The 115,343-nt window shown below is 67.0% G+C and carries 96 protein-coding genes and 1 pseudogene (2 of these 97 running past the window's edge); 45 read left to right on the forward strand and 52 right to left on the reverse strand.

The window, feature by feature from the left end; all coding sequences use genetic code 11:
- Positions 1-391, forward strand: partial view of a response regulator gene (locus tag H3H55_RS19155; protein ID WP_048246656.1) — the 3' portion only. It extends 350 nt beyond the left edge of the window; only the last 391 of its 741 coding nucleotides appear in the window; its start codon lies off the left edge, out of view; its stop codon occupies positions 389-391.
- The gene (locus tag H3H55_RS19160; RefSeq protein ID WP_193099784.1) at positions 388-1,710 is read left to right on the forward strand and encodes an ATP-binding protein; all 1,323 of its coding nucleotides are present in this window, start codon (positions 388-390) and stop codon (positions 1,708-1,710) included. Before H3H55_RS19155 ends, H3H55_RS19160 begins: the two co-directional genes overlap by 4 nt.
- 78 nt (positions 1,711-1,788) lie before the next feature.
- On the opposite strand, the gene H3H55_RS19165 is transcribed toward H3H55_RS19160, so the two are convergent.
- The 4 genes from H3H55_RS19165 to H3H55_RS19180 all read right to left on the reverse strand — a co-directional run bounded on the left by H3H55_RS19165 (position 1,789) and on the right by H3H55_RS19180 (position 4,459).
- Positions 1,789-2,400 (reverse strand): alpha/beta fold hydrolase, encoded by a 612-nt coding sequence (locus H3H55_RS19165; protein WP_193099785.1) that lies wholly within the window; start codon positions 2,398-2,400, stop codon positions 1,789-1,791.
- Between the two features lie 53 nt (positions 2,401-2,453).
- Positions 2,454-3,188, reverse strand: a complete 735-nt coding sequence (locus tag H3H55_RS19170; RefSeq protein ID WP_193099786.1) for a metallophosphoesterase family protein — start codon at positions 3,186-3,188, stop codon at positions 2,454-2,456.
- 89 nt (positions 3,189-3,277) lie between these two features.
- Positions 3,278-3,814, reverse strand: a complete 537-nt coding sequence (locus H3H55_RS19175; protein ID WP_193099787.1) for a GNAT family N-acetyltransferase — start codon at positions 3,812-3,814, stop codon at positions 3,278-3,280.
- A gap of 12 nt (positions 3,815-3,826) precedes the next feature.
- Positions 3,827-4,459: a LysE family translocator gene (locus H3H55_RS19180; RefSeq protein ID WP_129515769.1), complete on the reverse strand. Its 633-nt coding sequence runs from the start codon at positions 4,457-4,459 to the stop codon at positions 3,827-3,829.
- Positions 4,460-4,738: 279 nt separating this feature from the next.
- On the opposite strand from H3H55_RS19180, the gene H3H55_RS19185 reads away from it, so the two are divergent.
- The 3 genes from H3H55_RS19185 to H3H55_RS19195 all read left to right on the forward strand — a co-directional run bounded on the left by H3H55_RS19185 (position 4,739) and on the right by H3H55_RS19195 (position 8,832).
- Positions 4,739-5,932 (forward strand): porin, encoded by a 1,194-nt coding sequence (locus tag H3H55_RS19185; RefSeq protein ID WP_129515768.1) that lies wholly within the window; start codon positions 4,739-4,741, stop codon positions 5,930-5,932.
- 73 nt (positions 5,933-6,005) lie between these two features.
- Complete coding sequence (locus H3H55_RS19190; protein ID WP_129515767.1) at positions 6,006-6,437, forward strand: GFA family protein; 432 nt, start codon at positions 6,006-6,008, stop codon at positions 6,435-6,437.
- Positions 6,438-6,906: 469 nt separating this feature from the next.
- Positions 6,907-8,832: an SMP-30/gluconolaconase/LRE-like region family protein gene (locus H3H55_RS19195; protein WP_193099788.1), complete on the forward strand. Its 1,926-nt coding sequence runs from the start codon at positions 6,907-6,909 to the stop codon at positions 8,830-8,832.
- A 25-nt stretch (positions 8,833-8,857) separates the two neighbouring features.
- On the opposite strand, the gene H3H55_RS19200 is transcribed toward H3H55_RS19195, so the two are convergent.
- The 6 genes from H3H55_RS19200 to H3H55_RS19225 all read right to left on the reverse strand — a co-directional run bounded on the left by H3H55_RS19200 (position 8,858) and on the right by H3H55_RS19225 (position 15,428).
- Complete coding sequence (locus H3H55_RS19200) at positions 8,858-9,784, reverse strand: c-type cytochrome (protein ID WP_193099789.1); 927 nt, start codon at positions 9,782-9,784, stop codon at positions 8,858-8,860.
- Positions 9,781-10,467 (reverse strand): c-type cytochrome, encoded by a 687-nt coding sequence (locus H3H55_RS19205; protein ID WP_193099790.1) that lies wholly within the window; start codon positions 10,465-10,467, stop codon positions 9,781-9,783. The genes H3H55_RS19200 and H3H55_RS19205 overlap by 4 nt, the downstream gene beginning before the upstream one ends.
- Positions 10,468-10,535: 68 nt before the next feature.
- Complete coding sequence (locus tag H3H55_RS19210) at positions 10,536-11,588, reverse strand: substrate-binding domain-containing protein (protein ID WP_226800304.1); 1,053 nt, start codon at positions 11,586-11,588, stop codon at positions 10,536-10,538.
- 8 nt (positions 11,589-11,596) lie between these two features.
- The gene (locus H3H55_RS19215) at positions 11,597-12,388 is read right to left on the reverse strand and encodes a transcriptional initiation protein Tat (RefSeq protein ID WP_193099792.1); all 792 of its coding nucleotides are present in this window, start codon (positions 12,386-12,388) and stop codon (positions 11,597-11,599) included.
- A 205-nt stretch (positions 12,389-12,593) separates the two neighbouring features.
- Complete coding sequence (locus H3H55_RS19220) at positions 12,594-13,868, reverse strand: MFS transporter (RefSeq protein ID WP_193099793.1); 1,275 nt, start codon at positions 13,866-13,868, stop codon at positions 12,594-12,596.
- Positions 13,869-13,961: 93 nt separating this feature from the next.
- Positions 13,962-15,428 (reverse strand): mannitol dehydrogenase family protein, encoded by a 1,467-nt coding sequence (locus H3H55_RS19225; RefSeq protein ID WP_193099794.1) that lies wholly within the window; start codon positions 15,426-15,428, stop codon positions 13,962-13,964.
- 158 nt (positions 15,429-15,586) lie between these two features.
- Between H3H55_RS19225 and H3H55_RS19230 the strand changes: the two genes are divergently transcribed.
- The 5 genes from H3H55_RS19230 (at position 15,587) to H3H55_RS19250 (ending at position 21,124) form a co-directional block, all read left to right on the forward strand.
- Positions 15,587-16,315 (forward strand): GntR family transcriptional regulator, encoded by a 729-nt coding sequence (locus tag H3H55_RS19230; RefSeq protein WP_129515759.1) that lies wholly within the window; start codon positions 15,587-15,589, stop codon positions 16,313-16,315.
- 21 nt (positions 16,316-16,336) lie between these two features.
- Complete coding sequence (gene manD, locus H3H55_RS19235; protein WP_193099795.1) at positions 16,337-17,545, forward strand: D-mannonate dehydratase ManD; 1,209 nt, start codon at positions 16,337-16,339, stop codon at positions 17,543-17,545.
- Between the two features lie 29 nt (positions 17,546-17,574).
- A complete protein-coding gene (locus H3H55_RS19240; protein ID WP_193099796.1) occupies positions 17,575-18,606 on the forward strand; it encodes a Zn-dependent oxidoreductase in 1,032 nt (343 codons plus the stop codon).
- 89 nt (positions 18,607-18,695) lie between these two features.
- A complete protein-coding gene (yiaK, locus tag H3H55_RS19245; RefSeq protein WP_193099797.1) occupies positions 18,696-19,712 on the forward strand; it encodes a 3-dehydro-L-gulonate 2-dehydrogenase in 1,017 nt (338 codons plus the stop codon).
- A 119-nt stretch (positions 19,713-19,831) separates the two neighbouring features.
- Complete coding sequence (locus tag H3H55_RS19250) at positions 19,832-21,124, forward strand: MFS transporter (protein ID WP_226800306.1); 1,293 nt, start codon at positions 19,832-19,834, stop codon at positions 21,122-21,124.
- A gap of 39 nt (positions 21,125-21,163) precedes the next feature.
- On the opposite strand, the gene H3H55_RS19255 is transcribed toward H3H55_RS19250, so the two are convergent.
- Positions 21,164-23,341, reverse strand: coding sequence for a TonB-dependent siderophore receptor (locus H3H55_RS19255; protein ID WP_193099798.1), 2,178 nt, complete (start codon positions 23,339-23,341; stop codon positions 21,164-21,166).
- Positions 23,342-23,755: 414 nt separating this feature from the next.
- On the opposite strand from H3H55_RS19255, the gene H3H55_RS19260 reads away from it, so the two are divergent.
- Positions 23,756-24,202: a hypothetical protein gene (locus H3H55_RS19260; protein WP_193099799.1), complete on the forward strand. Its 447-nt coding sequence runs from the start codon at positions 23,756-23,758 to the stop codon at positions 24,200-24,202.
- Between the two features lie 18 nt (positions 24,203-24,220).
- Here the strand turns inward: H3H55_RS19260 and H3H55_RS19265 are convergent, their stop codons facing one another.
- On the reverse strand, positions 24,221-24,967 hold the full coding sequence (locus H3H55_RS19265; RefSeq protein WP_080970850.1) for a TetR/AcrR family transcriptional regulator: 747 nt from the start codon (positions 24,965-24,967) through the stop codon (positions 24,221-24,223).
- Positions 24,968-25,137: 170 nt separating this feature from the next.
- Between H3H55_RS19265 and H3H55_RS19270 the strand changes: the two genes are divergently transcribed.
- The 6 genes from H3H55_RS19270 to H3H55_RS19295 all read left to right on the forward strand — a co-directional run bounded on the left by H3H55_RS19270 (position 25,138) and on the right by H3H55_RS19295 (position 33,481).
- A complete protein-coding gene (locus H3H55_RS19270; protein ID WP_048246614.1) occupies positions 25,138-26,319 on the forward strand; it encodes an isovaleryl-CoA dehydrogenase in 1,182 nt (393 codons plus the stop codon).
- A 31-nt stretch (positions 26,320-26,350) separates the two neighbouring features.
- Positions 26,351-27,958, forward strand: coding sequence for a carboxyl transferase domain-containing protein (locus tag H3H55_RS19275; protein WP_129515752.1), 1,608 nt, complete (start codon positions 26,351-26,353; stop codon positions 27,956-27,958).
- Positions 27,959-27,975: 17 nt separating this feature from the next.
- A complete protein-coding gene (locus H3H55_RS19280) occupies positions 27,976-28,761 on the forward strand; it encodes an enoyl-CoA hydratase/isomerase family protein (protein WP_193099800.1) in 786 nt (261 codons plus the stop codon).
- Positions 28,762-28,800: 39 nt separating this feature from the next.
- Positions 28,801-30,798, forward strand: a complete 1,998-nt coding sequence (locus H3H55_RS19285) for an acetyl/propionyl/methylcrotonyl-CoA carboxylase subunit alpha (RefSeq protein WP_193099801.1) — start codon at positions 28,801-28,803, stop codon at positions 30,796-30,798.
- Positions 30,799-31,120: 322 nt separating this feature from the next.
- Positions 31,121-31,324: a hypothetical protein gene (locus H3H55_RS19290; RefSeq protein ID WP_193099802.1), complete on the forward strand. Its 204-nt coding sequence runs from the start codon at positions 31,121-31,123 to the stop codon at positions 31,322-31,324.
- A 42-nt stretch (positions 31,325-31,366) separates the two neighbouring features.
- The gene (locus tag H3H55_RS19295; RefSeq protein ID WP_193099803.1) at positions 31,367-33,481 is read left to right on the forward strand and encodes a phosphocholine-specific phospholipase C; all 2,115 of its coding nucleotides are present in this window, start codon (positions 31,367-31,369) and stop codon (positions 33,479-33,481) included.
- Between the two features lie 76 nt (positions 33,482-33,557).
- Here H3H55_RS19295 and H3H55_RS19300 read toward each other — a convergent pair whose 3' ends face one another.
- Together H3H55_RS19300 and H3H55_RS19305 are read right to left on the reverse strand one after the other, a co-directional pair.
- The gene (locus H3H55_RS19300) at positions 33,558-34,880 is read right to left on the reverse strand and encodes a galactosyl transferase GMA12/MNN10 domain protein (protein WP_193099804.1); all 1,323 of its coding nucleotides are present in this window, start codon (positions 34,878-34,880) and stop codon (positions 33,558-33,560) included.
- The gene (locus tag H3H55_RS19305; RefSeq protein ID WP_193099805.1) at positions 34,877-35,569 is read right to left on the reverse strand and encodes a class I SAM-dependent methyltransferase; all 693 of its coding nucleotides are present in this window, start codon (positions 35,567-35,569) and stop codon (positions 34,877-34,879) included. Before H3H55_RS19305 ends, H3H55_RS19300 begins: the two co-directional genes overlap by 4 nt.
- Positions 35,570-35,865: 296 nt before the next feature.
- Between H3H55_RS19305 and H3H55_RS19310 the strand changes: the two genes are divergently transcribed.
- The 3 genes from H3H55_RS19310 to H3H55_RS19320 all read left to right on the forward strand — a co-directional run bounded on the left by H3H55_RS19310 (position 35,866) and on the right by H3H55_RS19320 (position 39,102).
- The gene (locus H3H55_RS19310) at positions 35,866-37,008 is read left to right on the forward strand and encodes a DUF2827 domain-containing protein (RefSeq protein ID WP_048246596.1); all 1,143 of its coding nucleotides are present in this window, start codon (positions 35,866-35,868) and stop codon (positions 37,006-37,008) included.
- A gap of 785 nt (positions 37,009-37,793) precedes the next feature.
- Positions 37,794-38,597 (forward strand): EAL domain-containing protein, encoded by an 804-nt coding sequence (locus tag H3H55_RS19315; protein ID WP_129515745.1) that lies wholly within the window; start codon positions 37,794-37,796, stop codon positions 38,595-38,597.
- An 88-nt stretch (positions 38,598-38,685) separates the two neighbouring features.
- A complete protein-coding gene (locus H3H55_RS19320; protein WP_193099806.1) occupies positions 38,686-39,102 on the forward strand; it encodes a hypothetical protein in 417 nt (138 codons plus the stop codon).
- A gap of 80 nt (positions 39,103-39,182) precedes the next feature.
- Here H3H55_RS19320 and H3H55_RS19325 read toward each other — a convergent pair whose 3' ends face one another.
- From H3H55_RS19325 to H3H55_RS19380, 12 genes are all read right to left on the reverse strand, one after another.
- On the reverse strand, positions 39,183-41,156 hold the full coding sequence (locus H3H55_RS19325) for an FkbM family methyltransferase (RefSeq protein ID WP_193099807.1): 1,974 nt from the start codon (positions 41,154-41,156) through the stop codon (positions 39,183-39,185).
- Positions 41,157-41,179: 23 nt separating this feature from the next.
- On the reverse strand, positions 41,180-42,316 hold the full coding sequence (locus H3H55_RS19330; protein ID WP_193099808.1) for a DUF2827 family protein: 1,137 nt from the start codon (positions 42,314-42,316) through the stop codon (positions 41,180-41,182).
- 31 nt (positions 42,317-42,347) lie between these two features.
- Entirely contained in the window at positions 42,348-42,815 is a 468-nt protein-coding gene (locus H3H55_RS19335; protein ID WP_193099809.1) for a DUF4019 domain-containing protein, read from the reverse strand.
- Positions 42,816-42,840: 25 nt separating this feature from the next.
- Complete coding sequence (locus H3H55_RS19340; RefSeq protein ID WP_193099810.1) at positions 42,841-43,995, reverse strand: DUF2827 domain-containing protein; 1,155 nt, start codon at positions 43,993-43,995, stop codon at positions 42,841-42,843.
- A gap of 14 nt (positions 43,996-44,009) precedes the next feature.
- Entirely contained in the window at positions 44,010-45,155 is a 1,146-nt protein-coding gene (locus tag H3H55_RS19345; RefSeq protein ID WP_193099811.1) for a DUF2827 domain-containing protein, read from the reverse strand.
- A 394-nt stretch (positions 45,156-45,549) separates the two neighbouring features.
- The gene (locus H3H55_RS19350; protein WP_193099812.1) at positions 45,550-46,212 is read right to left on the reverse strand and encodes an OmpA family protein; all 663 of its coding nucleotides are present in this window, start codon (positions 46,210-46,212) and stop codon (positions 45,550-45,552) included.
- Positions 46,213-46,336: 124 nt separating this feature from the next.
- Positions 46,337-55,447: a YadA-like family protein gene (locus tag H3H55_RS19355; RefSeq protein WP_193102061.1), complete on the reverse strand. Its 9,111-nt coding sequence runs from the start codon at positions 55,445-55,447 to the stop codon at positions 46,337-46,339.
- A gap of 1,032 nt (positions 55,448-56,479) precedes the next feature.
- A complete protein-coding gene (locus tag H3H55_RS19360) occupies positions 56,480-57,382 on the reverse strand; it encodes a ferritin-like domain-containing protein (protein ID WP_193099813.1) in 903 nt (300 codons plus the stop codon).
- A gap of 95 nt (positions 57,383-57,477) precedes the next feature.
- On the reverse strand, positions 57,478-57,696 hold the full coding sequence (locus tag H3H55_RS19365) for a hypothetical protein (RefSeq protein WP_048251238.1): 219 nt from the start codon (positions 57,694-57,696) through the stop codon (positions 57,478-57,480).
- A 236-nt stretch (positions 57,697-57,932) separates the two neighbouring features.
- A complete protein-coding gene (locus H3H55_RS19370; RefSeq protein ID WP_129515737.1) occupies positions 57,933-58,586 on the reverse strand; it encodes an NADPH-dependent FMN reductase in 654 nt (217 codons plus the stop codon).
- 319 nt (positions 58,587-58,905) lie between these two features.
- Positions 58,906-60,402, reverse strand: a complete 1,497-nt coding sequence (locus H3H55_RS37675; RefSeq protein WP_193099814.1) for a methyl-accepting chemotaxis protein — start codon at positions 60,400-60,402, stop codon at positions 58,906-58,908.
- A 434-nt stretch (positions 60,403-60,836) separates the two neighbouring features.
- On the reverse strand, positions 60,837-61,142 hold the full coding sequence (locus H3H55_RS19380) for an NIPSNAP family protein (protein ID WP_193099815.1): 306 nt from the start codon (positions 61,140-61,142) through the stop codon (positions 60,837-60,839).
- Positions 61,143-61,424: 282 nt separating this feature from the next.
- On the opposite strand from H3H55_RS19380, the gene H3H55_RS19385 reads away from it, so the two are divergent.
- From H3H55_RS19385 to H3H55_RS19395, 3 genes are all read left to right on the forward strand, one after another.
- Positions 61,425-62,213 carry a GNAT family N-acetyltransferase gene (locus H3H55_RS19385; RefSeq protein ID WP_193099816.1) on the forward strand — a complete coding sequence of 263 codons (789 nt, stop codon included), beginning with the start codon at positions 61,425-61,427 and terminating at the stop codon, positions 62,211-62,213.
- 360 nt (positions 62,214-62,573) lie between these two features.
- A complete protein-coding gene (gene kdpB / locus H3H55_RS19390) occupies positions 62,574-64,631 on the forward strand; it encodes a potassium-transporting ATPase subunit KdpB (protein ID WP_193102063.1) in 2,058 nt (685 codons plus the stop codon).
- Positions 64,632-64,695: 64 nt separating this feature from the next.
- Positions 64,696-65,394 carry a response regulator gene (locus tag H3H55_RS19395; protein ID WP_193099817.1) on the forward strand — a complete coding sequence of 233 codons (699 nt, stop codon included), beginning with the start codon at positions 64,696-64,698 and terminating at the stop codon, positions 65,392-65,394.
- Between the two features lie 10 nt (positions 65,395-65,404).
- Here H3H55_RS19395 and H3H55_RS19400 read toward each other — a convergent pair whose 3' ends face one another.
- From H3H55_RS19400 to H3H55_RS19410, 3 genes are all read right to left on the reverse strand, one after another.
- Positions 65,405-66,052, reverse strand: coding sequence for a lytic transglycosylase domain-containing protein (locus tag H3H55_RS19400; RefSeq protein WP_193099818.1), 648 nt, complete (start codon positions 66,050-66,052; stop codon positions 65,405-65,407).
- A 128-nt stretch (positions 66,053-66,180) separates the two neighbouring features.
- Positions 66,181-67,539, reverse strand: coding sequence for a DUF3999 domain-containing protein (locus H3H55_RS19405; RefSeq protein WP_193099819.1), 1,359 nt, complete (start codon positions 67,537-67,539; stop codon positions 66,181-66,183).
- Entirely contained in the window at positions 67,536-70,907 is a 3,372-nt protein-coding gene (locus H3H55_RS19410; RefSeq protein WP_193099820.1) for a DUF2339 domain-containing protein, read from the reverse strand. The genes H3H55_RS19405 and H3H55_RS19410 overlap by 4 nt, the downstream gene beginning before the upstream one ends.
- 534 nt (positions 70,908-71,441) lie before the next feature.
- Between H3H55_RS19410 and H3H55_RS19415 the strand changes: the two are divergent.
- The 4 genes and pseudogenes from H3H55_RS19415 to H3H55_RS19430 all read left to right on the forward strand — a co-directional run.
- Positions 71,442-72,730: pseudogene (locus H3H55_RS19415) on the forward strand (quaternary amine ABC transporter ATP-binding protein); the annotation flags it as partial.
- Entirely contained in the window at positions 72,723-73,619 is an 897-nt protein-coding gene (gene choW / locus H3H55_RS19420) for a choline ABC transporter permease subunit (RefSeq protein WP_193099821.1), read from the forward strand. The pseudogene H3H55_RS19415 and the gene choW, both read left to right, overlap by 8 nt.
- Before the next feature lie 109 nt (positions 73,620-73,728).
- Complete coding sequence (locus H3H55_RS19425; RefSeq protein WP_048242618.1) at positions 73,729-74,727, forward strand: GlxA family transcriptional regulator; 999 nt, start codon at positions 73,729-73,731, stop codon at positions 74,725-74,727.
- 110 nt (positions 74,728-74,837) lie between these two features.
- The gene (locus tag H3H55_RS19430) at positions 74,838-75,785 is read left to right on the forward strand and encodes a choline ABC transporter substrate-binding protein (RefSeq protein ID WP_129515728.1); all 948 of its coding nucleotides are present in this window, start codon (positions 74,838-74,840) and stop codon (positions 75,783-75,785) included.
- A 111-nt stretch (positions 75,786-75,896) separates the two neighbouring features.
- Here H3H55_RS19430 and H3H55_RS19435 read toward each other — a convergent pair whose 3' ends face one another.
- Complete coding sequence (locus tag H3H55_RS19435; protein ID WP_193099822.1) at positions 75,897-76,322, reverse strand: PACE efflux transporter; 426 nt, start codon at positions 76,320-76,322, stop codon at positions 75,897-75,899.
- 147 nt (positions 76,323-76,469) lie between these two features.
- On the opposite strand from H3H55_RS19435, the gene H3H55_RS19440 reads away from it, so the two are divergent.
- Positions 76,470-77,411: a LysR substrate-binding domain-containing protein gene (locus H3H55_RS19440; RefSeq protein WP_193099823.1), complete on the forward strand. Its 942-nt coding sequence runs from the start codon at positions 76,470-76,472 to the stop codon at positions 77,409-77,411.
- Here the strand turns inward: H3H55_RS19440 and H3H55_RS19445 are convergent.
- The 3 genes from H3H55_RS19445 to H3H55_RS19455 all read right to left on the reverse strand — a co-directional run bounded on the left by H3H55_RS19445 (position 77,398) and on the right by H3H55_RS19455 (position 79,698).
- Positions 77,398-78,546 carry a WD40/YVTN/BNR-like repeat-containing protein gene (locus tag H3H55_RS19445; RefSeq protein ID WP_193099824.1) on the reverse strand — a complete coding sequence of 383 codons (1,149 nt, stop codon included), beginning with the start codon at positions 78,544-78,546 and terminating at the stop codon, positions 77,398-77,400. The genes H3H55_RS19440 and H3H55_RS19445 overlap by 14 nt on opposite strands.
- A gap of 75 nt (positions 78,547-78,621) precedes the next feature.
- Positions 78,622-78,891 carry a MoaD/ThiS family protein gene (locus H3H55_RS19450; protein ID WP_193099825.1) on the reverse strand — a complete coding sequence of 90 codons (270 nt, stop codon included), beginning with the start codon at positions 78,889-78,891 and terminating at the stop codon, positions 78,622-78,624.
- 117 nt (positions 78,892-79,008) lie between these two features.
- Positions 79,009-79,698 (reverse strand): aspartyl/asparaginyl beta-hydroxylase domain-containing protein, encoded by a 690-nt coding sequence (locus H3H55_RS19455; RefSeq protein ID WP_129515723.1) that lies wholly within the window; start codon positions 79,696-79,698, stop codon positions 79,009-79,011.
- 216 nt (positions 79,699-79,914) lie between these two features.
- Here H3H55_RS19455 and H3H55_RS19460 point away from each other — a divergent pair, with 216 nt between their 5' ends.
- Together H3H55_RS19460 and H3H55_RS19465 are read left to right on the forward strand one after the other, a co-directional pair.
- Positions 79,915-80,259, forward strand: a complete 345-nt coding sequence (locus tag H3H55_RS19460; RefSeq protein ID WP_048242611.1) for a DUF4148 domain-containing protein — start codon at positions 79,915-79,917, stop codon at positions 80,257-80,259.
- A gap of 71 nt (positions 80,260-80,330) precedes the next feature.
- Positions 80,331-80,606, forward strand: a complete 276-nt coding sequence (locus H3H55_RS19465) for a DUF4148 domain-containing protein (RefSeq protein ID WP_193099826.1) — start codon at positions 80,331-80,333, stop codon at positions 80,604-80,606.
- 232 nt (positions 80,607-80,838) lie between these two features.
- Here the strand turns inward: H3H55_RS19465 and H3H55_RS19470 are convergent, their stop codons facing one another.
- From H3H55_RS19470 to H3H55_RS19480, 3 genes are all read right to left on the reverse strand, one after another.
- Positions 80,839-81,366 carry a cytochrome b gene (locus H3H55_RS19470; protein ID WP_193099827.1) on the reverse strand — a complete coding sequence of 176 codons (528 nt, stop codon included), beginning with the start codon at positions 81,364-81,366 and terminating at the stop codon, positions 80,839-80,841.
- 69 nt (positions 81,367-81,435) lie between these two features.
- Positions 81,436-82,902: an ATP-binding protein gene (locus H3H55_RS19475; RefSeq protein ID WP_193099828.1), complete on the reverse strand. Its 1,467-nt coding sequence runs from the start codon at positions 82,900-82,902 to the stop codon at positions 81,436-81,438.
- Entirely contained in the window at positions 82,899-83,558 is a 660-nt protein-coding gene (locus H3H55_RS19480; protein ID WP_129515719.1) for a response regulator, read from the reverse strand. Before H3H55_RS19480 ends, H3H55_RS19475 begins: the two co-directional genes overlap by 4 nt.
- 276 nt (positions 83,559-83,834) lie before the next feature.
- On the opposite strand from H3H55_RS19480, the gene H3H55_RS19485 reads away from it, so the two are divergent.
- The 3 genes from H3H55_RS19485 to H3H55_RS19495 all read left to right on the forward strand — a co-directional run bounded on the left by H3H55_RS19485 (position 83,835) and on the right by H3H55_RS19495 (position 86,492).
- Complete coding sequence (locus tag H3H55_RS19485) at positions 83,835-84,185, forward strand: hypothetical protein (protein WP_129515718.1); 351 nt, start codon at positions 83,835-83,837, stop codon at positions 84,183-84,185.
- A gap of 61 nt (positions 84,186-84,246) precedes the next feature.
- Positions 84,247-85,416 carry a bacteriohopanetetrol glucosamine biosynthesis glycosyltransferase HpnI gene (gene hpnI / locus H3H55_RS19490; RefSeq protein WP_193099829.1) on the forward strand — a complete coding sequence of 390 codons (1,170 nt, stop codon included), beginning with the start codon at positions 84,247-84,249 and terminating at the stop codon, positions 85,414-85,416.
- Complete coding sequence (locus tag H3H55_RS19495) at positions 85,413-86,492, forward strand: lysylphosphatidylglycerol synthase domain-containing protein (RefSeq protein WP_193099830.1); 1,080 nt, start codon at positions 85,413-85,415, stop codon at positions 86,490-86,492. The genes hpnI and H3H55_RS19495 overlap by 4 nt, the downstream gene beginning before the upstream one ends.
- Positions 86,493-86,513: 21 nt before the next feature.
- On the opposite strand, the gene denD is transcribed toward H3H55_RS19495, so the two are convergent.
- The 8 genes from denD to H3H55_RS19535 all read right to left on the reverse strand — a co-directional run bounded on the left by denD (position 86,514) and on the right by H3H55_RS19535 (position 94,677).
- Positions 86,514-87,485 (reverse strand): D-erythronate dehydrogenase, encoded by a 972-nt coding sequence (denD, locus tag H3H55_RS19500; protein WP_193099831.1) that lies wholly within the window; start codon positions 87,483-87,485, stop codon positions 86,514-86,516.
- 28 nt (positions 87,486-87,513) lie between these two features.
- Complete coding sequence (gene otnI, locus H3H55_RS19505; protein WP_193099832.1) at positions 87,514-88,290, reverse strand: 2-oxo-tetronate isomerase; 777 nt, start codon at positions 88,288-88,290, stop codon at positions 87,514-87,516.
- Between the two features lie 75 nt (positions 88,291-88,365).
- Entirely contained in the window at positions 88,366-89,691 is a 1,326-nt protein-coding gene (locus tag H3H55_RS19510; protein ID WP_129515713.1) for an MFS transporter, read from the reverse strand.
- A gap of 112 nt (positions 89,692-89,803) precedes the next feature.
- Complete coding sequence (locus H3H55_RS19515; RefSeq protein ID WP_193099833.1) at positions 89,804-90,442, reverse strand: aldolase; 639 nt, start codon at positions 90,440-90,442, stop codon at positions 89,804-89,806.
- The gene (otnK, locus tag H3H55_RS19520; RefSeq protein ID WP_193099834.1) at positions 90,439-91,728 is read right to left on the reverse strand and encodes a 3-oxo-tetronate kinase; all 1,290 of its coding nucleotides are present in this window, start codon (positions 91,726-91,728) and stop codon (positions 90,439-90,441) included. The genes H3H55_RS19515 and otnK overlap by 4 nt, the downstream gene beginning before the upstream one ends.
- 19 nt (positions 91,729-91,747) lie before the next feature.
- The gene (gene ltnD, locus H3H55_RS19525) at positions 91,748-92,638 is read right to left on the reverse strand and encodes an L-threonate dehydrogenase (RefSeq protein ID WP_193099835.1); all 891 of its coding nucleotides are present in this window, start codon (positions 92,636-92,638) and stop codon (positions 91,748-91,750) included.
- Between the two features lie 71 nt (positions 92,639-92,709).
- Positions 92,710-93,414 carry a FadR/GntR family transcriptional regulator gene (locus H3H55_RS19530; protein ID WP_129515709.1) on the reverse strand — a complete coding sequence of 235 codons (705 nt, stop codon included), beginning with the start codon at positions 93,412-93,414 and terminating at the stop codon, positions 92,710-92,712.
- A gap of 189 nt (positions 93,415-93,603) precedes the next feature.
- Positions 93,604-94,677: a GlxA family transcriptional regulator gene (locus H3H55_RS19535; protein ID WP_193099836.1), complete on the reverse strand. Its 1,074-nt coding sequence runs from the start codon at positions 94,675-94,677 to the stop codon at positions 93,604-93,606.
- 289 nt (positions 94,678-94,966) lie between these two features.
- Here H3H55_RS19535 and H3H55_RS19540 point away from each other — a divergent pair, with 289 nt between their 5' ends.
- From H3H55_RS19540 to H3H55_RS19575, 8 genes are all read left to right on the forward strand, one after another.
- Complete coding sequence (locus H3H55_RS19540) at positions 94,967-96,352, forward strand: L-serine ammonia-lyase (protein WP_129515707.1); 1,386 nt, start codon at positions 94,967-94,969, stop codon at positions 96,350-96,352.
- Between the two features lie 16 nt (positions 96,353-96,368).
- A complete protein-coding gene (locus H3H55_RS19545; protein WP_048242597.1) occupies positions 96,369-97,613 on the forward strand; it encodes a sarcosine oxidase subunit beta family protein in 1,245 nt (414 codons plus the stop codon).
- A gap of 22 nt (positions 97,614-97,635) precedes the next feature.
- On the forward strand, positions 97,636-97,950 hold the full coding sequence (locus H3H55_RS19550) for a sarcosine oxidase subunit delta (protein WP_129515706.1): 315 nt from the start codon (positions 97,636-97,638) through the stop codon (positions 97,948-97,950).
- Complete coding sequence (locus H3H55_RS19555) at positions 97,947-100,958, forward strand: sarcosine oxidase subunit alpha family protein (RefSeq protein WP_193099837.1); 3,012 nt, start codon at positions 97,947-97,949, stop codon at positions 100,956-100,958. Before H3H55_RS19550 ends, H3H55_RS19555 begins: the two co-directional genes overlap by 4 nt.
- Positions 100,948-101,580, forward strand: a complete 633-nt coding sequence (locus H3H55_RS19560; protein WP_129515704.1) for a sarcosine oxidase subunit gamma — start codon at positions 100,948-100,950, stop codon at positions 101,578-101,580. Before H3H55_RS19555 ends, H3H55_RS19560 begins: the two co-directional genes overlap by 11 nt.
- Positions 101,577-102,017, forward strand: a complete 441-nt coding sequence (locus H3H55_RS19565) for a dihydroneopterin aldolase (RefSeq protein WP_047902481.1) — start codon at positions 101,577-101,579, stop codon at positions 102,015-102,017. Before H3H55_RS19560 ends, H3H55_RS19565 begins: the two co-directional genes overlap by 4 nt.
- A gap of 255 nt (positions 102,018-102,272) precedes the next feature.
- On the forward strand, positions 102,273-102,599 hold the full coding sequence (locus tag H3H55_RS19570; protein WP_080970706.1) for a helix-turn-helix domain-containing protein: 327 nt from the start codon (positions 102,273-102,275) through the stop codon (positions 102,597-102,599).
- Positions 102,599-103,951 carry a HipA domain-containing protein gene (locus tag H3H55_RS19575; protein ID WP_193099838.1) on the forward strand — a complete coding sequence of 451 codons (1,353 nt, stop codon included), beginning with the start codon at positions 102,599-102,601 and terminating at the stop codon, positions 103,949-103,951. The genes H3H55_RS19570 and H3H55_RS19575 overlap by 1 nt, the downstream gene beginning before the upstream one ends.
- Before the next feature lie 72 nt (positions 103,952-104,023).
- Here the strand turns inward: H3H55_RS19575 and H3H55_RS19580 are convergent, their stop codons facing one another.
- The gene (locus H3H55_RS19580) at positions 104,024-105,097 is read right to left on the reverse strand and encodes an alkene reductase (RefSeq protein WP_193099839.1); all 1,074 of its coding nucleotides are present in this window, start codon (positions 105,095-105,097) and stop codon (positions 104,024-104,026) included.
- 169 nt (positions 105,098-105,266) lie between these two features.
- Between H3H55_RS19580 and H3H55_RS19585 the strand changes: the two genes are divergently transcribed.
- Positions 105,267-106,142, forward strand: a complete 876-nt coding sequence (locus H3H55_RS19585; protein WP_193099840.1) for a LysR family transcriptional regulator — start codon at positions 105,267-105,269, stop codon at positions 106,140-106,142.
- A gap of 30 nt (positions 106,143-106,172) precedes the next feature.
- On the opposite strand, the gene H3H55_RS19590 is transcribed toward H3H55_RS19585, so the two are convergent.
- The 6 genes from H3H55_RS19590 to H3H55_RS19615 form a co-directional block, all read right to left on the reverse strand.
- A complete protein-coding gene (locus H3H55_RS19590; protein WP_193099841.1) occupies positions 106,173-106,583 on the reverse strand; it encodes a lysozyme inhibitor LprI family protein in 411 nt (136 codons plus the stop codon).
- 40 nt (positions 106,584-106,623) lie between these two features.
- Positions 106,624-107,289 carry a lytic transglycosylase domain-containing protein gene (locus H3H55_RS19595; RefSeq protein ID WP_193099842.1) on the reverse strand — a complete coding sequence of 222 codons (666 nt, stop codon included), beginning with the start codon at positions 107,287-107,289 and terminating at the stop codon, positions 106,624-106,626.
- 219 nt (positions 107,290-107,508) lie between these two features.
- A complete protein-coding gene (locus H3H55_RS19600; RefSeq protein WP_129515697.1) occupies positions 107,509-108,273 on the reverse strand; it encodes an ABC transporter permease in 765 nt (254 codons plus the stop codon).
- Positions 108,270-109,217: an ABC transporter ATP-binding protein gene (locus H3H55_RS19605; RefSeq protein WP_193099843.1), complete on the reverse strand. Its 948-nt coding sequence runs from the start codon at positions 109,215-109,217 to the stop codon at positions 108,270-108,272. Before H3H55_RS19605 ends, H3H55_RS19600 begins: the two co-directional genes overlap by 4 nt.
- Positions 109,214-110,392 carry an ABC transporter permease gene (locus tag H3H55_RS19610; RefSeq protein WP_129515695.1) on the reverse strand — a complete coding sequence of 393 codons (1,179 nt, stop codon included), beginning with the start codon at positions 110,390-110,392 and terminating at the stop codon, positions 109,214-109,216. The genes H3H55_RS19605 and H3H55_RS19610 overlap by 4 nt, the downstream gene beginning before the upstream one ends.
- A complete protein-coding gene (locus tag H3H55_RS19615) occupies positions 110,389-111,312 on the reverse strand; it encodes an ABC transporter substrate-binding protein (RefSeq protein ID WP_193099844.1) in 924 nt (307 codons plus the stop codon). Before H3H55_RS19615 ends, H3H55_RS19610 begins: the two co-directional genes overlap by 4 nt.
- A gap of 164 nt (positions 111,313-111,476) precedes the next feature.
- On the opposite strand from H3H55_RS19615, the gene H3H55_RS19620 reads away from it, so the two are divergent.
- On the forward strand, positions 111,477-112,406 hold the full coding sequence (locus tag H3H55_RS19620) for a 2-hydroxyacid dehydrogenase (RefSeq protein ID WP_193099845.1): 930 nt from the start codon (positions 111,477-111,479) through the stop codon (positions 112,404-112,406).
- 100 nt (positions 112,407-112,506) lie between these two features.
- On the opposite strand, the gene H3H55_RS19625 is transcribed toward H3H55_RS19620, so the two are convergent.
- The gene (locus tag H3H55_RS19625) at positions 112,507-114,471 is read right to left on the reverse strand and encodes a Xaa-Pro dipeptidyl-peptidase (protein WP_193099846.1); all 1,965 of its coding nucleotides are present in this window, start codon (positions 114,469-114,471) and stop codon (positions 112,507-112,509) included.
- On the opposite strand from H3H55_RS19625, the gene H3H55_RS19630 reads away from it, so the two are divergent.
- Both H3H55_RS19630 and H3H55_RS19635 read left to right on the forward strand, forming a co-directional pair.
- The gene (locus H3H55_RS19630) at positions 114,464-114,736 is read left to right on the forward strand and encodes a hypothetical protein (RefSeq protein ID WP_193099847.1); all 273 of its coding nucleotides are present in this window, start codon (positions 114,464-114,466) and stop codon (positions 114,734-114,736) included. The genes H3H55_RS19625 and H3H55_RS19630 overlap by 8 nt on opposite strands.
- Before the next feature lie 342 nt (positions 114,737-115,078).
- Positions 115,079-115,343 carry the 5' end (the start) of a hypothetical protein gene (locus tag H3H55_RS19635; protein WP_193099848.1) on the forward strand. It continues 548 nt past the right edge of the window, so only the first 265 of its 813 coding nucleotides appear in the window; the start codon lies at positions 115,079-115,081; its stop codon lies beyond the right edge, outside the window.

The raw sequence follows: 115,343 nt of genomic DNA on the forward strand, positions 1-115,343 counted from the left end.
TCGCTCGGTGCTGCGCCGCGCGCGCATGCTGCCGCCCGGCATGCAGGTGACGGAAACGGCCGAGATGCTCGCGTTCGGCGAATGGCGGCTCGACACGACGGGACGCCACCTGCTCGATACCGAAGGCACGCTGGTCGCGCTGAGCGGCGCCGAATACCGGCTGCTGCGCGTGTTCCTCGACCATCCGCAGCGCGTGCTGACGCGCGACCAGTTGCTCAACCTCACGCAGGGGCGGCAGTCCGATCCGTTCGACCGCTCGATCGACCTGCTCGTGAGCCGGCTGCGCCAGCGGCTGCGCGACGGCGCGCGCGAGCCGCGCTACATCAAGACGCTGCGCAACGAGGGTTATGTGTTCTCGTCGGCCGTGACCGCCGTCGACGGTACGCCATGAGCGCGCGCACGCCGTGGCACTGGCCGCGCTCGCTGTTCGCGCGGCTCGCGCTGATCCTGTGCGTGGGCCTCGCGCTTGCGCAGACGCTGTCGTTCTGGCTCACCATGACCGAGCGCGACCAGGCGACCACCAACCTGATGATGGGCTACATCGAGCGCGAGGTCGCGAGCTCGGTCGCGCTGCTCGATCACCTGTCGCCCGCCGAGCGGGCCGCGTGGCTGCCGCGCCTCGGGCGGCGCAGCTATGCGTTCATCCTCGGGCCCGGCGAGACCGGCACGCCGCCGGAAGCGCGGCTGTCGGCGCGCGTCGAGCGGTCGATTTCCGACGGCATCGGCGGCGACTATCCGCTGACCGCGAACGCGATCCCCGGCGACCGCGAGCATCTGCAGGTGCATTTGCGGCTGACCGACGGGTCGCCGCTGACGATCGACATCCATCCGATGTCGACGGTGCCGCTGTCGGGCTGGCTGCCGGTCGTGCTCGTGCTGCAGCTCGCGGTGCTGGCCGCGTGCTGCTGGCTCGCGGTGCGGCTCGCGACACGCCCGCTCAAGCAGCTCGCGCAGGCCGCCGACGCGCTCGGCCCCGACCTGAAGGGCGAGCGCCTGAACGAGGGCGGGCCGTCCGAGGTCGCGCGCGCCGCCCGGGCGTTCAACGCGATGCAGGACCGCATCGCGCAGTACATGGCTGAACGCATGCAGATCCTCGCGTCGATCTCGCACGACCTGCAGACGCCGATCACGCGGATGCGGTTGCGCGTCGACGTGATGGACGACGACGCGCAGGGCGCGAAGATGCGCCAGGACCTGATCGAGATGGAGCACCTGGTGAAGGAGGGCGTCGCGTACGCGCGCACGCTGCACGGCACCGAGGAGGCCGCGCGCCGCATCGATCTCGATGCGCTGCTCGACAGCATCGTGTGCGACTACACGGATGCCGGGCAGGACGTCGCGCTGCACAGCCGCGCGCCGCTCGCGCTCGTCACGCGTCCGAAGGCGCTGCGCCGCATCGTCGGCAACCTCGTCGACAATGCGCTGAAGTTCGCGGGCGCGGCCGAGATCGACGTGCAGACCGCGCCGGACGGCGGCGCGGTCATCGCCGTGCTCGATCGCGGGCCCGGCATCCCGGACGATCAGCTCGACGCGGTGTTCGAACCGTTCCGGCGCGTCGAGACGTCGCGCAATCGCGAGACGGGCGGCACGGGGCTCGGTCTTGCCATCGCGCGGCAACTCGCGCTCGCGATGGGCGGTACGCTCACGTTGACCAATCGGCCGGATGGCGGCGGGCTGGAGGCCAGGCTGACGCTCAGGAATGCGGGGTGATACGACGCAGCGCGTGTGCGTCGCGGTTTCATGTTCATACCTCGGCCGAAGCCGAAGCTGAAGCCGCAGCGCGTTCCGTCACACGCGCAGCAGATGCGCATCGACGAGCGGTGCGAGTGCCTGCGCATGCACGGCCGCGAGATCGTGCCGGCCGCCCGGCACGACATGCAACCGCGCATCGGGCAGCCGTTCGAGCAGACGCCGGCCGGCCGCGACAGGGCTGATCGGATCGTCGTCGCCCCACAGCAGCAGCGTTGGTTGCGCGATGCGGCCGATGTCCTGCGACAGGTCGGCGCGAAACGTCATGAACCAGTCGGGCAATTGCGGGTTCGCTTCGGCAAAACCGGTGCGCCAGTCCTGCGCGCCGAGCCCTTCCATGTCGAGGCCGCCGGACGTGACCGTCAGCACCAGGTGCGTGACGAGATCCGGCTTGTCGAGCGCCGCGCGCATCGCGATCACGCCACCCATCGATTGCGCGATTACGGCCGTTGGCCGGTCGATCGTCGCGAGCACATGACCGACGAGGCTGTCGAAATCGTCGACGGCCGGATCGCGCGGCGTGTCGCCGAAGCCTGGATAAGCGACGATCCGCCGCTCGGCCGGATGCGTCAGCAGGCTGGCCAGCGGCTGCCAGAAGGCGGTGCTGCCCGATGCGCCGGGCAGGAAGAGCAGTTGCGACGGAACGGGCATGGCGAGTTGGTTTTTCGATCGATGAGGCAGGGTGACGGGGCGGCGCGAGCGCGTCAGCACCGGCCGGTGCGCAGCGCGACGGTCCAGTCGTCGCGCCCGCGCGATGCCGCGGTGGCGGCGGCCGTATGCCAGTCGTATTCGACCGCATGGAATTCGACGTTCCAGCCGGTCGCCGTGCGCGACACTATCGCGTAGCGTGCATGCGGCGAACCCGTCTCGATGCGGTGCGGATGCGGCAGGTCGTCCGTGTACGCCTGCAGCCCGACGCTGCCCGGGTTGACGATCAGCCGGCCGTCGTCGAGCTTGGCCGTGCGCGGCACGTGCGTGTGGCCGCACAGGATCAGCGATGCCGGCTCGTCGCCCGCGCGCTGCGCGATTTCATCAGGCGTTGCCGCGCGGCAGCCGTCGGGCGTGACCGTTTCGAGGAAGTAGACGAGATCGCTGGCCGGCGTGCCATGCACCATCAGCACGTCGTCGCCGAGCGTCACGCGTTCGGGCAGCGCGGCGATCCATTCGAGATGATCGGCGCGCAGCGTGTCGTGCGCCCAGCGATCCGACAGTCGCATCGACTCGCGATCGCCGCCGAGCAGTTGCCGCTCGTGATTGCCCTTGATGGTCGGCAGGTCGAGTGCGATCAGGCGGTCGGCCGTCTCGGCCGGATGGAGCGCGCCCGACACGATATCGCCGAGATTGACGATTACGTCGGCGCCACGGCGGCGGACGTCGTCGAGCACTGCGTCGAGCGCGGCGAGATTGCCGTGGATATCGGAGAGCGCGGCGATTTTCATGGCGGAGCGTCGAGGAGGGGAACGGCGATTGTCGCCAATTCGGCGTGGGCCGTCCAATGGCGCCAGCGGCTGATGCCGCGTGTCGCGCGTCAGTCGGTCGCGAGGCGCGCGTACATCGCGAAATCGCCCGGCGTGCCGCGCACCATCCGGTACGCGCGCAACAGCCCTTCGTAACGGTAGCCGCACTTCTGCAGCACACGCGCGGAGCCGGCGTTGCTGGTCAGCACGACGCCCTGGATGCGCATGAAGCCGCCCTCCGCGAACGCCCACGCGGTGACGGCCGCGCACAGCGCGCTCGCGATTCCGCGCCCCCAGTGCGATGGTGCGAGATCGTACGCGATCTCCGCCGAGCGGTTCGCGCTGGACACGGTATGCAGCCCGATCGTGCCGGCGAGCGCGCCCGATGCGGTGTCGACGATCGCGAGACGCCGGATCGAATCCGGGCCGGCCGATTCGATGCTGTCGAACAGCGGCAGCAGATCGTCGCGCGAGCGCAGGTTCCAGCTCGTGTGGCGGACGACGTCGGGGTTCGACAGGTACGCGTACCACGCGTCGAGATCGGCGCGTTCGAGCTGGCGAAGCGACAGGCCGGGAAAGCCGGCGTGGGGCGGTGCGGCGATTCTCATCGGAACCGACCGCTACGCGGCATGACGCCGATACAACGCCAGCGAACCGGCGAGCGCGAGCAGCATCGCGCCGCACGTGCGTTCGAGCCACAGCGCGCCGGCGCGCTTGAGCAGCCGCACCGCACGTGCGCCGAGCAGCGCATAGCCGAACATCACGACGCCGTCGAGCAGCGCGAACGTGACCGCGAGCGCGACGTATTGCGGCGCAAGCGGCGTGGACGGATCGAGGAACTGCGGCAGGAACGCGGAAAAGAACAGATAGCCCTTCGGGTTCGTCACCGCGGTCAGGAAGCTCTTCGCGAAGATCGACGCGTTGCGCTCGGGCGCCGCGCCGCCGTGCGCGGCGGCAACGTCGAGTGAACCCTTCGACATCAGCAGCCGGATGCCGACATACGCGAGGTACGCGGCGCCGAGCCACTTCACCACCGAGAACCAGAACGCCGACGCCATCAGCAGCGCGCCGAGGCCGAGCGCGACCGCCACGATCAGCACGAAGTCGGACAGCATCGCGCCCGCGAAACCCCAGGCCGCGCGGCGCACGCCGTAGCGCGAGCCGTTGGTCAGCGCGAGCAGCACGGTCGGGCCAGGTGTCGCGATGCCGACGAATGCGACGGCGGCGAAGATCAGCAGGGTCGTTTCATGCATGAGGAACTCCCGACGGAAGGCGTGCGTTCGATTATCGGGGGCGCCGGCCCGCGCTGTACAGGCACGACAGCCGGGCGCCCGGCCGCGTTTTCGACTATCTCGATTTTGGCAAGAAACTGTTTTCATTATTCCGGTTTCGAACGGAACCGGTTCCAATTACGATGGCGGCCGCAGCGGGCATGCCCGCCGGCCTCGCACGGCCGGCGGATCTCGCCGCCCGCGCGCTACTCGCAACAGTCAGCCAGAACAACGGGTTCACCGCCCGGAGACACGACAACCATGAACAAGCAACTGATCGCAGCGCCGCTGCTGCTCTCGCTCGCGGGCATCGCGTCCGCGCAAAGCTCCGTCACGCTGTACGGCATCGTCGATGCGGGCGTGACCTATCGCAGCAACGAACGGGTCGGCTCGGCAGGCGCGTACACCGGGCATTCGAGCGTCGGGCTCACGACCGGCAACCTGTCCGGCAGCCGCTGGGGCATCAAGGGTTCAGAGGATCTCGGCGGCGGGATGCGCGCGCTGTTCGTCCTCGAGAACGGCTTCGACATCACGAACGGCACGTCGGGGCAGGGCGGCCGCCAGTTCGGCCGCCAGGCGTTCGTCGGCATCGGCAGCGACCGCTACGGCTCGGTCACGCTCGGCCGCCAGTACACGTCGCTCGACGACTTCGTGAGCCCGGTCGGCCCGTCGTCGTTCATCGGCGGGTTCGGCGCGCACCCGGGCGACATCGACGATCTCGACCAGACCGCGCGTGTGGACAGCGCGATCAAGTACACGAGCGCCAATTACTCGGGCTTCACGTTCGGCGCGCTGTACGGCTTCGGCGGCCAGCCGGGCAGCATGAAGCAGCGCAACACGTGGAGCGTCGGCGCGGCGTACGCGGCGGGCCCGCTGCGCGTCGGCGTCGGCTACGAGCGCTCGGACAACAGCAAGACGGGCGCGACCGACCCGACGGCAGGCAAGTGGCAGAGCACCGACGACGGGCTGTTCAACTCGTCGATCAACGAGGGTTATGCGAGCGCGCAGTCGCAGCAGGTCATCGCGACCGGCGCGACGTACGACTTCGGCCCGGCCGTCGTCGGCGTGAACTACAGCAACGTGCAGTACCGCAGCGGCGGTCAATCGCTGTTCACGGGCCACGCGACGTTCAACGTCGCGGGCGTGTTCACGCGCTGGAACGTGCGGCCGCAGACGCAACTGTTCGCGGGCTACAGCTACACGCGCGGCAGCGATGTCGATGGCGTCGACGACCGCGCGCAGTACCACAACGTCACGCTCGGCGCCGTCTACGACCTGTCGAAGCGCACCAGCGTCTACTTGCTCGGCGCGTACCAGCATGCATCGGGCATGACGCTCGACGCGCTCGGCCGGCCGGTGGCCGCGACCGCGTCGGTGTCCGACAAGGCGAACGGTCACTCGTCCGACTCGCGCTCGCAGGCGATCGTCAGCCTCGGGCTGCGCCAGAAGTTCTGACGCTGAGGTCGTTGCGGTCGCAACGTTGCAGGCATGCTCCTATACTGTCGCCTCCCTGTTTCGAGGAGGCGACATGACCCGAACGCAATCCGCGAGCTGCCTGTGCGGTGCGATCACCGTTACGCTGCGCGGCGAGCCGGCGGCGCGTGCGAACTGCCATTGCGCGACCTGCCGCGATTTCTACGGCACGCCGATGTTGTCCGCGACCGCGTGGCCGCCGGAGCAGGTTGCCGTCGACGGTAGTGGCTCGACGTTCCCGCATCCGACGAAGTCGATGTCGCGCACGTGGTGCGCGTCGTGCGGCGAGATCGTGTTCGGCACGAACCGGCTCGGCATGCGCGTCGTGCCGAACAGCCTGACCGCGCGTGCGCACGGCGGGCAACTGCCCGGCGACCTGCAGCCGACGATGCATCTGTTCTACCGGCACCGCGTGCTCGACGTCGTCGACGCGCTGCCGAAATACCTCGACGGCTGGGACGGCCCGACGCTCGACAACGCGAACTGAACGATCGCGACCGCGTGCCGGCACGGCCGGCGCGCGGCTTTCTCCGCCGCATTCATCCTCCCCCTTCCTCGCTTCCCGCCGCCGCCCGCGCGACATACCCGATCCGCAAGCTCGTGAAAAGACGATTGCGCCGGATAATATTTTTTCTCTTTCATTTCAATTTCGATTTGTAATCATTGAAACGATTTCCGGGGAATTGAAAGGCAATGCGGCATATCAGAAAAAATGACGCATTCGCATTGGGCGACCCGGAAGAAAATGCCGGAGAAAAGCGCCGGAATCGCGCTACCGGCGGGCCGTTGCGGCGCGGTTGGCGGGTTTGACCTTCGTTGACGAAAAAGCACCGGACGGCAATAAAGCGCGGGGTGAATAATTCGGGGTAACGGCGAATGCGCTTTTGCCGGAATCACCAATATTTCATGCGCGGCGATTTACAGTGTCGACAAACAATCGTCTGGGAGCATTATTCATGTCAATGAAACAAATTCGCGCGGCGTTGCTGGGAATGTGCATGGCGATGCTGGCGCCCGCGAGTCACGCGCAGGTGCAATATTCGACCGACTGGCTCGCGAACACATTCGGCACGCTGGCCGCGCACGTGGGCAACGGCGCACGCTCGATGTGGGTCGCGCCCGAGGGCGTGATCTACACGGCATCGCGCTGGGACGAGAACGCGGGCGGCGTCGCGATGTACCAGAACGGCCAGCCGATCGGCACGATCGGCATCCACGACGAATTCCAGGGCGGCGCGATCACCGGCAATTCGACGTCGCTGTTCGTCGCGCTCGGCTACAACCGCACGTTCGGCAGCGGCTCGGTGGGCCGCTACAACCGCGGCACGAACCTGCGCGACCTGCGCATCCCGGTCAGCACATGGACGGGCATCCAGTACGCGGATGTGATCACCGGCCTCGCGACGGCCGGCAACCTGCTGTACGTGAGCGATTTCTACGGCAACCGCGTGCGCGTCTACACGACGGACGGCGTCTGGCAGCGCGACATCGGCGTCTCGGGGCCCGGCGCGCTGGCGCTCGACGCGGCCGGCAACCTGTGGGTCGCGCGCAAGAGCGCGGGTGTCGTCGCGCAGTTCAGCGCGACCGGCACCGCGATGAACACGGTCCAGATGGCGGCCGGCGCGCGGCCGGCGTCGCTGTATTTCGATGCGTCGATGGGCCAGCTGATGGTGGGCGACGAAGGGCCCGACATGAACATCAAGGTCTACAGCGGGCTGCTCGGCCTGCCGATGCAGGTCGGCACGTTCGGCGTGCAGGGCGGCTATCTCGACACGACGACCGGCATCAAGGGGCAGGTCGGCGACAAGCGCTTCACGCGCGTCGCGGCGCTCGGCAAGGATTCGGCCGGCAACCTGTACGTGCTGAACAACGCATGGGGCGGCGGCTGGGATCTCGGCCGCAACGGCAGCACCGATCTCCATTCGTACAGCCCGACGGGCGCGCTGCAATGGAAGCTGCAGGCGCTGAACTTCGAGGGCATCGCCGCGCCCGATCCGGCGACGGACGGCGCATTCTTCTACAGCGGCAACAACGTGTACACGGGAGGGGCGGGCGGCACGTTTGTCGCGAACACGGTCGATCCGTTCACCTATCCGAAGGACCCGCGCCTCGACATGAACGACTATCAGCGCGGCCAGCATTTCGGCCAGCTCGTGACGGTCGGCGGCAACCGGATCCTCGTCGCGTCGGGGCAGAACCCGGGCAACTTCAACTTCTATTACTTCAACACGGCAAGCGGCTATATCGCGATTCCGGCCGGCTCGCTTCCCGGCAAGCCGTTCAATACGACGCTGCAGGTGACGGCCGGTTTCGACATCGACGGAAACGGCGACGTGTGGGCCGGGCTGAACGGATCCAACGTGATTTCCCGCTTCCCGATGACGGGCTTCGACGCGACCGGCAAGCCGTCATGGGGCAAGCCGACGACGACGCCGGTGCCGAGCACCGTGGCGCCGGTCACGCGCATCATCTACCAGGCGGACAGCGACACGATGATCCTCGCGCAGGGCCTCGCGGGCAATTGGGACTGGACCGCGATGAACGGGCACATCGAGGTCTATCACGGCTGGAAGAACGGCAACACGAGTGCGCCGAATCCGGTGATCAACCTGACGAGCGCGAATCCGAAGTCGATCGCGGCGGCCGGCCACTACCTGTTCGTCGGTTACGTGCACACGGTGCCGAACATCGACGTGTTCGACCTGAACAGCGGCGCGCTCGTTACCACGCTGACGAATTCGAACACGTCGGCGATGGACGTCGGCAACGACGTCGACTCGATGTACGGCGTCCGTGCCTACCTGCGCTCGACCGGCGAGTACGTGATCACGAAGGACAACTACAACGGGTCGAGCATCGTCGTGTATCGCTGGCATCCGTGACCGCGCCGGCCGCGCGGGTCGAACGTCAGGGCGCGCCGAGCACGCGGCCGTTCACGCTGAGCCCGTACATCGAGTCGGGCGAATCGTGGAACTTCGCGCGCGTGTCCTGCACGGAGCCGGTGAAGCGCGGGTCCTGCGGACGTTCGTGGCTGTCCATGAAGGTCGCGACGTCCCACGCCTCCTGATCGGTCAGCGTGCCGCCGAGCCCGAGCGGCATGTTGGCCTTGATGAAACCGGCCGCATTGCGGATGTCGCCCATCCCCGCGCCCCAGTTGAACGAGCGCGCGCCCCATAGCGCCGGGAACGCCGGCTTGCCGCCGCTCGACTGGCCCTGGCCGTCCGCGCCGTGGCACAGCGCGCAGTGCTGCGTGTAGACGGCGGCGCCGCGCGCGTAGTCGGCCTTCTGCGCGGGCGGCGGCAGTTTCGGGAAACCCTGCCCCGGCAGCTTCGTGCCGACCGGCGCGCCCTTCGCGAGCCAGTACGAATACGTTTCGAGCGCGACGAGGATCGGGTCGCCGGCCGGCGGCGCCTTGCCGTTCATGCTGTACTGAAAGCAGCCCTGCAGGCGTTCGGCGAACGTGTTCACGTGGCCGTTCTTGCTGCGGTAGGCCGGATACAGCAGGTACGCGGCCCACATCGGGCTCGAATCGGGCCGGCGGCCCGCGTCGAGGTGGCAGCTCGCGCAGGTCAGCTTGTTGCCGACGTACTTGCCCGCGAACTCGGGCGTGTGCAGGAAGATCTGCTCGCCGAGCTTCACGGTCTTGCCGAAGCCGTCGGCGGGGATCGCGGATTCGGCGGGCGGCGCGAACGGCCTGGCTGCCGATGGGGTTGCCGCCGATGCGGAAGCGGCGGCCGGTGCGTCCGGCGCCGCCGCGAACGCGAGCGCGGGCATCCAGGCCGCGCCGAGCAGCGTCGCGCGGGCGCGGCGGATCAGCGTCGTGCGGTCGATCATCGCTTGTCTCCTTGTGCGGCGCCGCCGCGCGCATAGTAGGCGGCCACCGCGTCGATGTCGGCGTCGGACAGCTTGCCGGCGATCATCGGCATCAGCGCCATCGGCCCGGGCGGGCGCGTGCCGTGTTTCCAGCCGTTCAACTGGCCGGCGATATACGCGGCCGGCTGGCCCGCGAGCGGCGGAAATGCGGTGCCCACGCCAAGGCCGCCGGGGCCGTGGCACTGCGCGCACGCAGGCAGACTCTGCGACCAGCGCCCGCGCGTCGCGAGCCACGCGCCGGTGTTCGCGGGATCGATCGACGTGTCGTCGGGGGGGACGATGCCGGCCGGCGCGGGCAGGCTCGCGAAGTACGCGGATACCGCGTCGCGCTCGTGCGGCGACAGCAGTTTCGAGAGCGGCTGCATGACCGGGTTCTGGCGGCTGCCGTCCGCGAACGCGGCGAGCTGCGCGGACAGATACGCGGCATTCGTGCCCGCGAGGCGCGGGAAACCGGCCGCCGCGTTGCCTTCGCCCTGGCTGCCGTGGCAGCCGATGCAGGCGGCGACGCCCGTCGCCGAGCCCTGTGTCGCGAGCGTCTTGCCGAGCGTCGCGTCGTCCGCGCGCGCGTGGCCGGCCAGCAGCGCCGCCGCGGAAAGCAGCAGCGGCGCGAACCGGTGTCGCCGTGTGTCGATCTTGTCGTTCACGTGTCCCCTCCTTGTTGTCTTTCGCGTGCGTGCTTGCTGTCATGCAGCCGAGCGTTCGGCCCGGGTCGTCAGCCTGCGGCGGGCCCGTCCTCCGCAGGCGCGAGGTGCTGCGCCGGTGCCGCCGCATCGTATCGGCCGAAGCCGTAGCGCTGGAAAATCCGGAATGCCTCCGGCGACCGGATGAACGCGAGCCATGCGCGCGCGGCTTCCGGATGCGGCGCGTCTTTCACCATCGCCCCCGCGTAGATCGCCGTCGTATTCTGCGCGGCCGGAATGTCGATGTGCATCAGCGGATGCCCGACCTGTTCCTGGAACGCCCCCTCGGATTGCCACAGCACGCCGGCGTCCGCGCGCCCCTGCATCAGGAACAGCGCGGTTTCCCGGTGGTGGATGTGCGTGAGTTCGGTCGTGCCGGCGCGCACCTTGTCGTCGTAGACGGTGCGTGCGAGCGCATCGCCGCCGGCTTTCACGAGCGACGCGCGGATCTGCCGCGCGACGCCTTCGAACGCCGGGTTCGGCATCGCGAGCTTTACGTCGGGCCGCGCGAGATCGTTCAGCGACGCGATGCGCTTCGGATTGCCGGCGCGCACCATGATCGTCAGCTGGTTCGTCACGTACGGCACGGCCGGGCCCGCGAGCGTGCCGTCCGCGATCAGCCCGTCGATCTTGCCGAGCCCGGCGAAATACGCGTCCGGCTTGACCGTCCACGTCATGTTGCCGACCGTGATCGTGCCGCCCGCGTGGATCTGCTTCACGAGCAGGCCGGGCGGGATCGTTTCCCAGTAGATGCGGCCGCGGTATTCGGGATGGTCTTCCTCGAACTTCGCGACGAGCGGCGCCATCGCGAAGAAGTAGTTGCCGCCGACGTACAGCACGAGCTTCGGCGCGGTGAGGTCGCCGTGGAAATCGGCGAGCACGTCCACCTGCGGCACCGTGAATTCGAGGCCGCGTTGCGTCGCGTCATTGTTGCGGCCGTCCTGCCAGGGCGGAAAGACGCTCGTGGCGGTGTCGGCGGGCGCGGCGAGCGACAGCGCCGACGCGCAGCACAGCCAGCCGGCCAGCGCGGCGTGCAGCGGGCGCCGCCGGCGGCGCGACGGCGAATGCGTGAGGATCGAGGTCATGGCGTGCGTCATTTCGCGTACGTGAAACCGGCCTGCTGCAATTCGGGCAGCGTGCCGACCGCGCCCGGCGTGACGATCGCCGACGGGATCACGTGGTTGGTCAGGTCGGCCGCGAGCGCGTCGAGCGGCAGCTTGTCGGGATTCGCGTTCGCGCCGTCGAGCCGCTCCGCGAGTTCCCAGATCGCGTTGTGGCACGACAGGAACACGACGCCGCGTTGCTGCAATGCGGCGATGCTGTTGTCGTGCGACGAGAACGCGCCATCGGGCAACTCGTGATCCTGCGCGCCTTTCGACTGCGCGGGTTTCGCGTCGAGCAGCGTGTTGGTCGGGAACGCGGCGCCGGCGAGTTTCGCGAGGCCGTATTTGTCCCACGCGGCCTGGTCGAACAGCGCGAGATGCGCGCTGCCGTGCGTGGCCGACACGACGAGGAAATCCGGATGACCGTACGACCAGATCTGCGCGTTCAGCGAGTTGCGCATCAGGTTCAGCCACGGGCCGCCGAGTTCGGTGTTGTCCCACACCTGCTTCGGGCCGCCGCGATAGCCGGTCACTTCGGCGAGCGCCGCGTGATCCCACTGGTCGGGACGTTCGAGGATCATCGGCACCGTCTTGAAGTCGCGCCGCCTCGGCGCGGCCGCGAGGCGGCGCGTGAGGTCGGCGAGGTGCGCGGCGCCGCCGGGCAGCAAGGCGCCTGTTTCGGGCGCGGCGGCGTGAGCGTGGCGCGCGGCGGCGAGCAGCGCGGTGCCGGCCGCGAGGCCGAGTGTCTTGAGCGCGCCGCGGCGCGCGTGCCGGTCCGACATGGCTTATCTCCCGGAATCGTTATTGTGGGGGCGTGTCGCGTTGCCGTGCGGCGGCGCGGCGTCGCGATTGCGTAGCCAGTCTAGGGGCGCGCGATCGATACCGGAAATCGCGATATCGGATGGGAGATATTCGGGGGTCTGATGATTGGGGGGACGGCGGGCGACGCCGCGAGCGCGGCGTCGCGTGGCGAAGGGTCGCGCGGCGTCAATGCGCCGCGCGTTCGCGCAAGACTTCCGACGGCCGGCTGTTACGCACGAACACGCCTGCGAGCACGGCGCCCGTCAGCGCGATCGCGCCGGCCAGCACGAATGCGGCCGCGAACGAGCCGCTGCGTTCGACGATGAGGCCGGTCACGGCCGGCCCGATCACGCCCGACAGGCTGCCCATGCAGTGCAGGAAGCCGCTCACGCCGCCGACGCGCGACGGGTGCACGACATCCTGCACGATCGCCCAGTAGATCGCGCCGGTGACGTACAGGAAGAACAGCGACACGGACATCAGCGCAACCGCGCCTTGCGTCGACTGCACGGTGCCCGCGATCGCGACGCAGGCGCCCGCGCCGAGCAGGCAGGTGACGAGGACGATCCGGCGCGACAGCAGCAGGTTGCCGGTGAGCCGGTAGAGCGCATCCGAGATGGCGCCGCCGCATGCGAGGCCGACCGTGCCGACGAGCCAGGGCACGACGGTGGCGACGCTCATCTCCTTGATGTTGAGGTGATGCGCGCGCACGAGATAGCTCGGGAACCAGCTCAGGAAGAAGAACAGCACGTAGTTGTAGCTGAAGAACGCAGCGGCCGTGGCGAGGATGCGCGGCTGGCGCACGTAGTGCGACAGCGTGCGCGCGGGTGCCGATGCGTCGCCGTCGCCGGTGTATGCGGCGGCAGGCACGAGCGGCGCGTCGTTCACCGGCGCGGCGGGACGATCCGACGTCGACACCATCCACAGCACGACCCACGCGAGCCCGATCGCGCAGACGATCCAGAACGCCGGCCGCCAGCCGAACTGCGCGGCCAGCAGGCCGACGATCGGCCCGGCGATCGCGCCGCCGAGCGGCGAGCCCGCGCTGAGCAGGCCCATCGCGGTCGCGGCGGCGTCGCGCGGCAGCCAGTTGTTGACCATCTTGTTCGCGGCCGAGCACAGCGGGCCTTCGGCCATGCCGAACAGCAGTCGCACGATCAGCAGGCTCACGAAGCCGACGGTCAGCGCGGTCATCCCGCAGAAGATCGACCAGAGCCCGACCGACAGCACGTACACGAGCTTCGGCCCGAGCCGGTCGGACGCGAGGCCGCCGATGAAATTGAACAGCGCATAACCGATGAAGAACGTGCTGAACACGAGGCCCATCTGCGCGGCGTCGATGCCGAGATCGGTCTGCACGATCGGCGCGACGATCGACAGCGCGACGCGGTCGAGATAGTTGATGCCGTACACGAGAAACAGCAGGAATACCGTGAACCACGCCTGGGTCTTTTGCTTCATGTTCGTCTCCTTCGTGCCGGTGGGCCGGCCGTCATGTCTTGTGATGGCGTCATGCGGTTCGCGCGTCTCGGTGCGAACCGGTCGAGCGGTCGGTCAGCGCACGTGCAGCGGCGCGAGCAGCGCATCGGTGCCGTGCGCACGCAGCGTCGACAGATGCGCGCCGACGCGCGCGACCAGCGCGTCGGGCCAGGTGGCCGGCCCGGCGAGCGCGGCACTGGCGAGCGCCGCGCGCACCGCGCCGTTCGCGTCGCCGGCAGCACCGAGCGTCGCGGCGAGCGCGGCCGCGCCCGGATCGCTGATCGTCAGCGGCCGGCCGTCGGTGTCGCGCGCGGTGCTCAGGTAGTACAGCCAGAGCGCAAGCGCACGCTCCAGATACGGGCGCTCGACACCCGCCGCCGCGCTGAGGGCGAGCGCGGGCAGCCAGCGCAGCGGCACTTTCTGCGTGCCGTCCATCGCGATCTGTTCGGTGCGGTGCGCGAGCGTCGGATTCCGGAAACGCCGCACGAGCGTCGCGCAATAGTCGTGCGCGTCGAAGCCGGACGGCACGTCGACGGTCGCGAGCAGGTCGTGCGTCATCACGCCGTCGACGAACGCCGCGATCGCCGGATCGGCCATCGCGTCCGACACGGTCGCGCGGCCGCGCAGTTGCCCCGCATACGCGATCGCCGAATGCGAGCCGTTCAGCAGCCGCAGCTTCATCGTTTCGTAGGGCCGCACGTCGGCGACGACGCGCGCGCCGGCGTCTTCCCAGCGCGGACGCGGGCCTGCGAAGCGATCCTCGATCACCCATTGCGAGAACGGTTCGCAGACGATCGCGGCCGCGTCGCGCGCGCCGAGGTGCGCTTGTGCCCAGTCGAGCGACTCGGGCGTGGCAGCCGGCACGATCCGGTCGACCATGCTGTTCGGAAAGGCGACGTCGTCGCGGATGCGTCGTGCAAGCGCGCCGTCGTCGATGCGTTCCGCGTAGTCGAGCAGCAGCGCGCGCACCGTGTCGCCGTTGGACGTCATGTTGTCGCAGCAGACGACGGTGAGCGGCGCGCTGGCAGGCCGCTGCCGGAGGCCGGCGGCGATCACGCCGAGCGCGGTACGCGGCGTGTCCGGAGCGGCCAGGTCGGCGCGGAGGGCGGGATCGTCGGTATCGAGACCGCCGCCCGGCAGGCGGCAATAGCCTTTCTCGGTCACGGTCAGGCTGACGATCGACACGCCCGGATCGGCGATCAGCGCGAGCAGTGCGGGCAGCGATTCCGGCGCGAACAGCGTGCCGTGCACGGCGCCGACGATCCGGGTGTGCGCGCCGCCGCCGTCGCGCTCGGTCACCGTGTACAGGTGGTCCTGCGCGGCGAGCAGGTCGACGGTATGGCGCCGCCGCAGCTCGACGCCGACGATCCCCCAGCGCAGGTCGCCCTGCTCGAGCACGATCTCGGTATGGATCGCCTGATGCGCGCGGTGGAACGCGCCGAGGCCGAGATGGACGATGCCCGTGCGGACCGCGTGCCGGTCATAGCTGGGACGGCGCGTGCCGGGCGGCGCGGTGCGCAGGAAATCGGGGGCAGGTGGCATGACGGTCGGCAACAAGATGTACCATGGTAGATAGTTGGATGGACGAAGGTTATTGCGGGTTTTTGCTGGAAGTTACTGGTGTAAACGCCAGTTCGATCAATTTCGCTGTGTTGTGTACCATGGTAGTTATCGATATCAAGTCGGAAGCATCGGCAAACATGAACGAAACCGCAGCATTTGAGGAAGGCGTCGTCGTCACGGCGTTGCAGGCGTTCTCGCTGGACGAGAGCCGGTCCTATACGGAGCAGGTGCACGCGCTGCTGCGCAACGCGATCGTCCGGGGCGCGCTGCCGCCGCACACCGCGTTATCCGAAGCCGTGATCTCGACCACGATCAAGGTCAGCCGCACGCCCGTGCGCGAAGCGTTCGCGCAACTGGCCGACGAGCGGCTCGTGCAGATCCACCGGAAGGTCGGCACGTTCGTTGCACCGATCTCGGTATCGCTCCTCGAGGAAGGGCGGTTCGCGCGCAGCACGCTCGAATGCGCGAACCACGTCGAACTCGCGCAGAAGATTGCGCCCGCCCAACTGACCGAGCTCGCGCGGCTCATCGACGCGCAGCGCGACGCGGTCGACGTTGGCGATGTCGATGTGTTTTTCGCGCTCGACGAGAAGATGCACGCCCGCATGTTCGAGTTCGCCGGACGGCCGCACGTGTGGGAAATGCTGCAGCCAATCAAGCGTCAGTACGATCGCGTGCGCTGGCTGCTGCTCGACGACGTCGAGGGTCACGCTCGTCTCGCGTTGCAGGAGCACGAGCAGATTCTCACGCATATCGCGTCGCGCAACATGGCGCTGCTCGGCGCATCGGTCGCGACGCACGTCGACCGGATCGGCTCGCATCTGCCGGGCGTGCGCAACCGCGCGCCCCATTACTTTGTCGACTGAATCGCCCGCTGGAGGAGCGCAGTGAAAATCGAACGCTTGCAGACCATCGTCACGTGTCCGGGCCGGAACTTCGTGACGGTGAAGATCGTGACCGACGAAGGCGTCTACGGTCTCGGCGACGCGACGCTCAACGGGCGCGAGCTCGCGGTGCGCGCATATCTGGAAGATCACGTGTTCCCGTGTCTCGTCGGCCGCGACCCGCGCAACATCGAGGACATCTGGCAATACCTGTATCGCGGCGCGTACTGGCGGCGCGGGCCCGTGACGATGACGGCGATCGCCGCGATCGACATGGCGTTGTGGGACATCAAGGGCAAGCTCGCGGGCATGCCGGTGTACCAGCTGCTCGGCGGCAAGAGCCGCGACGGCCTGATGGTGTACGGCCACGCGAACGGGCGCGATCATGAAGAAGCGGTCGACGCGGTGCGCGCGCATATCGAGGAAGGCTTTCGTGCGATCCGTGTGCAGTCGGGCGTGCCGGGGCTCGACAAGGTGTACGGCGTCGGCAAGACCGCGGGCGCATACGAACCCGCCGAAAAAGGCTTGCCGCCTGAAGAACCGTGGGATACCGCGCTCTACCTGCGCCATACGCCGGAACTGTTCCGCAAGGTGCGCGACGCGGTCGGCGAAACGCCGCACCTGCTGCACGACGCGCATCACCGGCTCACGCCGATCGAGGCCGCGCGGCTCGGCCGCGATCTCGAGCCGCATCGTCTCTTCTGGCTGGAAGACGCGACGCCCGCCGAGAACCAGGACGCATTCCGCCTGATCCGCCAGCACACGACGACACCGCTCGCGGTCGGCGAAGTGTTCAACTCGATCTGGGATTGCAAGGACCTGATCCGCGACCAGCTGATCGACTATATCCGCGCGACGATCGTGCACGCCGGCGGGATCACGCACGTGCGGCGCATCGCCGACTACGCGGCGATGTACCAGGTGCGTACGGGCTTTCATGGTGCGACGGACTTGTCGCCGGTCTGCATGGCGGCGGCGGTCAACTTCGGGTTGTGGGCGCCGAACTTCGGCATTCAGGAACTGATGCCGCACAGCCCGTTGACCGACGAAGTGTTTCCGCACAGCTACCGCTTCGAGGACGGTTATCTCGTGATGGACGACGTGCCGGGCCTCGGCGTCGACATCGACGAGACGCTGGCCGAGAAGTATCCGTACGAGCGCGCGTACCTGCCGGTCGCCCGGTTGCGCGACGGGTCGATGTGGAACTGGTGAGCGGCGAAGATCCGAAGGAGAGAACCGAAATGTTGAGCGTCGTTGTCGATCGTCCGAACAGCATGAGCGTGCGCGACGTGCCGCTGCCCGTGCCCGCCGCCGGCGAAGTGCGCGTGAAGGTCCGTTATGCGGGCATCTGCGGCTCGGACCTGCACATCTTTCACGGCAAGAATCCGTTCGTATCGTATCCGCGCATCATCGGCCACGAATTCGTCGGGACGATCGAGTCGGTCGGCGAGGGCGTCGACGCGGCGCGGCTCGGCGAGACCGTCGCGGTCGATCCCGTGATCAGCTGCGGGCATTGCCATGCGTGCACGATCGGCCGGCGCAACGTGTGCCGGCACCTGACCGTGCTCGGTGTGCATCGCGACGGCGGCTTCAGCGAGTACACCTGCGTGCCGGCCGGCAACGCGTACCGGATTCCGGCGGAGATCGCCGACACCTGCGCGGCGATCGTCGAGCCGTTCGCGGTCGCCGCGAATGCGACGTCGCGCACCGGCGTGCTGCCGGGCGACGTCGCGCTGATCTATGGCGCGGGCACGGTCGGGCTGACGATCCTGCAGGTGCTCAAGCGCGTGTACGGCATCCGCGCGTTCATCACCGACCGGCTCGATGCGCGCCTGCAGCTCGCGCGCAAGTGCGGCGCGGCGGAGGACGAGATCATCAACACGAGCGTCGAGTCGCTTCCCGACGCGCTGGAGCGGCGTGGCGTGGACGGCGGCCCGACGCTGATCTTCGACGCGGTCTGCCATCCGTCGATTCTGGAAGAGGCCGTGCGGCTCGCGGCGCCGGCGGGCCGGATCGGCGTGCTCGGTTTCTCGTCGGAACCGTCGGCGATCGTGCAGGCGGAACTGACGAAGAAGGAACTCACGCTCGCCGCGTCGCGGCTGAACTGCGCGATGTTCCCGCAGGTCATCGACTGGATCGGCCGCGGCCTGATCCAGCCCGAGCATATCGTCACGCACAAGGTCGGTTTCCGCGATGTCGCGCAGGCGTTCGAGATGGCCGAGCAGCGGCCTGCCGAGAGCTGCAAGATCCTGCTCGATTTCGCGGGCGATTAACGAGCGATACCGGCTCGCGCCACGAGCCGGGGCGGCGGCATCCGGTGCCGGATCGAACCGCATCACAAGAACTTCAGGAGACAGGCAAGATGATCCGAATTCCGTTCGAGGAGTTGCAGGGCGCCATTTATCTCGCGCTCCTGAATGCGGGCATGAACGAGCACGACGCCGGCGTCTGCGCACGGGTGCATGCCGAGGCGACCTGCGACGGCGTCAACTCCCACGGCATCAATCGCGTCGCGCGCTTCGTCGACTACGTCCGCAAAGGCTGGGTGGATCTGCAAGGCGTTCCCACGCCGGTCAAGCGCTTCGGCGCGATCGAGATCCTGGACGGCAACCGCGGCCCCGGCATTCTCAATGCGTTGTCCGCGACCGAGCGCGCGATGGCGATCGCGGCCGAGCACGGCGTCGGCATCGTCGCGCTGCGCAACACGACGCACTGGATGCGCGGCGGCACGTATGGCTGGCACGCGGCCGATCGCGGCTACATCGCGATCTGCTGGACGAATACCGAATCCTGCATGCCGGGCTGGGGCGCCAGGAAACCGCGCGTCGGCAACAATCCGTTCGTGATGGCGGTGCCGCGGGACAAGGGCCCTATCGTGCTCGACATGGCCATGTCGCAGTACTCGTACGGAAAACTGCAGGCGACCCGCCTCAAGGGTAAAAACATGCCGTTTCCGGCCGGTTTCGACAGCGAAGGAAAGCTGACTGCGGAGCCCGGCCCGATCGAGGCGTCGATGCGGATCCTGCCGATGGGGTACTGGAAGGGCTCGGGATTCGCGATCATGCTCGACGTGCTGGCCGCCGTGCTGTCGGAGGGGCTGGCGACGAACGGGATCGATGCCGTGCAGCAGGGCAGCTGCACCGGCTGCTCGCAGGTCTTCATCCTGATCGACCCGCGCAAGCTGGGCGGCGAAGCGTTCACGAACGAGGTCGCCGACAGCGTGGCCGATTACGTGAATACGTCGGAACTCGCGGAAGACAGCCGCGAGGTGCTGTATCCGGGGCAAAGCGCGCTGCGGACCCGCATCGAACAGCGGCAGCAAGGCGTTGCCGTCGACGACGGCATCTGGGCCGACGTGCTCGCGCTGGCGGAGCAGTGAGGTCAGCGCATTCGTGACGCGGCGCCGGCAGGCAGCGCGGCCCGCACGGGATTGCGAAACGAACCGGCGTAGGATCGCATCCATCTCCGCCGAAGCTCTTGTTTTCATCGGGAGAACTGATGATGAAGGCGGACGTCACGCTCGCGCTCGGCGCAAGCACCGAAACACTGCACGAAGACGCGTTGTACCGGAAGGTGGTACTGAGGATCGTCCCGCTGTTTTTCCTCGGCTTCATCATGTCCTATCTGGACCGCGTGAACATCGGTTTTGCCAAACTGCAGATGGCGGCCGATTTCGGCCTGACGAATGCGTCCTTCGCACTCGGTGCGAGCGTGTTCTTCTGGGGCTACATGCTGTTCGAGATTCCGAGCAACCTGATCCTCCGGCGGGTCGGCGCACGCGCATGGATTGCGCGGATCATGATCACGTGGGGGATCGTGTCGACCCTGATGATCTTCTCGAGGAACGAGGCCGCGTTCTATTCACTGCGCTTCCTGCTTGGTGTCTGCGAGGCCGGTTTCGTGCCGGGCGTGATGTATTACACGAACACGTGGCTGCCCGCCCGGCGCCAGAGCGGCATGTATTCGCTGTTCCTGATGGCGTTGCCGATTGCCGTCGTGTTCGGTGCGCCGCTATCCGGCGCGATCCTGGAGACGATGAACGGCGTGGCCGGCATCAAGGGATGGCAGTGGCTGTTCCTGCTCGAAGGGCTGCCGTCCGCGGTGCTGGGCGTCGTGATCCTGGCGCTGCTGCGCAACCGGCCGGCCGACGTCGATTGGCTGACGCCGCGCGAGAAGCAGATCATCGAGGCGAATGTCGCGAAGGAGGCGGCGTCCAAGTCGCATCGCGTCGCGGATGCGTTCCGGACACCGAAGATCTATGCGCTGATCGTCGTGATGATCCTCTTCAACACCGCTTTCTACGGGCTGACGTTCTGGATGCCGACGCTGTTTCATGACGCGGGCGTCGCGAACAGCCTGGATGTCGGACTGTTCACGGCCATCCCGTTTGGCGTCGCGGCGATCTGCATGTACGTGAACGCGAAGGTCGCGGAGAAGTCCGGGCGGCTGCGCCGGCACGGCGTGGTGCCGGTCGCGCTGGCCGCCGTCGGCCTGTTCGTCGCGACCGTGGCGCATGACAGCTTCTGGCTCGCGCTGATCATGCTGACCGTCGCGACGTCGGGCATCCTGTCGCTGATGCCGATCTACTGGACGCTGCCGGGACGCGTGCTGTCCGGTGCGGCCGCGGCGGCCGGCCTCGCACTGATCAACGCGTGCGGGAGCCTGTCCGGGATCCTCGGCGCGATGATCATCGGTTACGCGGGCATCCGGACCGGCATGGCGATCCTGGCAGGCTTCCTGTTGCTGTGCACCGTCGTGTTCTACCGGGTCTGCCCGCCGACGGCGGAATGACCCGGGCCCGGTTTACGGCTGCCCCGGCCGCCCCGGCCGTCAGAACGACACCGTTGTCGTCAGCGTGACGAGTCGCGGTTCGCCGACCGCGACGATCAGGTTGTTGTTGCTCGACGGGTAGTAGGTCTTGTCGAGCAGGTTCTTCACGTTGAGCTGGATGCGTGTCGGGAACTTGCCGATCGTCGTTTCGTAGGCCGCGAACGCGTCGACCGTCACGTAACCGGGCAGCGTGAAGCTGTTCGCGGTATCGCCGGGACGTGCGCCGACGAGGCGCGCGCCGCCGCCGAAGCGCCAGCGGCCGGGCAGGTTCGCGATCGCCGTGTCGTACACCGCGAACAGGCTGCCCGTATGGCGCGCGACGTTGACGAGCGGCGTGTTGCTGTCGCGATCGTTCGCGTTCGTGTATGCGTAGCTGCCGATCACGCTCAGGTGGCGCGTGATCTGCCCCGCGACGTCGAGCTCGATCCCGCGCGAGCGCGCGGTGCCGATCGTCGACGTGATGTCGCCCACCGTGACCGCGACGTTGCGCTTGTCGATCTGGTAGACCGCGAGCGTGCCCGTGATCGCGGGCTTCAGGCTGAACTTCAGGCCGGCTTCGAGCACACGGCCGTATTCCGGCGCGAGCGGCGCGGTGACGTTCGTTGCGACGTTCGGCTTGAACGAGCGGCTCACGTTCGCATACGCGGTCAGCGCCGGCGTGAGCGCATACGCGAGCCCGAACTGCGGCAGCCAGACATTGCCGCGCGAGCGGTCGGCGAACACGAACGGCCGGCCCATCCCCGATTCCTGCTGCCAGTTTTCCCAGCGCAGCCCGCCCACGGCGGTCAGCCGGTCGGTGAGCTTCACCGAGTCCTGCACGATCATCGAATACGCATGCACCACCGACCGCGAATCGCTTTGCTTCGGGTTCGGCGTGCCGCCCGGCGCGAGCATGCCGTACACGGGATCGTAGAGATTGAAACCCGTCGTCGCCTTGCCGCGGATCGTGTCGCCGCGGAAGCTGCGCTGCCGCTCGTATTCGCCGCCGACGTAGAGCGCGTGATTCATCCCGGCAAGCGTCACGTTGCCGAGCAGGCCCAGTGTGGCGATCTGGTCGGAATCGTTGCGCCCGAGGTTCGCATCGGACGAGCGCGTCATTGCGCCCGTCTTGCTGTTGAACGCGGTGGCGCGGGTAATGTATTGGTCGTAGCGATCGCGGCCCCAGCCGTAGGTTGCACGCATGCGCCACGCGTCGGAGAAGCGGTGCTCGATGCGCGCGCGCAGCGTTTCCTGGATGCCGCTGCTTTGCGACCACGCTTCCTCGTAGCGGCGGTAGCGCAACGCATCGTCGAGCTGGCCGTTCACGAGCACGGTGCCGCGATCGAACGGCGTCGTGTAGTCGACGTACTGGTAGCTGACGTCGATCGACGTGTTCGCGTCGTGCCAGGACAGCGCGGGCGCGATCAGCGCGTCGCGCTGGCGGCCGAAGCTGCGCCAGTAGCGGCTCGTGTCGTATTCGCCGGTCAGCCGGAACGCGAGCGTGCCGCCCGCGACCTGGCCGGGCTTGCCGAGCGGGCCGGTGAGATCGAACAGCGCGCTGCCGCCGCCGTGGCTCGTGCGCGATGCCGAGATCGAGCCGCCGAACGTGTCTTCCGGCTTGCGCGTGACGAGGTTGATCACGCCGCCCGGGTCCTGCATCCCGTACAGCAGCGACGCCGGGCCCTTCAGCACTTCGACGCGGTCGATCGTCGCGAGATAGCTGTGCAGCACCGGCGTGCGCACGCCGTCGACGAGCACCGAGCCATCGTTGTTCGACCCGAAGCCGCGCTTGGTGAACGCGTCGCGCGTGCCGCCGAGCGTGTTGGTCTGCGTGACGCCGCTGATGTTGCCGAGCACGTCGTCGAGCGAGCGCGCCTGCTGGTCCTGCATCACGGCGCTGCTGACTACCGCGACCGATTGCGGAATCTCCTTGAGCGAACGGTCGTCGCCGCCCGCGATGCTGGTGGTACGCGGCTGATAGCCGATCGTCGGATCGACGGCCGCCGACGCGTTGACGCTGATGGCCGGGAGTTCGTGTTCGGCGGGCGTCGTGGTGGTCGATGCGGCGGGTGTGGTGTCCGCGCGTTCGGCGGTGGCGGCATGCGTGCCGCTCGCGACGCACAGGGTGATCAGGGCAGGCAGGCTTGTGCGCCACGGACGAAGGGTCCGGGCGCGGCGGGGCGTTCGACGGGATGGCATGAATCGATGCAGGACGGAGTACTAAGGATCGGGTCGCGGGCCGCAGCGTGTCGCCGCAACCAGGATGCGCATGATATATGTAATGAGAATCATTTGCAATTGTAATGAGGCGATCGGCAGCGCATGGGCCTTGGTTGCCGGGCCGTCGGCCGTCTGCTACCGTAGCGCCCAAAATCACACGCAGTGAAATTCAACGAGAGAGCCGGGGGCCGCACATGTCATCTTCTTGTCACGTCGCGTTCAGCGCGACGCTGCGCACCGCATTCGACCATGCGGGTGGTGAAGTGATCGCAGCCGTGTTCCGCCATTCGAACGATTAAAAACGGCAGCGCATTTATCGGGCGTTGTGCCGGGCAGCCGGCGCAGCGCCGACGTCAGTCACTTCAACCACCGAGCTAGACGGGAGACCACCCAATGAAAAAGATTTCCGCGCCGTTCGCGGCGGCCGCGCTCGCGGCGTGCGCCATGCTGGCGGGCGTTCACCAGACCGCTTTTGCAGCACCGGACGGCGAGCCCGCGATCGACGCGCATTACGGCGCCGTGATCGAGGCCTACACACAGGACATGGCCGCCGCGAAAACGAAATACGACGGCAAGCGCCTGGTGTTCGTCGGCGCCGTGATCCGGATGGGCAGCGACCCGGGCGGCACGTATTTCGGCGCGCTGACGTCCGACGGCGAACAGTTCGACACGCATTTCGACGTGGCCGACCAGGATGCGCTGAAACCGAAATTTCCCGGCGGCGAGATCAAGCCGTTCACGGCGTCTTCGAGTTTCCGGTTCAGCTGCGTGAACGAAGGTTATATCGATGCACCGGTGTTGCCGGGGCTGAAGCTGGCCCACTGCCGCCTCGCCAACTGACCGGCGCGCCGCCGCGCGCTATGCGCGCGTGCTTTCGCCTTCCAGCCGCCGCACGGCTTCCGCCACTTCGTTCCTGAAGCGCACGAGCGCCGCCTGCTCCGGCGCGGGCGGCTGCACGGCGGCCCACAGCATGTCGATCAGCTGCGTGGCCGTCGTTTCCGTATCGAGCTTGCGGTGCCCGAGGATCGCATCCCACAGCACGTGCTCGATCGGCCCGAACACCATCGAGCGCAGCAGGCTCAGCGGCAGGTCCGCGCGAACCTGCCCGGCCGCCTGGCCGCGCGCGAGCACGTCCATCAGCGGCGCCGTGTAGCGGCGCTGCAGCGCGGTGAGCTCGTCGCTCAGCGCATGCTGCTTCGCGCGACCTTCCGACAGCACCAGCGCGCACAGCCCCGTGCCGTTCACGAGCATCAGCCGCAGGTGGGTGCGGACGATGAACGCGAACTGCTGCTGCACCGACGCCTCCTGCGGCATCCCGTGCTCGAACGCGGCGATGATTTCGTCGTACCAATCCGCGATGACGCGTGCGCACAGCTCGCGCTTGCCGCGGAAGTAGCTGAACACCGTCGCCTCCGACACGCCCACGCGCTGCGCGATCTCGGCGGCCGTCGCATGCTCGTAACCCTTTTCGGCGAACACTTCACGGCCGGCGCGCAGAATGTCCTGCACGCGCTGCTGGGATTTGCGCCCGGCGGGCGCGCGCGGCGCGTCGGCGCGGTCGGCTTTGACGGTGTCGGTCATGGTGTCGGCGGTAGCGGCTGTCATGTCCGCATGATATCTGAGTGTCACTCAAAAAACTATTGACGCCGAACCCGGCGAGGCGCGAAACTGTGCAAAATTTCCGCTGTATTGGTCAATGAATCGGCGCATTCATTCGATCTGAGCGAAACTCAGAAATCGGTGAGTGCAACACACTTTCTGGAGACGGAGGAGACATGATCAACCTGCCCGGCGTGCAATTCATGCTCGGTGAAGACATCGAGATGCTGCGCGATGCCGTCGCGACGTTCGCGGCGAAGGAAATCACGCCGCGCGCGGCGGAGGTCGACCGCACCGACCAGTTTCCGATGGATCTGTGGAAGAAGTTCGGCGATATCGGCGTGCTCGGCATGACGGTGGCCGAGGAATACGGCGGCGCGAACATGGGCTACACGGCACACATGGTCGCGATGGAGGAGATCTCGCGCGCGTCGGCGTCGATCGGCCTGTCGTACGGCGCGCACTCGAACCTGTGCGTGAACCAGATCCACCGCAACGGCACCGAGGCCCAGAAGCAGAAATACCTGCCGAAGCTCGTGTCGGGCGAACACATCGGCGCGCTCGCGATGAGCGAGCCGAACGCCGGCTCCGACGTCGTCAGCATGAAGCTGCGCGCCGACAAGCGCGGCGATCGTTACGTGCTGAACGGCACGAAGATGTGGATCACCAACGGCCCCGATTGCGACACGCTCGTCGTCTATGCGAAGACGGATATCGAAGCGAATTCGCGCGGCATCACCGCGTTCATCGTCGAGAAGGGGATGAAGGGTTTTTCGGTCGCGCAGAAACTCGACAAGCTCGGCATGCGCGGCTCGCACACGGGCGAGCTGGTGTTCCAGGACGTCGAAGTGCCGGAAGAGAACATCCTCGGCCAGCTCAACGGCGGCGTGAAGGTGCTGATGAGCGGCCTCGACTACGAGCGCGCGGTGCTGTCGGGCGGGCCCACGGGCATCATGGCCGCGTGCCTCGATGCGGTCGTGCCGTATATCCACGATCGCAAGCAGTTCGGCCAGTCGATCGGCGAATTCCAGCTGATCCAGGGCAAGGTCGCCGACATGTACACCACGTTCCAGGCGTGCCGCGCGTACCTGTACGCGGTCGGCCGCCATCTCGACTCGGCGGGCAGCGACCACATTCGCCAGGTGCGCAAGGACTGCGCGGGCGTGATCCTCTATACGGCGGAGAAGGCAACGTGGATGGCCGGCGAGGCGATCCAGATCCTCGGCGGCAACGGCTACATCAACGAATACCCGGTCGGCCGCCTGTGGCGCGATGCGAAGCTGTACGAGATCGGCGCCGGCACGAGCGAGATCCGCCGGATGCTGATCGGCCGCGAGCTGTTCGCGGAAACGATGTAACGCCCCACGTCACGCGAACGGAGCCCCGTCGATGCCGATCATCGAATCCAAACTGAACCCGCGTTCGGAAGATTTCCGCGCGAACGCCGCGGCGCTCGAGGCGGTCGTCGCCGACCTGCGCGCGAAGATCGAACAGCTCGCGCAGGGCGGCGGCCAGGCCGCGCGCGACAAGCACCTGTCGCGCGGCAAGCTGCTGCCGCGCGACCGCATCGCGCAACTGCTCGATCCGGGTGCGCCGTTTCTCGAGCTGTCGCAGCTTGCGGCGAACGGCATGTACAACGACGACGCGCCAGGCGCGGGCGTCATCACCGGGATCGGCCGGATCGCGGGCCGCGAGTGCGTGATCGTGTGCAACGACGCGACGGTCAAGGGCGGCACCTATTACCCGGTCACCGTGAAGAAGCACGTGCGCGCGCAGGAAATCGCCGCGGAAAACCGGCTGCCGTGCGTGTACCTCGTCGATTCGGGCGGCGCGAACCTGCCGAACCAGGACGACGTGTTCCCCGATCGCGACCACTTCGGCCGCATCTTCTTCAACCAGGCGACGATGTCGGCGGCGGGGATCGCGCAGATCGCCGTCGTGATGGGCTCGTGCACGGCGGGCGGCGCGTATGTGCCGGCGATGAGCGACGAGTCGATCATCGTGAAGGACCAGGGCACGATTTTCCTCGGCGGGCCGCCGCTCGTGAAGGCCGCGACCGGCGAGGAAGTGAGCGCCGAGGATCTCGGCGGCGGCGACGTGCACACGCGCCTGTCGGGCGTGGCCGATCATCTCGCACAGAACGACGCGCATGCGCTGTCGATCGCGCGCAACATTGTCGATCACCTGGCGCCGAAGATCGCGTCGCCGGTGGCGCTGCGCGAGCCGAAGCTGCCGCGCTACGACGCGAAGAGCCTGTACGGCGTGATTCCCGTCGATACGCGCAAGCCGTTCGACGTGCGCGAGGTGATCGCGCGCATCGTCGACGATTCCGAATTCGACGAATTCAAGGCACGCTACGGCACGACGCTCGTCACGGGCTTCGCGCACATCTGGGGCCACCCGGTCGGGATCGTTGCGAACAACGGCATCCTGTTCTCCGAGTCGGCCGTGAAGGGCGCGCATTTCATCGAGCTGTGCTGCCAGCGCAAGATTCCGCTCGTGTTCCTGCAGAACATCACGGGCTTCATGGTCGGGCGCAAGTACGAGAACGAAGGCATCGCGCGGCATGGTGCGAAGATGGTGACGGCCGTGTCGAATGCGAAGGTGCCGAAGTTCACCGTGATCATCGGCGGCTCGTTCGGCGCCGGCAACTACGGGATGTGCGGCCGCGCATTCGGGCCGCGTTTCCTGTGGATGTGGCCGAACGCCCGCATCTCGGTGATGGGCGGCGAGCAGGCCGCGTCGGTGCTCGCGACCGTGCGCCGCGACGGCATCGAGGCGAAGGGCGGTTCGTGGTCGACCGACGAAGAGGAAGCATTCAAGCAGCCGATCCGCGACCAGTACGAGCGCCAGGGCCATCCGTATTACGCGAGCGCGCGGCTGTGGGACGACGGCGTGATCGACCCTGCGCAGACGCGTGACGTGCTCGGGCTCGGCCTGGCCGCGTCGATGAACGCGCCGATCGACGACACGCGCTTCGGCGTGTTCCGGATGTAACGAGCAAGGAGCGGACGATGCGATACGAAACCATCAAGGCAGTCGAAGCGAATCGCGTGGCGACCGTCACGCTCGCGCGTCCCGACGTGCGCAACGCGTTCAACGAGACGACGATCGCCGAGCTGACCACCGCGTTCGAATGGCTCGATGCGCACGCCGGCGTGCGCGCGATCGTGCTCGCGGCGGAAGGCACCGCGTTTTGCGCGGGCGCGGACCTGAACTGGATGAAGAAGATGGCCGGTTACTCGGACGACGAGAACCGCGCCGACGCGCGCAAGCTCGCGCGGATGCTCGAGGCGATCCATCGCTGCGGCAAGCCGGTGATCGCGCGCGTGCATGGCGACGCGTATGCGGGCGGCGTGGGCCTCGTCGCGGCGGCCGATATCGCGATCGCCGCCGACGGCGTGAAGTTCTGCCTGTCGGAAGCGCGGCTCGGGCTGATTCCCGCGACGATCGCGCCGTACGTCGTGCGCGCGATGGGCGAGCGCGCGGCGCGCCGTTACTTCACGACGGCCGAGGTGTTCGACAGCGCGCGCGCGGCGTCGCTCGGCTTCATTCACGACGCGGTGCCGGCCGACGCGCTCGACGAAACGGTCGCGAAGCTGGCCGCGGCGCTGGTCGCGAACGGCCCCGACGCGGTGCGCGCATGCAAGCAGCTCGTCACCGACGTGGCCGGCCGCGCGCTCGACGCGACGCTGATCGAGCAGACCGCCGAGTGGATCGCGCGGACCCGCGCCGGCGCGGAAGCGCGCGAAGGGATCGCGTCCTTCCTCGAAAAGCGCACGCCGTCGTGGCGTGAATGACGCCCTCGTGACCCACACTTTCCGGACGACACCGAAGCCATGTTCGACAAGATTCTGATCGCCAACCGCGGCGAAATCGCGTGCCGCGTCGCCGCGACGTGCAAACGTCTCGGGATCGCGAGCGTCGCCGTCTATTCCGACGCGGACGCGAACGCGAAACACGTGGCCGCGTGCGACGAAGCCGTGCACATCGGCGGCTCGGCCGCCGCGGACAGCTATCTGCGCATCGAGCGCATCATCGAAGCCGCACGCGCGACCGGTGCGCAGGCGATCCACCCCGGCTACGGCTTCCTGTCGGAGAACGAGGATTTCGCGCATGCATGCGAAGCGGCCGGCATCGCGTTCATCGGGCCGCCGGTCGACGCGATCGCGGCGATGGGGTCGAAGGCCGCCGCGAAGGCACTGATGCACGCGGCGGCCGTGCCGCTCGTGCCCGGTTATCACGGCGACGACCAGGACGCGGTCCACCTGCATCGCGAAGCGGATGAGATCGGTTACCCGGTGCTGCTGAAGGCGAGCGCGGGCGGCGGCGGCAAGGGGATGCGCGTGGTCGAGCGCTCCGACGATTTCCCCGCGGCGCTCGCGTCGTGCCAGCGCGAAGCGGCGAGCAGCTTCGGCAACGACCGCGTGCTGATCGAGAAATACCTGACGCGCCCGCGCCACGTCGAGGTGCAGGTGTTCGGCGACACGCACGGCAATACCGTGTACCTGTTCGATCGCGACTGCTCGGTGCAGCGCCGTCACCAGAAGGTGCTCGAGGAAGCGCCGGCGCCGGGCCTGCCCGACGACCTACGCCGCGCGATGGGCGAGGCGGCCGTCGCGGCCGCGCGCGCGGTCGCTTATGTCGGCGCGGGCACCGTCGAGTTCATCATGACGGGCGACGCGTTCTACTTCATGGAAATGAACACGCGCCTGCAGGTCGAGCATCCGGTCACCGAGATGGTCACGGGGCTCGACCTCGTCGAATGGCAACTGCGCGTCGCGTCCGGCGAGCCGCTGCCGCTGAAACAGGACGAGCTGCGCGTGCAGGGCCACGCGCTCGAGGCGCGCCTTTATGCGGAGAATCCCGGGCGCGGCTTCCTGCCGTCCACCGGCACGCTGAAGCACCTGCGGCTGCCGGCCGGCGTCGAGTTCGCCATCGGCGCGGCGGTGCGCGTCGACAGCGGCGTGCGCGAAGGCGATGCGATCACGCCGTTCTACGATCCGATGATCGCGAAGCTGATCGTCCACGGCGCCGACCGCGCGGAAGCGCTGGGCCTGATGCTGCGCGCGCTGCGCGCATGCGAGGTGGTGGGCCTGCATACGAATGCCGCGTTCCTGCAGCGGATCGTCGCGTGCGAGCCGTTCGCGACGGCCGACCTCGACACGGGCCTGATCGAGCGCAACCACGACGCGTTGTTCGCGCCGCAACAGCCGCCGCGCGCGATGCTCGCGCTGGCCTGCGCGGCGCTCCTCGCGCGCGAGCGCGGGGCGGTCGCGCATCGTGCATCGCCGTGGGGCGCGCTGCCGGACTGGCGGCTGAACGGCGGTTATCGCCGCACGCTCGAATGGCATGCGACCGATCGCGAAGCGGACCTGACGGTTGTGTATGAAGACGACGGCGCCGGTGCACGCATCGCGGCCGGCGACGAAGCCGCGCAGCCGTTCGTGTGGGCGCGCGGCGCCACGCCGCTCGATTTCGACGTGACGCTCGGCGGCGTGCGCAGCAGCGGTCGCGTGGTTGCGGACGGCGACACGTTCCATGTGTTCACGCAGGGCGCGGCCGAGACGTTCGAATGGCGCAACCTGATCGCGCATGCGGGCGACGTCGAGCAGGGCGGCGGGCGGCTCACCGCGCCGATGCCCGGCAAGGTGATCGCGGTGCTGGTCGAGCCCGGCCAGAAAGTCGAAGCCGGCACGCCGCTGATCGTGATGGAAGCGATGAAGATGGAGCACACGATCGGCGCGCCGAGCGCGGGCGTCGTTGCCGAAGTGCTGTACGGTGTCGGCGACCAGGTCGCGGATGGCGCGCAGCTGCTGATGATGGCGGAAGGCTGAGTCGGGCTTTCTCGTTGTGCGCGGGCCGGCGGCTGCGGTTGCCGGCCCGCGCGAACCGCTGCGCGATTCACCGCATGCGCGTTGTCGCTATGACACCGCATCGATCGTCACGGCACGCGTGAGCAGTGCGAATCTTTCGATTGCATTACGCGCAACACACGACGTATCCCGCCACACCCTCACGTGTCTCCGTTCGCGAGCACGTCGACCTCTGCCTGCACGCGACACCGTTGTGTAACACGTGGTAATTAGCATCTCGGCGACGATATGACCGGCGCGGGTCCGCGCTCGTGTCACGTCATCACATCCACGGAGATACGTTATGCGAAAGTCGGCCCTCCGGCCCTTCGCGGTCGTTGGCTCGCTCACGCTGATCGCACTCCTCAGCGCCTGCGGCGACGACCTGACCACCGACCCCGCGCCCGTCGCACAGCAGAAGGCCGCGTGCGGCGGCGGCGCCGTCGCCACCGCGCAGATGCACTGCCCGCCGGGTTTCACCGCGCCTGCATCCTCGCCCGCTTCCTGATACCGGCCGTTCCCACCAGAAATCCAATCAAGAGCAACCAGCATGGCCACCCATTCGCGACGCGATTTTCTGAAGTTCTCCGCCGGCCTCGCCGGCGCGACCGCCGCCACCGCACTGCTTCCCGAATCGATCCGCAAGGCGCTTGCGATCGAGCCGAATACCGTGACGGGCACGATCCAGGATGTGCAGCACATCGTCGTGTTCATGCAGGAGAACCGTTCGTTCGACCACTACCTCGGTCACCTGAGCGGCGTGCGCGGCTACAACGACCGATTCCCGGTCACGCTGCCGAACGGCAAGCCGGTCTGGTTCCAGCCGCGGCAGGAAGACAAGACGAGCGTGATCGCGCCGTTCCGCTACGACACGACCGTCCCGGGCGTCAACGCGCAGTGCATCGGCGGCCTGCCGCATACGTGGGCGACGACGCACGGCGCGATCGACAACGGCCGCGCGGACCAATGGGCGGTGCAGAAGTCGAACATGACGATGGGCTATCACGTCCGCGACGACATCCCGTTCCATTACGCGCTCGCGGATGCGTTCACCGTGTGCGACAACTACTTCTGCTCGATTCCGGGCAACACGCACCCGAACCGCATGTACCTGATGACGGGCATGGTCGATCCGCTCGGCACGGGCGGCGGCCCGCTGCTCGACAACACCGACTACATCGACAACCAGTTCGACAAGATCCAGTTGCCGCCCTTCAGCTGGACGACTTATCCGGAGCGCCTCGAGAAAGCGGGCATCTCGTGGCAGATCTACCAGCAGGGCACCGGGTTCGACAACTTCACCGGCAACTACGGTACGAACATGCTGGCGTGCTTCAACAACTTCGTGAATGCGCCGGCCGGTTCGTCGCTGCAGACGCGCGGGATGAGCACGCGCTCGATCACGCAGCTGAAAGCCGATGTGCAGGCGAACGCGCTGCCGCAGGTCTCGTGGCTGCTGCCGCCCGCCGCGTATTCGGAACATCCGAAGTTCACGCCGCTCTACGGCGCGTATTACCTGTCGAACATTCTCGATGCACTGACGTCGAATCCGGACGTGTGGAGCAAGACCGTCCTGCTCATCATGTACGACGAGAACGACGGTTTCTTCGATCACGTCGTGCCGCCGTCGGCACCGACGCTGCCGGGCTCCGGCATGAGCACCGTGGACGTGTCGCTCGAGCGGCATAACGTGGTGACGTCGACGCAGACGGGCACGTACACGGCCGACAACCTGCCGTACGGCCTCGGCCCGCGCGTGCCGATGTTCGTCGTCTCGCCGTGGTCGAAGGGCGGCTTCGTGTGCTCGCAGGTCTTCGATCACACGTCGGTGCTGCAATTCATCGAGAAGCGCTTCGGCGTGGTGGAAACGAACATCTCGCCGTGGCGCCGCGCGATCTGCGGCGACCTGACGTCGGCGCTCGACTTCTCGAAATCGGATGCCACGGTGCCAACCCTGCCGAGCACGCAGGCGTATGTCGCGCAGGCGGATCTGCAATGTTCGCGCGCATCGTCGCAGACCGCGCCGGCCAGCACCGCGCAGCAGGTCGTGACGGCGCAGGAACCCGGCACGCGGCCCGCGCGTGCGCTGCCGTACGAATTGCACGTCACCGGCCAGCTCGGCGCGCAAGGTTACGCGGTGACGTTTGCGAACACCGGCACGCAAGGTGCGCACTTCTGGGTCTATACGGGTGACCCCACCGCGATGCCGCGCCGCTACACGGTCGAAGCGGGCAAGCAACTGACCGATACGTGGGCGCTCGACGCGAACGGCAACTATCTGGTGAGCGTGTGGGGCCCGAACGGCTATTTCCGGCGCTTCGCGGGGTCCGCCGCCGCGGATGCCGGCGCGAAGCCTGAAATCACGCCGTGCTACGACGCCGCCAACGGCGACGTCTACGTGACGCTTGCCAATGCGGGCGCCAGCGCACTGACGGTCACGGCGACCGATGTCGCGTACGGCGGGCCGGCGCGCACGCTGACGATTCCGCCGGGGCAGCGCATCGAAGCGCACTGGGATCTGTCGTGCAGTAGCCACTGGTACGACCTGCAGTTCGCGGTCGCGGGGAATACGGGCTGGACGCGTCGCATCGCGGGGCACGTCGAAACCGGCAAGGCCAGCTTGACCGACCCGGCCGCCGTCGCGCCGACCACCTCGCCGGTCTGACGGCAAGCGACGCGCGCCGGCTGGTAGGCATCCAGCCGGCGCAGTCGCTCGCGGTTTTGATTCCGGATCGGTGGCTTCAGCGCAGCAGACCGTCGTCGTGCGCCATCATCAGTGCGCGCATGTCGGACCACATCCCGTAGTAATGCACGATGTAGCTGTCCGCGCGGCGGAACAGCCAGGGCGTGTTGAAGCTGACGAGATCGGCCACGCCTTCCCCATCCAGCTGCCCGTCGCGCTCCATCGCGCGAATGAAGTGCAACTGGTCACCGTCGCTCGCATAGACGCTCGACCTGTCCTGCAGCGCGGTGATCGTCGCCATCATGTCGCGCAGCATCGCATCGTTGCGCTCGGTGCGCCGAAACGCCATCACGCCCGAGTTGAACGCCCACTGGCCGATGTCGTGCGCGAGCAGCCAGTCGCGCCCTTCGAGCAGCGGTTCCAGCGCTTTCTGCTGGTCGGCGATCAGCACGTCGGCGTCGAGCCACACCACCCAGTCATGGTGCTGCAGATAGCCGTGCAGCAGCCACGGCTTGAACCAGTTGCCGGTCGCGTTCAGCTCGATCTCGCCGGGAATGTCGCGATGCACGTAGAGCGTGTAGCCGTGTGTGTCGCAGTAGCGCCGGAAATTCTGTTCCGCGATGCGCGCGTAGTTGCCGATGTTCGGCGTGTATAGCGTCATCACGGCAATCGATCGGCCGGGGTTGTAAGTGCTGCGCTCGGCGGAATCGGCCGGCTCGCTGCCTGCGTCGTGATCGAACGAGAACATCGGCTGGCCGGCGGCGCGGCATCGGTTGATGTACGCGACCAGCGCGTCCCGAAAGCGCGGCGTCGCGCCTTTGCGTTCGGGATCGTGCGGCGTGTCGTCGATGCTGATCGCGAACGTCGGTACGCGGCTCCACATCGGATCGAGGTTGGGGCCGGTCGGCATCACCGGGCACAGCCCGTCGATCAACGTCATGTAGTGATGCGTGTCCAGATCCGCGAACAGCGCGGCCTCCGACGTGAGCCGCGGCTCGCTGCCGAGCTTGCACCGCTGCACGAGTCGCATCACGATCGCCCGCACGGCCGCCGTGTTGCGCCAGACCTGCACGTCGACTTGAGGCAGCGGGTGGGCGAAGGCGCCGACGAGCAGCATGTCGCGCCCGGGCATCAGGCGATCCAGCGCGACGGGTTCGACGATCGCCGCGTCTTCGCTGAGCAGCAGCACGAGTTCGTCGGGCTGCGCGCCGCGGAGCACGTGGAGCAGCGATTCGTAGCGATACAGCGGCCGCAACGGCAGCGCCTGCGGCATCGCGGAAGCGTCGACGATCTCGTGACGATAGCCGTGCGCCTGCGCGTAGCGGCGGTGATTCTCGAGGCTCGCGGGTGCGTCGTGACTGAAATGGCTGAGGACGATCATCGTGCACCCGAAAAGTCGGGAAGCGGGCGCCGCAGGCGCTCGCGAACGCTCTCCATGCTCCAGAGCCCGAGACAGCGATCCGACATGGGCACCGTGCCGAGATCGCCGCCGTAGATGATGCATTCGTTGCTGCCTTCGACGATCAGCGTCAGCGGCGGATCGAGATCGAACGGCGCCATTTCGAGGTTGATCGGCGTCCACTGGCCGGTCGCGATGCTCGCGTTGCGCGGATAGCTGCGGTAGATGAAGGTCGTGGTCAGCAGGTAGCGCGCGTTGGTGGCCGCGAAACGCTCGAATGCGCGAAACACGTCGGCATGGGAAAAGTGGAACAGGCAGTCGCGGCACAGGATCAGGTCGGCGTCCGGCAGCGGATCCTTCAGCAGGTCGAGATGCACGAAACGACGGTTCGGCGCAGTCCAGGTCGCCTGGTTGGCCGTGACGAGGTTCTGCACGATATCCGCACCGATGTAGTCGATGCCGTCGAGGTCGACATGGCGCATCCAGTTGAAATCGCCGCACGGCGCATCGAGCATCGAACGCACCCCGAAGCGGCGCAGCAACCCGGGCAGCTCGCGAATGATCTGCGCGGTGTTCTTCAGCTCCGAACCCCACCCGGACACGCTCTCCTGAGAGTGCCACCCCTTTTCGTCATGGATTTTCTGGAAGACTTGCGCGGCGTCGTGTTCCATTTGTCAGCCTTTTTCAATCGTGTTGCGGCGAGGTCGTGGGTTGTCCGTTCGAATGCCAAAAACAAGCCGCAACCTGGCGGCGCGGCGGGCAGCCCGAGTATCGTATAACGGCCTTGCGCATTTGTGCGGCCCGCCCGCGCCGCGCGCCGGGCACTAACCATCCATGACAGTGTGCGGGCCGGCGCTCCGATAGAATGCCGGGTTGGCGCCGGCGTGCGCCGCCGCTTGACGCGGGCGGCGCCTCGCGCGCTACACTGCGTCCATTCCACCCCTTCCAACCTTCCATCCCGCCGACGATGACGTCTCCTGCCCTGAACGGCCTGCGCATCGGTATCACGATCGGATTGCGTGCCCCCGACGAAAGCCTGTGGATCAACGGCATCAAGCAGAACGCGCTGTTTCTCGCGAAGCTGCTGATGGCGTCGCCGCACGGCTACCGCGTGACGCTGGTCAACACCACCGACGTGCCGCTCACCGATGCGTTGCCGTGGGATCGCGGCGTGTACGACACGCGCGCGTTCGCCGACATGAAGGATGCGCTCGACGTGGTGATCGAGCTTGGCGGGCAGATCGACGGCGAGCAGACGGCCTACCTGAAAGCGCGCGGTGCGAAGATCGTCAGCTACTGCTGCGGCGTCGAGTACATCAACGCGATGGAGTCGATGCTGTTCGGCCGCCGGATGTGGGACGCGCTCTTCATCAACCGCGGCTACGACGAGGTGTGGGCGATTCCGCAGATCGCGCCGTCGTCACTGCCGTTCCTGCAGTCGCTGCGCCGCTGCCCGGGGCGCGTCGTGCCGTTCGTGTGGGATCCGATGTTCCTGAGCGCGCGTGCGCAGTCGCTGCCCGAACACGGCGAATACCGGCCGCGCAGCGAGCCCGGCAAGCGGCTGACGGTGATGGAGCCGAATCACAACGTCGTGAAGTTCTGCGTGTATCCGATGCTGATCATCGACGAAGCGTATCGGCGCGACCCCGATGCGATCTGCTTCACGCACGTGACGAACGCCGATCGCCTCGCGCACGACAGCCCCGAGTTCGTGATGCTGATGAACTACCTGGACATCGTGCGTGCGGGCAAGGCGAGCTTCGTCGGGCGCTTCGACACGCCGCTGTTCCTGGCCGACCTGACCGATATCGTCGTGTCGCATCAATGGTCGAACCCGCTCAACTATTTCTATTTCGACGTGTGCTGGCAGGGCTACCCGCTCGTGCACAACGCGAGCCTCGCGCCCGATCTGGGCTACTACTACCCGGACAACGACGTGCAGCAGGGCGCCGATGCGCTGCTGCGCGCGCTGCATACGCACGACGACGACTGGGAAGCGTACACGCGGCGCCAGCGCGAGATCCTCGGCCGCTACACGTCGGCGAATCCCGCGCTCGTCGCCGAGTACGACGCGCTGCTCGCGAATCTGGTCGGCGCAACGGCCGCATAACGTCCGCTTTTCCGCGGCGCACATTCGTTGCGCCGCCGGCCGCCCTCGGGGTTGTCCTACCCTAATGTCTGACGAAATAGTGCCGTTAAAAAAAGAAACCGCCGAACCGGGTCGGTTCGACGGTTTTCGAAGGCACGAAATTGACGGCTCCGAGGGAAGTCCGTCGGAAATAAGTTTATAGGTTAACAAGTCTGGAAGATTGTTAAAGATGTTTCAATCGTTAATCATCATATAATTAAGCGCGCTATTATTGATTCAACACGGTTTGATTCTGCTTTGAAAATTCACAATATCGTTTGAAACGAGAAAATTGAATGCTGCGGTGATCGAATGATGCGCGGCGGCGGGTTTCCGGTGAATGGTCGCCCGTGTAGAAGGCTGGTGCGGCAAGCCCGGGCATGAGTAGAGGGCGATGCTTCACGAATCGTTATTCGTCATATTAATTGGCGAATTTCCGATTTTCGAGACCGGTAAATCGCGGAAAAATCGATTCGGACAAAGCTGTTTAGGCGAAAAAGAGAAACGGTTTCGATTCGGGGTTCTGCAATTGATGTTGTGTAACCTGTCGCACTGTCGGCATCGGGTGCGCATGGTGTATTCCCAGATACTGAATATTGTTGAAAATATCGAATTTGACGGCGCGCCGAAGCGAACAGTACGCCCCCGGAAAAGATCGACATAACAGGATGGGCCGGGTAGGCGGCGGAGCACGTCAGGATCGGCTTGCTCCGCATGTTTCTTGAGGTCGAGCCGTGGTCTGGGCTCGCCATTTGCCGGAGCGCCGGATGAATGCGGTCGAAGCTCGCCTGGAGGCGAATCGGGAAGCGAATCGTGACGAAATCGATCTCGTGTTCGGCGCACCCGACGATCACCCCGACCTCGCGTCGGTACGCAGTTTCGTGGAAAGCCGGCTCGGGTTCGCGCACGAGCCCGTGTGCCGGGCCGATCTGTCGGGGGGCGTGCTGTACCGGGAATGCCTGGCGCGATTGCGGTGGGGCGAGCGCGATGTGCTGCCGCCGCTCGCCTTCCTGCCGCGTCTCGAGTCGCTCGGGCTGATGCGCTGGTTCGACCGGCTCGTGGTCGGCAGGACGATCGACGGGCTGCGCGCCGATCCGGCCGCCGTCTACGGTTGCAACGTCGCGGCGGCGAGCGCGGTCGTCGACGACGCGTGGCTGGCCATTTTCAAGCGGCTCGAGCGCGAGCCGTCGGTCGCCGCGCGGCTGGTGATCGAAATCACGGAGACGGGGCCGCTGAACCCCGTCGCGGGCCGGTCGTTCGTGAACCGCTTCCGGCAGGCCGGATGCCGCATCGCGATCGACGATTTCGGCGTCGGCTTCAGTGCATTGAACAATCTGGTGGTCGGCAATCCCGACATCGTGAAGCTCGACAGGTCGATCCTGTCGATGATCAAGCGCAACTCGATCGGGCGCTACCAGTTCCGCAGGCTGATCGCGTTCGCGCAAGAAGGTGCGCGGCACGTCGTCGTCGAAGGCGTGGAGACCGAGATCGACCGGCAGATCGTCGTGGATGCCGGCGTCGCGTGGGCGCAGGGCATCCGCTTTTCATGGCGGTCGCCGGCCGCCGCGTGATGGCGCGCGAACAGGCGGGGCGGCGCGCGTGATGTGCGCAGGGCGGGGCCGGCGCGGGGCCGGGACGAATGACAAAAGGGGCGTGGGCATGGCGGAGACGAAGGCCGGAGTCGGAACGGGCACGCAGGCGGCAGATGCGCGCGACCTGGTCGCGCTCGCCGAGCTGGCCGACATGCTGTGGCAACTGGGCGCCGAATCGACCGACGTGCCGATCGATGTCGCGCCCTATCTCGACGGCCTGAAAGCCGTCGCGCGTCGCATTCAGCGGATGAAGCCGCTCGACGCCCGCAGCCGCGAGCTGGCGGCGCGGCACTATTACGCCGGCGTCATCGCGGGCGCGTGCGGCGACGATTCGGCGATCGCGCGGGGCGTATCCGACAACCTCTTCAAGCAATCCGCCGGCGCCAGCCGGCCGGTGGCCCGTTGCTTCGCGGTGCTCGCGCACACGGGGCGGCGGCATGGCCGCGTGTTCGCCGCGCAAAGCGGCGATCGGGTGTTGGTGTAGCGCGCGATGCGCGTGCCGGCCGGCGTGCGGCCGGCTTCGACGTCGTCCGGGCGCAGCAGCCCGGACGCGCGGCCAATCGATCAATTCTTCCCGAAACCGCCGAGCACCAGCGCCATCGCGCGGTCGATCGCGTCGTCCCATTTGCCGACGTGCGCGGCGCGCACGATCCGGATGCCGGGATAGAGCGCGGTGCGCGAGCCGGTTTCCCAGCGCGCGTCGGCCTTCGGGCTCAGCAGCAGCACGGCCGGCACACCGAGCGCGCCGGCAAGGTGGATGTGCGCGGTGCAGGTGGTCACCACGGCGTCCATCGCGAGCGTCAGTGCCGCGAGATCGCTGAAATCGCCGATTGCCTGATGCGGGAACGTCACCGGCAGGTCCGATTGCTCGGATTGCGCGGACAGGTCGCGGTTGATGCAGTACGCGGCGTGACCCTGCATCCGGGTCAGCGGCGCGAAGTCACGCAGGCTGGCCGCGCGATGGAAGCGCGCGTCGCTGTCGTCGCGCCCGCGCCAGTTGAGCCCGATGCGGCGCGTGTCGGCCGAGTGACCGTCGCGCGATACACGCTCGCGCCATGCGGCCGCTTGCGCGGGCGGGCACGACAGGTACGCGGCCGGCACGCCTTCCGGCGCCGGTGCGTAGCCGAACTGCGCGGCGAGCATCAGGAACGAGCACCAGTAGTCGTGTGTGATCTGCGACGCATCGACCCACGCGCCGTGCGCACCGACGAACTCGATGCGCGGGAACGTATGGCGCAGCAGGCCCGTCAGCGCGTCGGGAACGACGACGGTCACGCTCGCGCAACCGAGCGAGTCGAGCGCATGCAGGTAACGCGCGTACTGGAGCTGATCGCCGACGCCGCCGTAGCTGAGCACGAGCAGCCGCTTGCCTTGCAGCGACTGGCCCTGATAGAGCCGTTCCGTCGGCAGCCCGAACTGCGCGGCCGTCAGGACGTTTTCGCTGGCGACGGTGGCGCGTGCGGCCTCGTCGCGCCGGCCGGCGCGCAGCAGCAGCCCCGCGCGCGCCAGTTCGATCCGGCCGCGCGTCGCGTCGGGCAGCGCGGCCGGATCGCCGAAGCGCTCGAGTGCCGCGAGCCCGGCCTCGGGCGCGCCGGCGAAGCCGTAGCACGACGCGAGCTGCAGCGCGATCGCATCGTCGTCGAGCCCGCGGCCGCGCGCGCGTTGCCAGCGGTCGATCGCGCGCCCCCACTCGCAGCGCGATTCGTGGTCGAGCGCACGGTTCCAGTTCGTCTCGGACGTGTCGGTATCGGTGTCGGCGGCAGCCGGGCTGTCCGCGCCGCTTTCGGCCGCCGCGGCGACGGCGAGCGGTTCGCCCGTGATGATCAGGCGTTGCCGGTCCCAGCGCGGGTTCGGCACGCAGAGCATGTTCAGCCCGTCGATCCGGTAGAACGTGTAGTCGAGACCGGCGAACGTCGCGATGATCGGCGCTTCGCCGACCTTCCAGTATTCGATCCAGCACCACGGCAGATGCGTTTCGATCAGCTGGCGCGCGCCGTGCAGCGCGTCGATCTCCATCCCTTCGATGTCGAGCTTCAGGAAGTCGAGCCGCGGCAGGCCGAGCGAATCGAGCCTGACGACCGGCGTCGGCGTGCCGCCCGCCGCGTGTGCGTCGACGAGCGAGACCTGACCGAAGTCGGCGTCCTGTCCGTAGTCGACTTCGGGCACCTTCATCGTGCCGTTGGCGCTCGCGAGCCCCATGTTCAGCAGATGGAGGTTGTCGAGCTGGTTGAGCGCGACGGTGCCGCCGAGCGCCTGGAACAGCGTGCGCTGCGGCTCGAACGCATAGACGCGGCCGCCGCGCTCGCGCAGCCGATGCGCGATCGGCACGCACACGAGCCCTGCATTGGCGCCGCCGTCCACGGCGATCGCGCCGTCGGGCAACTGGTCGATCACCGGCATCATCACGTCGAGCTCGCCCTGGATATGCGGCCGGCCGGTCTTGATCAGCGCCTCCGCCTGGAGCGCGCAGTGACGGTTGATGACGAACGGGCCGTGGATCGAATCGATCACGACGAAGTTGCGGACGGTCTGATTCATGGGCGAGGGGCAGGCGAAAGAGGTCAGCCGGGCGCGCGGCCGGCAAACAGGTGCTGGATCTGCGCGGAATAGGCGCGGACGTTGTGTTCGGAGAGCGTGTCGACCTGGTGCAGGCAGCGGCGGGCGGCCGCCGCGTAGTCGTCGAGCCGCGCGTCGTGCGTCTGCGCGGCGGTTGCGATCGCGCGCGCCGCATCGAAGATCTCGAAGTCCGGGTAGTAGTAACCGACGTCGCGCAGGAACGGCGAGTTGTGCACCAGCGGGTAGTTGCCGTACAGCGCGTCGTACAGCAGGTAGTTGAGGCCGTTTTCCCAGTGATGCGACACGACGATGTCGGTGTGATGCGCGGCCCACGCGACGAACGGCGCACGCACGTCGGCCGTCGCCTTGCCGTCGCGCACCATCTCGAGCCCGAGCGCGAGATGCTTGAAAGCGACGTTTTCCTTCTTGTCGAACGTGTTGGTCATGTACACGTGTTCGACGAGCTCCGGGTGTTCGACGTAGCACGCGTTCGCGGCGAGCATCGGCACGATCGAGCTTTTCACGACGTTCAGGTTCGGTTCGAAAAACGCGATGCGCTTCGCGGGGCCGTGGTTGCGATAGCCGAAGCGCGCCTTCAGTTCGGGGTCGGCCGCGAGGCTGCGTTCGATGAAATACGGCGACCAGATGTGCGGCAGCTCGATCACCGGCGCGCGATAGACGGCCTGGAAATAAGCCGCGCACGTGTGCATGTGCTGCGGGTTGGTCCAGATCTCGTCGAACTGCACGCGGTGCGGGTTCGGCCGCCAGTCGTTCTTCTCGAAGTTGATCGTCTCGACCGCGATCACGTAGTCGTTGCCGAAGCGGTACGACACGCACTTGCCGCCGCGCCGGCGCACGACCTCCGTGTGCGACGGATCGACGAACGCGTTCATCTCGATCAGCAGGTCGGTCTGGTGGACGACGGACGACAGCGGCCGCAGCGCGTCGCCGAACGCGTCCATCATCAGCGCCTGCGGGTAGTCGGTGATGCCGTCGTCGTGCGCGAGCCAGACCTCGCCGATCAGCGGCGACTGCTTCAGCAGCATGTACAGGTACACGCAGTGCTGGTTCGCGCCGTTGTACCAGATCGACTGCGTCGCGTCGCGCTGCACGTTCATCGTTATCGCGACATTGAGTTTCATATCGGCTCCGGTGAGGCGGGTGGTTCTTCGCTTACTGCACGGTGCCTTGCGACTGGCGCGGCACGTAGCCCGTCAGGTGCCAGCGGCCGTCGTCGTCGAGACGAAAGCTCAGCTTCTCGAACACGGTCGCGCCGCTCGTGAGCGTCGTCGCGTAATCGACGTTCGCGTAGAGGCCGTCCGGCGTCGTCGACGAATTCGTGTAGCGGATGCGCGTGATCTGCGCCCAGCCGCGATGGTCGACCGCGCCGAAGGACTGGCGCGCACGCTGCATGTCGGCCGCGAACTGGTCCTGCTTGATGCGCGCCTTCACGAACGCGGCGGCGCCGCTCCACACGGCGCCGTACTGGCCGGCGTCGAGCTGCTTGAACACCATGTCCGAATCGCGCAGCAGCGAATCGGCCGATTCGCCAGCCGCTTGCGCGTGCGCGCCGATCGCGATCGACGCGACGGCGCAGCCGATCAGCCATTTCGTGCGGGCAAGGGGCGAGCGTGCGTTCATGTCGGGGTCCGGAGCGGGCGGCGCGTCACGCGTCGCGATAAAGGGCGGCGATCGCGTCCGAGTAAGCGGCGACGTTCGCGGGGTTGTAGATGCTGACCGACGACAGCACGTGCTTCGACTGCTCGCGGTAGGCTTCCAGGTTCGCGTCGTGCTCGGCGAATGCCTGCAGCAGCGCGCGGCCGCCGGCCTGGCAGTCGAAGTCCGGATAGAAATACCCGGCCTTGCCGAGGAACGGCGAGTTGTGGATCAGCGGATAGTCGCCGTACAGCAGCTCGTAATACAGGTAGTTCTGCGCGTTTTCCCACGTGTGCGACACCACCGCATCGCCGTACGCGGCCATGAACTCGTACACCGCATAACGGCTTTCGAACGTCGTGATCCCGTGGTTCACGATGTCGAGGCTCTTCGCGAAGTGGACGAAGGTGGCGTGCTCCTTGATGTGGATCGTGTTGCACACGCGCACGAACTCCAGGAACCGCGGATCGGCGCGGTACGCCTCTTCCGTGACCAGCATCGGGATGATGCTCGTCTTCACCATGCAGATGTTCGGCTCGAACATCGTCACGCGCCAGCGCGGCTTGCCCGGCTGATAGCCGTACGACAAACCGCCGCCGAGCGTCGCGCGCGCCTTGTCGAACAGCATCGGATGCCAGATGTGCGGGACGATCGTGACGGGCGCGCGCAGGCCGGTCTGGTAATAGTGCAGGCACGAGCGCTCGAACTCGGGAATCGTCCACACCGCGTCGTACGGCGCGCCCGAGAACAGGAAGCCCGACGGCTTGTTGAACATCGCGCGTTCGATGTCGATCACGTAGTCGTTGCCGACCCGCATCGTGACGACCTTGCCGCCACGCTCGTGGAACGCGCGCAGGTAGTCCGCGCCGAACTGCGCGCTCATTTCGATCAGCACGTCGCAGCGCTGCAGCGCTTCATCCATCGTCAGCAGCGGCACGTCCCATTCGCCGAGCATCATCTGCGGATCGGCGACCTGTTCGCCGCCGTTCACCATCACGGCTTCCGCGACGAGCGGCGACTGGCGCAGCAGCAGGATCAGCAGCAGGCAGTTCTGGAAGATGCCGTTTTCCCACAGCGACTGGCCGGCGCCGCGCACGAACAGCGACACGCCGACGACGAGACGTTTGCCGTCGCCGGGCGCTTGACGGGCGTTGGAGTCCGACATGCGTATTCTCCGGTTCAGGCGACCAGACGCGAGACGAACGCGTCGAGGTTCGCGGGGTTGTCGATCGAGACCGACTGCAGCAGCCGGCCGGCCTTCGCACGATAGTCGTCGAGGCGTTCGTCGTGATGCAGCCACGCATCGAGCAGCGCGCGGCCGCCCGCGGCGGCGTCGAAGTCCGGGTAGTAATAACCGGCGTCGCCGAGCAGCGTCGAGTTGTGGATCAGCGGATAGCCGCCGTGCAGCACGTCGTAATACAGATAGTTCTGTCCGTTTTCCCAGTGGTGCGACACGACCGCATCCGCGTGGCGCGCCATGAAGCCCGGCAGGTCGATGCGCGGTTCGAAGGTCGCCTTGTGCTGGCGCACGAGATCGAGGCTGTTCGCGAAGTGCACGAAGGTCGGATGCTCCTTCATGTGCATCGCGTTGACGACGAACATGTGCTGAACCGCGTCCGGCCGCGCGCGGTAGAGCTCGTCGCACGCGAGCATCGGGTAGTGACAGGACTTGACGACCGAGATGTTCGGTTCGAGCGTCGCCAGGTGCCACGGGCGGCGACCGGGCCGATAACCGAACGTCGCGCCTTCGCCGGCGAGTGCGGCGATGCGGCGATCGAGGAAGTACGGCGACCAGATGTGCGGCATCAGGTGCACCGGCGCGCGCAGGATCGTCTGCAGCATCGGTGCCGCGGTCTTGTCGTATTGCGGCAGCAGCCACACTTCGTCGAACGGCGCGCCGTTGAAGATGTGCCCGGACGGCTTTTCGAAGATCGGGGTTTCGCACAGGCCGGCGTACACGTGCCCGCAGAAGAACGCGGCGATTTTCTTGCCGAGCGCCTTCATGTGCCTGAGCCATTCGACCGGCAGCTGCGCGCCCATTTCGATCACGACGTCGAGTTCGTGCGTGACGTCGGCGGGTTTCACGAGCGGGATGTCGAGGCCGTCGAGTTCGAGGCCGGCCGGCAGCGCGTTGGCGTCGCCGCCGTTCAGGAAATAGACCGGGCCGACGCGATCCGAGCGCTTGAGCATCATCGCGAGGAACGCGATGTTCTGGTGAATGCCGTTTTCCCAGATCGCCTGGCCGTCCCGCGCAAACAGCGAGATGCCGACGGCCGGCCGTTGCTTGCGGGTGCCGCCCGAAGCGGCTTCATTGATGTCCGTCACCGGTTGGTTTCCTCTGCGGCGTCGTGCGTCCGGGCGTGGCGTCGAACGCGTGGACCGGAAGCGGCGCGCCGTGGATTGTCATGGTTGCATTCGCGCCGGCGCGCCGCGGCCGGCGAATCGTGCGACGTGGATCGCGGGGGCGGCAGCCGGATTCCGGCGTGTCGTCGGGCGCGCCTGGCACGGCGCGCGATGCGGGCAGGCTGCCCCGGCGACTGTCTGTCGGCGATTGTGGCACGGAAATCGCCGGTTTGTGGCGGGATGTGACGAACTTTGACATAGTCGCCGGCCAACCGGAGCGGGGCGCCGGCGAGGCGGCGCGCGGGGTGCCCGGCGGGTGTCCGGCGCGGCGCTGGCGGCCTGCCGGAGCGGGCCGCCGTGCGCGGCGGCCGCCTGCTCAGTGCTGCAGCGTGATTTCGACGCGGCGGTTGCTGGCGCGGCCTTCGGCCGTCGCGTTGGAGGCGACCGGATCGGCCTTGCCGCGGCCCGTGACCGTCAGCGTGTCGGCCTTCAGCCCGTGCGCCTTCAGATAGGCGGCGACGGCTTCGGCGCGGCGCTGCGACAGTGCGAGGTTGTAGTCGTCGCTGCCCACCGAATCCGTGAAGCCGGTGATCGTCACTTTCGAGTACGTGTGGTCCGCGTGCTCGCTCAGCAGCCGGTCGAGCGATTCGCGCGCGGTCGGCGCGAGCGTCGCGTGGTCGGTGGCGAACAGCGCGTCGCCCGACAGGTTCACGTGTTCGACGGTGGTGGACGCCGGTTCGGCGGCCGAGGCCGGTTCCGCCGGCGCGGCGCCGCACTGGAATACCAGCGATGCCGGGTCGGAGCCGTCGCGCAGCGCGCGGGCCGAGTCGACGGTGCGCACCGGCTGGTCGCCGCAGATCTTGCGGGCGGCTTTCATGCAGGTCTGCGGGCCGGACAGCAGGCCGTGGCAGTCCACCTGGAACGTGCGCACGCCGTCGCGCGGCTGCAGTTCGGAGGCGCTGAAGGTCGGGCCGGATGCGGTCGAGCACGCGGCGAGGACCGTGGCGGACAGCGCGAGTGCAAGAGCGAGTTTGTTCACGATTACGTCCTTAAAGCTTGGGTTGACCGAGGTCCGCCGCGGGTGGCGCGGCGGGCTCGTCCTGCCGTCGGGGCCGCCGCGGGCCGTCCGGCTGGCGAGCCGGGCGGCCTGGCGGCGCGACGCGTTACTTCCACTGGTACAGCATGCCGGCGCCGATCACCTTCTGACCGCCGCTGAAACCGCCGTTGATCGACGCCTTCAGGTTCTCCGTGATGCGGGCCTGCATGTTGACCGCCATCGCCTTCTGGCCGAGGAAGGTCGACGTACCGACCCCCATGCCGAAGTTGGCGTCGCGATCGAGCTGCGGGATCGAGGCCATCGCGCCGACGGCCGCGATACCCTGCTTCGCCATCTGGTCGGTCTGTTGCAGTTGCGAATTCAACGAGTTGATCTGCCCCTGCTGGCCCGACAGTGCCGTCGACAGCGTCGTCTGCACCTGCGTCAGCTGGTTCACGTTGACCGCGTCGGTGCCTTGCGTACCCGGCGCGACGTTCACGATCTGGCGCTGCTGCGTGTCGTTGCCGACCGACACCACGTTCTGGCGGCCGCCGTCGTTCGAGTTCGCGCCGATCGCCACCGAGTTCGAGCCGGCGGTGACGGTCGGGACGTCGGTGCCCTTGCCGTTCATGTCGGCCGCGACGCCGTTGTTGTTCGCCGTGCGCGTCGTGTTGTTGTTGATCGACGTCGACAACTGGTTCAGCGTGTTGTTGATGTTCGACACGCCGCTCGACAGCGAGGCCACGTTGCTGTTCGTCGTGCTCAGGCCGGTGGACAGCGAACCGATGCCCGTCGAAGTCGACGTCGACAGCGAGTTCACGTTGCTGTTCGTCGTGCTCAGGCCCGTCGACAGCGAGTTGACCGCGGTCGACGTCGACGTGGACAGCGAGGCCACGTTGCTGTTCGTCGTGCTCAGGCCGGTGGACAGCGAGCCGATGCCGGTCGACAGCGACGCGACGTTCGATGCGGTGGACGTCGACAGCGCGTTGACCGCGTTGTTCGTCGCATTGAGCTGGCTGCCGTTGATCGCGTCCGTGCTGGTGGCCGAGATCCGGCCGGCGGCGACGTTCGTGATCTGGCGTTCCTGGCCCGGTGCGCCGACGCTCACCACGCCGACCGGCGAGTTGCCCGCGAAGAAGTACGTGACGCCGCCGATCGTGGCGCTCGACGTCGGGTTCGCGGCGCTCGTGACCGAGTTCGCGCCGAGTGCGATCGAGTTGGCGACGTTGGCTTGCGCGTTCGTACCGAAGGCGAGCGCGTCGGCGGCCGTGGCCTTGGCAGCCGAGCCGTAGGCCTGTGCGCCGGTGGCGCTGGCCGTGGACTGGTTGCCCAGCGCGATCGTGTTGTCCGCGGTGGCCTGGTTCGAGCTGCCGAGGGCGAGCGCGCTGGCGCCGTTTGCCGTGTTCGCGTTGCCGAGCGCCACTGCGCCGTTGCCGGTCGCCGTGTCGTTCGCGCCCATCGCCACCGCGCCGGTGCCCGTCGCGATGCTCGGGTCGCCGATCGCGACCGCGCCGTCGCCGGTCGCGGTGTTGCCGGAGCCGATCGACACGGCCTTGCCGCCCGTCGCCGATGCGTTCTGGCCGATGGCGACCGCGCCTGCCGACTGTGCGTTCGAGCCGTCGCCGACTGCCACGCTGCTTGCGCCCGCCGCGCTGGCGTTCACGCCGGCCGCGAGGGCGTTGGTGCCCGTTGCGCCAGTGTTGTCGTAGTTGGCTTGCTGCGTGCCGTTGTCGTTGACGCTGTAGTAGTGCGTCTTCGCGGCGTTGATCGCGGTCGAGGTCGACGTGGACAGCGATGTCACCGAGCTGTTCGTCGTGCTCAGGCCGGTGGACAGCGAGCCGATGCCGGTCGACGTCGACGTGGACAGCGACAGGATCGTGCTGTCCGTGCTGCTCAGGCCGGTGGACAACGAGCTGATGCCGGTCGAGGTCGAGGTGGACAGCGACGTGATCGAGCTGTTGGCCGACGAGAGGCCGGTTGAGGTCGAGGTCGACAGCGAGCTGATGGAGCTGTTCGCCGAGGACAGGCCGGTCGACGTGGAAGTCGACAGCGACGTCACCGAGCTGTTCGTGCTGCTCAGGCCGGTGGACAGCGAGCTGATGCCGGTCGAGGTCGAAGTGGACAGCGACGTGATCGAGCTGTTGGCCGACGAGAGGCCGGTCGACGTGGAGGTCGACAGCGAGGTGATCGAGCTATTCGCCGACGAGAGACCCGTCGAGGTCGACGTGGACAGCGATGTGATCGAGCTGTTCGCGGACGACAGGCCGGTCGAGGTCGAGGTGGACAGCGATGTGATCGAGCTGTTAGCCGACGAGAGACCCGTCGAGGTCGAGGTCGACAGCGAGGTGATCGAGCTATTTGCCGACGACAGACCCGTCGAGGTCGAGGTCGACAGCGACGTGATGGAGCTGTTAGCGGACGAGAGGCCAGTCGACGTCGAAGTCGACAGCGATGCCACCGAGCTGTCGGTCGAGCTGAGGCCAGTGGACAGCGAGCTGATACCGGTCGAGGTCGACGTGGACAGCGAGGTGATGGAGCTGTTCGCGGACGACAGACCCGTCGACGTGGAGGTCGAGAGCGATGCCACCGAACTGTCGGTCGAGCTGAGGCCAGTGGACAGCGAGCTGATACCGGTCGAGGTCGAGGTGGACAGCGAGGTGATCGAGCTGTTCGCGGACGACAGACCCGTCGACGTGGACGTCGACAGCGAGGTCACCGAACTGTCGGTCGAGCTGAGGCCCGTGGACAGTGAGCTGATACCGGTCGAGGTCGACGTGGACAGCGAGGTGATCGAGCTATTCGCAGACGACAGACCCGTCGAGGTCGAAGTCGACAGCGAGGTGATGGAGCTGTTCGCGGACGACAGACCCGTCGACGTCGAGGTCGACAGCGATGCCACCGAGCTGTCGGTCGAGCTGAGGCCGGTGGACAGCGAGCTGATGCCGGTCGAGGTCGAAGTCGACAGCGAGGTGATGGAGCTATTCGCGGACGACAGGCCGGTCGAGGTCGAGGTCGAGAGCGACGTGATCGAGCTGTTGGCCGACGAGAGACCCGTCGAGGTCGAGGTGGACAACGACGTCACCGAGCTGTCGGTCGAGCTGAGGCCGGTGGACAGCGAGCTGATACCGGTCGAGGTCGACGTGGACAGCGACGTGATCGAGCTATTCGCAGACGACAGACCCGTCGAGGTCGAAGTCGACAGCGAGGTGATGGAGCTGTTCGCCGACGAGAGACCCGTCGAGGTCGAGGTCGACAGCGACGTGATGGAGCTGTTAGCGGATGACAGACCCGTCGACGTCGAAGTCGAGAGCGATGCCACCGAACTGTCGGTCGAGCTGAGGCCCGTGGACAACGAGTTGATACCGGTCGAGGTCGACGTGGACAGCGACGTGATCGAGCTATTCGCGGACGACAGACCCGTCGAGGTCGACGTGGACAGCGAGGTGATGGAGCTGTTCGCGGACGACAGGCCCGTCGAAGTCGAGGTCGACAGCGAAGTGATCGAGCTGTTGGCCGACGACAGGCCGGTCGAGGTCGAGGTGGACAGCGACGCCACCGAGCTGTCGGTCGAGCTGAGGCCCGTGGACAACGAGCTGATACCGGTCGAGGTCGAAGTCGACAGCGAGGTGATCGAGCTATTGGCCGACGACAGACCCGTCGACGTGGAGGTCGACAGCGACGTGATGGAGCTGTTGGCCGAGGACAAACCGGTCGACGTCGAAGTCGACAGCGAGGTCACCGAGCTGTCGGTCGAGCTGAGGCCGGTGGACAGCGAGCTGATGCCGGTCGAGGTCGAAGTCGACAGTGACGTGATCGAACTGTTGGCCGACGAGAGGCCGGTCGACGTGGAAGTCGACAGCGAAGTCACCGAGCTGTCGGTCGAGCTGAGGCCGGTAGACAGCGAGCTGATGCCGGTCGAGGTCGAGGTCGACAGCGACGTGATCGAGCTGTTCGCCGACGACAAGCCCGTCGACGTCGACGTCGAGAGCGATGCTACCGAGCTGTCGGTTGAGCTGAGGCCGGTAGACAGCGAGCTGATCCCGGTCGAGGTCGAGGTGGACAGCGACGTGATCGAGCTGTTCGCCGACGACAAGCCCGTCGACGTCGACGTCGAGAGCGATGCTACCGAACTGTCGGTCGAGCTGATGCCCGTGGACAGCGAGTTGATGCCAGTCGAGGTCGACGTGGACAGCGACGTGATGGAGCTGTTAGCCGACGACAGGCCCGTCGAGGTCGACGTGGACAGCGAGGTGATCGAGCTGTTGGCCGACGACAGGCCGGTCGACGTGGAGGTCGACAGCGACGTGATCGAGCTATTTGCCGACGACAGACCCGTCGAGGTCGAGGTCGAGAGCGAGGTGATCGAGCTGTTAGCCGACGACAGGCCGGTCGACGTGGAAGTCGACAGCGAAGTCACCGAGCTGTCGGTCGAGCTGAGGCCCGTGGACAGCGAGCTGATACCGGTCGAGGTCGAGGTGGACAGGGACGTAATCGAGCTGTTAGCCGACGACAGACCGGTCGACGTGGAGGTCGACAGGGAGGTGATCGAGCTGGTTGCCGACGACAAGCCCGTCGACGTCGACGTCGACAGCGATGCCACCGAGCTGTCGGTCGAGCTGAGGCCGGTGGACAGTGAGCTGATACCGGTCGAGGTCGAAGTGGACAGCGAAGTGATCGAGCTATTTGCAGACGACAGGCCGGTCGAGGTCGAGGTCGACAGCGAGGTGATCGAGCTGTTAGCCGACGACAGGCCGGTCGACGTGGAAGTCGACAGCGAAGTCACCGAGCTGTCGGTCGAGCTGAGGCCCGTGGACAGCGAGCTGATGCCGGTCGAGGTCGACGTGGACAGCGACGTGATGGAGCTGTTCGCCGAAGACAGGCCTGTCGAAGTCGAGGTCGACAGCGAAGTGATCGAGCTGTTGGCCGAAGACAGGCCCGTCGACGTGGACGTCGACAGCGAGGTCACCGAACTGTCGGTCGAGCTGAGGCCCGTGGACAGTGAGCTGATGCCAGTCGAGGTCGAGGTGGACAGCGACGTGATGGAGCTATTAGCCGACGACAGGCCGGTCGACGTGGAGGTCGACAGCGAGGTGATCGAGCTGTTAGCCGACGACAGGCCCGTCGAGGTCGACGTGGACAGCGAGGTGATCGAGCTGTTGGCCGACGACAGACCCGTCGAGGTCGAGGTCGACAGCGAGGTGATCGAGCTGTTGGCCGAAGACAGGCCCGTCGACGTGGACGTCGACAGCGAGGTCACCGAACTGTCGGTCGAGCTGAGGCCCGTGGACAGTGAGCTGATGCCAGTCGAGGTCGAGGTGGACAGCGACGTGATGGAGCTATTAGCCGACGACAGGCCGGTCGACGTGGAGGTCGACAGCGAGGTGATCGAGCTGTTAGCCGACGACAGGCCCGTCGAGGTCGACGTGGACAGCGACGTGATCGAACTGTTAGCCGACGACAGGCCCGTCGAGGTCGAGGTCGACAGCGAGGTGATCGAGCTGTTGGCCGACGACAGACCGGTCGAGGTCGACGTGGACAGCGAGGTGATCGAGCTGTTAGCCGACGACAGGCCCGTCGAGGTCGAGGTGGACAGCGACGTGATCGAACTGTTGGCCGACGAGAGACCCGTCGAGGTCGAGGTCGACAGCGAGGTGATCGAGCTGTTAGCCGACGACAGGCCGGTCGACGTGGAAGTCGACAACGACGAAATGGCGCTGGTCGCGGTACCAACCTGTTGGGCAACCGAATAAAGCTGGCTGCCGTTGATCGCGTCGGTACTGGTCTGCGTCACTTGGCCGGCGGCGACGTTGGTGATTTGTCGCTCGTTGCCCGCGCTGCCGACACTAACGGTACCGACCGGCGCGGTGCCTGCGAATCCACCGAACGTGACACCGCTGACGGTCGCGCTGCTCGTGGGATTGGCCGCGGCGGTCTGCGAGTTGGCGCCGAGCGCGACCGAATTGTTCGTGCCGGCGACGGCGCCGCTGCCGATGGCGACTGCGTCGGTGCCGGTTGCGGTGCTGTCGGGGCCGGTCGAGTTCGCGTGGAAGTACTTGATGCCCTGGCTGTTGATGTTGTTGATCGCCGAGCCGACGCTGTTGGCGGTCGACGTCGTGCCGTTCGCGTTGTAGGTCGTGTATGCCGGCGCGGAGACCGTCCCGGTCGTCGGGTCGTACGTGGAGCCGCCACCGAGTGCCGATGCCGTGCTGTTGCCGAGGTTGTCCGTCTTGACCGTGACCGTGCTCAGGCCGGTCGACAGCGAACCGATCGAGCTCGTGGCCGTCGAGAGACCCGTCGACGTCGAGGTCGACAGCGACAGGACCGAGCTGTTTGTCGAGCTGATGCCGGTGGACAGCGAGTTGATGCCGGTCGAGGTCGACGTGGACAGCGAAGTGATCGAGCTGTTGGCCGACGACAGACCCGTCGACGTGGAAGTCGACAGCGACGTGATCGAGCTATTGGCCGACGACAGACCCGTCGAGGTCGACGTGGACAGCGAGGTGATCGAGCTGTTAGCCGACGACAGACCCGTCGACGAGGAGGTCGACAGCGACGTGATTGAGCTGTTGGCCGACGACAGGCCCGTCGACGTGGAAGTCGACAGCGAGGTGATCGAGCTATTGGCCGACGACAGGCCGGTCGAGGTCGAGGTCGACAGCGACGTGATGGAGCTATTGGCCGACGAGAGACCCGTCGAAGTCGAAGTGGACAGCGAGGTGATCGAGCTGTTGGCCGACGACAGACCCGTCGACGTGGAGGTCGACAGCGAAGTGATCGAGCTGTTCGCCGACGACAAGCCGGTCGAGGTCGAGGTCGACAGCGAGGTGATCGAGCTATTCGCCGACGACAAGCCGGTCGAGGTCGAGGTCGACAGCGAGGTGATCGAGCTGTTCGCCGACGACAGGCCGGTCGACGTGGAAGTCGACAGCGACGTGATTGAGCTGTTCGCCGACGACAGGCCCGTCGACGTGGAAGTCGACAGCGAGGTGATCGAGCTGTTAGCCGATGACAGGCCAGTCGAGGTCGACGTGGACAGCGAGGTGATCGAGCTGTTAGCCGACGACAGGCCCGTCGACGTGGAAGTCGACAGCGAAGTCACCGAGCTGTTGGTCGAGCTCAGGCCGGTGGACAGCGAGCTGATCCCGGTCGACGTCGAAGTCGACAACGAAGTGATCGAGCTGTTCGCCGACGAGAGGCCGGTCGAGGTCGAGGTGGACAGCGAGGTGATCGAGCTATTCGCCGACGACAGGCCGGTCGAGGTCGAGGTCGACAGCGAAGTGATCGAGCTGTTGGCCGACGACAGACCCGTCGAGGTCGAGGTCGACAGCGACGTGATCGAGCTAGTGGCCGACGACAAGCCGGTCGACGAGGAAGTCGACAGCGAGGTGATCGAGCTATTCGCCGACGACAGGCCGGTCGACGTGGAGGTCGACAACGACGTGATCGAGCTGTTCGCCGACGAAAGGCCAGTCGAGGTCGAGGTCGAGAGCGAGGTGATCGAGCTGTTGGCTGACGAGAGGCCGGTCGACGTGGAAGTCGACAGCGAAGTCACTGAGCTGTCGGTCGAGCTGAGGCCGGTGGACAGCGAGCTGATGCCGGTCGAGGTCGAGGTGGACAGCGAGGTGATCGAGCTGTTAGCCGACGACAGACCCGTCGACGTCGACGTGGACAGCGACTTGACCGAGCTATTGGCCGAGCTGAGGCCGGTGGACAGCGAGTTGATGCCGGTCGAAGTCGAGGTCGACAGCGAGGTGATCGAGCTATTAGCCGACGACAGGCCGGTCGACGTGGAAGTCGACAGCGACGTGACCGAGCTATTGGCCGAACTGAGGCCGGTGGACAGCGAATTGATGCCGGTCGAAGTCGAGGTCGACAGCGACGAGATCGAGCTATTAGCCGACGAGAGCCCCGTCGACGTCGACGTGGACAGCGAACCGATCGAGCTGTTGGCCGACGACAACCCCGTCGACGTCGAAGTCGACAGGCTCGTGATGCTCGACGTCGTCGTGCTTGCCACGGCGTAGAGCTGGCTGCCGTTGATCGCGTCGGTGCTGGTTCCGCTGACGAGGCCCGCCGCGACGTTCTGGATGCGGCGTTCGAAGTTCGGCTGGCCGACGCTGACTACGCCGCCTGCCGCGCCGGAGCCGGCATAGCTACCGAACGTCTGACCGCCGATGGTCGTGCTGCTGACCACCGTGGTGCCGCCGGTCGTCCCCGACAGCGCGCTTGTCGTTTGGGAGTTGTAGCCGAGGGCGACCGAGTTCGCGACATTGGCGCTCGACGCGACGCCGATCGCGACGGCGTTCGTGGCCGACGCATTGGCATTTTGTGCGAACGCGACCGAACCCGAACCCGATGCGGTCGAGTTTGAACCGAAGGCGGTCGCATAGCTGTTCGACGCCGTGGCGGCGGAACCCACGGCTACGGACCCGGAATTGCCGCTGGCCGTCGAGCCGTTGCCGAGTGCAACCGCGTCCGAGCCGCTGGCGATGGTGGTCGCCGCAAAGCTGCCGACGGTACCCATCGCGATTGAACCGGTGCCCGTGGACGTCGCGGAATTGCCGATTGCGACCGAGCCGTTCGTGCCCGTGGCCGTGGAGCCGCGACCGACTGCAACGGAGGTATTGAGCGCGGTGGTGTTGGTGCCGATCGCGACCGAATCGGTGCCGCCGGCCGATGCGGTAGAGCCCAGCGCGGTTGCGCCGCTCGCGGACGCATTCGAGAACCGGCCCAGTGCAATCGAGTTGCTACCCGAGGCTATCGCGCCACCTGTGCCCGAACTGTTGCCGCCGCCGATCGCGATCGCGCTGGAGCCCGATGCCGTGGTGTCGTTGCCGACTGCGGTCGCACCCGTGTTCAGCGCCTTCGCGCCGGAGCCGATACCGATCGAGCTGGCGCCGGTCGCCGTCGTGGCCTGGCCGAAAGCCTGGGAATAGTTGCCCGATGCCGTTGCGTTCGCACCGATCGCGATCGACGTCGACCCGCTGGCCGTCGTCGTGCTGCCGCTGTTACCGCCAATTGCGATCCCTTGAGTGGCGCCGCCTGTCACCGTGCCGCCACCTGCGCTGTATTGCGCATGTGCAACATTACCGACGGTCGCCCCCGCTACGAGGACGGCGGTTGCAACGGCCTTCACGACGGCCGACTTGTTCGGCTTGCCCCGTGCCGAATCGTGTTCCGATGCCGCGACCCAGGCGCCAAGAGCTTCGTTCCAGATCGAGCGGTATGTGCGGTTCATGTCCTGCTACCTCCAAATATGCACGCCACACACCGGTCTCTTTCGTTAGAGGAATATTCCGTGCGCTCGCGCGAATCTCAAAATTGATGGGCGGAGTTTATTGGAGGTGGATTTAAGAGATTGATAAAAAGTGATAAATGAGAGGTTTTGAAAGTTAAAAGATGGTTAATGCATCGTGTTTTGATGTATCAGGGGAGAATGAATTTGAAAGATGTAAGAATGTGACGTGTAGGGTTTGAATTTTTCTGGGCTTGTGCAGTATTTTTCATAAAAATCAATGAGTTATGTGTGTTTTGTGCGGCAGGTCACACATGGAAATGGCTGAAAAGTAAGACAAATGAAATAGCAAACGTTTGCGGGATCGATCGTCCTTTCGAAATTGTAATGTTTTCGGAGGGGCCAATTGATAATATGCTGAATATCTTGTTAATTTGTTAATGCGGTATTTTTAGATGGTTTTGTTTTTATTTTGTTCGATTATCTATAAATCAATTTAATTTGAATCGACGGATATCGGGCTGTGCTGATTTGCGCATCGGGTTCGCCGTGACCGCCCGTGTGACGGGCGTTCCGGGCCGGCCGGTCCGTCGAATTTGTAAAAAAGTGCTACAGGACGATGCGCCGGGCTGTCACCATTCAAATTTCGAATTTGTCCTATTGACGATATCGATGATGTTGGTATCCGGGCGGGATTCGAGGGCGTGCCGAACCGCCCCGGGAGGGCGCCGCGTGACGGTCGCTCGCCGGGTGGCGACAGGTTGTTAAAGACGCGGGTCGGCGTCGGGGCGACGCGCCCGAATTGTCAGATCATTGGGGGCGGCAATTTGCCCGATGCGCGGCGTGCGCGCACGGCGGCGCCGGTGAAAAAAGGGCAGGGGTAAATGTATCGGGCGCGCCACAGACGGCAGGCGGATCGAGTTCGGCAAGGTCCCGCAGCGCATCGACGGGCACCGGAGCGCGCGACGTCGAGAGCGGAACCGGCAAGCGTGCGGCCCGCACCGGCTCGCGCATCCCGCGGCAGCGCGCCCGCCCTTACTTCTTGAGAAACCGCAGCGCTAAGCGCGCCAGGCGCGGCACGAACATCGGGCGCAGCAGGCGCTTGTCGTAACCGGCCATCCGCCGGTCGTTCTCGACGAGACACAGTTCGATCAGTTCGCGTGGGTTCAGCGCGTCGCCGATGTCGGCGGTGCCGGTCGCCGGGAAGTTCGCGTCACGCGCGGCGCCGTCGGCATCGATGCCGCGCGCGATGCCGATGCGGTCGCGGATCAGGTGCACCCACACGGCCGCGACGCGCGCGAAGAACCACGGCCGGCGCCACCACGGCATCGTGCGCCAGTACCACGCGTACCAGTTCGCGAAGAACAGGATGTGGCGGCCTTCTTCCTGGATCACGGGCTCGAAGGTGTCGACGAGTTCGGGCGGGAAATAGCCGGAGCGCTGCGCGGAACGGAACAGGCCGAACGCGAAGAAGCTGTCGATGCATTCGCTGAAGCCGGTGATCATCCACGACCACTCGGGGTCGGTCGGTGCCGGGTAGGGCGGCTCGGGCGCGAGCCGGATACCGTACGCCTCGACGAGCTTCGACAGCACGACCTTGTGGCGCGCTTCCTCGCCGCCGTCCATTTCGAGTGCGCGGCGCAGCAGCGCATCGTCGATCGACTCCGCGTACGTCGCCACGCGGATCGATGCGCGGCCTTCGGTTTGCACCGCGATGTCCCAGATCGGCAGCGACGTAAGGCGCTTGAGTTCGTCGGGCTTGAGCGCCGGCCAATCGATCACGGCCGGCTTGTACGGGTTGTGTGTGTCGAGCAGCATGCGGCAGAACATCTGCTTGTGCGCATCGGAACCGATCCTGACCGGACCTTGCCTCTCGAAGGTCCAGTTGCGCATTGCGTGATCTGCGGCTGCGTGCTCTTTCTGCAGCGTGTCAGTCATGGCTGTTGTTATGCGATTACGGGCTGAAAGATTCTTGCATAGCTTCCGTAAACGCGTATTTTCGAGCGGCCATGCGCACGCCGGCCAGGCGTGCGTCACACGTGCGTGTCGACCCAGAGGCGGCCCCAGCGGGACGCGTAGGCGAGCGCGTGTTCCTCTTCGAAGAAGAAATCGATGGCGTCGAACGACACGGAGCGCGGCGACGGCCCGCCGCCCGCCCGCTCGATCGTCAGGTTGGCGGCGAACAGCCCGTTCGGCAACCGGGCGGCAGCGGGGGCGACTTCATAGCCCTTGTAGCGGATCGTACGGTTCATGGCGTGTGCGGAGAAAGTTCGGACTTTCAGCGTACGAAAACCCGCCGGCCGCGTGAACCAATCTTTCGGGCAATGCAAATCACGCGGCAGGCTGAATCGTTATCGGGGCGGTATGCAGGGAAAGGACCACGGTAGCGAAGCGTCGGCGCGCACGGCACATCGCCGCGCATCCGAAGACGCGCCGCCCGCGCGCGGCGAATCAGGTCGACCGGGCACGGGCGGCGGAATGCGGGGGATTACTGGTGGCTGGCGATCTTCAGCACGGGTGCGAGCGCGTCGACCGAAGCCGCATGCGTGGCCGCGCGATGCGACGCGAACGCGAGCGCGAACTCGGCTGCTTGCGCGCCGACCGTCTCGAGTTGCGCGGTGACCTTCGGATCCGAGCAGCTGTCGGCGCTTTCGAAACGCGTTTCGAGCGTGTTCACGGTGGCACCGAACGGCGTCGGCCAGCCGCGCAGCGCATGAACGATCGAACGCAGCGACGTCAGCACCGTGCCGGCTGCCTGCCAACCGTAGGCGGTAACGATCAGGCCGACCGCGCGGCCGTCGAGATAGGGGCGATCGTCCGCGCGCAGTTCCTCGAGCGTGTCGAGTGCGTTCTTCACGAGACCGGAGACGCCGCCGTGATAGCCGGGCGTTGCGATGATGATCGCGTCGGCCTGGCGCACGGCGTCGATCAGTTCGCGTTGCGCGTCGGTCAGCGTTTTGTGTTCGGGGGCGTAGTGCGGCAGCGTATGCAGGAACGGGCCGTCGAACAGGCGCGTGCGTGCGCCGGCGGCTTGCGCGCCGCGCAGCGCGAACGACAGCGCGCGTTCGGTGGACGACGCGGCCCGGGTGGTACCGCCGATGCCGACGACGAACGGGCGGCGGTGTTGATCGAATGCAGTCAAGGGGCGCTCCTCGGGGATGGCTTGCCCGGCTAAGCACAGGCTTAAAACCAGATGGTAACGACCCCGTTGCCACTCTGAAAACGACTTTTCGTTCTATCGATATGCCGCGCAGCGGGGGCAATCGTGTGCGTGGCCGCGCAGATCGATAGCAGAAATGCTTGGTTGGGACGGTACGCCGCGCTCGATAAGATGGGCCCGTCTCCTCCATGATGTCTCTACTGACATGGGTTGGCCCCGCCGGGCGGATGCTGGCGGGGCTTTTTTTTATTCATCGCGGGAAAGCCGTGTTGCGCGTGTTGGCGCAGGCAACATGCCGAGCCTAGAGCTTGAAAACGTTGACCGCCGTGTGCAGCTTCCTCGCTTGATCGTCCAGCGACTGCGCCGCTGCGGCAGCCTGTTCCACCAGAGCCGCATTCTGCTGGGTGACTTCGTCCATCTGCGTGACTGCCTGCCCAACCTGATCGATTCCCTTGCTTTGCTCGTCGGAGGCCGCGGCAATTTCTCCCATGATGTCCGTCACCCGTTTGATGCTGGTGACAACCTCCTCCATCGTGTTGCCCGCCTGATCGACCAGCTTTGTGCCTGTTTCGACCTTGCGCACCGAATTTTCGATCAGCGTCTTGATCTCCTTGGCCGCTGCCGCCGAGCGTTGCGCGAGCGTGCGCACCTCGGTGGCGACCACCGCGAAACCCCGGCCGTGTTCGCCTGCGCGGGCGGCTTCCACCGCAGCATTGAGCGCGAGAATATTGGTCTGAAAAGCGATCCCGTCGATCACGCCGATGATGTCGACGATCTTCGCCGAGCTGGCGTTGATTTCTCCCATGGTCGCGACCATCTCGCCCACCGCGTCGCCTCCCCTGACCGCGATGGTCGCGGATGACTGCGCCAGCCCATTGGCCTGCCGGGCATTCTCCGTGTTCTGCCGCACCGTGCCGGTCAACTCCTCCATGCTCGCAGCCGTCTCCTGAAGCGAAGCGGCCTGCTCTTCCGTGCGGCTCGACAGATCGACATTGCCTGCGGCAATCTGCTTCGAAGCCGTGCTCACCGATTCCGCGGAGTCCCGCACCGCGCCCATGACCTCGGTGATCCGGCCCATCAGGTGATTGAAGGCAGCAGCTGTCTGGCTGATTTCGTCTTTACCCTGAACGGACGCACGCCTTGTCAGGTCGAGTGATTCGCTCGCTTGCTGCAACGTCCCCTGGATGCCGCCCAGCGCGCGCTGGATCGAACGGGACAGCAGGAGAATCCATCCGACGACAATCGCCATCGCCACGACCAATACGGTCATGACTGTCCTGACCGCATTCGTGCTGACGCGGTCGGCAAGTTCCGCGGCTTGCTGGCCACGATTTCCGACTTCCGTGATGGTCGCCTCGATCGACGCACTGAGCGGCTGAAAGTCGTTGTGGTAAAGCGAACCGACCTGATCGTTGGCCGCCTTGGGATCATGGGCGGCCAGTTCGATCAGCTGCCGTGATTTCTGGTCGTACGCATTCCATTGGGCGCGCAGCGTCTTGAGCCTTGCTTGTTGATCCTGGGAATCGAACAGCGGGCCAACGATCTCGGCCCATTTGCCAATGTTTCGTTCTGCTTCGGAAAAGATCTTCTTGGTATCGTCCGACGCCGGGTCAAGCTCGACCGTGGATAGCGCGCTTGCCTTGATTTCCGTTATGCCGCGCACCTGCGTCTCCCGGCGATGCGAGGCCGCCTCCGCATCGCTTACGGAACCGAATCCGAACGACGTCACAGCGATACCGCCCCCGATGGCCATCAGCGTGACGAGCATCAAAATCTGAAGTTTTAACTTGATGGTCATAGCAGGTCGTAGCGAGACTCCAAGGATTTTTGGCAGAGAAACCGACTCTGTACATGAATCGGTTAACGGTGCGCGTCATTGGTTACTAGAGTCCGGTCTACTACCGATATTCAGCGTTAACGCATAAGGATTTGTCAGGCTAATGCGCTTTGCGGGTGCCCTCCAATTCCTCGGAGGGAATCGGGAGATGCGGTGTTGATGTGACGTATGGTGACGAATGAAAACGACGTTCGGCGTGCAACGCCGCCATCGTGATGGTGAACGTCCGTGTCCGCCGATGACGCAACGTGTGGCAGCGACGGGTTGAATCCGCAGGGACGCGCAGGTGACCGCAACGGGGCGAACGTCGACGGTCAGCTTCGCGTTCCTCCCGGAAATCCGCGACGTACTTTTATTTTGTTCCGGTGGGGAGCAGGGGCGCGATGCCCGGGCCGTTACTCGAACACCGGCCGGAAGAAGCTGCGCTCGTAGCTGACGATGCAGCGCGTTTCCTCCGCGTAGCGGAACGCGGCCTGGCAGGCCGGATCGTCCTTCGAGCGTTCGCGATAGCGCTCGTACTCGGCGAGGCTCGGGAACGAGAACATCGCGAGCGCGATATTGCTCGCACCTTCGGATGGCAGGAAGTAGCCGTGATGCGTGCCGCCGAATTGCTCGACGAGCGGAATCCACATCTTGCCGTAGGTTTCGAACTGGTCGAGCTTGTACGGATCGACGACGTAGCGAAGGAAGCAGGTGACCATGAGCGCTCTCGGTGCGGGTGGAGGAGCAGCGAGTCTGGATGGCGTCGCCGCATGTGTCAACGGCGAGCGGATCCGGCCTCGATGCACTCGCGGGATTCATTGCTTGCGCGAACAACGATTGGCGCTCTTTCGTGCGTCCACAACGATGTATGCGGAGCGGCCGTATGCACCGTCGCCACCGTTTCTCCCGCACGCATTCCCCCAAACTTTTACGACATTTTTTCTTGCGAGGGCGGTCGGCGCGCTCATAGACTTCGAGCATCCCAACCACGGAGCACTGCGATGTCGATACCCTGGAACGCGATGGCCGAACGTCTCCCCGCTGCGCCGCCTTCCGTGTGCGCCGACCGGGTGGTCGTACGGCGTTTCGATCCGGCAGTCGACAGCTATGCGCAACTCACGCCGATGCTGCATCGCGCGTTCGCGCGGCTCGGCGCGATGGGGCTCAACTGCACGTGCGTCGATCAGGACGAAGAAGTCACGCGCCGCCGCGCGGAAGCGGGCGAGTGTTATGTCGCCGTGTGCGGCGGACGCGTGATCGGCACGGCCACGCTGTATGGCACCGATCCGTCTTCGGCCTGCTCGCTGTACCGCCGGGAAGGCGTCGCGAGCGTGCGCCAGGTGGCCGTGGATCCCGATTGCCAGAGCCGCGGGATCGGCGCGCTGCTGCTGTCGTTCGCCGAGCAGTGGGCCGCGTTGCGCGGCTATACGCTGCTCGCGCTGGATACGCCGCATCCCGCTTCGCATCTGCTGGCGTTCTACGGTGCGCAGGGTTTCGACGTCGTCGACGTGATGCGCTTCGCCGGCAAGCGCTACGACAGCGCGATCCTTTGCAAGCGGCCTGTCGCGCACGTCGTGCGCCGGATGTCGCCGGCGTCGCGGCTGGCTGCGCGCATGGCGGCCGTGCGGCGCCTGGCGTTTGCATTGCCGTCGCGCATTGCCGCGGTGGCGCGGCGCGACCTGCGCGTGCGCCGTGGCGCCGGATTGGCCGCGCGCCGTGCAGCCGGCGCCGCGAGCTGCCGTTCGTCGCCGTGGCGGCCGCGCCAGCATGGGCGCCACACGTTCGGCTGAACGCCGCGCCCGGGCGCGCTTTCCTGCTTTGACCGCGTAACGTCGCGTGAGCGGAGTGTGGCGCTTCCGCTCGTGTACGGCCCATGAGACACCCCCGCCGCGCCGCGGCGAAACCGACGTTTACGCGCTTTTTATGCTCCGACGCGATCCTTTGCCGCGATCTTCACGCGAACCTTCATAAGATGGTTGCGTGGAAACGGAAGCCGCACGCGCGAAAGCGTGAAGGCAGCCGGCTCGTCTGACCGATGCCGGATGCCGCCGCGCCGCCGCGCCGGCAAAAGGAAAACCGCCATGTCTCTCGCACCCGTGACCGGCCCGCACCCGGAGCATTCCGGCCATGCGCGCACGGCCGTGCGTTCGATGTTCGATCCGGCGCTCGTGCGCCCGGCGATCGTGGACTCGTTCAAGAAACTCACGCCGCGCACGCAGTTCCGCAACCCGGTGATGTTCTGCGTGTATGTCGGCAGCATCCTCACCACGCTCCTGTGGATCGCCGCGCTGTTCGGCCAGGCCGAGGCGCCCGCCGGGTTCATCGTCGCGATCTCGTTGTGGCTGTGGTTCACGGTGCTGTTCGCGAACTTCGCCGAAGCGCTTGCCGAAGGGCGCTCGAAGGCGCAGGCCGCGTCGCTGCGCAGCGCGAAACACAACGTGGTCGCGAAAAAGCTCGCGGCGCCGCATGCGCAGGCCGCCGTCGAGGTAATGGCGTCGACCGACCTGCGCAAGGGGGACGTCGTGCTCATCGAAGCCGGCGACACGATTCCGGCCGACGGCGACGTGATCGAAGGCGTCGCGTCCGTCGACGAATCGGCGATCACCGGCGAATCCGCGCCGGTGATCCGCGAATCGGGCGGCGACTTCTCGTCGGTGACGGGCGGCACGCGCGTGCTGTCCGACTGGATCGTCGTGCGGGTCGCCGTCAATCCGGGCGAGGCGTTCCTCGACCGGATGATCGCGATGGTCGAAGGCGCGAAACGCAAGAAGACGCCGAACGAAATCGCGCTGACGATCCTGCTCGTTGCGCTGACGATCGTGATGCTGCTCGCGACCGCAACGCTGCTGCCGTTCTCGACATTCGCGGTCGAAGCGATGAAGGCCGGTCACGTGGTGACGATCACCGCGCTCGTCGCGCTGCTCGTGTGCCTGATCCCGACGACGATCGGCGGCTTGCTGTCCGCGATCGGCGTGGCGGGGATGAGCCGAATGATGCAGGCGAACGTGATCGCGACGTCGGGCCGCGCGGTGGAAGCGGCCGGCGACGTCGACGTGCTGCTGCTCGACAAGACCGGCACGATCACGCTCGGTAACCGCCAGGCATCGGCGTTCGTGCCCGCGCCGTTCGTGACCGAGGAAGCGCTGGCCGACGCCGCGCAGCTGTCGTCGCTTGCCGACGAAACGCCGGAGGGGCGCAGCATCGTGGTGCTCGCGAAGCAGCGCTTCAATCTGCGCGAGCGCGACATGCAGGCGCTGCATGCCGTCTTTCTGTCGTTCAGCGCGCAGACGCGGATGAGCGGTGTCGATCTGCCTGGCCGCGAGATCCGCAAGGGTGCGGCCGACGCGATCGTGCACTACGTCGAGTCCCATGGCGGCCGCGTCACGCGCGAGATCGAAGCGGTCGTGACCGACATCGCGCGTCGCGGCAGCACGCCGCTGGCGGTCGCGGAGCGCCGCGACGGCGTCGCGCGCGTGCTCGGCGTGATCGAGCTGAAGGACATCGTGAAGGGCGGCATCAAGGAGCGCTTCGCGGAACTGCGCAAGATGGGCATCAAGACCGTGATGGTGACGGGCGACAACCGGCTGACGGCGGCGGCGATCGCGGCGGAAGCGGGCGTCGACGATTTCCTCGCGGAAGCGACGCCGGAAACCAAGCTCGCGACGATCCGCGAACACCAGGCGGCGGGCCGGCTGGTCGCGATGACGGGTGACGGCACGAACGACGCGCCGGCGCTCGCGCAGGCCGACGTGGCGGTGGCGATGAACACGGGTACGCAGGCCGCGAAGGAAGCGGGCAACATGGTCGATCTCGACTCGAACCCGACGAAGCTGATCGAGATCGTCGAGATCGGCAAGCAGATGCTGATGACGCGCGGCTCGCTGACGACGTTCTCGATCGCGAACGACATCGCGAAGTACTTCGCGATCATCCCGGCCGCGTTCGCGACGACCTACCCGCAACTGCGCGTGCTCGACGTGATGCACCTCGCGTCGCCGGCGTCGGCGATCCTGTCGGCGGTGATCTTCAACGCGCTGATCATCGTCGCGCTGATTCCGCTCGCGCTGAAGGGCGTGCGCTATCGTCCGCTCGGTGCGGCGCCGCTGCTGCGCAGGAACCTGCTGGTCTACGGCCTCGGCGGCGTGCTGCTGCCGTTCCCGTTCATCAAGCTGATCGACATGGTGCTGGTTGCATGCGGATGGGCGTGAGCATGGACGCGCACGGCACCGGCCGCGACAGTCTGCATGGCACTCCGGACGGAGGCGCTGCCGCATGAGCGAACCGACCGTCGTCATCGTGATCGTCGACGAAGACAGGTTCATCCGGCATTTCGTCCGTGTCGCGCTGAAGGCCGAACACATGCACGTCTGCGAGGCCGGGACCGGCGCGGCAGGTGTGGCGGCCGTCACCGCACGCCGTCCGGACCTGATCGTCGCGGACACGAACCTGCCCGATCTCGGTGGCACCGAACTGATCCATGCGCTACGCGCGTGCTCGGCCGCGCCGCTGATCGTGCTGTCGGCGCTGAACGCGGAAAGCGACAAGGTTGCCGCGCTCGACGCGGGCGCGGACGACTACCTGACCAAGCCGTTCGGCGCCGCCGAGCTGATCGCGCGGATTCGCGCGCACCTGCGGCGGCAGGCGAGCGGTGGCCGCATCGATGCGATGCGCGTGCGCTTCGGCGACGTGACCGTCGATCTCGGCGAGCGCCAGGTGCTGCGCGGCGGTGCGCGCGTGCATCTGAGTCCGATCGAATACCGGTTGCTGGCCGTACTCGCGCATCATGCCGGACGGCAGCTCACGCACGACCGCCTGCTGAGCGAGGTGTGGGGCGCGGCACACGGCAAGGATGCGCATGACCTGCGCGTGTATGTCGGCCACCTGCGGCGCAAGCTGGAGTGCGATCCGCGGCGGCCCGAGTACATCGTGACGGAGATGGGCGTCGGCTATCGGCTCGCGGGCGCCGCGTAGCGCGGCACGCTCAGGGGTTCGCGGCCGTCCGCAGTTCGTCGGCCGCCGCGCCGTTCGAACGGTGCAGTTGCGCATCGAATTGCTGCACGCGCAACGCGACGCGCTGCGCATAGCGCTTCGTGCCGCCGTTGTAGCGCACGAGCGCGGTTTCGACGTCGCCGTCCGCATCGTCGAGATAGCCGCGGAAGATGGCTGCGCCGATCCGCACGTTGGTCGCCGGGTCGGACAGGTCCCTGACATGCGCGACGAGGTCGCAATGAGCGGTGGGCAGCACCTGCATCAGCCCGCGTGCGCCGGCGACACTGACCGCATGGCGATCGAAGCCCGATTCGACCGCGATGATCGCGAGCAGCAGCGCCGGTGCGAGCCCGTAGCGATCCGATTCGGTCTGCACCGCGCGGGCGATCGTGCGCGCCTCGGCATACGCGATGTGAAAGCGGTTGCGCAGCGTCGTGACGATCGTGTCGAGGGTCGGGGGCAGCGACGTATCGGGCGTGCTCGCGGCGGGGACCGGCGCCGTCGGCGTATCGTCGGCCTGCGCGGGGAGCGCGACCGACAGCGACAGCGCGATCGGGAGGAGCAGCAGTAGCCGCTTGAGCAGTAGCGCCGGACGCGTACGCGGCGCCGGCTGGTCATGCGATGAATAGGTTTCCTGCATGTCGTCGCATCGTGGTTCCGATGCAACGACTGTACGCAGTTATGCGTTGCGGCCGTCGAAAGAAACGAGTGCGCCGGATAAACGGCGCGTAAAGACGGCCGACGGGCGAACGGTGTGACTGCGAAGCATCACTCGTCGCGGTCGCGCGGCTCGCCGCCGCCTTTCGCGAGGCGCCATGCAATCGTGCCGAGCACGCCGACCGCGACGATCAGCGCGCCCCACAGCACATAGCGGCGCGTCGCGTCCGTATCGACGGCGGGTGGCGGTGCGACCGCCGCTACCGGCAGCGCCGCGCCGACGCGTGCGGGCCGCACTTCGGGCGCCATGCCGACCAGCAACGCATCGCGGCTCACGGCCGACGACTCGAGCGACGCGTCGCCGACGCCGAGCGTAAACGGCGGCGCGCCGCGCGCGACGAAGGTCAGCGCGGCCGGATGCCAGCCGATCGCGACGGTCGGCTGGCCGCCGCCGAACCCGCCGTTGCGCATATCGACGACGATTCGCCACGCGCGATCCGTGTCCGCCGCGAACTCGAGCGGTGCGTTGCGCTGTTCGCCACCCTTGCCCTGTAGCCGGAACAGCACGGCGCTCGCGACGTCGCGCCACGGTGCCTGCGCGTCGGCGCGGCTCTGCAGCGTTGCGCGCGCAACGGTGTTCGGTTGCGGCAGATCGATCCGCACGCGATCGACCGGATACGCGCCGTCGGTGTCGAACAGATACTCGCCGGGCGCGCTGCCGGCCCGCACGCGCGTGGCGTCGCGCCATTGGCGCGGTACGGAGGCGGTGTCCGTTCCGCGCGCGTCGCGCGGATGCGTCTCGACGTCGATCGACGCGATCGCGGGCGCGCCGTCGAGCCAGTCCAGCCGCAGGTAGCGTGGCGTCGCGCCTTCGAGCGCGATGCGTTCCTGCACCAGCACGTCGTCGCCGTGACCGACCTTCAGCAACTGCGTGCTGCCAAGCGAGCGCCAGCTGCGCAGGTCGTCGCTCGCGTCGACGGCGACGCGCCCCTGGTAGCTGTCGTCGCCCACGTGCACGAGCAGCGCGTCGAGGCTGCCGTCCGCACGCGACAGGTCGACGAGATCCGCGCCGTGCCTTGCGGGCGGCGGCGTGGCGACTGCGGCGCTCAGCGAGCCGTCCGGGCCGACCGTCACGCCGAGCGACGCGTTGCCGTTGTTGGCGCGCACCGGCGGCAGCGGAAACCAGTGCACCGGCGCGCGCGACGGCGGCACGGCGGGCGTGGCCGCAGCCGGTGCGTCGAGCGAATACGGCACCGGCTCGTCCGCGCCGTTGAAGATGCGCACGTCGCCGAGATCGTCGCGCCGGCTGGCCGCATACACGGGCTGCGGCACGGTGAGCTGGTAGTACGCGGCGCTGCCGTCGAGGTCGAGCGAGTAGCGCTGCGCGCCGGGCTGGGCGTCCGGTGCACCGTCGGCCGCCGCGAACGACGCGAGCAGGCTCAGTCCGAGCAGGGCGGCGAGTCGCTTCATTGCCGGTCGTCCCGTTGAGCCGCGGCCTTCGGCGGCAGCGGCGAGAAATAGCCGATCAACAGCAGCAGCACGCCGATGCCGATGAACGACACGATGCGCTCGATGCCGGTCACGTGCGACAGGTCGAACAGGAACAGCTTGACGACCGTGAGCGCGAGCAGCGCGGCGCCGACGAACCACAGCGGACGCAGCCCGCGGCGCGTGGCCCAGATCGTCGTCGCGAGCGCGCAGACCGTCCAGTACACGGATACCGAAGCCTGCACGAGCGTCGATTCCGCCATCGCGCCGAATTCGTACGGCACGCCGGCCCAGTGATGCAGCGTGCGCAACAGGATCGCGTTCAGCCACAGGAACACGGTCGCGCCGGCCGCGCTCAGCAGTTCGACGCGATAGGTGTCGAACGACCAGCCGAGCTTGCGCGCCCGCACGAACCACGATGCGGCGAGCGCATAGACCACCACGAGCACGAGATCGAGCGGGTTGAAGAGCGGCACGCGCGCCCAGCTTCCGCCGTCCTGCGTGAAGTTCGCGTAGAAGGTCCACACCCACATCACGACGATCAGCGGCAGCGACGCGAGCGCGCATACGCGGGCGATGCCGTCGCGGCGCGTCAGCCACATCCCGGCGAACGCGAACACGCTCCAGCCGACCATGAACACCTGCTGGATGCCGAACGACGACAGCACGGTGTCGATGTCGTAGGCCAGGTGGAAGCGGTGATGCAGCGTGCGCAGCATCAGCGCGTTGAACCACAGGAACACGGTCGCGATCGCCGCATAGTCGACGACGCGCGGATGCCACGCGATGCCGAGCGTCTTCAGGCGGCGCAGCCATGCGGCGAATGCAACGAACACGAGGAATTGCGCGATGTCGAGCGGATTGAGCAGCGGCAGCCAGAAGAGCGGCGAAGCGTCGCCGTCGCTGACGATGCTTGCGATGCTCCACAGCCACAGCAGCGCGGCGAGCGGCGCCGCGCCCCACACCTGGTACGCGCGAGGGAACGCCGCGACGGGCCAGCGCAGCCGCGAGCCGGGGCCCGATACCAGCAGGAGCAGCGCGCCGAAGCCGTACGCCCACGCGCTCCAGCTCCACGCGCCTTCGGGCACGAATGCGCGCAGCCGCCAGAAACCTTCGAGCGACAGCAGCACGCACAGGGTCCAGAACATCAGCGTATGCAGTGGCGCGATCACGCCGGCGGCGATGGATTGCACGACGCCCGTCGTGGTATCGGTTCTGGCCGCGCCGCGCGACTGGCGCCACAGCAGCGCCAGGCCTGCGCCGACGGCGACGGGCCACGCGAACGCGCCCATGCCCGACAGCGGCGCTTCATGCGCATCGAACACGCGCAACGCGAGCAGCGCCAGCACCGGCGTCAGCGCGAGCGCCGGCCATTCGGCGAGCGGCCACGCCAGCCGGCGGCGAGCGACGTACGCGAGCCACGCGGTGCCGGCCGCGAACAGCGCGGTCGTATCGACGACGAAGCGGTCGGCATGCAGGTCGACGTGACGGCTCGCGTAGACGAGGATCTCGTGCAGCCCGCCGCTGACCCACCACAGCAGCCCCCACGCCGCGGCCGCGGCGCCGATCTCGGGCATCCACGCGTGCCACGCGCGCGCTTCGCCGCGCCCGTGCAGCCACCAGCCGGTGAACAGGCCGGCGAGCGCGATCAGCAGCATCGCGATGTATGGGCTGTTGAGCACGGGCAGCGCGTTGACGTCGGTGGGCCCGAGCAGGCTCGTGAAGAATGCGCCGGCCGCGGCGACCTGCATCAGCAGGCCGAAGCAGAACGGCAGCAGGCGTTTCTGGCGCACGCCGAGCCAGACGACGGCCGCGCCTTCGATCGCCCATGCGGCGCTGGTCGTCGGGCCCGAGAACGCGAGCGGCACAGCCAGCGTCGCGAAGATCACCGCGAGCGCGAGCATCGCTTCGAACAGCAGCGCAAGGCGGTCGCGGCGCCGTGCGAGCCACGCGGCGACCACGACGTAGAACGCCGACAGCGCAACGGCGCTCCACGCGAGCCCGAACGGCATGTCCTTCACGAGCGACGCCTGCAGCGCGGTCGCGACGATCGGCGTGCCGAACACGAGCGTGCCGTCAACGTAGTGCCGCAGCGCCAGCTCGCGTTTCACCGCATACAGCAGCGCGATGCCGACATACATCAGGAAGAACAGGATCAGGAACGGCTCGGTGCTCGCGAACAGCGCGGGACGATAGGCCGTCACGCCCCACGCCGAGCCGATCGTGAACGTGAACACGAAGCCGAGCAGGTTCAGCGGACGCCACGCCTTGAACCACGCGATCGCGAAGATGCCCGCGTTCAGCAGCGCGTAGTAGCTGAACAGCGCGACGTGGTTGCCCTGGCCGGTCGACAGCAGCACCGGCGCGAGAAAGCCGCCCGCGCTGCCCATGAACGCGAGCGGCAGCGCGTTTTGCCTCACCGCGAGGAACGCGCTCAACGCGCAGACCGCGACCATCAGCGGAAACGCGGCGCCAACGGGCAGCAGCGCGTAAAGCTTGGTCGCGGCGAAGATCGTCAGGTACAGGATGCCGACGCCGCCGCCTTGCAGCACGAGGCCGTACGCCGCGCGGCGCGCACGCACGCGCCAGCCGATCGCGAGCAGCGCGGCCGCGGCGAGTGCCGTGCCCGCGAGGCGGAATTCGATCGGCAGCATGCTGTTGTCGGCCGCGTACTTGAGCAGGAACGCGATGCCGAAGAACAGCACGATGATGCCGACGCGCACGACCGTGTTGCCGCCGAGCAGCCAGTCGCGCGCGGCGCCGAACGCGCGCTCGGCGATGCCGGGTTCGCGCGGCGCGGGCGGGGTGGGGCGGACGGGTGTTGCGGGTGCGTTCGCTGCTGTGTGGGTCGCAGCGGGAACGGCGACGGGTGCCGTGGCAGGCACCGGCACCGATGTGGATGCCGGCATGCCCGCGCGTGCGACTGCGGGTTGCGCGGGCGGTGTCGGTGTCGGCGGCGTTGCGAAGACGGGCTGCGACACGGGCGCGGATGAAGCGCCGGCCGCGCTGGCCGAAGGCGTTTGCGCGGCGATGCCGGTCGTGGCCGCACCGGCCTTCGCACCGGCCAGTTGGCCGCGCAGCGAATCGAGTTCACGCGTGAGCGTTTCGACGGTCGCCTCGAGGCGCGCAACGCGATCGGCGAGCGGTACGGGTTGCTGTTGCGGCGTCGCGGGCGTCGCGGGCATCGCGGATGCGGCGCGCTTGTTCTTGAGCTTGTGTTGCTGCAACGCGTGGCCGATACAGAACCCGACGGCGGCACCGAGCAGCGAGCCGCTCGCGCCCGAGAAATCCCCGATCAATGCGGCGATGCCGCCCACGATGAAACCGATTACGGCGAATGCCCAGTTCAACGCCTTGCTCCCTCACTATCGTTATCGTCCTTCGATCGCGGATCGCACCGGATCGAGGCGGTTTCAGCACGGCCGGCAGGCGAACCGGCATGCGCGCGCCGCAGGCGGACCGTCGTGCGACAGACCCGCGCAGCGTCGCGATCGGCGTGTTTGCCGGCAATGTATCACAGCGGCCATGCGGGATTTTCAGGGTTGCGGACAGGGTGCGATACGTGGCTGATTTCCGTGCATGACGATCGTTCGGCGCGGCTTTTTTTGTACGGTCATGCTTTTTGCGGGCGGCCGACAGGCACCGGCAGACGGCTGGTTGGCGCGCATTGATCGGACGACAGTCGCGACACCGGCGGATCGGACGTGAAATTGTCGCAAAGCGACCTGCGCCCGACGCGAATTGGCGCAAAACATCATGCGATGCGCGCCGCGCTGCTGCGCACAAGTCCGGCGCGTGATGCCCGTCGTTGTTGGCCGTGCGCGTATTGCGCCGCCGCAATCGGGTGCCGCTGCGTGCCGCGCCCCGCCGGGCGGGGCTGGGGGGCGTGTCGTATTTGCGCAAGCGTTTGTCGTAATTCGTCGGCAGGTCGGGGTTTTTTCTGGCAACTATGTAGGCACGCTATGACTCGCTCGAGTCCCCGCTACACGAGGAGAAGGTTTCGATGGATGCCCCCAAGGTCGTAGTCGAAGGTCTGTGCAAGGTGTTTGGAAGCAACCCGCAGCAGGCGCTCGACATGCTCGCCGCCGGCTCGACGAAGGACGAGGTGCTCAAGCGCACCGGTCAGGTCGTCGGTGTGCACAACGTCTCCTTCGATGTGCAGGAAGGCGAAATTTTCGTGCTGATGGGCCTGTCGGGCTCCGGCAAGTCCACGCTGATCCGCCTCGTGAACCGGCTGGTCGATCCGAGCGCCGGCAAGGTGATGATCGACGGGCTCGACGTCGCGTCGGCGCGCCGCTCGGCGTTGACCGCGCTGCGCCGCAAGGACATGAGCATGGTGTTCCAGTCGTTCGCGCTGATGCCGCATCGCACTGTGGTGTCGAATGCCGCGTTCGGCCTCGAGGTCGCGGGCGTCGGCAAGAAGGAACGCGAACGGCGCGCGATGGAGGTGCTCGAGCAGGTCGGTCTCGCACCGTTTTCGCAGAAGCTGCCGTCCGAGCTGTCGGGCGGGATGCAGCAGCGCGTCGGCCTCGCCCGCGCGCTGGCCGTGAACCCGTCGCTGATGATCATGGACGAGGCGTTCTCCGCGCTCGATCCGCTGAAGCGCCGCGAAATGCAGGATGTGCTGTTGCAGCTGCAGAAGGAACAGCGCCGCACGATCATGTTCGTGTCGCACGATCTCGAGGAAGCGCTGCGCATCGGCAACCGCATCGCGATCATGGAAGGCGGCCGCCTCGTGCAGGTCGGCACGCCGCAGGACATCATCGCGAACCCGGCCGACGACTACGTGCGCGCGTTCTTCGACGGCATCGATACGAGCCGCTACCTCACGGCCGGCGACCTGATGCAGACGGGTGCCGTGCCGATCGTGTCGAAGTGCGATGCCGCGAACGTCGCGGCGACGCTGAACGGCAGCGCCGAATACGCGTTCGTGCTCGACGCCGAACGCAAGATCCGCGGCTTCGTCACGCGCGACGCGATCGGTGAGGCCACGCCGTCCGTGCGGCCGATCGAGAGCATCCGGCGCGACGCGTCGCTCGAACATGTCGTCGCGCGCGTGGTCGCGAGCCCGAATGCACTGCCGGTCGTCGACGACGACGGCTGCTACTGCGGCTCGGTCGATCGTGCGCTCATCCTGAAGGCCATCACGCGTTCGCGAGGTTCCCATGTCTGAAATGATTCCGCTCGGTACCTGGGTCGACCAGTCCGTTCATTACCTGCTCGACCACGACGCGAAGACGTTCGACGCGATCGGTCAAGCGATCGAGGGGCTCGCGGCATTCGTCGAGCACAGCCTGCAGGCGATTCCGATGTGGATGATGATGGCGATCTTCATCGGCGTCGGGCTGTGGCGGGTGGGCTGGCGCTTCGCGCTGTTCACCACCGCGTCGCTGCTGCTGATCTTCGCGACGGGCTTCTGGGACCAGACGATCATCACGCTCGGCCTCACGCTGTCGTCGACGATCATCAGCCTCGTGCTCGGCATTCCGCTCGGCATCTGGGCCGCGAAGAGCAAGTGGGTCGCCGCGACCGTGCGTCCGATCCTCGACCTGATGCAGACGATGCCCGCATTCGTCTACCTGATTCCGGCCGCGATGCTGTTCGGTCTCGGCCGCGTGCCGGGGATCCTGTCGACGGTGATCTTCGCGATGCCGCCTGCCGTGCGCCTGACGAGCCTCGGCATCCGCCACGTGAACCGCGAGATCGTCGAAGCCGGCCAGGCATTCGGCTGCACGCCGTGGCAGCTGCTGTACAAGGTGCAGTTCCCGAACGCGCTGCCGTCGATCATGCAGGGCGTGAACCAGACGATCATGATGGCGCTGTCGATGGTGATCATCGCGTCGATGGTCGGCGCGGGCGGTCTCGGCAACGACGTGCTCGCGAGTATCCAGCGCCTCGACATCGGCCTCGGTTTCGAAAGCGGTCTGTCGGTCGTGCTGCTCGCGATCATTCTCGACCGCATCACCGAAAGCTTCGGCCGCGCGCCGGGCACCGTGAAAGCGCCGCTGTTCTCGGGCCTCAAGCAACTGTTTCGCGTGAAGCCTGCACACGCCCAGGCCTGAACGAACGGCGGCCGGCCAGTCTCCCGGCCGCCTTCCCTGAATCGATAACGGCTTCCGCGGCTTTGGCCGCGGGGCTGGCTCCCTGCAACCTCCTCGCCAGGAGACCGATGTGACGTCCGCCGTCGCTGTCGCGCCCGCCGCCTGCGTTTCACCGGTTTCGTCGCTCGCCCATTTCGGCTTCCTGACGCTGCCGAACTTCTCGATGATCGCGTTCTCGAGCGCCGTCGAAGTGCTTCGGATGGCGAACTACGTCGGGCGCGCCGACCACTACCGGTGGTCGATCTACTCGCTCGACGGCGCACCGGCGCATGCCAGCAACGGCATCGCGGTGCGGCCCACGCAGGCGCTCGACTACACGAACCTGCCCGACGTGATGATCGTGTGCGGCGGCATCCGCATCCGCGACGTGGTCGACGAGGGCGCGCGCGATACGCTCGCGGCGCTCGCCGAACGCGGGCTGCCGCTCGGCGGCATCTGCACGGGCGCGTACGCGCTGATGTCGAGCGGGCTGCTCGACGGGTATCGCTGCACCGTGCACTGGGAGAACCTGTCCGCGCTGCATTCGGAGTTTCCGCAGGTCGGTTTCGCCGACGAGCTGTTCGTCGTCGACCGAGACCGGCTGACCTGCACGGGCGGCACTGCGCCGCTCGACCTGATGCTGAACCTTGTCGGCATGCGGTTCGGCCAGCAGCTTGCCGCGCAGGTGTCGGAGCAGTTCATCCTGGAGCGCATCCGCAGCTCGACCGACACGCAGCCGATTCCCGTCGATGCGCGCGTCGGCTTCTCGCGTGCGGAGCTGATCGAGGTCGTGCGGCTGATGGAGGCGAACATCGAGGAGCCGCTGTCGCTGGAGGAGCTCGCGCGGCTCGTGCGGTTGTCGCAGCGACATTTGCAGCGGATGTTCAAGGTGTACCTGAACGTGTCGCCGACCCACTATTACCTGACGATGCGCCTGAAACGCGCGCGCGACCTGCTGCGCACGACCGATGCGTCGATCGCACGCGTGACGACGGTCTGCGGGTTTCATTCGCCGTGTCATTTCAGCAAGGCCTACCGCGCGCAGTTCGGCCATGCGCCGAGCTACGAGCGCAGGTTGCCGGGGCGCTGACCGGCGCCGCCATGAATCATTCGGTCCGCGACGTCGCCGGGATCGCGGCGCGCGGTTTCAATAAACGATCCCGCATTCAAGCAAACGACATCACTTTGAGGAGAAGACAGATGAAGCGCCTATTGATCGCAGCGGTGTGCGGGATTGGGGTATCCGCGCCGATGTCGGCCGTTTATGCGGCTGATCCGCCTGTATGCAAGAACGTGCGCTTCGCGGATGTCGGCTGGTCCGACATCGCGGCGACCACGGGCCTGGCATCGACGATGCTGCAGGGCCTCGGCTACGCGCCGACGAAGACGATCGCATCGGTGCCGATCACGTTCGCCGGGATCAAGAGCAAGCAGATCGACGTGTTCCTCGGCTACTGGTCGCCGACGATGGACCCGATCATCCAGCCGTTCACGAAGGCCGGCACGATCAAGGTGCTGTCGACGCCGAACCTGACCGGCGCGAAATACACGCTCGCGGTGCCCGACTACGTGTACCAGGGCGGCCTGAAGTCGTTCGCGGACATCCAGAAGTTCGCCGACAAGCTCAACGGCAAGATCTACGGGATCGAGCCGGGCAACGACGGCAACCTGCTGATCAAGAAGATGATCGACGGCAACCAGTTCGGCCTCGGCAAGTTCAAGATGGTCGAGTCGAGCGAGGCCGGGATGCTGGTCGAGGTGAACCGCGCGATCCGCGACAAGCAGTGGATCGTGTTCCTCGGCTGGGAACCGCATCCGATGAACGTGCAGATGAAGATCGATTACCTGAGCGGCGGCGACGACGTGTTCGGCCCGAACTACGGCGAAGCGAAGGTGCTGACGGCAACGCCGCCCGACTACGCGGCACGCTGCCCGAACGTCGCGAAGTTCGTGTCGAACCTGCAGTTCACGACGACGATCGAAAACCACGTGATGGTGCCGATCATGAACAAGGAAGACCCGAACAAGGCGGCGGCCGAGTACCTGAAGGCGAACCCGCAGGCGCTCGACAAGTGGCTCGCGGGCGTGACGACGCTCGACGGCAAGCCGGGTCTGCCGGCGGTGAAGGCGTATCTCGGCGTGCATTGAGCGTCGACGTGACCGGCGCGCCGACGGCGCGTCGGTCTGATATAACGCGGCCCTCCCGCATCGCGCGGGCGGGCCGCGTCGTTTTTGCGCGATTGCGTGCGGACACAACCGTCACGATCCCTTCGTCGCCGCCGGCACGTCGAACACGCGATCGAACGCCCACTGAAATACGAACGCGTAGCAGAAGAAGAACGCGAACAGCCCGATATCGACGACGAACGCGTCGAACCACGAGATGTCGAGCCACCACGCCACGACAGGCGCGAGCATGAAGATCAGCCCGCCCTCGAAACCGGTGGCGTGCAGGATCCGCCGGCCGAGCGTGCGCGCCGGCTGCCGGCGCGACGCTTCCCAGCGCTCGAACAGCGCGTTGAAGATCATGTTCCACAGCAGCGCGATCGCCGACATCGTCGCCGACAGCGCGCCCGAATACACGAGGTCCTGCTTGAAGATCGCCGCGATCACGGGCGAGATGCAGGAGATGGCGATCGCTTCGTAGAGCACCGCCTGCGTGATCCTGCGCGGTAGGCCTTGCACGTTGTTTCTCCGGTTCTTCGGCAACCGCCGCGGCACCGTGCCGCGACGTCCCGCAAGGCTACCCGCGTTGCACACGCGCCTCAATTCACCTAATCTCACCCCGATTGAATCGAATTCAACCCGGCCGCATCCGGCCCGCGAGGCCCCGTGTTCTCGAAAATTCCCCTGACCGCATTGCGTGTATTCGAGTCGTCGGCGCGGCTCGGCACGTTCAAGGCCGCCGCGGACGAACTGTCCGTGACGCCGGCCGCCGTGTCGCACCAGATCAAGTCGCTCGAAAGCCGGCTCGGCGTGCTGCTGTTCGAGCGCGGCGCGAGTGGCGTGCGGCTCACGGACGCGGGCGAGCGGCTGTTTCGCGCGAGTCACGATGCGCTGCTTGCGCTGAGCCGAGGGCTGGACGCGGTGCGGCCCGAGGCGGCCGGCGAGCGTACGCTCGTGCTGACGACCACGCCCGCGTTCGCCGCAATGTGGCTGATTCCGCGGCTCGGCCGGTTTCGCCGCGTCGATCCGGAATTGAACATCAAGGTCGAAACCGGCAACGCGCTCGTCGATCTCGAACGCGATGCGCGCATCGATGTCGCGATTCGCGCGACGTCGCGCACGTTCCCGGGCCTGCACGAGATCGCGCTGCTCGACGAGTATTTCGGCGCGTATGCGGCCGCCGGTTTCGACGCGCATCGCACGGACGAGCGGCTCGATTTGATCGAGACCGTGTGGGATACACCGCTACCGATATCGATCGACTGGGCATCGTGGTGCCGCGCGGCAGGCCGGGAAACGTGGCTCGAACGCGCGGTGTTCCGGCATTACGACGACGAGCAGTACGCGTTGCAGGCCGTGTTGCACGGGCAGGGCGTCGCGTTGTTGAGCTCGGTGCTGGTTGCCGAGCACGTCGAGCGTGGCGCGCTGGTGCCGGTCGAGCCGTCGGTGCGGCTCGGCGGCGCGCGCTTCGTCGCGCTGTGCCGGCCCGGGCGGGAGCGCGAACCGCAGGTCAGGCGGTTTCTCGACTGGCTCGAAGCGGAAATCGCGCAGACGCGTGAGGCGGTGGCGCGGATGACGGACGAGCGCCGCACCGTCACCCGAACCTGACGCAATACACCGGCGGCAAATGTGCGGACACCATCTGCCAGTTTTCGCCACCGTCGCTGGACGTCCATAACCCGCCGGTCGTCGACGCCATCGCGAGACGCGTGCCGGAATCGTCCACTGCCAGCCCGTGGCGATACACGAGGTCGTATGCGGGCGCGGCCGGCAACCCGTTCGAGAAGCTCACGAAACTGCGGCCGCCGTCGCGTGTGCGTGTGACGACGAACCGGCCGTTCACCGGAATCCGGCACGCATCCTTCACGGCCGGCACGAACCACGCCGTGTCCGGTTCGTTCGGATGCACGGCGACCGCGAAGCCGAAGCTCGAAGGCTGCGCTTCGATCCGGCGCCAGTGCTCGGCGCCGTCAGTCGAACGGAAGATCGCGCAGTGATGCTGGGTCCACAGTACGTCCGGGTTGGCCGGGCACTGCACGACGCGGTGCGGGTCCTGCGCGTTGGGTTCGCCGCGCCGTTCGGGCGGCATGTAATCGGCTTCCATGCCGTCGGCGGTGACGCGCCAGGTCGCGCCGCCGTCAAAGGTCTGCCAGACGCCGCCGCACGAGATGCCGATCGTCACGTGCCGGCTGTCGCGCGGGTCGACCATCACCGAATGGATGCCCGGCGCGTCGTACCCGCCGCCACCCCATTCGGCGCGCTCCGGGCGGTCCCACAGCGGGCGGTTAAGCACCCACGAGTCGCCGTGATCGTCGGAGCGGAACAGGCCGCCGGGTATCGTGCCGGCCCACAGTACGCCCGGCTCGTCGGCGCCGCCGGCTTCGAGCGACCAGATCTGCTGAAGCGTCCACGGCGGCTGCGGCGGGCCGGGGGGCTCGTCGTCCGCGTCGGCCGTGCCGGCATTCACGCTGGCGCCGGCAGGCGGTTCGTCGGCAGGCTGCGGCGGATAGACGGGGACGGCGCATTCTTCCCAGTCGGCGGCTCCCGCGCGCCTGCGGTGCAGTTTCACGCCGAAATGGCCGAGGTTGAGCGCCGCGTACAGCGTTCCGTCGCGCGGGTCGGCGAGCGCCATGCTGACCGGCTCGCCGACGAAATGCGGTTCGCCGAGCGTCCAGCCGCCGTTGCCGTCGGGCTGCAGAATGAACAGGCCCTTGCGGGTGGCGACGAGCAATCGATCGTTCATGTCGGATGTCTCCTGGTGGCCCGGCCTGGCGCTCTGGTGCGTGGGCGCCTGGTCGGAGTCCATGCATCAGTCTTCTTATCCGCCCGTCAGCGCCTGGACGACATAAACCCGGCTGGTGTCGCCGAGCGCATCGGACAGGTGTTGCCGGTCGCGGATCGGGTGGCCGTCGATGAATACCGACAGGTGTTTTCGCAGCGCGCCCTGGTCGTCGACGATGTAGCCGCGCAGCCGCGGCCGTTCGCCGAAGACGGTCTCGAAGGCCTCGCCGAGCGTTCGCGCGTCGATGTCGCGCTCGGGCGTTGCGACGTGCCGCTGGATCGAGGCGGCGAAGAAAAGGTGCGCCATGGCGGTGGCTGGCAGGAGCCGCGCGGAGGGGACGGTCTGTAGTTTAGGCGATCCGGCGGGGGCCGAAAGGTGGGATGGAGCCGCCCGGCGAGATAGGGTGTGCCGGCCGGTCGTGCGCTAGACCGGAATCGACCGCCCGCGAATCCGGATCCCGAGCCGTACGACGCCGATCACCGCATTCGACAGCCACGTGAGCAAGCGCGGCATCCCGCGCCGGCGGATATCGAGCAGCAGCACGATCCGCACTTCATCGCTGTCGTTCCACACCTCGTGCATGAACGTGTCGTCCCACAGCAGGAAGCGGCCTTCGTCGAGCCGGTATTCGCGGCCGTCGACCTTCAGCACGGCGGCCGGCGTGCCGTCCGCGCGCTTCGGCATCGACAGCACGAGATAACCACGCAGGATGCCGCGAAACGGCCCGCGATGCGGCGGAATGTGTTTGCCCGGTGCGAGGAACGACAGCGACGCGGACAGCACGTCCGGTGACGCCGCAACCAGCGACGCGACGGTCGGGCAGCGCGACAGGTTGCGCGGGAACGGCTGGCCGTACGCCTGCATGATGAACATCCGCCAGTCGCGCGCATCGTTGGCCGAGATGTCGTACTGCTCGCGCATGATCTCGTGGAAGCGCGGAATGCGCGGCATGTCGCGCGCGACGGCGAGCGCTTCCGCCTGGATCGCCGGCCATGCGCGCACGAAACGCTCGGCGTCGGGGAAGGCGGCCGTGTCGAGCACCGAGCCGCCGTCGATATGGCGGTCGTACAGCGTGCGCAGCAGGCCGGCTGCATAGTCGTAAACGACGGACATGGTCGATCGAAAGGCGATCCGTATGAAGTGTCGTCAGTCTGCACGAAGCGTAATGGGCGCTGCGTTACGTGAGATTACGCCGGCTGACGAAAGAATGACAGTTCGATGAATGTCCGGCGCAAGCAATTTGAATCCTGCCGCGCGGGAATAAACGAACCCGCTCCGTCGTCATACGGGTGTAGCACGTCGTCTCGTTGACTTCTGAAGGAGCAAACCATGAACAAGCATTGGCTGGTGGCCGCCACGGTAGCGGCGATTTCTCTCGCGGGTGTCGCAGCGCAAGCGTCGGCACAGGAACTGACGCGCGCGCAGGTCAGGCAGGAACTGATCGACGCGGAAAACAACGGGCTGCGCTTCGTGACCGACACGTCGTATCCGGACGTGAGCCCGCTGTTCCAGCAGCAGGCCCAACAAATGCCGCAGCGTCAGTCCAGCACGGCGGTCGGCAGCGATCCGGCCGTTTCATCCGAAGCGGGCAAGCCGGCAACGATGTCGCCGCGCCAGCGCCCGGCCGCATGCGTCGGCCCGGCGAGCTTCTGCACGATCTATTTCGGTAGCTGATACAAGCGCCTGCGTTCGCAGGTCAGGCATTCACGACGGTTGATCGATACGGAACATTGATGGAGTTCATGATGAAAACATATATCGTAGTACTGACGATGATCGGCGTGATCGTCGGTCAGTCGGCCTTCGCGCAATCGGCCGCGCCGCTGACGCGTGCGCAGGTTCGCGAGGAGCTGATGCGCCTGGAAGCGGCCGGGTATGACCCGTCGAAGGGAGACGATGGCGAGTACCCGGCCGATATCCAGGCCGCGCAAGCGAAGGTCGCCGCGCAGGATCAGGCGAGGATGGCGGCACTTGCCGCGAAGGCGGCCGGCGCCGGTGCGCCGGCACCGGCCGGGAACTAGACGGCGATGTGTACTGGTGTGGTGTCGGCGCATCCGGTTTCCAGCCGGACGGGCGGGGTGCGGAGCAGGCATGCGGCGTCGCGCCCCCGCGGGCAGCGCCGCGCGGCTCGGCGCAGACGCGTGGCGGCTCAGGGCGCGAGGCGCATGCCGTTCGACGCGGCGGAACGATAAAGACGAATCCGGACAACCCGTTTCTTGCGCGCAATCACGCGCCGGGCCGCGGGCGATGCGATCACCAGGGCATCATGCGCTGCATGACCTGATCGCGCAGCACGAAGCGGTGCGCCAGCGCGCCGGCAATGTGCAGGCAGATGCCGCCGAACAGCACCCACGCGAGGATGCCGTGCACGTCGCCCATCGCGTGACCGAATCCGGAGCCGGCCGCCGACAGCGCCGGCAACGGGATGACACCGAACAGCGTCACGGCCCACGCGCGCGACGATGCGTTGATCCAGCCGAGCAGCGGCACGGCGATCAGCAGCGCGTAGAGCGCGAAATGCGTCGCGCCCGACAGCGCGCGCATCGCGGGCGCCAGGTCACTCGCGGGCGGGCGATGGGTCATGCGCCAGAGCACGCGGCAAGCCATCGCCGCGAGCAACGCGGTACCCACGATCAGGTGCGCGGCGATCAGGCCGATCGGTTGCGTATCGCGATGCACATCGGGCATCGTCCAGCCGATCACATACTGCGCGACGACCAGCGCCACGATCAGCCAGTGAAGAAGGCGTGCAACTGCGTCATAGCGGGCGGGCGTGGGCATGAAGTCTCCTGACGAACGGCGGGGATCGTATGTGTCGGCGGATTCTACGACTGAATCCTTAACGAAACGTTAAGCACGCGGTATCGCACTCGAGCGGTCGCCGTGTTCGTCGGCCGGCGCATCGCGCGGCGACGAACCGGCCGCGTCCGCCGACGGCAGTGCGATCACGACGCCCAGGCCTTGACCGCCGATGCCCGGCTCGAACTGCACGGTGCCGCCGAAGTATTGCGCGATGCGCTTGACGATCGACAGCCCGAGCCCGCTGCCGGGCGACTGCGCGCCGCTGCCGCGATAGAAGCGATCGCCGAGCCGTTCGTGCTCGCCGGGGGCGACGCCCGGCCCGTCGTCGCGCACGACGATGCGTTGCAGCGCGCCGTCGTCGTGCACGCCGAGTTCGATGTGGCCGCCCGGGCGGCCGTACTTCACGGCGTTGTCGACGAGATTGTCGAGCAGGATCCCGAGCAGGATCGGATCGGCATCGATCGCCCGTTCGGATGCATCGCCGGCCACGAGGTCGATCGCCTTGTCCGACGCTTTCGCGAGATGGCGATCGATGGCGGCGTCGACAAGTTCGCGTACGACGACGGCGCGCGTCGGAATGCGTTCGTACTCGTCGAGCCGCGCGAGCAGCAGCAACTGTTCGGCGAGACGCGCGCTGCGGTCGACGCCTTGCACGACGCGCTGCATCGCGAGCTGCTTGCGCGCCGGATCGTCGGTTGCGATCGCCACCTGGGCCTGAACCTTGATCGCGGCCAGCGGGGTCTTGAGTTCGTGCGCCGCGTCGGACGTGAAGGCGCGTTCGCGCACGATCGATTGCCGCAGCCTTGCCAGCAGGCGGTCGATCGCGTCGACCAGCGTGCGCACTTCGTCCGGCACGGTGGCGACGTCGAGCGGTTCGAGCGATCGCGCATCGCGCGCGCCGATCTGCGTCGACAGCGTCTTCAACGGCGCGAGACTGTGCCCGATCATGTACCAGAGGAGCAGCGCCAGCACCGGGAGCGCGACGATCAGCGGCAAGACGATCCCGCGCGCGATGCCGGTCGCCAGATCGCTGCGCGTGTTGATCGTTTCCATCACGCGGATCCAGCGCCCCGACGCGCTGTCGTGCAGCGTGTGCGTGCGCCATTGCGCGCCGCCGATGACGATCGTCCAGGGGGCGCCACGCGGTTCGCGTGCATCGGGCAGGCCGGCGGTGTCGGCCGGCAGGCTCGACGCGATGACGTGGTTCTGCGCGTCGCGTACCTCGAACAGCACGTCGCGCGGCAGGCGGTCGCCGTCGTTGTTGGCGGGGCTCGATCCTGAAGCGCCGAGCGCGAGTTCGACGCGTGCGTCGGGCGGAAAGCGGGCGAGGCGGGCGAGGTCGGCCGGCGAGAGACCGACGAGCAGCGATGCATATTCGACGAGGCGCGCGTCTTCCCATTCGCCGATTTCGCGCGTGGCGTGCCGGAAGCCGCCGAACACGGCGACGATCCAGACGACGGTGACGCAGCCGAGCGCCATCGCCGACACGCGGCGTCGTATCGAGCGCGAGATCATGGTGCGTCGACGACGTAACCGATGCCCCGGACGGTGCGGATCAATTCCGCGCCGAGCTTTTTGCGCAGGTTCGAAATATGGACCTCGATCGCATTGCTTTCGATGCCTTCCTGCCACCCGTACAGGCCGTCCTCGAGACGCGCGCGCGACTGGGGCGTGCCCGGGTGGCTGACGAGCTGAACCAGGATGGCCCATTCCCGTGACGTGAGCGCGATGCGCGCCGCATCGCGTGTCACCGTATGGGTGGTCAGGTCGATCGTGATGTCGCGCCAGACGATCTCGTCGCCGGCGCGGCCCTGCGAGCGTCGCACGAGCGCGCGACAGCGGGCGAGCACTTCGGACAGCTCGAACGGTTTCGCGAGATAGTCGTCGGCGCCGTCGTCGAGGCCGCGGACGCGGTCGGCGACGGTGCCGCGCGCGGTCAGCACCAGCACGGGGACCGTGTCGCCCGCGTCGCGCAACGCACGCAGCAGTTCCGTGCCGGATTTTCCGGGCAGGCCGAGATCGAGCACGACGAGCGCGAAGCGGGTCGACGCGAGCGCGGCCGCGGCCGCGTGGCCGTCGCGCAGCCAGTCGACGTGATAGCCGGCCTGGCTCAGGCTGATCTCGAGGCCGCTGCCGATCAGATCGTCGTCTTCAACAAGGAGGAGTCGCATGGTCGATTCGCGTGCAGGTGTCTGCGATTGTACGAGCCCCACTGTGCGTGCCATGCAACGGATTGTAATTGAGCGGTCTCGAGCATCGAGCGATTCTGAAGAACGCTTAAGGTTCGCTGTCGGCATTCCCGCTACTATCGGCCACACCATTTCTCCCCCTGATCCCGATCCGGGTTTGCCGCGTCCGTCACGGACCGCGCACTGGCCCACGAATCCGCGACCCTTCAGTTTGATTTCAGATCGATTCGGGTCGCCTGCACGGGAGGTTCATTCTTGATGGCACCTTCGACGATCGAGCGATGGCGCGCCCACCTGCTGATCGCCGCGCTGGCCGGCATGCTGATTCAATGTTTCGTGCTGGTGTCGCTACTCGCGTTGCGCGTACCCGAAGCGTTTTTCACCACGATGACATTTCGCGTATGGACTGTCGTCGCGGTCGCGACCGCGATCCTTTCGGCCCGCAAGCTTGCCGATGCGGCGTTCAGGGCCGCGCTCGCGTGCGGATACGTGCGCATGACAGGAATCGATCGCCGCACGGTAGTCGTGTCATCTGATTGCGCGTATCGTCGCTTGGTCGTCCTTCACATCCGGCTCAACGGGAATCGATACGGCAGCGTGCACGGGTGATCCCGCGTGTGTGCGGCCGTCCGGGGCATAACAGCCGTACGGGTCACCACTGGGGAGAAGCATGGTTTTGCTGCATGTGCTGCACGCGCTGGCCGGGGTAATGTCGATCGTCTGCGGATTGGGCGTGTTGCTGGGCATTGCATACACGGTCACGGCCAGTGTGCTGGTCGGCAGGTTCTTTTCCCGGGCGGCGGCGGAGCCACGCGATTTTCCGGGCGTCACCGTCGCGAAGCCGCTGCACGGCGACGAATGGCATCTCGTACACCATCTCGAAAGCTTCTTCGTCCAGAATTATCCAGGGCCGGTCCAGCACCTGTTCGGCGTGCACGATGCGGGCGACGCGGCGCTCGCGGCCGTCGAGGCGCTGCGGGCGCGCTACCCGGACGCGAACATCAAGGTCGTCGCCGATGCGCGGCTGTACGGGCCGAACCGCAAGATCGCCAATCTCGTGAACATGCTCGAACACGCGGAGTATTCGGTGCTCTGTCTGGCCGACAGCGACGTGGTGGTCGAGCGCGATTATTTGCGCGCCGTCGTCGGCGCGCTACAGCAGCCGGATGTCGGCATCGTGACGAGCGTGTATCGCGGCATCGCATCGCCGGGCTTCTGGCCCGGTGTCGCCGTCGCGATGACGAACTACCATTTCCTGCCGGGCGTGATCACCGGGCTCTTTCTCGGGCGCGCGCGTCCTTGCTTTGGCCAGACGATTGCGTTCACGCGCGCGACGCTCGAACGCATCGGCGGGCTCACGCGTTTCGCCCATCACCTGGCCGAGGATCACGCGCTCGGCGAAGCGGTGCGGCAGGCGGGTGCGCAGGTCGTCATTCCGCCGTTCGTGGTCGGGCATGCGTGTGTCGAAGAGACCTTCGCCAAGCTGTACGCACACGAATTGCGCTGGAGCTGCACGATCCGCGCGGCGGACCGGCTCGGCCATGCCGGTTCGGTGCTGATGCACCCGCTGCCGCTCGCGCTGCTGGCGCTGCTGTTCTCCGGCGGCACGGTCGCGGCTTGCGCGCTGACGGTCGCGGCGCTCGCCGCGCGCGCGCTGCTGATGCTGAAAACGAGCCGTGCGACCGGCGCCGGTCTGCGCGGCGTGGCCTGGCTGCCGTTCGTCGATATGCTGCAGTTCCTGGTCTTCGTGTCGAGCTTCTTCTCGTCGCATGTCGTGTGGCGCGGCACGCGCTTTCGCGTCGACCGGGAAGGCCTGCTGTCGCCCGCGAGCGAATCATGACGATGGAAACGGACACCGACGCGGATCGACAGTCCGCCCGTCACGAAGCACGGCTGCGGCATGCGGGGCGTGCGGCCGCGCTGGGCGGGCTGGCGCTCGCCGTGTGGCTGATCTGGCGCGAGCATCCGCTGGAGATCCTGCACCGCCTGCAGATCGCCGGCGCCGGGCTGCTGCTCGCCGCGCTGGCCCACATCCTGCCGATGCTCGCGAATGCGTGGGACTGGCGGATGCTGATCCGCGGCCCGCGCCGCCCGTCGTTCGCGACGATGCTCAAGCTCGTCTGGATCCGCGAATCGATCAACGGGCTGTTGCCGGTCGCACGGATCGGCGGCGAGATCGTGTCGTTCAGCCTGCTGCGGCAGGCGGGCGTGCGCCCGGCGACCGCCGTGGCCAGCCTCGTCGCCGACATGCAGCTGACGCTGATCAGCCAGCTGGTGTTCGCGCTGATCGCGATCGCCTACGTGCTCGAACGCGTGTCGTCCGATGCCGCGCGGGTGGCCGCGAACCTCGCCATCGGCATGGCCGCGCTGGTGCCGGTGCTGCTGCTGTTCGCGCTGGTGCAGCATGCGCGGCCGTTCGAACGCGCGACGCGCGCACTCAACCGCCTCACGAGCGGCAAGGTGGTGGCGCTGGTCGGCGAATCGGCGCGCACCGATCAGTCGATCCGGATGATTTGGAGAAAGACCGGCATCGTCGTGCGTTATCTCGCGATCTGGCAGACGCTGCAGTTCATCGGGTATGCGCTGGAAATCTGGCTGGCGCTGTATTTCCTCGGCGCCGATCCGACCTTTGCACAGGCGCTCGCGATCGAGGCACTAATCCAGCTCGTCAGCAGCATCGCATTCCTGATGCCGGGTGGCCTGGGCGTGCAGGAGGGCGGGTTCGTACTGATCGGCGGGCTGCTCGGGTTCGATCCGCCGACCTGTCTCGCACTGGCCGGCGCCCGCCGCGTGCGTGATCTGCTGTTCTATCTGCCGGGCTTGCTGGCGTGGCAGTGGGCGGCCGGTTCGGCGAAGCGGCCGGGCGAAACGAAACGCGCGTCGCTGCATATCGGGGAATCTGCCCGGCCGCGCTGACGCGGCCCGGCGAGGCGTGAATCAGCGCTGTTCGTCTGCGATATGGCTGCGGATCACGTCCGCGAACGACGTGTCGCCCTTCAGCCCGAGCGCCTCCGCGCGCGTCGTGTCCCACCGGCCCGGCCAGCTGCCGACGATCTTCTCGACACGCTCGTCGGGCGCATGGCGGATCAGCTTCACGACGTCGTCGCCGGCCACTTCGCGCAGCGCCGCGATCATCTCGTCAACCGACACCGACAGGCCGGGCAGGTTGATCACGCGCTTGTTGCCGAGCTTCGCGCTGTCGATCTCGCAGCCCGCGACCAGTGCGTCGATCGCGCCGCGCGGCGACAGCAGCCACAGCCGCGTCGACCCCGGCACCGGACACACGCTTTCCTCGCCGTTCAGCGGTTCGCGAATGATGCCGCTCGCGAACGACGACGCGGCCGCGTTCGGGCGGCCGGGCCGCACGCTGATCGTCGGCAGGCGCAGCACGCGGCCGTCGACGAAGCCGCGCCGCGCGTAATCGCACAGCAGCAGTTCGGCGATCGCCTTCTCGGCGCCGTACGACGATTGCGGGTTCAGCGCGGTATCGTCCTGCACGACGTCGGGCAGCGTGCCGCCGTAGACCGCGACGGAGCTCGTGAACACGACGCGCGGCTGGTGGCCGCGCGCGCGGCACACTTCGAGCAGCGTGCGCGATGCGTCGAGGTTGATCCGCATGCCGAGATCGAAATCGGCTTCGGCCTGCCCGCTGACGATTGCCGCGAGGTGGAAGATCGCGCCCGTCTGCGTGTCGATCGCGCTGTCGAGCACCGCGCGATCGGCGATGTCGCCGACGATCGACGTCACGCGTGCGTCGCCGAAATCGCTGCCCTTCACGACGTCGAGCAGCACCAGCTCGTCGATTTTCGCGATCCGGCCGTCGGGCCCGGTCAGTTCGCCGCGCTCGAGCAGCTTGCGCGCGAGACGCTGGCCGAGAAAGCCGGCGCCGCCGGTGATCAGTACTTTCATGTTCTTCATCCTTACGGGAATACGTGAATTACAGGTACGGCTTGATCCAGCCGAGACCTTCGGACGTGCCGGCCTTCGGGCGGTATTCGCAGCCGATCCAGCCGTCGTAGCCGAGCGCGTCGATCAGCTCGAACAGATACGGGTAGTTGAGTTCGCCGAGATCCGGCTCGTGGCGCTCGGGCACGCCCGCGATCTGGATGTGGCCGATGCCCGCGAAATCGCGCTTGAGCTTCATCGCGAGATCGCCTTCGACGATCTGGCAGTGGTAGCAGTCGAACTGCACCCTCAGGTTCGGCGCGCCGACTTCCGCGCAGATCGCCTGCGCGTCGTCCTGGCGGCTCAGGAAATAACCGGGCATGTCGCGCTGGTTGATCGGCTCGATCAGGATCGTGACGCCGTGCGCGGCGGCGGCCTGTGCCGCATGCCGCAGGTTCGACAGGTAGGTGTCGCGATGGCGCGCGCGGTCGGCGCCCGGCGCGACCATGCCGGCCATCACGTGCAGCTTCCGGTTGCCGAGCACGCGCGCATAGTCGAGCGCCTGGTCGATGCCGCGGCGGAACTCGTCCTCGCGGCCCGGCAGCGCCGCGATGCCGCGTTCGCCCGCGGCCCAGTCGCCGGGCGGCGCGTTGAACAGCGCCTGTTCGAGGTTGTGCGTGTCGAGGCGCGCGCGGATGTCCTCGGCGGCGAAGTCGTACGGGAACAGGTACTCGACGGCCTTGAAGCCGTCGTAGGCGGCAGCGGCGAAGCGTTCGAGGAACGCGTGCTCGTTGTACATCATCGAGAGGTTGGCGGCGAAGCGTGGCATGGCAGCGGTCCTGTGAATGAATGGGGCGGGGCGGCAGGCGCCCCGCGTCGAATGGCGGCTAGGTGGTTCAGCGGCTCAGCGGTTCACGAGTTTCGCGGGCGTGAGCCACACGGCGATCGCGCCGATCACGAGCATGGCCGCCAGCACGTACATGCCGGACGACGTGCTGTGCGTGACGTCCTTCAGGTAGCCGATCACGTACGGGCTCGCAAAACCGGCGAGGTTGCCGACCGAGTTGATGATGGCAATTCCGGCGGCGGCCGCGGAGCCCGCGAGGAACGCGGTCGGCAGCGACCAGAACAGCGGCGCGCAGGTCAGCACGCCGCCCGCCGCGAGCGACAGGAACACGATCGACACCGCCGTATTGTGCGAGTACGACGCGGCGACCGCAAACCCGACCGCGCCCATCAGCGCCGGCACGATCAGGTGCCAGCGGCGTTCGCGGCGCTTGTCCGCGCTGTGGCCGAACAGGTTCATCACGACGATCGCGACGAGGAACGGGATCGCGGACAGCAGGCCGATCTGCAGCGTATCGGTGATGCCGGTCGATTTCACGAGCGTCGGCATCCAGAACGTGAGCCCGTACTGGCCCGTGACGAACGCGAAGTAGATCAGCGACATCCACCACATGCGCGGGTCCGAGAACACGGCCTTCAGCGAGTGGCCGTGCTTACCCTGTTCCTGCGGCTGCGCGGCGATTTCGTCTTCGAGCAGCTGTTTCTCGCGCTCGTCGAGCCACTTCGCGCCGCGGATGCTGTTGTCGAGATACAGGATCGTCGCGATACCGATGAGCACGGCCGGCACGGCCTCGATCATGAACATCCATTGCCAGCCGTGGAAACCCGAGCCGCCGTGGAAGCGCTCCATGATCCAGCCCGACAGCGGGTTGCCGAAGATGCCCGACACGGGAATCGCGGACATGAACACCGCGATGATCTTCGCGCGGCGATGCGACGGGAACCAGTACGTGAGGTACAGGATCACGCCGGGATAAAAACCGGCTTCCGCGAGACCGAGCAGGAAGCGCAGCACGTAGAACTGCGTCGGCGTCTTCACGAACGCGAACAACGCGGACAGCAGGCCCCACGTGATCATGATCCGCGCGATCCAGATACGCGCGCCGAGGCGGTGCATCAGCAGGTTGCTCGGCAGTTCGAACAGGAAATAGCCGAGGAAGAAGATGCCCGCGCCGAGCCCGAACACGGTTTCGCTGAACGCGAGATCCTGCGACATCTGCAGCTTCGCGAAGCCGACGTTCACGCGATCGAGATACGCGACCACGTAGCAGAGCATCAGGAACGGCACGATGCGCCAGAACACTTTCTTGTAGGTGCGGTCGAGTTCGGCCGAGTGGGCGGGCGCGGCGGGCGAGCGGCTTGCGGCCGCGTCGAGAGCAGTCATCGTCGTCTCCAATGATGTCGTGTGCCGGCGGCGCGTAGGCCGCCGGATCGTTTGTGTGTGCTGACGGAAGGGCCCGCGCACACGGCGGGCATGGGAATCGGTATGCGACGCGTTACCAGCGCGCGCCGAAAGTCTCGCGCAGTGCGTCGAGCGCCGCGTCGGAAAGCGGCTCGGGTTTCGGGTTCGTCATCAGCCACAGCCGTGCCGTTTCCTCGAGCTCCTCGAGCGCATACGACGCGTGCGATACCGACGGCCCCCACATCACCGGGCCGAGGCGGTCGAGCAGCACGCCGCGCACCTGGTCGGCGAGCGCCGCGACTTCGGCCGCGACGTCGGGGTCGCCGGGGCGGCGATAACGGATCAGCGGAATGTGGCCGACCTTCATCACGTAGTACGGCGTGATCGGCGGCAGCACGTCGGTGTCTCGCCATACGCCCGCGAGCGTCAGCGCGACGAGGTGCGTCGAATGCGTGTGGACGACGCCGTTTGCGTCGGCATTGCGCGCGTAGATGCCGCGATGCAGCGCGAGTGTCTTCGACGGCTTGCCGCCCGATACGGGCTGGCCGTCGACGCCGACCTTCGCGATATCGTTCGGGTCGAGCCGGCCGAGGCACGCATCGGTCGGCGTGATCAGCCAGCCGTCGGGCAGGCGTGCGCTGATGTTGCCGGCGCTGCCCACCGCGTGGCCGCGCGCGTACAGGCTCGCGCCGACGACGCAGATTTCTTCGCGCAGTTTTGCTTCGTGGCTCATCGTGCGGCTCCGTCCAGTGCGCGCAGCGCCTTGTCGAAAAAGTCCGTCGTGCCGAAGTTGCCGGATTTCAGCGCGAGGCCGAGCGGCCGCGCGTCGATGGTGAGCGTGGCCGGCACGCCGGGATCGATCTGCGCGCCGATTTGCAGTGATTTCACGTCGAGCGCCTGCACGACCGCGCCGGACGTTTCGCCGCCGGCGACGACGAACTTGCGTACGCCGAGTTCACGCAGGCCGCGCGCGATCGCCGCGAGCGTGCTTTCGACGAGATGGCCGGCCGCCTCGACGCCGAGCGCTTGCTGCACGGCCTTCACTTCGTCGGGCGTCGCGGTCGCGTAGATCAGCACGGGCTGCGGCAGGTGCGAGCGCGCAAAGGCCAGCGCCTGATCGACGACCGGCTCGCCGCGCGACGCCGCGAGCGGATCGATACGGAAGCTCGGCCGCGTCGCGCGCCATGCGGCGACCTGCGCGTTGGTCGCTTTCGACGCGCTGCCGGCGAGCACGGCCGACAGCCCGTCGATGCGCGGCAGCGCGGCCGCGTTGTCGCGCTCGGGCAGCAATTCCGCGCGGCGGAAATTCGCGGGCAGGCCGAGCGCAACGCCCGAGCCGCCGGTGACGAGCGGCAGGCCCGCGCACGCTTCGCCGAGTACGTAGAGATCGCGGTCCGACAGCGCGTCGGCGATCGCGAAGCGCGCGCCTTCCGCGCGCAGCTGGTCGATCCGCGCGCGCACGGCGGCCGCGCCCAGCGCGATCGTGTCGTAGCGGATCAGGCCGACCGGCGACTTCGTCTGGCGTTGCAGCACGCGCACGAGGTTCGCGTCCTGCATCGGCGTGAGCGGATGGTTCTCCATCCCCGATTCGTTCAGCAGCACGTCGCCGACGAACAGGTGGCCGCGATAGATCGTGCGGCCGTTCTCGGGGAATGCCGGGCACGCGATCGAGAAACCGCCGCCGGCCGCGTCGAGCAGCGCGTCGGCGACGGGCCCGATGTTGCCCGCGTCGGTCGAGTCGAATGTCGAGCAGTACTTGAAGAAGAACTGCCGGCACCCTTGCGCGCGCAACCATTCGTATGCGGCGAGCGATTGCGCGACGGCGTCGGCCGCGGGGATCGTGCGCGACTTCAGCGCGACGACGATCGCGTCGGCGTCGAGCGCGGCGCCGTCGGCGGGCATGCCGATCGTCTGCACGGTGCGCATGCCGCTCTTGACGAGCATGTTCGCGAGATCGGTCGCACCGGTGAAATCGTCGGCGATGCAGCCGAGCAGGGGACGGGAAGCGGAAGCGGTCATGGCGGGAACGTCGTTCGAATCAGCGGGCGGGCGGCAGCGTGATGCCGGGGAAAGTCTTGATCACGGCGGAATCGTCCTCGCCGCCGTGGCCGGCGCTCGACGCGCTCATGAACATCTGGTGCGCGGTGGCCGACAGCGGCAGCGGGAACTTGCTGCGGCGTGCGGTATCGAGCACGAGGCCGAGATCCTTCACGAAGATGTCGACGGCCGACAGCGGCGTGTAGTCGCCGTTCAGGATGTGCGGCACGCGGTTCTCGAACATCCACGAATTGCCGGCGCTGTGCGTGATCACGTCGTACAGCGCGTCGACATCGACGCCTTCGCGCAGGCCCAGCGCCATCGCCTCGGCCGCCGCCGCGATATGCACGCCGGCCAGCAGCTGGTTGATGATCTTCACTTTCGAGCCGATGCCGTGCGCGTCGCCGAGGCGATAGACCTTGCCGGCGATCGCGGCGAGCACGTCCTCGCAGCCCGCGTACGCGGCGGCCGGGCCCGACGTCATCATCGTCATCTCGCCGGACGCCGCGCGCGCGGCGCCGCCCGACACGGGCGCATCGAGCATCTGCAGGCCGGCGGCCTCGATCCGCGCGCCGAGCGCGACCGCGAATTCGGGCGCGACCGTCGCGCTCGCGATCACGACGCCGCCGGGCTTCATCGCCGCGACCGCGCCGTGCTCGCCGAACAGCACCGTTTCGGTCTGCGCGGCATTGACGACGAGCGTGACGACGACGTCGCACTGCGCGCCGAGTTCGGCCGGTGTCGCGCAGGCGATGCCGCCTTCGGCGGCGAACGCCTGCAGCACGGTGTCGCGCACGTCGCACGCGTGCACGCGCAAGCCTGCGCGCAGCAGCGAGCGGGCGACGCCGAGGCCCATCGCGCCGAGGCCGATGACTCCAACATTTCGTGACATGGTCAACCTTGATCGATTCGGGGGGAGGTTCGGGACAACGGCGGCGCCGGGTTCGGCGGCGGCCGCCGGCTTCAGCAGATGCCGGCTTCCGCGAGACGGCGGGCAGCGTTGTACATGTGCGTGCGCGCCGCGTTGCGCGCCGCCATTGGGTCGCGCGCACGGATCGCGTCGGCGATCGCGGCGTGTTCCTCGCGCACCTGGCGCGAGAAGTCCTCGCGCGTCGCTTCGTTGCGCCGCGTGACCTTCACGCCGGCTTCGAGGTACTGGTTCAGGAACTGCAGCGTCTTCAGGAAATACGGGTTGCCGGTGACGGCCGCGATCGTGCGGTGGAATGCGACGTCTTCCGCGACGCCGTCGCGCCCTTCGGCCACCGCATCGTCGATCTTGCGCAGTGCGTCGTCGATGTCGGCCATGTCGTCGGCGGTGTGGTGCAGCGCGGCTTCGGCCGCGACTTCAGCCTCGATCGCGCGGCGCACCGCGAGCAGGTGCGGCAGCGAGCTCGCCTCGACGGCTTCCGCGTAGTCGATCCGCAGCGGCCGGATCGCGCCGTGCTGGTTCACGAACACGCCGCTGCCCTGGCGCGGCTCGACCACGCCTTCGTTCTTCAGCCGCGAGATCGCCTCGCGGATCACGGTGCGGCTCACGCCGAATTCCTGCGCGAGCACGGCTTCGGTCGGCAGCTTGCCGCTGGCCGAGAAACTGCCGACTTCGATCTGCTTGAGCAGTTGCTGCGCGACATGGTCGCTCATCGCACGGGCGGGAATTTTCTCGAACATGATGCTCTGGTTTGTAAGGTGATGTGGTCATCATACAAATTTGAATGTGCATCAGCATCCGGGATAACCCTCGGTTAACGGTGGCCAACGTCGGTCAAATCATCTGGTACCGGTTCCATTGGCGCCGAAATCGACGCGATCGTGTGTCGTTCCACGGTCGATCGGAAAGGGGGCAGGTGCCCGCGGCCGTCAGTCGGCGATGTCCTCGACGGGGTCGGCCGCCGCGTCCGGCGCGTCGCCGGCTTCCACGACTTCACCGCCACGCTCCCGATAGGCCGCCGGCGGCACGCCGAACTGCTTGCGGAATTCGCGCCCGAGGTGCGATGCATCGGCGAACCCGCAGCTCGACGCGATATCGGCGACGGTCCGGTCCGAACTCGTCAGCAGCCACGCGGCGGTGCGCAGCCGCACCTGCTTCGCGAACGCCTGCGGGCTCTTGCCCGTCTCGGCCTTGAACAGCCGCTCGAGCTGCCGCGTCGACAGGTCGAGCTTGCACGCGAGCTCCTCGAGCGGCAGCGTGCGCCCGACATGCTGTTCCATCAGGAGAATCGCGCGCTTGACCTTCGGGTGCGTCGCCGGTTCGAGGCCCGGCGGATGCGGCTGCGGCGCATTGCCTTTCTGCATCTCGCCGACGAGCAGGATGCGCAGCGCCTTCTGCACGGTCGCGTGATCGAAATGGCGCAGCAGGATCGCGGCGGCGACGTCGATCGACGCGCGGCCGCCCGAACAGGTGATCCGGCGGCGGTCGATCACGAACAGCCGGTCGGCGATCAGGAGGTCGGGATCGGCGTTCGGAAAGCGTTCGATGAAATCCCAGTAGTGGAACCAGCTCACGCAGGTGCGGTAGCCGTCGAGCACGCCGGCGCGCATCAGCGTGAACACGCCGGTGCAGATGCCGACGACCGTCGCGCCGCCCGTCGCCGCGCGGCGGATGAAATCGAGCGTTTCAGCGCCGGCTTGCGGCCCCGAATGCAGCAACCCGCCGACCACGACCACGTAGTCGAACGGTTCGGCCGCTTCGAACGTTTCCCACGGTGTGATCTGGATCCCGCAACTCGCGCGCACCGGCGCGAGGGTCTCGCCGATCACGCTCCACGCGCAGCGCACGGGCTTGCTGTAGTCGCCGTCGTCGGCCGACAGCCGCAGCATGTCGACGAAGCCCGAGAAGGCCGTCAGCGTGAAGTTCGGCAGCAGCACGATGCCGAAGCGGATGCGCCGCGGCGCGGGTTCTGCAAGGGGGGAAGCGGGTACGTCGGGTGTCATCGCGGCCAATCTCGTCACGCCGGGCAGGCGGTCTCACTCGTTTCACTCTGTTTGCGGGTACGGCTGCCGAGGCGGCGCGGATGAAGCCAGCGTCGCCGATCGGCCCGGGCCGGACTTGTGGTTTTCCGTCGCGAACCATCGCCAAAACGCACTTTCGGGCCGGCCGGCACGGTGCTTGGCGGCGGTATCCCACGTCGATGCCGTTTTTGTTCTATCGGCCAATTTTACGCTTTGGTGTACTGGCGTCCAATCAACGTCACTCAACGCGTGAAAGCGCAAAGGCAGCCAGATGAACGTCAGCGCGTTCGACCTGTTCAAGATCGGTATCGGCCCGTCCAGTTCGCATACGGTCGGCCCGATGATCGCCGCGTGCCGCTTCGCGTCGCACGTCGAGGACGCGAACCTGCTCGGCTTCGTGCGCCGCGTGCGGATCGAGCTGTACGGCTCGCTCGGCGCGACCGGCAAGGGCCACGGCACCGACAAGGCCGTGCTGCTCGGCCTCGAGGGCCACCTGCCCGACACGATCGATCCCGACCTGATCGAGCCGCGGCTCGCCGCGATCCGCGCGGAGAAGTCGCTGTCGCTGCTCGGCAAGCAGACGGTCCGCTTCGAGGAAAAGGAGCACATCGGCTTCTATCGCAAGCTGATGAGCGGCACGAGCATCGTGCACCCGAACGGGATGCGCTTCCAGGCGTTCGACGAACACGGCCAGCTGCTGGTCGAGAAAGAGTATTACTCGGTCGGCGGCGGTTTCGTCGTGAACCGCGACGGCGATCGCGTGAACGGCGTGCGCGCGGCGGTCGAGGTGCCGTATCCGTTCCGCACCGGCGACGACCTGATGCGGCAGTGCCGCGAACACGGGCTGTCGATCGCCGAGCTGATGCTGCGCAACGAATCCGCGCTGCGCCCCGCCGACGAAGTGCGCGCCGGGCTGCTCGCGATCTGGCGCACGATGGCCGCGTGCGTCGAACGCGGCTGCAAGGTCGAGGGCGAGCTGCCGGGCCCGATGCGCGTGAAGCGCCGCGCGGCCGAGCTGAACGGCCGCCTGCGCGCGCGTTCGGAAGAGTCGCTGCGCGACCCATTGTCGATGCTCGACTGGGTCAACCTGTACGCGATGGCCGTCAACGAGGAGAACGCGGCGGGCGGGCGCGTCGTGACCGCGCCGACCAATGGCGCGGCCGGCGTGATTCCCGCGGTGCTGCACTACTACGTGAAATTCGTACCGGGCTCGAACGAAGCCGGCATCGTCGAATTCCTGCTGACGGCCGCGGCGATCGGAATCATCTACAAGGAAACCGCGTCGATCTCCGGCGCGGAAGTCGGCTGCCAGGGCGAAGTGGGCGTCGCGTGTTCGATGGCCGCCGCGGCACTCGCGGCCGTGATGGGCGGCACGCCCGACCAGGTCGAGAATGCCGCCGAGATCGGCATGGAGCACAACCTCGGGATGACCTGCGACCCCGTCGGCGGGCTCGTGCAGATCCCGTGCATCGAACGCAACGCGATGGGCGCGATCAAGGCGCTGAACGCGTCGCGCATGGCGCTCAAGGGCAACGGCCAGCACTACGTGTCGCTCGATTCCGTGATCAAGACGATGCGCGAGACCGGTGCCGACATGAAGACGAAATACAAGGAAACGTCGCGCGGCGGTCTCGCCGTGAACGTCATCGAATGCTAACGAAGGGTCAATCATCATGAGCCGCTACTCGATATTCAGCCTGTTCCGCAACGGCCTCTCGTATCACGAGAACTGGGAAAAGCAGTGGAAGAGCCCGGAACCGAAGAAGGAATACGACGTCGTGATCGTCGGCGGCGGCGGCCACGGCCTCGCGACCGCGTACTACCTCGCGAAGGAACACGGGATCACGAACGTCGCGATCCTCGAGAAGGGCTGGATCGGCGGCGGCAACACCGCGCGCAACACGACGATCGTGCGCTCGAACTATCTGTGGGACGAATCGGCCGCGCTGTACGAGAAGGCGATGAAGCTGTGGGAAGGGCTGTCGCAGGACCTGAACTACAACGTGATGTTCAGCCAGCGCGGCGTGATGAACCTCGCGCACACGCTGCAGGACGTGCGTGACACCGAGCGCCGCGTGAACGCGAACCGGCTGAACGGCGTCGACGCCGAGTTCCTGACGCCCGAGCAGATCAAGGAAATCGAGCCGACCATCAACCTGAACAGCCGCTACCCGGTGCTCGGCGCATCGATCCAGCGCCGCGCGGGCGTCGCGCGTCACGATGCGGTGGCCTGGGGCTTCGCGCGCGGCGCGGACCGCGCCGGCGTCGACATCATCCAGAACTGCCAGGTGACGGGCATTCGTCGCGAAGGCGGTGCGGTGGTCGGCGTCGATACGGTGAAGGGCTTCATCAAGGCGAAGAAGGTCGCGGTGGTCGCGGCCGGCAACACGACGACGCTCGCCGACATGGCCGGCGTGCGCTTGCCGATCGAGAGCCACCCGCTGCAGGCGCTGGTGTCCGAGCCGATCAAGCCGGTCGTCAACTCGGTGATCATGTCGAACGCGGTGCACGCGTACATCAGCCAGTCCGACAAGGGCGACCTCGTGATCGGCGCGGGCATCGACCAGTACACGGGCTTCGGCCAGCGCGGCAGCTTCCACATCATCGAAAGCACGCTGCAGGCGATCGTCGAGATGTTCCCGGTGTTCTCGCGCGTGCGGATGAACCGCCAGTGGGGCGGCATCGTCGACGTGTCGCCGGACGCGTGCCCGATCATCACCAAGACCGACGTGAAGGGCCTCTATTTCAACTGCGGCTGGGGCACCGGCGGCTTCAAGGCGACGCCCGGCTCGGGCTGGGTGTTCGCGCACACGATCGCCCGCGACGAACCGCATCCGCTGAACGCGCCGTTCGCGCTCGACCGCTTCTACACGGGCCACCTGATCGACGAGCACGGCGCTGCCGCCGTGGCGCACTAACCCGACCATTGGAGAAAGAAACATGTTGCTGATCGAATGTCCGTGGTGCGGGCCGCGCGCCGAATCCGAGTTCTCGTGCGGCGGCGAAGCCGACATCGTGCGCCCGGTCAATAACGAGAACATGACCGACCGCGAGTGGGGCGAATACGTGTTCATGCGCGAGAACAAGCGCGGGCTGCACAAGGAGCAATGGCTGCATGCGCAGGGTTGCCGCCGCTGGTTCAAGGCCACGCGCGACACGGTGACCTACGATATCAAGGGCTACGAAAAGTTCGGTGGGGCTGCCATCAGTGGCGCAGCTGCCGGCAACGCACACGAAGAGGGCACGAGCAAATGAGCCAGAAAGACCGTCTCGGCACCGGTGGCCGCATCAATCGCGCGATTCCGTTGACCTTCACGTTCAACGGCCGCACGTACCAGGGCTTCCAGGGCGACACGCTCGCGTCCGCGCTGCTCGCGAACGGCGTGCACTTCGTCGCGCGCAGCTTCAAGTACCACCGCCCGCGCGGGATCGTGACGGCGGACGTCGCGGAACCGAATGCCGTCGTGCAGCTCGAATCGGGCCCGTACACCGTGCCGAACGCGCGCGCGACCGAAATCGAGCTGTACCAGGGGCTCGTCGCGACGAGCGTGAACGCCGAGCCGACGCTCGAGAACGACAAGTACGCGATCAACCAGAAGTTCTCGCGCTTCCTGCCGGCCGGCTTCTATTACAAGACCTTCATGTGGCCGCGCAAGATGTGGCCGAAGTACGAAGAGAAGATCCGCGAGGCGGCCGGTCTCGGCAAGGCCCCTGAAGTGCTCGACGCCGATCGCTACGACAAGTGCTACGCGCATTGCGACGTGCTCGTCGTCGGCGGCGGCCCGTCGGGTCTCGCGGCCGCGCATGCGGCGGCCGTGGCCGGTGCGCGCGTGATCCTCGTCGACGATCAGCGCGAACTCGGCGGCAGCCTGCTGTCGTGCCGCGCCGAGATCGACGCGAAGCCCGCGCTGCAGTGGGTCGAGAAAATCGAGGCCGAGCTGCGCAAGCTGCCTGACGTGACGATCCTGTCGCGCAGCACCGCGTTCGGCTACCAGGACCACAACCTCGTGACGGTCACGCAGCGCCTGACCGATCACCTGCCGGTGTCGATGCGCAAGGGCACGCGCGAACTGCTGTGGAAGGTCCGCGCGAAGCGCGTGATCCTCGCGACCGGCGCGCACGAGCGTCCGATCGTGTTCGGCAACAACGACCTGCCGGGCGTGATGCTCGCGTCCGCCGTGTCCACCTACGTGCATCGCTTCGGCGTGCTGCCGGGCCGCAATGCGGTCGTGTTCACGAACAACGACCGCGCGTACCAGGCCGCGCTCGACCTGAAGGCATGCGGCGCGAAGGTGACGGTCGTCGATTCGCGCGCATCGTCGAACGGCGCGCTGCCGGCCGCTGCCAAGCGGCAGGGCGTGACGGTGATGAGCGGCGCGGTCGTGACGGCTGCGTCGGGCAAGTGGCGCGTGGCGTCGGTCGACGTCGCGTCCATCACCAACGGCCAGGTGGGCGGCAAGCTGCAGACACTGCCGTGCGATCTCGTCGCGATGTCGGGCGGCTTCAGCCCCGTGCTGCACCTGTTCGCGCAGTCGGGTGGCAAGGCCTGCTGGAACGACGAGAAGGCGTGCTTCCTGCCGGGCAAGCCCGTGCAGGCGGAGGCGAGCATCGGTGCGGCGGCGGGCGAATTCGGCCTGGCGCGCGCGCTGCGGCTTGCGGTCGATGCAGGCGCGGAAGCGGCGAAGGCGGCGGGCTTCACGGCCGCGCAGCGCCCGGTCGCGCCGCAGGTTGCCGAAACCGTCGAAGGTGCACTGCAGCCGCTGTGGCTCGTCGGCAGCCGCGAGGGCGCGGCGCGCGGGCCGAAGCAGTTCGTCGATTTCCAGAACGACGTGTCGGCCGCCGACATCCTGCTCGCCGCGCGCGAAGGCTTCGAGTCGGTCGAGCACGTGAAGCGCTACACGGCGATGGGCTTCGGCACCGACCAGGGCAAGCTCGGCAACATCAACGGGATGGCGATCCTCGCGCAGGCGCTCGGCAAGACGATTCCGGAAACGGGCACGACGACGTTCCGCCCGAACTACACGCCGGTGACGTTCGGCGCGTTCGCGGGCCGCGAGCTCGGCGATTTCCTCGACCCGATTCGCAAGACCTGCGTGCATGAATGGCACGTCGAGCACGGCGCGCTGTTCGAGGACGTCGGCAACTGGAAGCGGCCGTGGTATTTCCCGAAGAACGGCGAGGATCTGCATGCGGCCGTGAAGCGCGAATGCCTCGCGGTGCGCAACAGCGTCGGCATCCTCGATGCATCGACGCTCGGCAAGATCGACATCCAGGGCCCCGATGCGGTCAAGCTGCTGAACTGGATGTACACGAACCCGTGGAACAAGCTCGAAATCGGCAAGTGCCGCTACGGGCTGATGCTCGACGAGAACGGGATGGTGTTCGACGACGGCGTGACGGTGCGCCTCGCCGACCAGCATTTCATGATGACGACCACGACGGGCGGCGCGGCGCGCGTGCTCACGTGGCTCGAACGCTGGCTGCAGACCGAATGGCCCGACATGAAGGTGCGGCTGTCGTCCGTCACCGATCACTGGGCGACGTTCGCGGTGGTCGGCCCGAAGAGCCGCAAGGTCGTACAGAAGGTGTGCCAGGACATCGACTTCGGCAACGAAGCGTTCCCGTTCATGAGCTACCGGAACGGCACCGTTGCGGGCGCGAAGGCGCGTGTGATGCGGATCAGCTTCTCGGGCGAGCTGGCCTATGAATTGAACGTGCCGGCGAATGCGGGCCGCGCGGTGTGGGAAGCGCTGATGGCCGCGGGCGCCGAGTTCGACATCACGCCGTACGGCACCGAGACGATGCACGTGCTGCGCGCGGAGAAGGGCTACATCATCGTCGGGCAGGACACCGACGGTTCGGTCACGCCGTACGACCTCGGGATGGGCGGGCTCGTCGCGAAGTCGAAGGACTTCCTCGGCAAGCGCTCGCTGGCGCGCTCGGACACCGCGAAGGAAGGCCGCAAGCAGTTCGTCGGCCTGCTGACCGAGGACGAGCAGGTCGTGCTGCCGGAAGGCGCGCAGATCGTCGCGAAGGACACGCAGGTGTCGGCGGTCGATCCGACGCCGATGATCGGCCACGTGACGTCGAGCTACTACAGCCCGATCCTGAAGCGCTCGATCGCGCTCGCGGTGGTGAAGGGCGGCCTGAACAAGATGGGCGAGAGCGTCGTGATTCCGCTGGCCAACGGCAAGCGCATCACCGCGAAGATCTCGAGCCCGGTTTTCTACGATACCGAAGGGGTGCGTCAGCATGTGGAATGAAACGAGAAACCAGACGCAGGTGGCGGGCGCGGGCGGCGTGACGCTTGAATCGCCGTTCGTCGGCGCGGCCGACGTGCTGAAGACGCACCAGGCGCGCGCGTCGAAGAAGTTCGCGCTGCGCGAGCGGCCGTTCCTCGATCTCGTCAACGTGCGTGGCGAGTTGAGCGATCCGGCGTTCGTCGCCGCGTTCGAGCGCGTGGTCGGCTGCCGGCCGCCCGCGGAGCCGAACACGATCGTGCGCGGCGCCGAGTACGACGTGCTGTGGCTCGGTCCCGACGAATGGCTGGTGCGCTCGAACGGCCCCGTGCAGGCCGGCGTGCTCGAGGCCAGGCTCGCGGAGGCCGTGCAGGGTTCGTATGCGGCGGCCGTCGATGTCGGCAGCGGCTATACGGTGGTCGAGATCAGCGGCGAACGCGTGCGCGACGTGCTTGCACGCGGCTGCCCGCTCGATTTCCATCCGCGTGCGTTCAAGCCGGGTCAGTGCGCGCAGTCGCACTACTTCAAGACGTCGATCGTGCTGATCCCGACCGGCGACGATGCGTTCGAGATCGTCCTGCGCCGCAGCTTCGCCGACTACTTCGTGCGCATCATGCTCGACGCGGCCGCGCCGCTCGCGTCATGAAGCCGTTCGACGAACCGTTCGTGGCGATCGACGCGCCGCGCCTGCGCGGGCGCGGCTGGAGCGTGTTCGTCGACGAACTGAAGGTGCCTGCGCGGATCGGCATTCACGCGCACGAGCATGAAGCGCCGCAGCCGATCGTGATCGATGCGCGGCTCGGGTATCGCTGCGAGCCGAGCGAGCAGGGCGAGTGGATCGATTACGACGGCTATTGCGCGCGCGTCGCGGCGTTCCTGTCGCACAAGCCGCATACGCGGCTGCTGGAGACGCTCGTTGCCGATATCGCGGTGCTGTCGTTCCGCGAATGGCCGGCGCTGGAGTCGCTGACGCTGTCGGTGTACAAGCCGAAGATCCGGCCCGGTACGAAGCGCGTCGGCGTGTCGCTCGACTGGACGCGTGGGGATTATTTGCGGTGGACGGGGGCGGCAGGGCAGATTTGAGCGGGGCGGGTCGGAGAATCGATCGACGGAAACGGCGGAGGGACGTCGGTCGGTTCCAATCGGGCGGTGTAGCTTGCCGCTCGAATTAATTCCTGAAATATAAGAACAATGTGTCAGTAGCGACCACATTCGCTATTATTCCTGAAATATCGGAATAATTCGCCGTTTCGTGTTTGCGTGAGTATAATTCCGGTATTCTCGTAACTATGCTGTCGAGCGTGACTGACAGCACTTTGTTCCTGAAATTCCGGAATTATGGCCCGCACCTTACCGCATCCGATCGCGACCCCTGACCCGCTTGCACTGGATCTGGCAACGCTGGGGGCGCTCGTCCGCAATCGGCGGGCGCAGAGCCGAATGCGCATCGACGACGCGGCCGATATGCTCGGTGTCTCCAAAGACGTGCTGTCGCGGCTGGAAAACGGCCGCGCAGTGAGCCTCGACAAATTGTTCAAGGTGCTCGACGGCTTCGGTCTCAATCTGCTCGTCGTGCCGAAACGCGAAGTGCCGGTGGCCCGCAAGGCGTTGCACGAGCACATGGCGGCGCAGGCCGTGTCGGCGGAGTCGCAGGAGGGCGCCTGATGGTTCATCGCCTGGCCATTTCGACCAACGCCACGCCTGTCGGTCAGTTGACTTACGATGCCCGCCGGGACGATTACGGCTTTTCGTACGATCCGGCGTGGCAGGCGCGCGCCGACGCGTTTGCGTTGTCGCCGTGCATTCCGCTCGACGGTGGCCCGCTACCTGCCGGCGCGGTCCAGCGCTTCATCGGCAACCTGCTGCCCGAGGGCCGCGCGCTCGAAGTGGCCGCGGCGATGTATCAGATATCGAAGGACAATGTGTTCGGTTTGATCCGAATGCTCGGGAAGGAGCCTGTCGGCGCGTTGAGTTTCTTCCCGGACGACGATGCCGATGCGCAGGCGCCGGAGGCCCTCGAATCCGTGCGGCGCGTGATATCCGCGGAAGAGTTGACCGATCGCATTCGCAAACGTGATGCGATTCCGTTTCCCGTCTGGGACGATCAGGTCCGGCTGTCGATTGCAGGCCACCAGGACAAGCTACAGGTACTGGTCGAGGGCGAGCAATTCGCGCTCGTCGAGGGGGCGCTCAGCAGCACGCATATTCTCAAGCCCGAGTCCCAAAACCCGCATGCTCCGTTCATGGTTGCGAACGAGCATTTCTGCATGACACTGGCCGCCCGAATGGGATTGCCGGTGGCACATGTCGAGATTCGGCGCATCCCGGAACCCATTCTGCTCATCGAACGATTCGACCGAATCGTGACGACCGAACCGGACGATCCGCAACGCGTCCGCGCGGTGCGGCGTCTCCATATCATCGACGGATGCCAGGCGCTGGATTTGCCGGCGACGCTCAAGTACGAACGCAACCTCGGCAACAATGCGGACGTGCGTAATATTCGCGAGGGCGTGAGCTTCGAGAAGCTGTTTTCGTTGACGCCGAGTCTCGAGACTCCAGCGGTTGCCCGCGCAGCGATGCTTCGCTGGGCGCTGCTGCAATTGCTGATCGGCAACAGCGACGCGCACGGCAAGAATATTTCGTTTTTCGTCAGCAGCGGCGGTCTGGATCCGGCGCCGCTCTACGATCTCGTTTGCGTCAACGTGTACGGTGACGCGTATGTCCAGGATATGGCGATGGCTTTCGGGGATGTTTTCCGAACGGAGGAACTGACCGCTTTTGCGCTGGCGGATTTTGCGCATCGTGCGCAAATCCGGCCGTCGTTCGTCGCACGTGAATTGACAAAGATGGCGACGCTGGCGAGGAAGCTGGCTCCCGAGTTGGCGGAGTCCGGCGTGTATGCAGGCGAGGAGCGTGCCTGGGTGCGCAATATTTCGGAGTACGTGTGTGCTCAGGCCGACCGTACGTTGCGTATTGCTCCCATGATTTCCAAGGTAAACGTCGACCTTCTTTGATATCGGGCGATTAACGGGCGACGCTGCGACACCCGATTCAGCGTGTCGCAGCGACCGCCCTATGCGAATGCGTTACGCCGCAGCCGTGCCGCTCAGCGCCGGATAGTCGACATACCCGCGCGCATCGCCGCCGAAGTACGTCGCGTGTTGCGCGTCGTTCATCGGCGCGCCCGTCTTCAGCCGCGTGACGAAATCCGGATTGGCGAGCACCATCTGCCCGTAGGCTTCGAGATCGGCAATGCCCGCTGCGACATCCGTCCCGATCGCGTCGCGCGCGCGGCCCGGCCGGTTCAGGATCAGCGTGCCGCTCCAGCGTTCGCGCAGGTCGGCCAGCAGCGCATCGTCGCCGTGGTGCATCACGTGCACGTAAGCGAGGCCGAGTGGGTCGAGCTGCGTCGCGAGATAACGGTACAGATCCGGCCCTTCCGCGCCTTCGTCAATGCCCCACATCGTGTTGCCCGGCGACAGGCGGATCGCCGTGCGGTCCGCGCCGATTTCGTCGGCGATCGCCGTCGCGACCTCGATCGCGAAGCGGGCGCGATTCTCGATCGAACCGCCGTAGACATCGCTGCGCGTATTGGCGCTCGGCGCGAAGAACTGCTGGATCAGATACCCGTTCGCGCCATGGATCTCGACGCCGTCGGCGCCGGCTTCGATCGCGCGGCGCGCGGCGAAGCGGAAATCATTCACGGTGTCGCGCACTTCGTCCGTCGTCAGCGCGCGCGGCGCGGGAATGTCCTGCATCCCCGTCGCCGTGAACATCGGCACGCCCGGCGCGATCGCCGACGGCGCAACGCCCTGACGATGATGCGGCGTATTGTCGGGATGCGACATGCGCCCTGCATGCATCAGCTGAATGAAAAGACGGCCGCCGTGCGCATGCACGCGATCGCTGACCGCCTTCCAGCCGGCGACGTGCGCATCGGTGTAGATGCCGGGCGTCATCAGGTAGCCCTGGCCGTCGTCCGACGGCTGCGTGCCCTCGGTGACGATCAGGCCGAGGCCCGCGCGCTGCGCGTAGTACTCGGCAGCCAGTTCGCCGGGCGTGCCGTCGAATGCCGCGCGGCTGCGCGTCATCGGCGCCATGACGAGGCGGTTTTGCAGCGTGTAACGGCCGACACGGGCCGGGGTGAACAGTGCGTCCATGATGCGTGCTCCTCTAGGGTCGGGTCACGGCACCGGGGCGATGCCGTATCGGGCGCCGGCCGCGCATCGTTGCGCGAGCCTCGCTGCCATGGACACATCATCCATTGCTTCCTTTTCGAGATAAATATGGTAGTTTGGATAACATTGATCCATTGATGGAGCAGTGGGCGTGGAACTGCTGAACGACATGGCGTTGTTCGTGGAGGTCGTGAAGGCGAAGGGCTTTCGCAGTGCGGCCGACGCGCTGGGGATGCCGAATTCGACGCTGTCACGGCGGATCGGCGCGCTGGAAAAGGCGATCGGATTGCGGCTGCTGCATCGCACGACGCGCCGCATCGAGCTCACGGAGGCCGGGCAGCTGTATTTCGAGCGCTGCAAGCGCATCGTCGACGAGGCGCGGCTCGCGCACGAGCAGCTCGGCGAACTGCTGGCCGAACCCGCGGGCGTGCTGCGCGCGTCGTTTCCGGTCGATTTCGCGGTGATCTACCTGACGCCGCTGATCGTCGAATTCGCGAACCTTCACCCGAGGCTGACCTTCGATTTCGAGCTGACGTCACGGCGCGTCGACCTGGTGAGCGAGCCGTTCGACGTCGCGATCCGCATCGGCGAATCGGCGGATTCGCAGCTCGTCGCGCGGCGGCTCGCGACGTTCCGCAATCAACTGTATGCGTCGCCGCGCTATCTCGAACGCGCGGGCGAGCCGCTCGAACCGGACGACCTGAAGCGGCACCAGTGCCTGAGCGTGCAGCGCGTTGCGACGTGGGCGTTGCGTGACGGCGTGCGGGAAGTCGAGGTGCCGGTGGACGGGCGGTTCGTCGTGAACAGCGTCGGCATGAACCGGCAACTGGCCGTACACGACACGGGGATCATTCAGGTGCCGGAGGCGGTGGTGGCCGACGACGTGGCCGCCGGACGGTTGCGTCGCGTGCTGCCCGAATGGGAAGGCGCGGCCGTTCCTGTCTATGCGATGACGGAAACGCGTTTGTTGCCCGCGAAGACGCAGATTTTCATCGAGTTTCTGCGCGAGCATTTCGCGCAGGCGTGACGGGCGGGTGTGCGGACGTTCGTCCGTCGTTCACTTCTGCGCCGGTTGCGGCGCGTCCCCCTGCGCTTCCCATTTCTTCAGGATGCGCACGCGCGCCTGGCTGAAGTCGACCCAGCAGTTCATCCACGCGTCGTCCGGGATCATCTGTTGCGGATTGGCGGCCTTGACGTAGTTGCAGGTGTCGCTCGCGAAGCTGAGCCAGCTCGCCTGCGATTTCGCGAGCTGTTTCGCCGCATCGGGGTTGCGTTGCCGGGTCTTGCGTTCGAGCGTGCGGTACGCGCGTTCCACTTCCTGATTGTTGTTGTCGAGGATGCAGTTTCGCACCGCGTCCATCGTCGACCCCTGCTGTTCGCAATCGACCGCGGCGATCGCGGAGGCAGCGCCGCTCGCGAGCGCGGCGACGACGAGAAGGCGGGCAGCGTGCCGGATTGCGTCGCGCATGTGCAGGACAAGTCGCAAGGGAGGGCGTGCTCGCTCGCGCCTACTGCGTGTTGCGAGCCGACGTCGATGTCGACGACGTGTCGTTGACCGGCACCATCCGCGCCTTCGTGTCGTTCGCGGTTTTCGCATCGTCGGGTTCGAGCACGAACCGGAACGAATCGACGCGCTGCATCACCTTCGCCGCATACGCATTCGAACCGCCATAACTCTTCAGCCCGGCCTGCACGTTGCCGCCGGCCGCCCTTACGTAGCCCGACAGGATCGCGGACCCGGCTTCGACGTTCGCGTTCGGCTCCGTCAGGTCCTTCACGTTGCGCAGCAGGCCGCGGTGCGCGGCCGGCACGACCTGCATCAGCCCCGTCGCGCCATGCTGGCCGCGTGCCTTTTCCTGGAAGCGCGATTCGATCGAGATGATGGCGTAAACGAGTGCCGGCGGCAGCGAATATTTCGTCGCTGTGACGCTCACGATATCGGCGAGCTTCGCGGCTCGTTCCTTCGCGACACCGAATTTCTTCGTCAGGTAGGACGTGATGCGACGGTTTGCTTCGTTCGGCTGATCGTTGGCGTTGGCGAGCGGCGCGGATGCGACGGCCGGTGCCGATGCAATCGCTTCGGGCGCGGACGCAGGCAGCGCGGGAGCTTGTTGCGCCGATGCCTGTTGCGCGATGCCGAACGAAAGCACGATTAGCGAGAGAAACCGTCGCATGGTGAAGTGCGGGGAAATGGGAGGCGCATAGTATATCGGCCAATGGCCACGGGTTGTCGAACGCCGGCTCGAATGAAAGCGGCATGTAGGCTTGTTTCGGTGCACAACGATTCGATGGGGCGATCGTTGCGCGGACACGCATCGTAGTCCGGATAAACGCCACGCGATCGCGCGCTGACGTTTTTTAACACACGCTTAAAGTGTGCTGCACCGCAAACCTTACGCGCGCCGCGCGGTCGCCACCCGCGCAATCGCGCCGATCGCATCGCTGACCAGCACCGCAAGCAGCCCGACGATCAGGCCGCCCTGCAGCACGAACGCGGTATTCGACGTCTGCAGGCCCGCGATGATCACGTCGCCGAGCCCGCGCGCGGCGACCGTCGAGCCGATCGTCGCGGTGCCGAGATTGATCACGACCGCGAGCCGGATCCCGTTGACGATCACCGGAAACGCGAGCGGCAGTTCAACCGACACCAGTTGCTGCCAGCCGCTCATCCCCATTCCGCGCGCGGCGTCGACGACGTCGCGCGGCACGTCTTCGAGCCCGGCGATCGTGCTTTCGAAAACGGGCAGGAGTCCGTACAGAACGAGCGCGATCAGCACCGGCTTCAAGCCGAAACCGACGGCCGGCACCGCGAGCGCGAGCACGGCGACCGGCGGGAAGGTCTGGCCGATATCGACGACGCTGCGCGCGACCGGCAGGAAATCCGCGCCGGACGGCCGCGTGACGAAGATCCCGGCGGTGACCGCGACGATCGTGCCGATCAGGCTCGACAGCGCGACCGTACCGAGATGCGCGAGCGTGAGGTCGAGCAGGCTCGCGCGATCGTAGATGACGGGCGCGCCGTTGTCGGCGAACGGTGCGAAGAGGCCCTGCAGCCACACGGGGCGCAACAGCAGCACGAGCAGCAGCGCGAACGCGGCCGCGCGGGCCGCGTAGGCGGGAAACGCCGAGCGCGTCGGCCGCACGCCGCGCGCCGTCATGCGGGCTTCCGCGCGTGCGCGCGGATCGCATCGAGCGTGATGCGGCGCGCGCCGGGTTCGTTGCGGCCGTCGACATCGTCGACCGGCAGCGCATCGACGCCGCGCCACAACAGTTCGGACACCGCATCGCGCAGCGTGCGCGTCGCGGCGATCGGTTCACCGTCGGCATGGCCGGGTTCGGCCACCGCGTCGATCGGTGTCAGCGCAAGCAGGCGCAGCGGCCGGTCGACGCCCGCGACGAGCTGCTCGACGACGCCGGCCGTCGGCTTGCCGAGAATCTCGGCCGGCGACGCGACCTGCAGCAGCCGTCCGCCGTCCATCACCGCGATCGTGTCGCCGAGCTTCAGCGCTTCCTCGATATCGTGCGTGACGATCACGACCGTGATGCCGAGGCGGCGCTGCAACGCGAACAGGTCGTCCTGCGCCTTGCCGCGAATGATCGGGTCGAGCGCGCCGAACGGCTCGTCCATCAGCAGCATCGCGGGCTCGGCCGCGAGCGCGCGCGCGACGCCGACGCGCTGTTGCTGGCCGCCGGACAGTTCGTGCGGCAGCTTGTCCGCGAATTCGGCCGGCGCGAGATGGAACAGTTCGAGCAGCTCGTTCACGCGCGCGCCGATGCGATCCGACGGCCAGCCGAGCAGGCGCGGCACGGTCGCGATGTTGCGCGCGACGCTCCAGTGCGGAAACAGCCCGTGGCCCTGGATCGCGTAGCCGATGCCGCGCCGCAGCTGCTCGGGCGCGACGGTCGCCGTATCGACGCCGTCGATGCGGATCGTGCCGCTGGTCGGTGCGATCAGCCGGTTGATCATGCGCAGCAGCGTCGACTTGCCGCTGCCCGATGCGCCGACGAGCGCGGTGATCGTGCCGCGTTTGATCGTCAGCGAGACGTCGTCGACGGCGACGACGTCGCCGAAGCGTTTGCCCGCACGTTCGATCTCGATCATCCTGCACGTCCCTTCGCGAGCGACGTCGCGGCTTCAAAAACTACGGCCGCCGCCAGTGCGAGCGCGATCGTCGGGATCGCGCCGAGCAGCACGAGATCGGCGGCCGATTGCCCGATCCCCTGGAAAATGAAGGTACCGAAGCCGCCGCCGCCGATCAGCGCGGCGACCGCGGTCAAACCGATGTTCTGTACGAGCACGATGCGCACGCCGCTCAGGATCACCGGCAGCGCGAGCACGAGATCGACACGCAGCAGCCGCTGCGCGCGTGTCATGCCCATCGCGCGCGCCGCTTCGGTCACGTGCGGCGGCACTTGTTCGAGCCCGACCACGACGCTCGACGCGATCGGCAGCAGCGAATACAGGAACAGCGCGAGCACTGCCGGCGCGACGCCGATGCCGCGGATGCCGAGCGCGGCCGCGAGCGGCACGTGTGCGGCGAGCACGCCGAGCGGTGCCATCATCAGCCCGTACATCGCGATGCTGGGAATCGTCTGCACGATATTGAGCACGGGCATCGCGACGGTCCGCACCGCCGCGACGCGTGCGCAAGCGATGCCGAGCGGCACGCCCGCGACGAGTGCGGCCGCAACGGAGCCGCCCGCGAGCGACACGTGCCGGATCGCCTCGTTCCAGAAATCGTCGCTGCGCACCGCGTATTCGCGCATCACGGAGAGGCCGTCCCACCAGCCGCTCGCAAGCGGCGCGGATATCGCGGCAATCGCGACGACGAGCGCGACGAGCCGCCGCCACGGACCGAACGAGAGCCGCGCGAGCGCGTCGGCGACGAGCACCGCCCACGCGAACAGCAGCAGCCAGACCCCGGCGGCGGGCGACACGCGCGCAAGCGTGTCGTCGGGTGCCACGACGTGCGTCGCGATCGCACCGACCGCATAAGCGAGCGTCGCGAGCCACGTGCAGCCGGCCGCGAGCCGCCACGCGGGGCGGCTTGCCGTCATCGTCCACAGCGCGCCGACGATCCACAGCGCGGCGAGCGCTGCACCCTGCATGGCGGGCAGCGCGGCGAACAGCGACAGGTCGGTGCCGGCCGCGATCCGGTTCGGCCGCAGCACCGCGAACGGCAGGCCGAGCACGGCGACGATCGTCAGGACACCGATCAGGATGCCGACCTTGTCGAGTGTCACGCGCCGCGCGGACGCCGCCGCGCGATCGGTCATTTAACGAAGCCCTTCGATTTCAGATAGTTTTTCGCGACGCCGGCTGCCGGCTCGCCGTTGATCTGGATACGCGCGTTCAGCGACTGCAGCGTCTTCAGGTCGAGGCTCGCGAACACCGGCTTCAGGTAGTCGGCGATCTGCGGATGCGCTTTCAGCACGGCTTCGCGGATCACGGGCGTCGGCGCATAGACGGGCTGCACGTGCTTGTCGTCGTCGAGCACCGCGAGGCCGCTCGACGCGATGCCGCCGTCGGTGCCGTAGACCATCGCGGCGTTCACGCCGTCGGTCTGGTTCGCGGCGGCCTTGATCGTCGCGGCCGTGTCGCCGCCGGACAGCACGACGAGCTGCTCGGGCTTCAGCTTGAAGCCATAAGCCTTCTCGAATGACGGGAGCGCGGACGCGCTGTTCACGAATTCGGCCGACGCGGCGAGCTTCACCTTGCCGCCGCCCGCGACCCACTTGCCGAAATCGGAGAAGGTCTTCAGATGCTGCGATTGTGCGACGGGCGCGAGCACGGCGACGCCCCACGTATTGTTCGCGGGCGCCGGCGCGAGCCAGACGAGATGGTTCGCCGCGTAGTCGAGCTGCTTCGCGGTGTCGTAGCTCTTCGCGGCGTCCTTCCACACGGGATCGTCGGCCTTGTTGAAGAAGAACGCGGCGTTGCCCGTGTATTCGGGGTAGATGTCGATCTCGCCGCTCGTGAGCGCCTTGCGCACGATCGGCGTCGCGCCGAGCGCGATCTTTTCGGTGACGGCGATGCCGTGGGCCTTCAGCACCTGCGCGATGATGTTGCCGAGCAGGTTGCCTTCGGTGTCGATCTTCGACGACACCACGACGGGCGTGTCGGCGTGCGCGCCGGGCGCGACGAGGGCGGCGGCGAGCGCGAGGCCCAGGATCCGGGCGGGCAGGGCGAGCTTCATTGGCCAATCTCCAGAGCGGGGGCGTAGGCCGAAAGTTACTTGACTGAACGGGCTTTGGCAAACCGCGTGCGGCGGCGCGTCCACAGCCCGTGTGGGGATAACCCGCATCCGTCACGCGGGCTTGCTACACTGAAATCCATTCCCGCCTGCGGACACTTCCTGCCATGAAGCCCGAGTTGCTGGTCCTCATCGCATTGCGCGGCGACGCGCATCGCGAGATCGCCGCGTCGTTCGACGTGCGTTATGCCCCGACCCCCGAGGAGCGCGAACGCGCGATCGCCGAATCCGGCGGCACGATTCGCGCGGTGCTGACCAACGGCAGCACGGGCCTGGCCGCTGCCGAGATCGATCGGCTCCCGCAACTGACGTTCGTCAGCGCGCTGGGCGCCGGCTACGAGCACATCGACGTCGCGCATGCGAAGGCGCGCGGCATCACCGTGGTCACGGGTGCGGGCACCAACGACGATTGCGTCGCCGATCACGCGTTCGCGCTGCTGCTCGCGGCGGTGCGCGGCGTCGTGCGGCTCGACGCGAAAACCCGCGCGGGCGTGTGGCGTGAGGGGTTGCCGATGCCGCCGAACGTGTCGGGCAAGAAGCTCGGCATCGTCGGGCTCGGCAAGATCGGCGAGAAGTGCGCGCGCCGTGCGGCCGGCTTCGACATCGAGATCGGTTATCACAACCGGTCGGCGAAGCCCGTTCCTTACCGCTATTTCGACCGGATCGACGCGCTCGCGCAGTGGGCCGATTTCCTGATCGTCGCGACGCCGGGCGGCGCGGACACGCGGCACCTGATCGATCGCGCGGTGCTCGATGCGCTCGGCCCCGGCGGTTTTCTCGTCAACGTGTCGCGTGGCAGCGTCGTCGATACCGCTGCTTTGGCGGATGCGCTGCGCGAAGGGCGCATCGCGGGTGCCGGGCTCGACGTGTATGAAGGCGAACCCGAGCCGCCGCGCGCGCTGACGGATCTCGACAGCGTCGTGCTGACGCCGCACATGGGCGGCTGGTCGCCCGAGGCGCTCGATCGTTCGGTGCAGCAGTTTCTCGACAACGCGGCGCGGCATTTCGCGGGGCAGCCGGTGCTGACACCCGTTTGAGTCGCGGTTGAATCAAGTCTTGCGGCGATCACGCGATGCGGACGGCGACCGACGTCGAGAAGACGCCGGTCGCCGTCCGCGTTGAGTCACGCGAGCGCGCTCAGGACGAAACCGACGCGAGCGGCACCGTGACCGACGTGCCGGCCGGATCGAGCGTCAGGCCCGTGCCCGGCGTCGGCCGCAGCGTCGCCTCGTTGTCGCTCGAGAGGACGACGAGGCTCAGCCGGTGGCCGGCCTCCAGCTTGTAGTCGCGCGGCATGAACGTCAGCTTCAGGTCGTACGGCATCCCGGGCAGCACGGGTTCCGACAGCCAGTCGGACAAGCGGTTGCGCGGGTCGGTCCATGCGCGCGTGACGATCGTGGCCGTGCCGTCCGGCGCGCGGTCGACGAGCAACGCCGTCACGTTGGCCACACCCGTGAAGGTCAGCCTGACGCGTGCGGTCGCGGCGCCGGACAGCCGCGTCGCGGCCGTGAGCGGCGCGGTCTCGAAGCGGCTGCGGTTTTCGCCGGTCGGCGCGTTCGCCAGCGTGAGCGCGGTAATGCGCGCATCGTCGGTGAAGCGTGCGAGCGGGCCGCCGGTCGGCATCCGCAGCAGCGTGCCGGTGCCCGTGCCGTCGCCGCCCGCGAAATACGTGACCGGCGTGGCATGACGTGCGGCCCAGTCCGCTTCCTTCAGCAGCTTGCCGTCCGCCTGCTCGATCACCGCGCGCGGATCGTGTTCGACGCCGTTGTCATAGCCGATCAGGTAGCGCGTAAACCACCGGTTCACCTCCGCGGTCCATGCGTCGGCCATCGCCGGCACGCGTGACGGATCGGTGTGCTTCAGGCGGTGCAGCCACAGCTGCGTCGGCACGCCCTGGCGCCGCATCGCGAGATACCACGAGGTCGACTGGTCAACGCGCACGTTGTCGTCGGTCAGCCCCTGCGCGACGAGCGCCGGCGCGACCGCGAACGCGGTCGGGATGTCGCGCGCGGCCCAGAACGGCGAATAGTCGCCGGTCTTGCGGTCTTCCTGCTGCAACGCTTCATCGATCAGATGCGTGCAGCGCTCCGGGTGCGCGTTCGTCAGCAACGCCTTGATATAGACGTCGACGTCCTCGCCCTGATAGCCCTCCGGCGCACGCACGAGCCCGCCCGAGCGGTAGTAGCCGTACATGTTCGTCAACCCGGCGACCGGCACGATCGCGTCGAGCCCGCGCGTGCGCAGGCTCGCGACCATCTTCGGCAGCGTGCCGTCGTACGACACGCCGTACATGCCGACGTGGCCCGTCGACCAGTTCGCGACGACCGTCTTGCCGTTCGCGTCCTTCGCGGTCGCATCGCGGCCGAGCCAGCGGATCACCGACGCCATCGCGACCGATTCGTCGCGCGTCAGGATCGTCGGGCAGCCGTCCGAGCCGGCGGTGCCGAGCGAATCCGCATAAACGATCGTGAAGCCGCGCGGCACGAAGTAGCTTTCGATCCACGAGCGCCCGGCGGCGGCGGCTTCGACCTGTTGCAGCATTCGCACCTGCGGCGCGGCAGCCATGATGCGCGCGGACGCCGATGCGGATCCGGACGCGGATGCGTTCGCGGCCGGATGCGGCGTGCCGTCGAGCTCGACGTCGACGTTGTGGTCGGGGCTGTCGGCAAGCCCGGCGTAGTACGGGCTCGCGAGCACGATGACGGGCGTGCGTGCGCCATTCGCGGTTTCGGCCGGGCGCACGATGCGCACGTGGATGCGGTCGCGCGTGCCGTCGCCGTCGGAATCGACCGGCGTGTCGACCCACGCGTTCTCCTCGATCGTGCCGCCCGACAGCGACGGCTGCACCTGGCCGTTCGCGATCACGGGCCGGTAGCGCCCGCCGCTGGCCGAGTTGGCGTACGGGACGCCGGACGGCGAAACGCGTGACGCCAGCGACTGCTTGTCAGCCGCCGATGCGGCGGCCCCCTCCTGTTGGCCCTGCGCAAGCGCGGAGGCGCCCGCCACGCTGCCGCCGTCGTCGCCGCCGCAGGCGGCGAGCGTTGCGGCCGCAACGAGCGCGGGAAGCCACGCGCGCCGCAATCCGGTTCGATGAATGTTCATTTCGACCTCGTTCTTGTTCGTGATTGTCGTGAACCGGCCGGCTCGCGATATGCCCCCTGCGGCCTGGCCGGGTGCTGCGTCGGATGAAGCGGAACTGCACCTTCGAAAGCGCCGGGCGACATGCCCGGGTGTCACGGCCGGTGTCGACGCGCGTCACGCGGCGCGCAACCCGGCGAGCGCCGGGGCAATCGCATTGCCCCGACCGGAAAGCGTCAGCGCGGCAGCGGGTTCGGGCCGCGCGATCGAAGCCATGCCGATGGCATGACGCGAATGCAGGAGTACGAATCAAATGCAGGCATGCCCGACCTTCCTTCAGGTTTCAGATGAAACGGAACGGCACGATGCGATGAGGCGGGGATGTTGCGAACAGCGGTGCTGCAACGGCAGGAAAGCGCGACGCACGTCGGCGTGGCTGGCCGGTTTTCTTTCCGGAAGCTTGCGCAAACTTATCTCAGTGAAATCTTGGTGTCAAACTTTTTTAGTTTGTATCAAACAAAGTTTCTAATCGCGTATCGCACGTCGTCGACGATCCGGGCGGCATCGGTCTCAATTTCGCCGAAATCGGTCCGTAAACAATAAAAAACAGTCTGAAAGGAGAGAGAGGGCAATGACGATTTCGGTCACGGCGGCGGGCGGCCTTTCGCTCGCGCAGATGGCGCAGGCGGCGGCGCTCGATGGGCGCCAGCAGGCGGACACGGCGTCCGGGAAACCGGAGGACCTGCCGCTTGTGATCCGGGCACTCGATCAGGAAGCGATGCAGGCGGCGCGCATGAAGCAGATGTCGATCCTGGGCGACCTGACGACGAAGCTGCGCGGCGTCACCAGCCAGCTGGCGACGAGCATGCACGAGATCATCGCGAAGCGTCCGGATC

The organism is Burkholderia sp. Z1 (assembly GCF_014893795.1).
Taxonomy (GTDB): Bacteria; Pseudomonadota; Gammaproteobacteria; order Burkholderiales; family Burkholderiaceae; genus Burkholderia; species Burkholderia theae.

What these genes read in the sequence shown, in the direction of transcription:
- H3H55_RS19160 (WP_193099784.1), top strand. Translation starts at nt 388, where the DNA reads ATGAGCGCGCGCACGCCGTGGCACTGGCCGCGCTCGCTGTTCGCGCGG.
- H3H55_RS19165 (WP_193099785.1), bottom strand. Translation starts at nt 2,400, where the DNA reads ATGCCCGTTCCGTCGCAACTGCTCTTCCTGCCCGGCGCATCGGGCAGC.
- H3H55_RS19170 (WP_193099786.1), bottom strand. Translation starts at nt 3,188, where the DNA reads ATGAAAATCGCCGCGCTCTCCGATATCCACGGCAATCTCGCCGCGCTC.
- H3H55_RS19175 (WP_193099787.1), bottom strand. Translation starts at nt 3,814, where the DNA reads ATGAGAATCGCCGCACCGCCCCACGCCGGCTTTCCCGGCCTGTCGCTT.
- H3H55_RS19180 (WP_129515769.1), bottom strand. Translation starts at nt 4,459, where the DNA reads ATGCATGAAACGACCCTGCTGATCTTCGCCGCCGTCGCATTCGTCGGC.
- H3H55_RS19185 (WP_129515768.1), top strand. Translation starts at nt 4,739, where the DNA reads ATGAACAAGCAACTGATCGCAGCGCCGCTGCTGCTCTCGCTCGCGGGC.
- H3H55_RS19190 (WP_129515767.1), top strand. Translation starts at nt 6,006, where the DNA reads ATGACCCGAACGCAATCCGCGAGCTGCCTGTGCGGTGCGATCACCGTT.
- H3H55_RS19195 (WP_193099788.1), top strand. Translation starts at nt 6,907, where the DNA reads ATGTCAATGAAACAAATTCGCGCGGCGTTGCTGGGAATGTGCATGGCG.
- H3H55_RS19200 (WP_193099789.1), bottom strand. Translation starts at nt 9,784, where the DNA reads ATGATCGACCGCACGACGCTGATCCGCCGCGCCCGCGCGACGCTGCTC.
- H3H55_RS19210 (WP_226800304.1), bottom strand. Translation starts at nt 11,588, where the DNA reads ATGACCTCGATCCTCACGCATTCGCCGTCGCGCCGCCGGCGGCGCCCG.
- H3H55_RS19215 (WP_193099792.1), bottom strand. Translation starts at nt 12,388, where the DNA reads ATGTCGGACCGGCACGCGCGCCGCGGCGCGCTCAAGACACTCGGCCTC.
- H3H55_RS19220 (WP_193099793.1), bottom strand. Translation starts at nt 13,868, where the DNA reads ATGAAGCAAAAGACCCAGGCGTGGTTCACGGTATTCCTGCTGTTTCTC.
- H3H55_RS19225 (WP_193099794.1), bottom strand. Translation starts at nt 15,428, where the DNA reads ATGCCACCTGCCCCCGATTTCCTGCGCACCGCGCCGCCCGGCACGCGC.
- H3H55_RS19230 (WP_129515759.1), top strand. Translation starts at nt 15,587, where the DNA reads ATGAACGAAACCGCAGCATTTGAGGAAGGCGTCGTCGTCACGGCGTTG.
- H3H55_RS19240 (WP_193099796.1), top strand. Translation starts at nt 17,575, where the DNA reads ATGTTGAGCGTCGTTGTCGATCGTCCGAACAGCATGAGCGTGCGCGAC.
- yiaK (WP_193099797.1), top strand. Translation starts at nt 18,696, where the DNA reads ATGATCCGAATTCCGTTCGAGGAGTTGCAGGGCGCCATTTATCTCGCG.
- H3H55_RS19250 (WP_226800306.1), top strand. Translation starts at nt 19,832, where the DNA reads ATGATGAAGGCGGACGTCACGCTCGCGCTCGGCGCAAGCACCGAAACA.
- H3H55_RS19255 (WP_193099798.1), bottom strand. Translation starts at nt 23,341, where the DNA reads ATGCCATCCCGTCGAACGCCCCGCCGCGCCCGGACCCTTCGTCCGTGG.
- H3H55_RS19260 (WP_193099799.1), top strand. Translation starts at nt 23,756, where the DNA reads ATGAAAAAGATTTCCGCGCCGTTCGCGGCGGCCGCGCTCGCGGCGTGC.
- H3H55_RS19265 (WP_080970850.1), bottom strand. Translation starts at nt 24,967, where the DNA reads ATGACAGCCGCTACCGCCGACACCATGACCGACACCGTCAAAGCCGAC.
- H3H55_RS19270 (WP_048246614.1), top strand. Translation starts at nt 25,138, where the DNA reads ATGATCAACCTGCCCGGCGTGCAATTCATGCTCGGTGAAGACATCGAG.
- H3H55_RS19275 (WP_129515752.1), top strand. Translation starts at nt 26,351, where the DNA reads ATGCCGATCATCGAATCCAAACTGAACCCGCGTTCGGAAGATTTCCGC.
- H3H55_RS19280 (WP_193099800.1), top strand. Translation starts at nt 27,976, where the DNA reads ATGCGATACGAAACCATCAAGGCAGTCGAAGCGAATCGCGTGGCGACC.
- H3H55_RS19285 (WP_193099801.1), top strand. Translation starts at nt 28,801, where the DNA reads ATGTTCGACAAGATTCTGATCGCCAACCGCGGCGAAATCGCGTGCCGC.
- H3H55_RS19290 (WP_193099802.1), top strand. Translation starts at nt 31,121, where the DNA reads ATGCGAAAGTCGGCCCTCCGGCCCTTCGCGGTCGTTGGCTCGCTCACG.
- H3H55_RS19295 (WP_193099803.1), top strand. Translation starts at nt 31,367, where the DNA reads ATGGCCACCCATTCGCGACGCGATTTTCTGAAGTTCTCCGCCGGCCTC.
- H3H55_RS19300 (WP_193099804.1), bottom strand. Translation starts at nt 34,880, where the DNA reads ATGATCGTCCTCAGCCATTTCAGTCACGACGCACCCGCGAGCCTCGAG.
- H3H55_RS19305 (WP_193099805.1), bottom strand. Translation starts at nt 35,569, where the DNA reads ATGGAACACGACGCCGCGCAAGTCTTCCAGAAAATCCATGACGAAAAG.
- H3H55_RS19310 (WP_048246596.1), top strand. Translation starts at nt 35,866, where the DNA reads ATGACGTCTCCTGCCCTGAACGGCCTGCGCATCGGTATCACGATCGGA.
- H3H55_RS19315 (WP_129515745.1), top strand. Translation starts at nt 37,794, where the DNA reads ATGAATGCGGTCGAAGCTCGCCTGGAGGCGAATCGGGAAGCGAATCGT.
- H3H55_RS19320 (WP_193099806.1), top strand. Translation starts at nt 38,686, where the DNA reads ATGGCGGAGACGAAGGCCGGAGTCGGAACGGGCACGCAGGCGGCAGAT.
- H3H55_RS19325 (WP_193099807.1), bottom strand. Translation starts at nt 41,156, where the DNA reads ATGAATCAGACCGTCCGCAACTTCGTCGTGATCGATTCGATCCACGGC.
- H3H55_RS19330 (WP_193099808.1), bottom strand. Translation starts at nt 42,316, where the DNA reads ATGAAACTCAATGTCGCGATAACGATGAACGTGCAGCGCGACGCGACG.
- H3H55_RS19335 (WP_193099809.1), bottom strand. Translation starts at nt 42,815, where the DNA reads ATGAACGCACGCTCGCCCCTTGCCCGCACGAAATGGCTGATCGGCTGC.
- H3H55_RS19340 (WP_193099810.1), bottom strand. Translation starts at nt 43,995, where the DNA reads ATGTCGGACTCCAACGCCCGTCAAGCGCCCGGCGACGGCAAACGTCTC.
- H3H55_RS19355 (WP_193102061.1), bottom strand. Translation starts at nt 55,447, where the DNA reads ATGAACCGCACATACCGCTCGATCTGGAACGAAGCTCTTGGCGCCTGG.
- H3H55_RS19360 (WP_193099813.1), bottom strand. Translation starts at nt 57,382, where the DNA reads ATGACTGACACGCTGCAGAAAGAGCACGCAGCCGCAGATCACGCAATG.
- H3H55_RS19365 (WP_048251238.1), bottom strand. Translation starts at nt 57,696, where the DNA reads ATGAACCGTACGATCCGCTACAAGGGCTATGAAGTCGCCCCCGCTGCC.
- H3H55_RS37675 (WP_193099814.1), bottom strand. Translation starts at nt 60,402, where the DNA reads ATGACCATCAAGTTAAAACTTCAGATTTTGATGCTCGTCACGCTGATG.
- H3H55_RS19380 (WP_193099815.1), bottom strand. Translation starts at nt 61,142, where the DNA reads ATGGTCACCTGCTTCCTTCGCTACGTCGTCGATCCGTACAAGCTCGAC.
- H3H55_RS19385 (WP_193099816.1), top strand. Translation starts at nt 61,425, where the DNA reads ATGTCGATACCCTGGAACGCGATGGCCGAACGTCTCCCCGCTGCGCCG.
- kdpB (WP_193102063.1), top strand. Translation starts at nt 62,574, where the DNA reads ATGTTCGATCCGGCGCTCGTGCGCCCGGCGATCGTGGACTCGTTCAAG.
- H3H55_RS19395 (WP_193099817.1), top strand. Translation starts at nt 64,696, where the DNA reads ATGAGCGAACCGACCGTCGTCATCGTGATCGTCGACGAAGACAGGTTC.
- H3H55_RS19400 (WP_193099818.1), bottom strand. Translation starts at nt 66,052, where the DNA reads ATGCAGGAAACCTATTCATCGCATGACCAGCCGGCGCCGCGTACGCGT.
- H3H55_RS19405 (WP_193099819.1), bottom strand. Translation starts at nt 67,539, where the DNA reads ATGAAGCGACTCGCCGCCCTGCTCGGACTGAGCCTGCTCGCGTCGTTC.
- choW (WP_193099821.1), top strand. Translation starts at nt 72,723, where the DNA reads ATGTCTGAAATGATTCCGCTCGGTACCTGGGTCGACCAGTCCGTTCAT.
- H3H55_RS19430 (WP_129515728.1), top strand. Translation starts at nt 74,838, where the DNA reads ATGAAGCGCCTATTGATCGCAGCGGTGTGCGGGATTGGGGTATCCGCG.
- H3H55_RS19445 (WP_193099824.1), bottom strand. Translation starts at nt 78,546, where the DNA reads ATGAACGATCGATTGCTCGTCGCCACCCGCAAGGGCCTGTTCATTCTG.
- H3H55_RS19450 (WP_193099825.1), bottom strand. Translation starts at nt 78,891, where the DNA reads ATGGCGCACCTTTTCTTCGCCGCCTCGATCCAGCGGCACGTCGCAACG.
- H3H55_RS19455 (WP_129515723.1), bottom strand. Translation starts at nt 79,698, where the DNA reads ATGTCCGTCGTTTACGACTATGCAGCCGGCCTGCTGCGCACGCTGTAC.
- H3H55_RS19460 (WP_048242611.1), top strand. Translation starts at nt 79,915, where the DNA reads ATGAACAAGCATTGGCTGGTGGCCGCCACGGTAGCGGCGATTTCTCTC.
- H3H55_RS19465 (WP_193099826.1), top strand. Translation starts at nt 80,331, where the DNA reads ATGAAAACATATATCGTAGTACTGACGATGATCGGCGTGATCGTCGGT.
- H3H55_RS19470 (WP_193099827.1), bottom strand. Translation starts at nt 81,366, where the DNA reads ATGCCCACGCCCGCCCGCTATGACGCAGTTGCACGCCTTCTTCACTGG.
- H3H55_RS19475 (WP_193099828.1), bottom strand. Translation starts at nt 82,902, where the DNA reads ATGATCTCGCGCTCGATACGACGCCGCGTGTCGGCGATGGCGCTCGGC.
- H3H55_RS19480 (WP_129515719.1), bottom strand. Translation starts at nt 83,558, where the DNA reads ATGCGACTCCTCCTTGTTGAAGACGACGATCTGATCGGCAGCGGCCTC.
- H3H55_RS19485 (WP_129515718.1), top strand. Translation starts at nt 83,835, where the DNA reads ATGGCACCTTCGACGATCGAGCGATGGCGCGCCCACCTGCTGATCGCC.
- hpnI (WP_193099829.1), top strand. Translation starts at nt 84,247, where the DNA reads ATGGTTTTGCTGCATGTGCTGCACGCGCTGGCCGGGGTAATGTCGATC.
- H3H55_RS19495 (WP_193099830.1), top strand. Translation starts at nt 85,413, where the DNA reads ATGACGATGGAAACGGACACCGACGCGGATCGACAGTCCGCCCGTCAC.
- denD (WP_193099831.1), bottom strand. Translation starts at nt 87,485, where the DNA reads ATGAAAGTACTGATCACCGGCGGCGCCGGCTTTCTCGGCCAGCGTCTC.
- otnI (WP_193099832.1), bottom strand. Translation starts at nt 88,290, where the DNA reads ATGCCACGCTTCGCCGCCAACCTCTCGATGATGTACAACGAGCACGCG.
- H3H55_RS19510 (WP_129515713.1), bottom strand. Translation starts at nt 89,691, where the DNA reads ATGACTGCTCTCGACGCGGCCGCAAGCCGCTCGCCCGCCGCGCCCGCC.
- H3H55_RS19515 (WP_193099833.1), bottom strand. Translation starts at nt 90,442, where the DNA reads ATGAGCCACGAAGCAAAACTGCGCGAAGAAATCTGCGTCGTCGGCGCG.
- otnK (WP_193099834.1), bottom strand. Translation starts at nt 91,728, where the DNA reads ATGACCGCTTCCGCTTCCCGTCCCCTGCTCGGCTGCATCGCCGACGAT.
- ltnD (WP_193099835.1), bottom strand. Translation starts at nt 92,638, where the DNA reads ATGTCACGAAATGTTGGAGTCATCGGCCTCGGCGCGATGGGCCTCGGC.
- H3H55_RS19530 (WP_129515709.1), bottom strand. Translation starts at nt 93,414, where the DNA reads ATGTTCGAGAAAATTCCCGCCCGTGCGATGAGCGACCATGTCGCGCAG.
- H3H55_RS19535 (WP_193099836.1), bottom strand. Translation starts at nt 94,677, where the DNA reads ATGACACCCGACGTACCCGCTTCCCCCCTTGCAGAACCCGCGCCGCGG.
- H3H55_RS19540 (WP_129515707.1), top strand. Translation starts at nt 94,967, where the DNA reads ATGAACGTCAGCGCGTTCGACCTGTTCAAGATCGGTATCGGCCCGTCC.
- H3H55_RS19545 (WP_048242597.1), top strand. Translation starts at nt 96,369, where the DNA reads ATGAGCCGCTACTCGATATTCAGCCTGTTCCGCAACGGCCTCTCGTAT.
- H3H55_RS19550 (WP_129515706.1), top strand. Translation starts at nt 97,636, where the DNA reads ATGTTGCTGATCGAATGTCCGTGGTGCGGGCCGCGCGCCGAATCCGAG.
- H3H55_RS19555 (WP_193099837.1), top strand. Translation starts at nt 97,947, where the DNA reads ATGAGCCAGAAAGACCGTCTCGGCACCGGTGGCCGCATCAATCGCGCG.
- H3H55_RS19560 (WP_129515704.1), top strand. Translation starts at nt 100,948, where the DNA reads ATGTGGAATGAAACGAGAAACCAGACGCAGGTGGCGGGCGCGGGCGGC.
- H3H55_RS19565 (WP_047902481.1), top strand. Translation starts at nt 101,577, where the DNA reads ATGAAGCCGTTCGACGAACCGTTCGTGGCGATCGACGCGCCGCGCCTG.
- H3H55_RS19570 (WP_080970706.1), top strand. Translation starts at nt 102,273, where the DNA reads ATGGCCCGCACCTTACCGCATCCGATCGCGACCCCTGACCCGCTTGCA.
- H3H55_RS19575 (WP_193099838.1), top strand. Translation starts at nt 102,599, where the DNA reads ATGGTTCATCGCCTGGCCATTTCGACCAACGCCACGCCTGTCGGTCAG.
- H3H55_RS19580 (WP_193099839.1), bottom strand. Translation starts at nt 105,097, where the DNA reads ATGGACGCACTGTTCACCCCGGCCCGTGTCGGCCGTTACACGCTGCAA.
- H3H55_RS19590 (WP_193099841.1), bottom strand. Translation starts at nt 106,583, where the DNA reads ATGCGCGACGCAATCCGGCACGCTGCCCGCCTTCTCGTCGTCGCCGCG.
- H3H55_RS19595 (WP_193099842.1), bottom strand. Translation starts at nt 107,289, where the DNA reads ATGCGACGGTTTCTCTCGCTAATCGTGCTTTCGTTCGGCATCGCGCAA.
- H3H55_RS19600 (WP_129515697.1), bottom strand. Translation starts at nt 108,273, where the DNA reads ATGACGGCGCGCGGCGTGCGGCCGACGCGCTCGGCGTTTCCCGCCTAC.
- H3H55_RS19605 (WP_193099843.1), bottom strand. Translation starts at nt 109,217, where the DNA reads ATGATCGAGATCGAACGTGCGGGCAAACGCTTCGGCGACGTCGTCGCC.
- H3H55_RS19610 (WP_129515695.1), bottom strand. Translation starts at nt 110,392, where the DNA reads ATGACCGATCGCGCGGCGGCGTCCGCGCGGCGCGTGACACTCGACAAG.
- H3H55_RS19615 (WP_193099844.1), bottom strand. Translation starts at nt 111,312, where the DNA reads ATGAAGCTCGCCCTGCCCGCCCGGATCCTGGGCCTCGCGCTCGCCGCC.
- H3H55_RS19620 (WP_193099845.1), top strand. Translation starts at nt 111,477, where the DNA reads ATGAAGCCCGAGTTGCTGGTCCTCATCGCATTGCGCGGCGACGCGCAT.
- H3H55_RS19630 (WP_193099847.1), top strand. Translation starts at nt 114,464, where the DNA reads ATGTTCATTTCGACCTCGTTCTTGTTCGTGATTGTCGTGAACCGGCCG.
- H3H55_RS19625 (WP_193099846.1), bottom strand. Translation starts at nt 114,471, where the DNA reads ATGAACATTCATCGAACCGGATTGCGGCGCGCGTGGCTTCCCGCGCTC.